Consider the following 115078-nt stretch of genomic DNA (forward strand, 5'->3'; position numbering starts at 1 on the left):
CGTCGCATTCTCCTGACCCCTAGCGGCACCCCAATTTCCACAAATGAGGCATGACATGAACAAGCTACGAAACCCCAAGGTGCAAGGGCAGTTGCGCCATCTTCTGACAGCTATCGGGCCGGTGCTTGCGGTGATCCTGGCATCAGATGATCCGGTTGCGCTGGTGCGCTCTCTCATCGGCGGCGCGGGCTGGCCTGCCCTGGTCGCCCTGCTGATGGCCGGGATTGGCTTCTGGGCGTCTTGGGTGGCCCCGGAGAAGGGCAAGTGATCTCCGCCCTGCTATTCCGCTTCTGGGGCTATCTGGTGGCCGCTGGGGCGTTCCTCGCGGCTATCTGGGTCTATGGGCGGTCCAGAGAGGGAGAGGTACGCAAGGAAACCTACATCGAGACGCTGACAGACAGCGCAAAGCGAAAGGAGGTCGGCCGTGAGGCAGTGGAAGATCTGCGCGGCAATGATCGCGATGATGACATTGAGCAGCTGCGGCGAAACTCTGATCGCTGGTGACGCGGGATGTGACTCCTACGGGGAGGCTAGGGTGACAATGCCCGATGATCCTGAGACACTGCCAGATAACTGGCTGTCATGGGTGACGCGAACGGATACCCGCATGACTGCAACGTGTAAGCCCCGCCAGTGAGCGGGGCTTCTGTGTTCTTGGTGTTATGTTGACTAGGCGCAGAGAGCTGACTTTGCAAAGTCGGGTCCGGCAAGCGTCAGGACCGGACTGACCGGCCCTATTCAGAGCGTCATCATGGTGACGGATCACTAGTGGAGCCGGTGCAGTTCAGGTGGACACTAGTAACTCGCTAGTTAGGTCCTCTGCAGTGGACCTGCAGAAAAACAGACATCCGATTGCAGCCCCCCCCCTTCATCATCAGAATTATTTTTCTTCTAGTTCTTTTAGTGCAACTCTTCGGCTTGTTTCTCGGTCTGCAGATACGCCCAAATCGAGCCAAAATATTGCATTGTAGTAGTAGCTACTATTGACCTCATAGTACGATTTCAGAAGTTTCATCAGTCTTGCTTTCGACAAACACAAGACGGCTTTAAGGGCAACGGTCTCGCGCACGGAGTCATTATCCCACAATAGCATGTCGACTATTTTTTGATCATCGAAAGCTGAAAAGTGTTTTTTTGTCATTTGGACCACAAGCTGTGATCTGACCGAATTTGGAAAATCCAAGTTCCACACGTCCGCAATTCTTTGCTTTCCGAGTTTCAAGATCACGTTCGCCGCAAGTTGGTAAGATTTCGAATGATCAACAATCGAAAGTATTGATGTACCACGTACATATTTCATTTTACCTGAAATCTTGGCAACCCGTGCCGCGTCTTCCCACTGACCATACTTGGATAGGAAATTTGCAATATCGACCGAGAATTCGATTTCATGCTCATCTAGGACGGCCCGGACGGTAGCCAAGTCCGGTTTCCCGGCACGTAGGCAAAATGCCTCGAGCGCTGATTGAATCAAGTTCCTCTTAACATATGCATAGACTGCATCAGACGGTTCCGCCTCCGTAGCGGCGCATCTACCAGCGCAAAACTTCTCGAAACCATCTAGGAGGTGTTCCACAAGCTCAGGTTTCACTCTCTTGAAATGGCTCAAATAAAGAGCTAGCGTCGCTTCAGTTGAGTAAAAAGACTCGTCACTTTGTCTGCTGAGCAATTCGCTGTATGGCAGATCCCCCAGGACGCTTACCTTATAGTTTTCATACGCCTCTTCACCAGGATAGTCCCTGTCTTGCGGAGACGAAAATAGACCTTGCGAAGTAGACTTGCGGGGCTTCACCAAAATATTTCTGGCTTCGCCCATTCTCAATCCAGGATTCAGCTTCGCTAGTGCTCTAACACCGATGTAACGAATATCGGCTTCGGAACTCTCACAAATCAGCTGTGCGTCAGCTTTGGTTAAGGCTCCTCGTTTCAAGAGTTCGGCGGCGATAGCTGCTCGGAAAGGCTTTGTTCTGTTATTTAGGCACTCGCGCAAGACGTCGGTCTCGATTGCACCAATGTTTGCAAGTAGCTCTTCACTCAGCGTGTTTCCTAAGTCAGTGCCTTCATGCTCTGCGACAAACCGTAAAGCCGCAGTTGCGTTAAACCTAGCCTTGATGCGCGCACTGGACCTTACAGCTGCACGCGAAATGTTTGCCTCAGAACTACCAATGAACCTTTCCCACTCAATTTCTAGTCCGTCATCCCCAACAGCCCCTAAATACTCCAGGGCTGAAATGACAAGGTCATTGGGTACACCTTCGGAGAACCAAAATTTTAGAAAATCTGATTTGTCGATACCACCCTCAAAATCAGTTGGCGATATTTCCAGCTTTTCAAGAAGTGCAAAAGCGTTTCGACGACGCCTTTCTCCCCCCCATAGTGTACGTAGCGGCAGCCTACGACGGATTTGAAAGTCGGGTAGAAACAACCAATGCCACAAGGGCACGGTTGAAGTGTTGAGACTTTCTAGGGCCGTCGACAGCAAACTTTCACGCTCCCTATTAGATAGCACGACGTGGCGAAGGTCCCGATAGATAAGGTTCGCATCATGGTTGCCAAGTTCGATATTGTCGTTTCCAGATTGCGATATACTACACGCTAGCAGCCTAAAACGGGCGGCTTCGGCAGCACTAAAAGCGTTATCCCCTTCTTGCTCTTTTCCGATAAACTGTTCTATGAATTCTAATTCGTTCGCGTCGAATAGCTCTGACTGCTTATCCCCACTTTCCTGGCCATTCCTTTTGTCCTCTATTGATTTAGGTTGTCGAGGGTCGCTCTCTTCAACACTTCTATCTTCGAGCTGTTGATCCTTAAGGAATTTTGCTATTATCGCTCGAAAACGTCTCTCGAAATCTCGTAAATCCAGGAATTTTTGATAGTATTGCTTTTTCTCTTCATTTATCTCCTTTTGAAACCTGAGAACTTTCTCGAGCTGCCTACCAACGTCCAAAAGGTCATCGCTAGGGATTTCCTTGAACAATAAGGAAATTTCCGGCTTACCCGTTCTTTCGTGTCGATCAACCGACCTTCTATATTCTTCTTCGAAACCGGACGAGTAAGGATGTCCATCCGGACCCGGAGGAGTGCCCCACTTCTTCCACATTAGACCGACAAAGTACTCGCATTGGTCTAAATCAACATTGATTGCGTCTTGTGCACGGCGCCTTTGAGAGACAGTGTCCTCCCAACCGACCAAGTCAATATGGTAGCCTAGCTCATTTGCGTGATTGGCGTTTTCCTCATCAACAATGCCCTTCGCAGCCCTTCGCTCCTCCTCTAAGTCTCCCGGAGAACCGAGAAATACTTTGATGATCTTTCTGTACACGCTCTGATTGTCCTTCCGCTATCGAAATATCACCACATTTAGGGGCTATCTGTTGAGATACACCACAATCAAATCCCTAGCCAGATAGTCAAGGTAGAGACCGCCTCTGCCATGAAAATACTAGCAGTAGAAAAACTACGAGCTCTTGCGTAGGTTTCAGTATCTGGTTGTGCATGGTAGGTTTGAGGAAACTACGTTCCAGCATTTTGACTGTTTCTGAACGACCGCTCCGGGCTGGGAGTTCCTCTTGCCAAGGCTGCAGATTTCTGGAAGAGAAGGCCATCCTTATCCATCACAAGCGCATCCTTTGCCTTTACGACAGGTTTTGCTGCGACTAATACAAGAGTCGCCACAGGCTTTGCCCTTGCGGCAGGTCTTACAGCAAGCGGCATTCCAGATCGTTGTCTCAGTGTCGATGCCAAGCGCACGAAGGCGTTTCCAGGTTGCCGCCGTGTAGGCAGCTGGGCTGGTACTTTCTTGTAGATCCGACATGCTGTGGTTCAGATCAGCCGCGACTGCATTGTCCCCAATACCAATGAAAACGAAAACTGCCAGTACGTTTAAAAATTTGCGCATGGTTCCCCCGGAAAATGAATCACCTATAAATTGAATGGATCGTGCGGCATTAAGCTGACCCATATCAAGTCGGGATGGGAGCGGTGGCAGCAACTTTAGGCTGTCCTCGGCTGGGTTCGATGCTACGGAGACGGCAACAGTTTCGAACATTAGGGCGTAGCAGAATGAGACTATCCAGTGCGGTCGCGATGAGACCAGCAATTGCCGTGGCGCTCGCTCTAGTGGTTTCAATTCCCGCTTTGGCTGCTGGTCTACGGGTGCGAGATGCTGACACAATCGTGGTTGATGGAACACCAGTTCGACTACAGGGTGTCGATGCGCCGGAGTTGAAAACCAGAGCGGGGAAGGACGCCAGGCGTTGGATGGTCAACTTCCTCGCAGGTAAGAGTATTGAATGCAGCCTGAACGGCGAACGTTCTTATGATCGCTACATTGGTGTCTGCTATGCTGAAGGCCAAGATATTGGGGCGGCGGTTATCGCTGCGGGCCATGCGCTCGATTGTCGCCGCTATTCTGGTGGGCGATATCGTCATTTGGAGACCCCCTCCGCAAAGTCGCGAATACGCCGTGCTTCTTACTGCCATTGAACCCGCTCTGTACTGCGAGAGTTGATCGCAGGGCGAGCTCTATTTCGTTGCCATTTTTTGTCGCGCTATCGCACCATGGAGCGTCTCCCTAGGAAAGCCCTCTTCCTGCCATCTGCGTCAGTGCCCCGAGTCGATGTTGCACTTGGTAGGAATGTTGCAGAATGGCTGAGACAGAGCGCTGCTAGAATAGCGTGCCATTTGGCTCGATCATTTCGATGCAATCGTCATCGCGCCCAAAGGGGGCAACTTTATGCGCTCTCATTCGGTCGTTCCAAGCTAGCCCTAGTTTCTGTGCTTCGTCGGTCTCAGGGGCCGCTGAGAGCCAAGGGTCGATCTGATCATCCGCAAGGATCACCGGGGAGCGTGCGTGTATCTCGTTGATCTGGGGCAACGCCGGTCGCGTCAGAATAGTGCACGTGTGCAGGTCATCTCTCAGGTGCGAATAGAGCCCGGCAAAGAACAGGGCAGGGGCGTTGCTATCGGTCGTGATCCACCAGGGTTGTTTATTGCCCTTTGGTCCGGTCCATTCGTAGTAGCCTGCTGCGGGGATGATGCATCGTTGTGAACGCCACGCATTGCGGAAACTGGGCAGACCGGCCGCTGTCTCGATCTTCGCGTTGAAGGTGCTGCGCTTCCAGTCCTTTACATCGCCGCGATGCCAGCTTGGCACGAACCACCAGCGGGCCGTTGTACTGAACAGTCGCTTTCCATTCAGGTAGGCGATATCCACCAGCTGGGTAGGCTTTACATTCCAGCTCGCTGACAGCTCAATCGCATTGGGGTCGCGCACCGGTATAGGCGGGCCGAGGAAGCGGCGCTCCAACTCATATAGCTGTCGCCATGTAAGGTCTGGCCTGCCCAATCTTCCACACATGAAGTTTGTACCTCTAGCCTACCGGGTGCTGTTAGACACGATAGACCGATACTTGAATTTTGCAATTTGTTCCCGTAATGTTCCTGACGGCTAATGGAGGCGTTGAGGTGCCGCACGTAATGCATATGTGGTGTGTCTGCGGCCATGTCGGGACAATAGAGGTGTCTTATAGAGCTGATCCTGCCCCTGTTTGTGCCCGCGCGCGATGTACAGTTTGCGGGCGCCTGGGGCAGATTGAAGACATACGCATTGGCTGGACTGATGATGCGTCTTGGGATCGAAGAAAGCAAAAAAGATAGCGCTAGAGGTGTTTTTGGCTTGTTTCTTGTTGCAGATGAGATCGACGTAACTTGCTCCGTAATCCGCATTATTAACGCGCAAGTGTATCTAAGTAAATGAATTAAAACATATATGACGTGCCTCTCGACCGCACCATTTCACATTTTGATGTGAAGACATCCAAAAATCCAAAACTCTCAGCAGCCTGCGCCCTGCGGCAAACGGTCTATCTGTCGTAGGCCCATGGTGATTTGATGGCCGCGTTGAAGATGGTTCTTGTCCCAAGAGCCATCGCTTTTCGTCGGCATTCCAGGGGCTTGACAGGAAATCGCTCACAGGCTCGATCGTTTCACCGAGGGGGAGGCCGATTGGTTTCTGGCAGGATGCGTGACTCACGGTTCGAAAACTGAGTGTTGACCATGTCTGATCTCTTCTAGCTGACGGATGCGCAGCTAGCGAGTTTTTTTTCGCTCTTCCCGGGAGCCGATGGCGAACTCCACGTTGAAGGCAGGCTGCTTTTCCTGAAAGAAACCTCCAACAAAGTCGGTGTTTTGCAGAAAGTATGCCTAATAGAAAACCACCGAGAGCGGGGCTCCCGGTGGTCTCTTTACTGTGCATCAGAAGGCTAAGAAGCGCCTCTGAATGGGCAGGTCATGCTGCGTCCGACTATCGAGATGTCGGGACCACTGAAAAAATGCCATTGATGCCCGCGCCCACCTTGTAAGTCATTGTTTTAAAACACCCCATATCTGCGCAAAACCAGCCGGGGCGGCTTTTCTGCCATTTTCCACGGGATTATCTGCCATCGAAAGTTCCAAAAAAATGCCGCCCGAAGGCGGCAATCTGCGTGGTGCATGCATTGGGAGGTCAGATTTCCAAGGATTCCGGCAGGTCAGCCCTTCGATACAGAATCGCGCCCAGGGTTTTCGGGTCGAAAGCCGGTTTCACTTCGTGCGCAGCCAGCATCCGTTTCAACTGAGGCTGCTTGCATTTCGCCTCGATCAGAAGGCTTTTGAAGGTCACGTACCTGCTGCGGAAGCAGGCCATGGCGGCGGGCGTGACCCACGCGTCTTCTTCGCCCGGAACGCTAACAGTTTTCAGAACTGTCCCGCCGAACTTGCCTGAGACCAACCGCTTGCCGGCAGCCGCTCCGATGCCGAGCATCATGAACGCAAGACCGATACTCATGCCGGGCCGCCCGCGCTGAGTGAGGGATTTCACCTCGCGCGGATCGACCAGGAGGCCGCTGAGGCCGGGCTCATTTTCGAGCCGCATGACCCGCTGCAGCCGGCCGCCAAACACAGCGGAAAGGACCAGCTGCATCTTCTTCCGGCTGATTTCAGCGCTCTTTGCCAGGCTGACCATGCTACCGGGAGCCTCGCCGACGGGAGTGGCAATGCGCTCGATGCTGGCAAGAAGCGCGTCCACATGCTCACGATCGACCGCGCGGCTGATCTTGCCCAGTTTCAGCCCGCCGTCGTGCAACGGCGTCAGCAGCCCTTCGTCCATCAAGGCTGCAACCATAGGCCGGGACGCATTGAGAACCTGCGGCAACAGCGTGACCGCAACCGCCCGTTTCATCTCCGCAGCCACCGTTTTGCCGGTCTCGTAATTCACAAGCACATGGGATCCCGGCAGCTCCGCCTCGGTCTCCGAGATCACACCTTTGGCCCGGAGCACATTCTTGAGAGTGACATCATTAACACCCTCAGATGCCGCCAATGACGCGATACTTCTCCGGCGCGGTTGCATCCCGGTTTCCCCGAGCAGCGGCTGCCCCGCCTGCACATCCATGTTATCCAGGATATGTTCGCGCAGGATATCGCGGATCGGGCCCGGATCCTTGGACAATTTCGACGAGGCAAGCCAGGAGTAGAGCATGCCGTAAGTCGTGATCCGGCGCAGGCGCCCGTCGCAACGGCCCTGCACATCTGCAAGAAGAAGGTCCAGTGCCCTTGTGATACCCTCCTGCCCACGGGACGTGTACGGCCACCCTGCCCGGCCAGCTTCATCCCAGTCCATCTGCCCCATGCCGCGGGCCTTGGCGCCAGCACCGAACCTCAGAACTGCCCCCAGCATCTCGGTTGCGCGGACTGCCTGTTCGATCCCCTGGCCATCAAGCCAGTCCGGCCCCTTTGAGTCCTCAAAGCGCCCAAGCGCATAGTCCTGAAGCGGCGACGGCGCGCGGGCCGGCAACGGCTCCGCCAGCGCCTGCAGCTCCGCACCGGTTTCAGGCACCAGCAGCTGCAGTTCCCGGGCCTTGCCGTCCCAGGCATCACGCTGCCGCTCGATCAGGGGCAATTGATGGTGCGGGCAAACCCTGACCGGAGCCAGCAGCCACTCCAGCCGCCCCCGCCGCCGTGCGTGGAGACGGCTGGCGCCACCTTCATCTTCGGCCAGGCAGGCAGGGCAAAAGCGGGTCGCACGGCCGGTCATGAAGTCCTTGGAGAACACCTCGCCGCGCAACTCAAAACGCCTGCCGTCCAGGCTGCGGATGGTGTGATGCCCAACCACATTGTGGTCCTGACCAGCCAGTTCACAGAGGCGCCGGATCGCATCTGCATACCCGCCCGCGAGCCGCATGAAGGGCACATCCATGTCATTGAGGAAAGGTCGGAGGCCGCCACCGGTGTGCAGGGCGGCAAGACGCGCAGCCCAGGACAGCGGCGTCTCACCAGGTGCAAACGGAAGAGAGGGATACAGCTTGTCCATGGTCATGCCCTCTGCTTCCGCTTGCGTTTGGCCGGTTTCCTGGGCTCTTCCTCCTCATCGGACGCATCCGGGTCGATCATCCACCATTCCGGAACCTCGAACACATTCTGGTCGAGCGGACATCCCTCGTCGAACGCCCAGGCTTCAGAGAAATGCCAGATATCCAGAGCCGCCTCACCATGGTTCAGCGCCTGCTCGATTGCCGCATTGATGGTCTCGATGCAGCGCCCGAACCTGTAGCGGGAGGCATGGAACAGCCTGTCGACCAGATCCTCCTGCTGAGGGGGTTCCAGTTCCGCGCGGGCGCAGTATTGCTTGATCAGGGTGGCGAACTGCTCCTTGTCCGTATGCACAGCGACCGGTTTCAGGTTGATGGTGGAAAACCGGCGCTTAACCTGCGCGTCGGTGCGGATGATTTCCCGGAGCCTTTCGGTACCGGACAGGATCACGATCACCGGGTGCTCCCCCTGCATCAGCGTCTTCACCGCCCTGAGGATCAGGTTCCGGTCGGCACAGAACAGGTCATGCGCCTCGTCGATCCACAGGACAGCGATCCCGAGCAGGTGGAGCCGTTCACGGAACACCTGGAGCTGGCTCCAGACCTCGCTGCGGCCGGACTTCACGGGGTAGCCGCTGCGGGTCAAAAGCTCCTGCGTCACGCTCTTCAGGGTCGCGGGGCTCGGCACCACCGTATCCAGGTAGAGAGGGCGCCCCTCCGGCATCTGGGAGAGCACAGAGTGCCGGGAAAGGCCCCGCTGCACCAGAGTGGATTTGCCGCCGCCGGGCCCGTCGATCACCAGGATGCCGCGCGTCTCGCCGGTGGACGTAAAGCGCAAAGCCTCGGGCAGCAGGTTGCCCGAGGTATCGCGTTTCAGGAGCCGGTCGAGGTGGGACGCGAATTCCGCATCCCTGGGAGATCCGACATGAAGGTTGCGCAGGGTTTCCAGGGTGCCGGCGATTTTTTTTGCTTGCTCAGTCATGATCAGTTGTCGTCGATGGTCCAGTCGGTGGAGTTGGATTTACGGCGTGCGGAGGCCGGTTTCTTGCTGGCGGTTTTCTCGGTTCTGCTGGTTTCTGCTTCTGGTGCCGGGAAAGAGCTGCCGATGCCGTCCTTGGCCTTCTGCAGCTGTTTGGGCTTGCCGAACCGGACGCCCCGGAAGATCCGTTTTTCCTCCCGCGCAATGCGCTCCGGCGACCAGTCCTCGACCACCAGATTGGCAAGTGCCATGGCCTCGGCGTTGCGTTCGGAGATCGCTTTGATCGCCTGCTGAACAACCTCGGTGTTGATCCGCTTTGCCTTGGGGTTCCTGGAACGCACGTCCCGGGTGGCCGACAGCCAGATCTGCGCGGGCACACCATCAAGCTCATGGTCGACGGCGGGAACAGTGAACCAGTCGCTGCCAAGCCGCACTTCGATGGCGCCGATGTCCTTGGGGTGCCAGCGCACGTCGACATCGCATTTGTCCTTGCGCAGCATCCAGTCGGCCAGCCGTTCCGAATGATAGCGGACGCCAAGAACGGTCAGGCCTTCTTTGCTGAGAACGCGCGTCATCCGGTGGCCGAAGACGAGCCGGCTGCGGCGCATGTCCGGAGACGGCCGGACGCCCCATTTCCCCATCAAGCGGCGCCAGGTCTCGGCGGGCGTCTTGCCGTCCAAACCACGGTGCGGAGTGTTGTGGTAGATGTCTACAACCCAGCGCACCAGAACGAAGGCCAGGTCGTCGAAGGTCAGAGCTGCGCGCTCTTCCGGCTTTGCGTCCCCCTTGCTGACGACGTCGGAAAACGTGCGGCCGGACAGGCGGGGCAGCAGGTCCAAGGCGACAGTGTTGAACACACGCTCAATGGTTCCTCGGACTTCCGGGCAGCCCGCGATTGCCAGTTCCTTGGTGATCCCAAGATCGGCACAAGCGAAGCGGAAGGCCTGCGACTTGAACGCAACTCCGCAGTCCGTAACGATCAGTTCCGGAATACCATACATGTCCCAATGACCGAGTGCGCCAACCAGATCAGCCCATTGGCCTTTGTTGGACACGACCATCTGGAGCACCTGTACCGCGGCCCGCGCTTTTGGCGCCGTGGAAATGACCATCCCCACGATGCAGCGGGTGGTGCAGCAGATCGCCACCGTCAGCGTCCAGCGCTTCGTGGTCTTGTCCAGGCCGAGCTGGCGGCGCTCCTCTTCAGTGAACAGGTCGATGAGCCCGCTGGAATGCATCAGCGTCATCAGATCGATTTCCCATTCATCGATCTCGACCCGCTGAAGCGGGCGGGTCAGGTTGAGCCCGTTCAGAACCGGCTTGAACTTTTTGCGGGCAGCCGCTTCGCCGTAGCGGGCCGTGATCACCGCAAACGGGTCGAGCGCCCGGATCGCGCGGCGTGTGGTTTCCCTGCTGGGCACATTGAGGGCAGGCAGACCGCGTTCTTTCCGCTCGGCATTCCGGTCCTCGAAGGCGATCTGAACATTTTCATGGATCGTCTTCATAGTCGGCCTCTCACAGCTCATGTAGCCGCGCACTTCCTTCATCAGCAGCCCGACCGCTTCAGGCCCAAGAACCCGATTGCGGTTCCCGCGCAGATGCATCGCGTCCAGCAGACCCGCCTGACCATCAAGTTCCGCCGCCTTGATCCAGGTCCTCAGCGTCCGGGGCTTTGGCGGAATCGAAATGTCCGCCGACTTGCCGGGATTGGCAACGCCCAAAGGATTGAGGTTTTCCGCGTACACCGTTGCGTAACCGATCAAAGCTTTTTCGTTGGCTTTGATAGCTGCATCGGTGCGGTTGATTTCCCCATTGCGCTCCATTTCGAGGAACGCCTCGACATAGGCGCTGCGCTTCGAGACCCGGGCGTTTTGGGTCAACGGCAAAGCGGACAGAAGGCTGGTGCTAGACTGCTGCTGCCGGGCCGCCTTTTCCGGATGGAAAAAATCCGCCTCAATGCGAAGACGTCCCAGCGACGACAGGCGGCTCAGTTCCTCATGCGAGAACTGATAGGCCCGACCAGTTCCATCCTCCATTTTCAGCGTTTTCCCAGCTTCATTCTCGAAGAGGAAGCTGTAAGACACCTCGTTGACGGTAATGCGGTCGAAGGCACCAATTGCGATGCGGGTTTTGCGATAGTCGTAAGACAGCTCCATCATTCCCATCAGACCTGCTCCTTCCTGAGGACCTGAGATTTCGGGGAGATATGCTCGTGGCTGACGTTCTGGAGGATGCCGTCCTCATCGTGCCATTCGAAGCCGGCCTGTTCGCAGACCTCACCGGTTTCAGGTCCGGTGGTCACTCCGAACAGGAGCCATTCCTCTTCATTGAAAAAGTCGATGCTGCCGCTGGAATGCATCAGCGTCGTCAGATCGATTTTCCAGTCATCGATCTCAATCCGCTGGTGCGGATGGTGCAGGTCCAGCACGTTCAGAACCGGCTGGAACGCCGCGTGTGCGACTGCATTGTGGTAGTCGTAGGACAGCTTCATCAGACCTGCTCCCTTTTGAAGACCTGGGATTTCGGGGAAATGCGCTCGTGGCTGACGAGCTGAAGTTGGCGGGACCGGAGCAGCCGGATCAGCGCCCGGAAGCCCATGGCGCCGCAGCCGGCACGGTCCCTGAGAACCTCCAGAGTTTCGATTCCCTGCATGTCCCGAACGGCTTTCCGCGCCGCTTCATCGGCCTCCGGATCCTCCTCGCGAACGGAATGAAGCAGTTCGGCATTGAACAGCTCGACCGGGTCCAGGTCCTCTTCCGTCAGCAGGCGGACATCGGCAACGAAGCCTGCTTTCCGCGCCTGATCCGAGATCCGGCACATCTCCTCGAAGAACGCGTCGCTCACGCCGTACGTAGGCCGCACGGAATAGGCGATAACCGCTCCATCGGTCTGCACCACCACGAAGTCGAAGTAGTGGGGGTGGAGCTCGCCGTCCGCATCGTGCCATTCAAAGCTAACCTGCTCGTAGATCTCGCCGGTTTCCGGCCGGGCGGCCAGGCAAAGGCAGAACTGCAGCTCGTGATGGCTTTCGAGTTGGACAATGCGTCCAGGACCATCGCCCAGGACGGCGTGGCCGGTGAAGTGCCCCTTGGAGGCCGCCGCGACATCGCGGTTGGCAAGGCTGGGTTCAGGAAGCCGGATGCCTTCCTGCTGAAAAGGATAGGACATTGATGTGTCTCACAGTTGAGTGGCCCGCGGCCCGGAACTGGGCAGCGGTGATCGCTCTCGGCCGGCACCAGGCACAGCTCTTCCGGCGCTCCGCCCCGGTGAAAACCGAATGCGAAAGCTGGGAGCTGACCGGTGCAGCGCGTGCTCCATCGGTCCCGGACGCAAAGCGTCCAGGCCGGATGCAGCCGTGGTGGTGAGGCAGTCGCCGTCCTTGAAATCCGGAGCCGGATTTGCTATGGAACTGTTGCTACACAGGCGGACTTTGATCTGCCTTATGAACGCGCTCGTTCCTTTGCCGAGGTTCGGGCGCTTTCATTTTTGAAGGGGTCATTTCTTCATCGGCGTTTCTCCTCGTTCAGTCAGTTTCAAATCAAGCCGGATCCTGAGCGAAAATCCCAGTACCGGGCACCCGAAGACGATAACAACCTGATCGTCTTCCGAGAAGGTTTTTTGTTGTTTTGTTTCAAAGTGATACAACGAAAACCAAAATTCCGTTTTCACTCCCACCCGCTAGATCAGGACCTTACAAATTGTGCCTGCGCCAAACTGTGACACAAGTTTCAGCAGTCCTACCGGCCGGGCAGAAATCCGAAAAAGAAAAGGCCGCTGCGTGTTTTCGCAAACGGCCCGGTCTCAAGGATAGGGAATGATCTGTCTTACACGTTCCGGCTCACTGCTCTTCTCGCAATCCAATGGCTGAAAACGGCATTCCGCAGCCACTGATTCGGTGAAGTCGTTATGAGCAAGAGCGGTGAACTGAACAGTGCCCTGCGCCCGATCCGGGAGGATCAGCCTATGAGGCGCGGGGCCGCAGATACGATATGGCGGTTCAGGTTCATGGGGAAAGAAGTAACTGATGCACAACCGGAGGGTCAAGCAGGTTTTTGACGAACTAAGCGAGGATATTTGGGGTTCATGAAGGCTATCCGCGCATTCGGTACAGGTGATTCCGGTCTTTGTATTCTCCTGGCAAAATGCCGTCACGCATTCCCAGCGTGATGTCCTTTGCGAGAATCACCGCAGGGTTGTGCGGGTATCCAAAGGAGGAATACTTTACTCCCTGGGAGGATACTTTGGAGTACTGCCAATGTAACCGTCCTGTATCTCCGCACTTACGACGCCTCTTGGATGCGGAAAATATCAAATTAAAACATGTTGTTACCATGGATTACCTCAAAGCCATCTGAAGATAGAACCCAGTTTCAAAACAATCATTTTGCGCGCATTTTGGATTGCCTACCTTCCGGCCCTCAGATAGCGTTGCGCAGGGCACAGAACATGGGTGCGCGGGCTTAAGGGCCAGGCCCTGAGACAGTTTTGAAAATGAGACCGGCCGGAACTTCGCTGGGGCGTCGAGCGGTACCTCGAGTTCAATGAGTCCCGCCTGTTCTGGGAGGGGCAAGTGAACAGAAGTGATCTGATCGACCAGCTCAGTGTTTCGGTGAACCAGGCGCCCATCGACGTAAACCGCTACATCAACTTCGCGCTGCCCAGCATTTTGTACGACAAAAGCGCGCGAACCTACGTCTGTGGCACCAATTTCAAGCCTCTGCGCATTGAACCCGACGCCAGCAAAGACCTCGCGCAACTGCGCCCGAACGCCGACGGTATCCTCAACCGCGAGGACTCCTGGATCGCCAATCTCCCACAATACGCGGACACCCCGACGCCGGTGCGCAGGTTTAATCCGCTGACCTTATTTTCAGCCGCTGGCGCCATCCGTCAATTGGAGGCTCAGGCAAAGGTCACCGCGCTCGACTACGGGATGCGGAATGGCAAAGAGCGGATCAAGGCCCGACAGGCATTGCTCCTCTACGCGGCTAAAGCGCCTCGGGTTAGACACCGCCACGGAGGCCCGGGCACTTGGGGGTCGGCAGATCGTCCTCATCAATCGTGACGCGGTTACCGTTGGGATTCAGCACGGCTTACCCGAGCTTTGCATTGTTGATAGCAGGTTCGATGAAGGCGCCGGTCGCGGCACCAAAAATTAAGGTTTCCTCATGAAAGCGTTTGAGTTCGACCATCAATTGATCCGTGCTTACGAGCATTTTTCGCGTTCCTTCAGCGCAATTCGGGCGCCCGACCTGAAATCCGAGATCGACGCCCAGTACGACGCCGGAAAATTCTGGCCTGATGCCCTCTTGTCTCTGAATCCTCGTTTCATGGCGGGACCGACGGTCGACGAACTCGTCACCACGGGTGATCTGGATGAGAGCACCGGCAAGGTCTTCCGGTTCGGCACGACACCACTTCGCTTTCATCGGCACCAAGCCGAGGCGATTGCGAAGGCGAAGCAAAGCAAAAGTTTTGTCGTCACTACCGGCACAGGTTCAGGGAAATCCCTTTGCTTCTTCGTGCCCGTTGTCGACGCCATCATCCGGGCGCGGCGCGCAGGAAAGCCGCGGCGAACAACAGCAATCATCGTCTACCCCATGAACGCACTGGCAAATAGCCAGATGAAGGAGATTGACAAGTTCATCGCTGGTTCTGGTTTGCCCAATGAGCTCAAGCCGGTGGTCAAGCGCTACACCGGCCAAGAAAGCCGTGAAGAGCGCGAGCGCATCGCTGCCAATCCGCCGGATGTTCTCCTCACGAACTACATGATGGCAGAATTGCTTCTGACGCGTCAGGACGATTTGGACTCGCAAGTCGTCTCGAACGCTTCCGGTCTCGAGTTTATCATTCTCGACGAACTCCATACCTATCGGGGACGCCAAGGGGCCGATGTGGCGGTTCTCGTTCGGCGCCTGCGGGACAGGTGCTCGCCTGACAAGGAGCCAATCTGCATCGGGACCTCGGCAACGATGGCATCCGAGGGATCGGACGAGAGACGAGCTCTTGCTGTCGCGAAGGTAGCGTCGCGTCTGTTTGGCACCGACATTGGCCCGGATGCCGTCATAGACGAGTCCCTGCAGCGCGCAACCGATGACGCCTTGAAGACCGAGCACGTCCAAGGCGCTTTGAAGAAGGTCCTGACGCAGCCCCTGCCGGACGTACTCGATGACGAAACCCTGAAGCGTCATCCTCTCTCAGTGTGGGCGGAACTGGAACTTGGACTGGACGACGGACTTGAACTCCGCAGAAAGAAGCCGATCCCTTTCGAAGAGGCCGTCGAAAAGCTTTCTCTGGCCAGTGCGGTCGATGCCGAAACCTGCCGAGACTATCTTGAGAAATTCCTGACTCGGGTAAGTCTGCCGGAGCATGAGCGCGGCGGCACGAAGGACGGTGCCTTTCTCGCTTTCAAGCTCCACCGTTTCATCTCCGGTGCCGGTGAAGTCTTTACGACGCTCACAGCCAAGCCGCGTCGGATCCTTCTTGAAGGGCAGCTCGAGGATCCCGAAGCACCAGGTAACCGCCTCTACCCCACGCGGTTCTGCCGAAACTGTGGCCAAGAATACCATGTCGTGACCAAGGTCGACGATGATGGGAGTCTGCGCTTTCTGCCCCGAAGCATCGACGACACGCCGCTCGACACTGAAGAAGACGAGGTTGCAGGGTATCTCTGTCCGGTGACGCCCGGCGATACTGACTTTCAGTTCACAGGAGAGCTTGAGGGTTACCCCGAAAGCTGGCGAGAAGAGAAAAACGGCATTGAACGGCTGAGAGGGTATCGCAAGAAGCGTATGCCGGTGTCCTACGTCGTGGGTGCCGATGGTCGCCACGGAGCGGGCGGAAACGATTTCTGGTTCATCCCGGGAAAGTTCGCGTTCTGCCTGTGCTGCCATGACGAACCGACGCAGGGGATGCGAGAGCGCAGCAAGCTGGCGGGGCTGTCCGGCGAAGGGCGAAGCTCGGCAACAACCTTGCTCGTAGCCAGCGCCTTGGAGTGGATGAACAAACCTGGCAGCGGCGTACCCGAGACGAAGCGGAAGCTTTTGGGGTTCACGGATAACCGTCAGGATGCAGCCCTGCAGTCTGGCCATTTCAATGACTTCCTGTTCGTAAGCCTGTTGCGCGGAGCAATCCTTCGCGCGGTCATTTCTGCTGACTCAGGTGGGCTCGCAGAAGACGAGTTCGGCCTGCAGGTGGTGAAGGCGCTCGGCTTTACTGCCGCCAACAAAGAGGCGCGCCAGCATTGGCTGCTGGATTCGAATGCTGGTGCCATCATTCGTGAAGATGCCCAGCGGTCGCTCGCGAAGGTTCTCGCCCATCGTGTCTGGACGGACCTGCGTCGCGGTTGGCGCTTCACCAACCCCAGCTTGTCTGTCCTGAACCTGATCGACGTGAGTTTCCTCGGCCTCGAGGAAATCTCTGAAGATCGCGAGCGCTTCATGGCCATCCATCCAGCGCTGGGAGACCTCAGCCTCGAACAGCGGCAGGCAATTCTCAAAGCGATTTTGTCCGCGATGCTCGAAGGCCTGGCTGTTCAGACCGAAGCCTTGGACCTGACTGTCCTCGACGGCGTCGCCCAGAAATCCCGAATGCTGCTTCAGGAACCTTGGGCAATTGACCAAAAGGAAAATCCGCGAGCGCGGTCCTCGCTTGTCCTGCGCGCGGGCAGCAAGAACGTCGTTACGCTGCGTGAAGAACAAACGCTTCTTCGGGCAGGTCCCAATTCGCGGATCGCACGGCTTGTGAACCGGAAGTCCGTTCTCGGCACGAAGCTGAACAAGGATGAGTACTACGAGTTCATGGAAGGGATGCTTGCCTTCCTGAGCGACGAAGGGCTGCTGGTGCCTGTCGAACTCGATAGCGATGTGACGGGCTGGCGCCTGTCTCCATCTGCGGTTCGGCTTGTGCCTGGACCGGCCCTCGATGATGAAACCCACCGCGGCAACCGTTATTTCCACGACCTTTACACCGCGATCGCCAGTGACCTTGGAGACGGGCGCAGCTCCTACTGGGGGCTGGAGGGTCGCGAGCACACGGCTCAGGTTTCGCAGAAGCAGCGAGAATGGCGTGAATGGCGGTTCCGTTTCGAGCAGGACGACATGGACCATCTCGCGACCTCGGAGTACAGAACGGAAATTCGGGCAACCGGCGAGTCTGACCGGTTCCTGCCCGCGCTTTTCTGCTCTCCGACCATGGAACTCGGCGTTGATATTTCCGCCTTGAACGCGGTCTACCTGCGCAACGTACCACCTACGCCGGCGAATTACGCGCAGCGCGCCGGTCGTGCCGGTCGATCGGGTCAGGCCGCGGTTGTCGTGACCTATTGCGCCTCGGGGTCTCCGCATGACCAGTATTTCTTCGAGCGGCGAAACGATATGGTGGCCGGTGTTGTGCGCCCGCCGGCACTCGACATCACGAATGAAGAGCTGGTCCGATCGCACCTGCATGCGGTGTGGCTTGCGGAAGCGAAACTGGCGCTTTCTCCAGATATTCCAGAAATTCTGGACCTAAACGGGGACAAGTTCCCGCTGAAGGACGACGTGCTGGCGGTCATATCCAAGCCCTCTCTGGTCTCGCAGGCACGGGGACCGATGGCTCGGGTCTTGAAACAAATTCTAGCGTCCGACGGAGGGCAAACCCCGATCTGGATGGACGACCCAGAAGAATTCGTTCTTCACACGGCCATGAAGGCCTCAGCAGAGCTCAACAATGCATTCGACCGGTGGAGGGATCTTTACAGGTCTGCCAGAAAGCAATTGAGCGACGCAAACACCCGCTCGGAGATTACGGGACTCTCGGGAGCCGATCGGCGCAAGATCAAGGCAGCGCAGATGCAGGCCCAGGATCAGATCGCCATCCTCGAACAAGGCAAAGCCTCGAATGGCTCCGACTTCTATTCTTATCGGTATCTGGCAACAGAGGGCTTCTTGCCCGGGTACAACTTCCCGCGCCTGCCGCTCTACGCGTTTGTCCCTGGCGAGGGTAAGACGGGGTCATTCCTGTCCAGAGCCCGCTTCTTGGCCATTTCCGAATTCGGCCCGCGCAGTCTGATCTATCATGAGGGCCGCGCCTACCGGGTCATGAAAGCCAAACTGCCGCCCGAGGTGCGTCAGGGCGACGGATCGGAGTTGGCGACCAAGGATATTTACATCTGCTCCAACTGTGGCGCATCGCATGAGGGCGAGGTCGAGCGTTGCCATGGGTGCAACAACCACATGGCAGGTGAGGTCCCCATCAAGAAGACTCTGCGCATCGACAACGTCGAGGCCGCCCCGACTGAGCGCATCACGGCGAACGATGAAGAGCGCGTTCGGCAGGGCTTTGACATCCAGACCGTCTTCTCCTGGCCGAAGAAGGATGGGCAGGTCCAAGTGACCAACGCCAAATTCGTCTGCGGCGAGACATCACTCTTGGCCCTGCAATACGCCAACAGCGCGGAAATCAGCCGTCTGAACAAGGGCTTGAAGCGCCGAAAGGACCAGACTGTCTTCGGTTTCCACATCGATCCAAGGTCCGGCTACTGGGCGAAATCCGACGACGAGGACAGCGACACGGACGTCCCGCCGGACGTGGTCAAGCCGGTTCGCATTGTCCCGATTGTCCGCGACAGAAAGAATGCTCTGTTGTTCCGCTTCGAAAAACCGGAGCAGTATGAGCCCCAGACAATTGCGACGGTTCAGCATGCGTTGCTGCGCGGAATCGAAGTGGTTTTCCAGTTGGAAGAAGGCGAAATCCTCGGTGAACCGCTGCCCGCGAGGGACAACCGTCGCGCTATCCTTGCCTACGAGGCAACGGAAGGCGGCGCCGGCGTGCTCACGCGCCTGATTGATGACGGAAAAGCAATCAACGAGGTGGCGAAGACCGCACTGGGTTTGATGCACTTCGAGAATGTGGATGCTGCGATTGCTGCGGGTGATGCGGATCTGTTGCAGGAGAAGAAAGACGGAAGCTGTGTTCGCGGCTGCTACCGTTGCCTGCTGTCCTACTTCAACCAACCGGATCATGAGCTGATCGACCGCTCGAGCCCGGAAGTGGCGCAATTCCTGATCGATCTTGCACGCGGCACAATTTCCCTTGCTGCGAAGTCAACCGCTGGAACGGTGGCATCACCATGGCTTGAGGCATTCAGCGCCGCAGGCATTCCCCAAGTCGATACGATGCCCGCGAGCTTTGGTGGACGCGAATTCGAGTTCGTTTGGCGCGCATTCGCGGTTGCCGTGACGACCGCTGACCTGACTGCAGAATCTGAGGCAGACGCGATGAACAAGGGCTGGGTCGTTTTTGGATTGCCTTCGGCACCGTCGGAAGGACTGCCGGATGGATTCATGAAGAATTTTGAAAGTTGATATGACTGTGAATTTTACTCCTGGAGATCTTGTTAGAGCGCGCGGCCGTGAATGGGTCGCCTTGCCGACCCCCGGCGAGGGCCTGCTCGCCCTGCGCCCCCTCTCGGGCAATGAAAATGATATCGTGGTTCTTGCTCCGGATCTCGAGCTTACACCGGTAGAAGCCGCTCGCTTCGACCTGCCTGACGACACGCGTACGACAGTGCAGTCCAAGGCGGCCCTTCTTGCCGACGCGTTGCGACTGACTCTCCGCCGAGGGGCAGGTCCGTTCCGATCCGCCGCACAGCTTGCGTTTGAACCTCGGACGTACCAGCTGGTCCCGCTTCTCATGGCCCTTCGGCTTCAGGTTCCGCGGCTGTTGATTGCCGACGACGTTGGCATCGGCAAGACCATCGAAGCGGGTCTGATCCTCCGCGAACTGATGGATCGCGGAGAGGTCGATGCGTTTTCGGTTCTCTGCCCTCCGCACCTCGTGGACCAGTGGATCACAGAACTGAAGGATCGCTTCGGGATCGATGCCGTTGCCGTCACCTCCGGGACTGCGGCACGTCTGGAGCGCAACCTCCCATTGGCGCAAACCCTTTTCGACGCCTACCCCTTCACGGTGGTCAGCCTTGACTACATCAAAGCCGAGAAACGTCGGGATGGGTTCGCCAGGGCCTGTCCGGATTTCGTTATCGTCGATGAAGCACACGCCTGCGTCGGGACGCACAAGGGAAAGCAGCAGCGTTTCGACCTGCTCCAAGGCCTTGCACGCGATCCTGCGCGTCGGTTGATCCTGCTGACAGCCACGCCGCACTCCGGGGACGAAGACGCGTTCGCTCGGCTTCTGTCGCTGATCGACACGGAATTCGGGACCGTCAACTTCGACAACCAGAAATACCGCGAGCGCCTTGTCAGGCACTTTGTTCAGCGGCGGCGCGTCGATCTGGTCGAGGGCGACTGGGATGAGAACCGCTCGTTCCCCAAGCACGAGACCACCGAATACTCGTATCGTCTGAACGACGAGCATCGGGCCTTCCAAGAGGCCGTGCTTGATTATTGCTTCTCGGTCGTGTCTCGGGCCGGAGACGCGCAGAAGGATCGCCGTCTTGCCTTCTGGGGCACTCTGGCGCTGATGCGCTGTGTCGGATCGTCACCTGCAGCCGCAATGAGCGCGTTGCGAAACCGGGCTTCCAATGAAGACGACCGCCTCGAGCCGCAGATTTACGACGAAGATGGCGATGATGAAGACGCCGTGGACATTGAGCCAAACACCGTCTTCTCAAATGATCCCGCTCTCCAAGGGTTACTCGACAAGGCCAGCGAACTTCTGACGGCCGAAGATCCCAAACTGAAAGCCCTCATCAAGGCCCTCAAACCCTTGATCAAAGACGGCGCTAACTCCGTCGTCTTCTGCCGCTACCTCGCCACTGCCGAACATGTGAAGGAAGGGCTTCGCAAGGCTTTCCCCAAACTAATTGTGGAGGCCGTCACGGGTGAATTGACGCCGGACGAACGTCGCGACCGCGTAGCGGAAATGGCGGCGGAAGAAAGTGCCGCCACAGATCAGCGCATCCTTGTCGCCACGGACTGCCTGTCGGAGGGGATCAACCTTCAGCAGCTGTTCGACACCGTGATCCACTACGACCTTTCCTGGAACCCCACGCGCCATCAACAGCGCGAAGGACGCGTGGATCGTTTCGGTCAACCCGCCGAACTCGTTCGCTCGATCATGATGTTTTCGCCCGACAGCGCCATCGACGGTGCCGTGTTGGACGTCATTCTCCGCAAGGCTGAAGAAATCCGCAAGGCGACTGGCGTCACCGTGCCTCTCCCCGACGAACGGGGACCGGTCACTGATGCGCTGATGGCTGCAATGATGCTCCGCCGTGGTGGTGGCAGCCACAAGCAGCTGACGCTGGACCTGCAAATCGGCGACGGTATTCAGGTGATGGAGACCCGCTGGCGCGATGCAAGCGAGAATGAAAAACGGTCACGCGCCCGGTTTGCACAAAACGCCATGAAGCCGAGTGAAGTCGCTCCTGAATGGGACAAGGTGAAGACCCTGCTTGGATCGCCAGCGGAAACGCTCGAATTCCTCGAGCGCGCAATGTCTCGGTTCGGGGTTCCCCTCGAAAAGAAGAAATCGCTGCAGTTCGCCCACGTGCATGCCCTTCAGGACAGCCTCAAGGAAAAGCTGGAGCAGCGTGGGCTGAAGGGCTCTCTGAAACTGGCCACGCAGGAACCGGTGCCCTCAGGCGCTTCGCTTCTGACCAGAACCCATCCGCTGACATCGTCCTTAGCGGAAAGCCTGCTTGAAGCCTCTCTTGACAACGAAGCACTGCCGGATCTGGGCGTCGGTCGTGTCGGGGCCTGGCCGAGTGCCGCCGTCACTCAGATGACGCGTGTCGCTCTATTGCGTATTCGCTACAAGCTCACGGTTCATGCACGGCGCGAGCGCCTTCTGCTGGCAGAAGAAGCCGCCCTTGTTGCCCTCGACAGCAATACGGTTATCGCGTCTGGCAGCGAGGCGCGCGCGCTGCTTGCCTCACCCGCCACCGCTGACCTCGCGCCTGTCGCCCGCGATCGGATGATCAATACGGCGAAGGCAGCCTTTCCAGACCTGTTGGGCGGCCCGATTGCCGATTTCGTGCAAAAGCGTGCCGCGGAGCTGGTTGAAGACCACGCCCGCCTTCGTGCTGCCGCCGGGTCCGCGTCGCGTGTCAGTGTGGAGCCGATCATTCCCCCAGACGTCATTGGCCTCTTCGTTCTTGTTCCGGGGGAGGTGTAATCATGGCCCGCAAACCAATTACCGATATGTCCGCGTGGCCGTCGCTTAGCCTCGAAGGCAACCTGATCGCGCCAGCGATGATCGCCAAGATCGATCAGCGCCAGGCACCCGAGCAATCCCCCGAGGAATATGGGGTTCGCAAGGGGCTGCGGATCCGCGAAGAAATCGCCACCGCCTTCCGCGTAGGCCAATCGCATTTCGACGCCTTTGCGAAGATCGAGCACCCCTCGGCGGCAGCAACCTCGCGTTTCGTAGCCGATTTCTTCAAGGAAACCTTCGGGTACACCGATCTCGCGGTGGCAGCAGCACCGATCGCCGTGACGGCGTCCGACCGCGTGCCTGTCGTCGTCGTCCCGCCGTCCGAGCTGCTTGATCGCCGCAGCCCGACACTCTCGACGGACAGGTCGCGCTCTCCTGCCTTCGCACTCCAGGACCATCTGAATGATCGGGACGAAGCCCTTTGGGGCATTGTAACCAACGGGATGCAGTTGCGCCTCATGCGGGACAACGCCTCGTTGACCCGTCCGGCCTATATCGAGGCCGATCTGGCGCAGATGTTCACCAACGAAGACATCGCCTCCTTCGCAGCGCTCTGGCTCCTGATCCACCGCTCCCGCTTCGGGACGGCGGACACACCTGCCACCGATTGCCCCCTTGAACGCTGGCGCGACGCTGGCTCCAAGGAAGGGGAAGCCGCACGTGATCGTCTGGCCGGTCAGGTCCAGCTGGCACTCAAGCTCCTTGGTTCGGGCTTCCTCGAGGCCAACCCAGACCTGGCCGCGAATCTCCAGTCCGGCGAAGTGAACCTGACCGAATGGTTCAACGAACTCCTGCGCCTCGTCTATCGCCTGATCTTCCTCATGGTGGCCGAGGACCGGAACCTCCTCCATCCTGAAAAGGCCAAACCCCAGGCGCGCGCGCTTTACGCCCAGGGCTATTCGCTCCAGTCGCTGCGCAAGCAATGCTATCGCGCCGCCACATGGGACAAGCACCATGACCGCTACGAGGGGGTGAAGATCGTCTTCCGCGCCCTCACGCATGGCCAGCCCGCCCTTGCGCTGCCCGCGCTCGGCGGCCTCTTCGCCGACGACAGGCTGCCCCACCTCGAAACCGCCCGCCTGCGCAACCGCGCCTTCATGGAGGCGCTCTACCGCCTCTCCTGGCTTGCCGACAAAACCGGCATGGTCCCCGTCAACTGGCGCGCGATGGAGACCGAGGAACTGGGCTCGGTCTACGAATCCCTCCTCGAACTCCAGCCGCAGCTGGGCGACGACGGCAAGACGCTGGTCTTCGCCTCCGAGGCGGTCGAGCAGAAGGGCAACCAGCGCAAGACCACCGGCTCCTACTACACGCCCGACAGCCTCGTTCAGGCGCTGCTCGACACAGCACTCGACCCCGTGCTCGACAAGACCGAGGCCGAGGCGGACGACCCCGCCAAGGCGCTGCTGAAGCTTTCGGTCATCGACCCCGCCTGCGGCTCGGGCCACTTCCTGCTGGCTGCCGCCCGTCGCATCGCCACGCGGCTCGCGCGCATCCGGGCCGGGGGCACGCCCTCGCTCGCCGATTTCCGTCACGCCCTGCGCGAGGTCGCACGCTGCTGCATCCATGGGGTGGACCGCAACCCGATGGCGGTGGAGCTGACCAAGGTCGCGCTTTGGATCGAGACGGTGGACCCCGGCCTTCCCCTCGGCTTTTTCGACGCGCAGATCCGCTGCGGCGACGCGCTGCTGGGGGTGTTTGACCTGCAGGTGCTGCAGGACGGCATTCCCGACGCTGCCTACAAGCCGCTGACCGGCGACGACAAGGACACGGCAAAGTACTACAAGAAGGTCAATCAAGACGCGACGAAGGGACAAGGCGGCCTTGATCTTTTCGGGTCTTCCGGATGGTCGATGCCCGAGACCAAGCCCATGGTGCTGGATTTCTCGGGCTTCCGCGACCTGCCCGAGGATACGGTGGAGCAGATCGGGGCAAAGGCCAAGCGGTTCAAGGAGCTGCGCAAGGGACAGACTTTTGTCCGCGCCAAGGCGGCGGCGGACCTCTATGTGGCGGCCTTCCTGCTGCCCAAGGTGGGCGGCGCACCGACGGGGGCGTCGGAGCGCACAGTGCCGACCACCGAGGAACTGTGGATGGCCCTCAATCAGGGCAAGATGCGGCAAGCGATGGTCGACGCGCCCAAGGCCGCTCGACGCGCGCGCGCGTTTCATTGGCCGTTGGAGTTTCCGGATATCATGCAACGCGGCGGCTTTGACGTGGTGCTGGGCAATCCGCCTTGGGAGGTAATGCAACTATCTGACAAGGAGTACTTCGCCGCGCGCAAACCGGAGATTGCTGCATTGGCTGGGGCGGCTCGAAAAAAGGCAATCCAAAACCTTCATTTGACGAATCCGGATGACTACCAAGAGTTCGCTGTCGCGAAACGGGTATTCGACGCCAGCAATGAATTTGCGCGCGAGTCAGGTCGCTTCGACCTGACAGCTCGAGGTAAAGTGAATACATACTCGCTCTTCTCTGAACTTTTCGCCGCTCTTTCTCGCGACCATGCTGGAGTGATTGTTCCGACTGGCATCGCAACCGACGCTACCACAGCTGTCTTCTTTGCTCATTTGGTTGAGAAAAGAAGACTTGCAAGTCTTGCTGATTTTGAAAACTCCGCGCCAATTTTTTCTTCAGTGCATCGGAGCTTCAAGTTCTGCCTACTTACTCTTGGTCGCAACCAGCAGTCCGCTCATTTTGCATTTTTTCTTACCGAACCAGCTCAACTTGCTGAGCCAGAGAGAAATTTCACCTTATCTATAGAGCAAATTGCGGCAATCAATCCAAACACTCTAACGGTACCGATTTTTCGATCACGCTGGGACGCTGAATTAACTGCAAAAATTTATCGGAATGCGCCTGTTTTAATCCGAGAGGAGAACGGAACTGAAACAAACCCATGGGGCGCACAGTTCAAATCAGGATTGTTCAACATGACATCTGACAGCAGCTTGTTCCGAACCGCGAAACAGCTGTTAGAAGACGGAATGGAACGCGAAGGAACTGACTGGTTAAATAAATCCACGCACCTTTCGCAGAGTGCGCTTGCAGCCGAAGGTTCCGGAGCAAAGAGTTTTCCGGATTCTGAAGGCGTGTTGCGCGAAGCACGATACGTTCCTCTTTATGAGTCGAAGATGTTTGCCATCTATGATCACCGCGCAACCTCATACGCAAGCCGCGGAGAAGAAAGGGGCAATAGAGTTCTTCCCGCCACGGAACTTGCTGATCATTCAAATCCTAACTTCGAGGTGGAGCCATTTTATTGGGTTCCAGATTCCGAGGTTAAAACGGCACTCAAGGACTTCAAATACAGCGCAATGCTTGTTTTCAACAAGGTGACTGGGACCTCAAATGAGAGGACATTTCTTCCCTGCATAATTCCAGTCGCGGGATTTGGAGATAGCCTGAATCTTTTGAATTCAGATAAGACGGTCCACCTGTATCAAGCGTTATATGCTAACTGTGCTTCGATTGTTTTAGACTTTGTCGTTCGAAGAAAGGTGGGCGGTGTCAACATCAACTTCTTTCATGTTCAGCAGTTTCCAATTGTCTCACCTTCTTACTACACTGAACCCCGCCTTGCCTTCATCACCCCCAGGGTGCTGGAACTCACCTACACCTCGCACAGCCTTGCCCCCTTCGCCCGCGATCTGGGCCATGACGGCCCGCCCTTCGCCTGGGACGAGGACCGCCGCGCGCTGCTCCGCGCCGATCTCGACGCCTTCTACGCCCGCGCCTACGGCCTGACCCGCGACGAGCTGCGCTACATCCTCGACCCCGCCGACGTGAAGGGCCCCGACTACCCCTCGGAAACCTTCCGTGTCCTCAAGGAAAAGGAAATCCGCCAACACGGAGAATACCGCACCCGCCGCCTCGTCCTCGAAGCCTGGGACCGGATGGAGCAGGATGGCACGTTTGCCGCTCTCGGTATGGCTGACGGAACATCTGCCGCCGTCCAACCAATCCAGCTTTCTTCGCTCGACCAGTATCAGGATGCAGTTTGGGCTTGGCCGCAGAGTATCAGTGAGCGAGACAGGGTACGGGCTCAGCTCCGGGCGATGGTGGGTATCCTGCCGGAGCCGTCCGACGTCCGTCGCGTCCGTCTGGCAGCGCTCGCCTGCCTCCAGCCTAGTCTGCTGGATGGGTTCCTGTCGGAAGCGGATCGCCGAGAATGGCAACGTCTGATGGCGCACTCTACCGGCGTGACCCAGCTTGTCCCGCCAAGGAATGCAGCCTGGGGCGCGGCCTTCAATGACCTCGTTTCCTCGGCTGTAGTGGATGTTTCATCCGATGGCACACAATGGAGCGCAGGTTCGAGGCTTGACCGATCGACATTGAATGCAAGCGATCCTGCCGTCGGCCGCGCGATCTTCGTATGGTCGAGGCTGGAAGGTGTGGATCTGGAGCATGGACTGACGCAGGTATCGGCCGAAGTTCTGCCTTTTATTCGGGAGGGCAATCTTGCAGCCTAATCTGTTTCAACCATCCGAGATTGAATTCAACTTGCTGGAAGGGCAGCAAGGGCCGCTTATGTGGGTTCGGCGCCTGGCGCTCTGGCAGGATCCTCAGACCCTGTTGCGCGACATCAAACTTCGGCGCGGGGTCAATATCATCTGGTCTCCCGATCTGTCAGTGAACGGAACCGGTGCGACACCTCATGGCAGCGGCAAGACAACGTTCTGCCGTCTGATCCGATATTGCTTGGGCGAGCGAACCTTCGCCAACGACGAACAGCGCCCGCTCATGCAGCAAAAGTTGCCGAACGGCTTTGTTGGCGCCGAAGTCATCATTGATGGCGAGTGTTGGGTGGTCACCCGTCCGATTGGAATTAACCTGCCGTCACGCGCCACCCGCGCAGAGCGCATCGAGGAGACATTTGACCAACTTCTGGTCGGCACCGAACCTCCAACGATTGCGCCAGTGATCTCCGACAGATTTTGTGCTGGGTATCGAGATCAGGTGCCTGGAAACTTGAAGCCAGAGCAAGTCTGGAACGTCCTTTTGGCATGGCTCACGCGCGATCAGGAATGCCGTCTGGATGACGTTTTCGACTGGCGTTCTAAGCGTTCCGGTTCAGGATCACCTGCACAAGAGCTCTCACTTGAAACAAGGCTGACAGTCGTGCGCCTAGCGATCGGGGCGCTCTCAGCCGAGGAGGTTCAGGCCACCAAGGAGGCCAGAGCGCGTACACGCGAGCGCGACAGTCTGCGTGAGAAGCTTGGCCATCTCGACTGGTTCCAAAGTCAAAGGTTCGAAGAGCTTTGTGAAAGCCTTTCTTTCTCCAAAGACCGTGATCCGACGGAGGAGATCGTTCGCAAGGAACTGATCGACAAGGCGAATGAACAACTTGCGAAGGCCCTCGGCACCGAGCACTCCAAAGGCAATCGCCCTAGCGACGCTCTGCGTACCAAGCGAAGCGCTCTGCAGTCCGAACGGAACAAAAGCAGCGACGAGAGGGCAGAAAAGAAAGCTCTATTGAGCAGCCTCCCGAGTCAGATTGCCGCCGCACGCGCCGAACAAGGAACCGAGCAAGCTAGACTTGAAACAGGCGTTATTGTCCGTTGCACAATTTGCCATGTCAGCATCGATGAAGTGAAAGCCAATGGATGCGGGGTGTCTTTGCAACGATGCAACCTTGATGAGGTAAGAGCGCGGATAGAACGAACCGAGGAAAATGTAGCTGAGCTGGATCGTCAGATTCTGGCGTTGCCGGGAGAAATCGAAAGCCTCGATCGGGAAATCGCTCGATTGGATGGTGAGATTGACAAGATTGAAAAGTCTTTTTCCCAACTTGAACAGCAGGTTTCTGACGCCAACAGGGTTATCAATCGCGCGCGGGACTTGGTGAGAGAAGCTAACTGGTTCGACCGCCAGCTAGGTGATCGCGCCAAGATTGTTCAACGCTTGGCAGGCGTTGACAGAATGCTCGAAGGTCAGCGGCAAAAAATGAGCCTGGAGCGAGAGCGCGCCGCGGCAGCAATAGGTGATTTGGAAACATACTTTCGACAGCTCGTTACGAAACTGATGCCCAATGGATGTACTGGGAAAATGAAGCTAGACGGCAACGGCCTTCGTCCCGAGATTCTGCTGGATCGGGGTGCAGGGCTTTCAACGGCGGCAGTAGAGTCGTTCAAGATCGTAGCTTTTGACCTCGCCGCTATGATTCTCTCGGTAAACGGAAAGGCTGATCTGCCATCCTTCCTTATCCATGACAGTCCGCGTGAAGCAGATCTTGACGCTGGCATCTACTCAAACCTCTTTGATTTCGCGCTGAGCTTGGAAGAAAAGGCAAGCCCTCCACCATTTCAGTATATTGTCACGACAACTACCGCCCCCTCACAAATCACAGCAGATCATCATGCAGTAAGGCTGCAACTGTCATCGACCCCTCCTGAGGCCCGGCTGTTTGCGATGGACTTTTGATGATCGAGACGCCCCAATCCTTCGTTACCCAGCAGGAATGCGAGAAGGTCACGTACCAGAACGGCTTCCGACGCCCCCATGGTGAAATTGAAGGCTGGCAGCGGTACAGTTCGACCACTGCGCAGGGATCGATCTGGCTCGCGCGGGAGACTACCGGCGCGTGGCTCCTCGCACTGGATCATGTGGGGGTCATTGCTGAGATCGGGGTTGAAATGTCCGATGCCGCAGGACCTGGTCTCGCACGTTTCCGGTTTGTGTCTCTGACACTACTTTATGGCTTGATGCCAAGGATTTATGAGCTTTCTGCAAGCCTTCCCGATGCACCACTTCAAGAGTTCCTTCACCGCACGAAAAACCTGCCGAAGACGACAGAGACGGAGCGCCTTGTGGTTCAGCGGATCGGCCAGAACATCTTTCGGGAGCGTCTGTTAAAATACTGGCAAGGACGTTGCCCTTTGACCGGCATTGTCGACAACCCGCTTCTCCGCGCATCTCACATCAAGCCATGGCGTGACTGTGAAAACGACGGAGAGCGTCTGGATGTCCATAATGGCTTGCTTCTGTCAGCTCTTTGGGATGCCGCATTCGATGGCGGTCTCGTTACCTTCGGCGACGACGGCATCCCGGTCTTTTCAGAAAGCCTCAGCGATCGGGCGCGTGCGCGCCTTTTATTTGATCGGCCAGTTGATCTGACCGCTAAGCATCGGATCTTCTTGGAATGGCATCGGACGAAAGTCTTCGACGTCAAGGAACCAGAAGTCCCGACCGCTGATTAAGCCGCGGAAGCTGCCGGAAGGTGAGGGACCGGTACACCTTTAATACACTTGTACCGCCCCAACTATTTCCGTCCAGTGAGTGGCCAATTTCCCATTTATTCGGCCTACACCAGATGGTTAAGCGGTACTTTAGCTGACGCCCCCCGCTGACCCCTCGCTCATGGCGAGAGTTTTGGTAGTCGTCGGTCTCTTGGTTTGGCGTTCTGCTCCCCATCGAAGAGTGCAGCCTGACGTTGCTATAATCATAGCACCACGGCGCCGACTTGCGCCGGGCGTTGTCCACCTTTGCCACATCCTGGAAACCGGAAACGACAACTAACGCTTCAAAGCCAGTTCAGTCGCCGCAAAATCAGAGCAGGAGGGAAAGAACTGTTGGCTCAGGCATGATCACCAGAAATAATTATCAGGCGTTTCAGTTCTCGGTGAAAATCCCGGGGCAGATCTCAACGGAAATCAACAGATATTGATTAAACCTCTCCGGCCTCTTTGAGAAGCGCGATATATTCCTCTTGAGACAAGGTGCATTCTGCAAGACCCCTAAAGTTCTTGGCAGTTAGCTTGCATTGTTTAGCCATCTTGGAAACAAGGTCATCACCCAGTGTCTTGTACTTGCTCCCATGGCTAACATGGGTCCGGATATGGGTTTTCTTCCCATCGTGATGGAAGTGGTAGAAAATATGATTCCGGTCATCTTGCTCAACGAAACCCTTTTTGGGAAGGTTTTCCTGCACTTTAGAGCGCTCCAAATTCATTAAGAAATTTCCTTAAACAGTTTTTTTAGCTTTGCTTTAAGCAAGAGAGCCTTTGGCGCAAGATTATCGTCGTCTTCCTGAGCAACGTTTTTCCACAGAAAATCAAGCTCAGCTTCCAACACATCTACTAAATCGGAGCGGGTATATGCGGCATGATCAATACCAAGTTCGTCTAGCTTCGCAAAATATGTCTGTTTATCCTCGCTCAGCTCCACTGTGACCCGTAAATTATTCAGCTCATTTGCTTTGAGGTAATCCGGTAGAAGCTCAATAAGGTCGATATCATCAACGTTGACTGGATGCACTTCCTGAACGTCTGTAATTCTTTGCGGATTCCCATCCTCATCAAGTTCGATGGTCCCAACAACTTGGATAAGGTCTCGTGCATTTTCAAGAAGCGCAGGTTCAATATCTTCCTCATACAGGCAGCTAATCAAACGCCCTGTGCTTGGTATGAACAGGGAGAGTTTGCGCTCCTTGAAATCAACCTTATTGAAATACCCTGTGACAATTGAATGGGTACCTGGCGACAACCGCGCCTGCCGTAGCTGTTCCAGTGCATCGGTCGCAGGTACGCTGTCAACGATTACGTTTCCTGCTTTGTCCTCAACGGCAAGGCTGTAGTGCGTGCCTTGCCCACCAAACATTTTTCCGAGGGATGCAATAATTGGTGTTCGGAAAGCAGAATCTACGATTGTCTTCTTAAAATTCTGCTCATCTCCGGTTCCGATCGAACTCAGTAGGCTTCGAGTTATTTGCGCTACTTCCCTTACATCATCCAGACTGAAAATGGTTTGATCTCTTTCCGCAATGAAGGTCGGCTGATAAAAGCTCCCTTCCTTTGGGATTTGGCAATGAAGCTGAAAGCGATCTTCAATATCGCGCGTTACGCGAGCTCGCGTTTTTACTTCTCGCCCTTCTCTCATCATAGCGACCAGATGGATGGTACGCTGCAACCCTTCCAAAGCTTGAACAAGATTATGCGCCGGAAGAACATGAGCACCTTCGTCGCCATGTCGCGGCTTAAAATGCAAGCCGAAGAAAGTTTCTTGTTCAAAATCCATTTGCGAGTGCCTCCAGGGGGAGCATATCCAACTGGCTTCGCTTACGCCATTGAAATGCGCGGAAGCCGTTACGGTGTTTGTGCAGTCGGTGCGCCGACGACACGGTCTCGCTATCGCAGCGAGTGTCGGTTATCAAGAGTCGTGCCCTGCGACAGGTGATCATGTCCAGTGACGACTTTCAAGCATCACGCCCCATGCGATTTCCCGTGTCACCCCGAGCTCGCGCAAACTGATCCAAAATGCGTAGCGCTTAATCAGCAATGCAGTGGTCTTGGCCCGGCATATTCGTCTCCTTTTCTTAGGGGTGAGAGGATGGAGAAACTGCGCGCTCAATGATGGATCCCAGCCGCCTCCATCGCTTCCCCCCGTGTAAGCATCCGGATGACATGCCTCAGGTTCAACTCCGCACCCCGCCCGGCAGTTTCCAGCGTCTCCGCCACAGCTTCGACTGATGTCTGCGTCAGTCCGCGCCTGCCGCCCTCACGACGGGCAAAGGCGGATAGCTCGGAAACTGAAATTGGCGGAAGGCGGATGACCTCCAGTCGGCTTAGCAGAGGGGCTGGCAAAGTGACCAAGGTGTTGGAGGTCAGCACCCAGCTGATCCAGGACATGTCGAATCCCACCTGGTAAAAGGGGCACTGCCAGGAAGAAGCGGAAGATGGCTCCAGGAGAGACAGCAGCCCCTCGGTCAGGCCGAAGCTGTTTCCTTTGGTGGAAGTTGCAACCCCGGCCTTTTCCACTTCGTCAACAACAACCACCGGGTTCGCAATCAGGTGCTTCAGGATCGTCATCAAAGGGCGCCCCGGCTGCGCGTTGGACCAGCCGCGCTGAGAGCCCACGATACCGAATGACGCTTGCTCCGCCGTCGCCTCCACACCACAGCGGGGCACGCCAAGTGCGGTGCTCAGCTGACGGGCCCACATGCTTTTTCCAATCCCCGGAGGACCGTCCAGAAGCACCGGAGGCAGGCGGAAGCCTGCATCTCCATTGCGGACTGAGCGCCGCATCGACTTCCATAGCAGATCTGTCGCGGGCGCCATCCAGGGCATGTCGGCATGAATTCCGGCGGCGATTTCATCCGCCTGATGCTCTGTCCGGATCCGGATCAGCTCCACACCGTTGCGCAGAACCTCCAAGGCTCTCCGGTCGTCGAGTTTGAGGTGGGAGAGACCTGCGGCCGCAGCCCGCCGTTCCGCCAGCCTGCTTACCCGGCGGTCCACGCGGTCCTGACCTTCGCGCCCGAGACCAACCTGCATCAGTTCGTTTTCCCACCGAAGGCGGTCATCACGATCCTCAGGGTCCGGAGGCACAATGCCGCGCTCGAGGGCGCGGCGCGTTTTCAGGAACCGTTCCAGGCGCTGCCGTATTGCACGCCGGTCTTTGTCGGCATTGTGGAACTCTGCTTCGATGAACTTGATCTTGGACATAGCTGGCCCTTTCCCGGCGCGCCGCGCCGTCTGGCCCCCGCTTGCACACCGTGCGGTCGGGGAATTGAAGGAAAGAACCTGGCCAGGTTTGAGCTTCAGTCCTGCTTAATACGGCGATTTCAGTCAACAGGTGGCGCTGATCTGCGGAGGGGAAACGGATCCCTTCAACATGCAGAAGGCAGAGATCACATAAGTCATTGTTTTAAAACAAAACCACCGGCCGAAGATCGGCCGGTGGCAATTAACCTCGTGTCGGAATGGCAGAAAACCCCCATCAATGGCAGTTATTTCCTGGGTCCGACAGAGACATCAGGTGCCGCAGGTTACCCGCATTTGCTGTGGCCGCAGCTGCGGCAGGTCATGCAGCCTTCCACCATCTGCAGATCGTATTGGCCGCAGCTGGGGCAGGGTTTGCCGCGTGGAGCATTGAGGGAAACCACTTCCGCTTGCGGATCTGATTTCAGCCCCATGCCTTCACCTTCGAGGAAGCCGGTTGCCACCATATGGGTTTCAATCACGCCGCCGATCGCCGCCAGAATGGAGGGGATGTATTTGCCTTGCACCCAGGCGCCCCCCCGCGGATCGAAGACCGCTTTCAGCTCCTCGACGACAAAGGACACATCGCCGCCACGGCGGAACACGGCCGAGATCATCCGGGTCAGCGCCAGGGTCCAGGCGTAATGCTCCATGTTCTTGGAGTTGATGAAGACCTCAAACGGGCGGCGGTGGCCGTTGATGATGATGTCGTTGATGGTGAGGTAAATGGCGTGCTCGGAATCCGGCCACTTCAGCTTGTAGGTGTGACCCTCCAGAGACTGCGGGCGGTCCAGCGGCTCTGACATATAGACCACTTCGGCGCCATTCTCGCCCATATCGCTTTGATGCGGTGCATCGGCGCTTTCGCCCGGCGCCTTGTCGGAGCTTTCGCTGACGGTCAGGACTGAGCCGGTTACGTCATTGGGGCGATAGGTGGTGCAGCCTTTGCAACCAAGGTCCCAGGCCTGCATGTAGACGTCCTTGAACTCATCAAAGGAAATGTCTTCGGGGCAGTTGATGGTCTTGGAGATCGACGAGTCGATCCATTTCTGCGCCGCCGCCTGCATCTTGACGTGGTCGGAGGGGGGCAGGGTCTGGGCGTTGACGAAATAGTCGGGCAGCTCCTTGTCGCCGAACTTGTCGCGCCACATCTGCACGGCGTAATCCACGACTTCCTCTTCAGTGCGGCTGCCGTCCTTTTGCAGGACCTTGCGGGTATAGGCATAGGCAAAGACGGGTTCGATCCCCGAGGACACGTTGCCCGCATAAAGCGAGATGGTGCCGGTCGGTGCGATAGAGGTCAGCAGCGCGTTGCGGATACCGTGTTCGCGGATTGCGTCGCGCACATCCTCGTCCATATTCATCATGGTGCCCGACGCCAGGTAGGCGTCCGCATCGAACAGCGGGAAGGCGCCTTTTTCCTTGGCCAGATCCACCGAGGCCAGATAGGCCGCGCGGGCGATCGCGTGCAGCCAATCCTCGGTCTGCCGCGCGGCTTCGTCCGAGCCATAGCGCAGCCCCAGCATCAGCAGTGCGTCGGCAAGGCCTGTTACACCAAGACCGATGCGGCGCTTGTTCTGGGCTTCCTGTGCCTGGGCCTCCAGCGGGAATTTCGACACGTCTACAACGTTGTCCATCATCCGCACCGCGGTGGCGACCAGCTCTTTCAGGGCCAGCGGATCCAGTTCGGAGTCTTTCTCGAAGGGGTTCTTGACCAGGCGCGCCAGATTGATCGAGCCAAGCAGGCAGGCGCCATAGGGGGGCAGGGGCTGCTCGCCGCAGGGGTTGGTGGCCGCGATCTGTTCCACGTAGGACAGGTTGTTGGCCTTGTTGATGCGGTCGATGAAGATCACACCGGGTTCGGCGTAATCATAGGTCGCCTGCATGATCTTGTTCCACAGGTCCCGCGCCTGGACGGTGTGATAAACCTTGTCACCAAAAACCAGATCCCAGGATCCATCTGCCTTTACCGCTTCCATGAAGGGGTCGGTGACCAGCACGGACATGTTGAACATGCGCAGGCGGGCGGGATCGGATTTCGCGGTGATGAAGGCCTCGATATCGGGATGGTCGCAGCGCATGGTCGCCATCATCGCGCCCCGGCGCGAGCCTGCGGACATGATGGTGCGGCACATGGCGTCCCAGACATCCATGAAGCTGAGCGGGCCAGAGGCGTCTGCGGCAACACCTTTCACATCGGCGCCGCGCGGACGGATGGTGGAGAAGTCATAGCCGATGCCACCGCCCTGCTGCATGGTCAGCGCGGCCTCTTTCAGCATGTCGAAGATGCCAGCCATGCTGTCGGGGACGGTGCCCATCACGAAGCAGTTGAACAGGGTCACCTGCCGCGCGGTGCCGGCACCGGCGGTGATCCGGCCAGCGGGCAGATACTGGAAGTCCTCAAGCGCACCGTAGAATTTGTCCTCCCACATCTTGGGATCGGTCTCAGCCCGTGCCAAGTCGCGGGCGATGCGGCGCCAGCTGTCTTCGACGGTCTGGTCGATGGGGGTGCCATCGGCCTGTTTGAAACGGTATTTCATGTCCCAGATCTGTTCGGCAATCGGGGCGGCAAAGCGGCTCATATGGCGAATCCCTATGGTCGGTCGTGGCAAGGTGGCGGCCTGACTACACCAGCCGCGCCGATATCCTCAACGCAGAAATCGCGCGGAGGCGTAAATTTATCATCATCGTACCACAACACCTTGTCGATCTGCCAGTCTGACCTACAATATAGAGTTGATCATCTGGACGACTCTGTGGGCATCTTGTGGATAACTATATCAACCTCGTGAAACTTTCCGTTGGGACTGAAACTGTTGACGGGCTGGCAGCCTGGCAGGCGGAGTACCGCAAGCAGTTGCCGGAGGGATTGCCGCGCCATGTTACGCGGATGTGGCCCAAGCGCGAAGTGGAGATCCTCAATGGCGGGTCGATCTATTGGGTGATCAAGGGACAAATCCAGTGTCGTCAACGCATTCTGCGGCTGGACGAGGTGATCGGTGGCGACGGAATCCGCCGCTGTGCAATTGTTCTGGAGCCGGAAATCCACCGTACACAGGTCGCAACGCGGCGGGCTTTTCAGGGGTGGCGCTATCTGAAGCCGGAGGACACGCCGCCGGATCTGCGAAAAGGGCGTGTGGCAGAAAAGCCGTTGCCGCCTGAGCTGTCGCAGGCGCTTGCGGAAATCGGCGTGATCTGACCAGCCGACGACCAATCGGCTATGATCGCCTATGTGTCAGGGGCGCAGTGACGCAAAAAAGGCCCCTGCCGGGGCCTTCATCAGGTCGCTTCACGCGGCAGTAACTTCGCGGTCCGTCGGTGGCGGCGCTGGACCGTCAGGAGGGCTCTTTTCCTACATTCTCTTGAAATGCGGTCTCAAAAGCGGCCTGTTTCTCGACAGAGGCCTCGGTCTGATAGTTGGCTTTCCATTCATCCATGGTCATGCCGTAGAAGCTTTCACGTGCCTCGGCTTTTCCCATCTCGATGCCGCGTTCATTGGCGGCTTCCTGATACCAGCGCGACAGGCAATTGCGGCAGAACCCTGCGAGATTCATCATGTCGATGTTCTGCACATCGGTGCGGTCTTCCATCAGGTGCTGGCGCAACCGGCGGAAGGCGGCCGCCTCTAGTTCGATCTGGGTCTGCTTGTCCATGTCGGGCTCCTTCCATGACACTATCTGCGTGACTAGCAGTTGCACCCGGGCGGGGCAACTCGCACCGGTGGTCGCGCCCTAATCGGGTGTCAGAGACCTGATTTGTCCAAGGCGCAGGGCAGTACATTGGCCAGACGTTCGGCCCAGCCCTGCTGCTCGGCTGCACTGGCAATCAGATCGTTGCGCAGTTCGATCAGCGTGTTTGGGCGCGCATGTGCGGTACCATGTCGATCCAGCGTATCGCCGGGCAGATAGCCTGTGTAGGGCGCATTCACGCCGACGCAGAGGTCCGGCTGCGCCTTCAGCTCGGTGACGATATGGGGCGACAGGGGCTCGTTGTCAGGTGACAGGATTCCGATGTGCCAAGGGCGTGGCGGACGTCCGCGCAGCTGGCGGGTGAAGGAGTGGATGGACACCAGAACCGCGCCGGGCCGCATCAGCAGCTCGGCCAGAGCATCATGATAGGGGTGGTAGCAGGCCGCCATCCGCGCCGTTCGCTCGGCCGCATCGGCGTGGCGGTTGCCGGGAATGATGGTCCCGTCGTAGAGTTTCATAAGCAGCGTCGGATCATCCGGGCCACGGTTTGGATCAATCACCAGTCGCGAGAAATTGGAGGCGATGACCGGCGCATCCAGAAGCTGCCCCAACTGCTGTGCCACCCCATAGGCGCCGATATCATAGGCAATGTGGCGCTCCATGTCCGCGCGCGGCAGGCCAAGTTCGCCGTTGTTCACAAAGGGGGGCACATGGTTGGTGGCGTGATCGCAGCAGATCACCCAGCGGGCAGGGCGCCCGGCCCCATGCAAGAAGAATGGTGAATATGTCATCTGTCCGTCGCCATTTGATGATGAAGCTTTAGGGGAGTTGCGGCAAAATGGGAATTAGGCGATAAGCGCCGCAGCAATGTTTGCGATAACACCGTTCCAGCCGATGAAGAGGATGACCCCATGAGAAGATCGCGCAATGTAAAGATTGTTGCCACCCTTGGGCCGGCATCCGAAACCTATGAGACCATCCGTGCCCTGCATGAGGCGGGTGCAGATGTGTTCCGTCTGAACATGTCGCACGGCAGCCACGAAGAGATTGCCGCCAAACATGCGATTATTCGCAAGGTCGAGGCCGATCTGGACAGCTCGATTGCCATCCTCGCCGACCTTCAGGGGCCGAAGCTGCGTGTCGGCGTCTTTGCCAATGGTTCGGAGGAGCTGGTCGAAGGTGCGTCCTTCCGGCTGGATCTGGACAAGGCAGAAGGTGACGTGAATCGCGTCTGTCTTCCCCACCCCGAGATTTTCGAAGCCCTGCAGCCCGGTGCCCATCTGCTGGTCAACGATGGCAAGATTCGCCTGAAGGTGGAGACCTGCGGCAACGACTTCGCCAATTGTACCGTCACCACAGGTGGGACAATCTCCAACCGCAAGGGGGTGAATGTTCCCGATGTGGTGCTGCCGCTGGCGGCCCTGTCGGAGAAAGATCGCGGCGATCTGGAATTTGTCTGCGGGCTGGGCGTCGATTGGCTGGCGCTGTCCTTTGTTCAGCGCGCCAAGGACGTCTACGAGGCACGTGGTCTTGCGGATGGTCGCGCGGCTGTGCTGTCGAAAATCGAAAAACCGGCTGCGGTCGACAATTTCGATGAAATCCTAGATGCCTCCGACGGGATCATGGTTGCGCGCGGCGATCTGGGTGTTGAACTGCCGGTTGCTGCAGTGCCGCCGATCCAGAAACGACTGGTGCGTCGCTGCCGTGCAGCTGCCAAACCGGTGATCGTGGCCACCCAGATGCTGGAAAGCATGATCGAAAGCCCGATGCCGACCCGCGCCGAAGTCTCCGATGTGGCAACCGCGATCTACGAGGGGGCGGATGCAATCATGCTCTCCGCTGAATCCGCGGCAGGCCAGTACCCGATCGAAGCGGTGAAGACGATGGACAATGTCGCCACCGAGGTAGAGGTGGATCCGACCTATAGCCAGATCATTGCCTCTTCCCGCTCGGCCAAGGGCGATACCGTCGCCGACGCCATTGTCGCTGCCGCGCGTGAAATCGCCGAGAAGACCGAGATCAAGGCGATCTGCTGCTATACCCAAAGCGGCACCACCGCGCTGCTGACCGCACGGGAGCGTCCGGGCGTGCCGATCATTGCGCTGACGCCGCTGAACCGGACAGCCCGCCGTCTGGCGCTGAGCTGGGGCTGCAACTGTGTGGTGACGCCGGACCAGGAACGCTTCAAAGGCGCTGTGGTCGGTGCCGCGCGTGCCGCCCGTTCCGGCGGGTTCGCCGGGGAAACCGATCAGATCGTCGTGACGGCCGGTGTGCCTTTCAACGTTCCGGGCACCACCAACATCCTGCGTGTGGCACCCTGCGATGAACGTTTGATCTACAGCACCGACCCGGAGTAACCTGAACGCGTCTTAGTCTTCTGCGAGGACGCGCAGCATGGATACGGATCTGGCACTGGTGCTTGGGTTGTTGCTGGCTTTTCTGGCAATACCCGCGCTGTTGTCTGCCGCTACCGACCGCCGCACCCCCAGGGTGTCGGCGGTTTTTCTTGTCGTGGCGGTGGGTCTGCTCCTATATGCGTTCAGTACAAAATCCGGCGGGTATCAGATCGACGATATCCCGAAAGCCATTTTCCGGGTGATTGGCCGCTTTACCTGAGCGTCATGGCGCGCGCTGACTGTCGAGGCCGCGCTGACTGAACCTCAAGGAGGGCGGATTGGCCGTCTGCTCGAAGAATCTGCTTGCCCTTATGGTCCAGCTTGCGTAAACGGCAGCCCTGTTCGCGTGGCCGGCCCAATGTGGCATGCCGAGTCGCGCATAGACCGAACCCGCATTGAAGGAGACGGAAATGCCCAAAATGAAGACAAAATCGAGCGCCAAGAAGCGCTTCAAAGTGACCGCGACCGGCAAGGTCCTCGCAGGTCAGGCCGGCAAGCGCCATGGCATGATCAAGCGGACCCGCAAGTTTATCCGCGACGCCCGCGGCACCACTACCCTGTCGGCACCCGACGCAAAGATCGTCAAGGGCTTCATGCCCTACGACCGCTAAGAGGAGATCTGAGATATGTCCCGCGTTAAAGGTGGTACCACAACTCACGCCCGTCACAAGAAAGTCATCAAGGCCGCAAAAGGCTATTATGGCCGTCGCAAGAATACCTTCAAGGTCGCGCGTCAGGCTGTTGACAAGGCAAACCAATACGCAACCCGCGACCGTAAGAACCGCAAGCGGAATTTCCGCGCGCTGTGGATCCAGCGGATCAACGCAGCTGTGCGTAGCCACGACGAGGCTCTGACATACTCCCGCTTCATCAACGGCCTGACCCTGGCCGGTATCGAAGTGGACCGCAAAGTGCTGGCCGATCTGGCCGTACACGAGCCCGAAGCATTCGGTGCCATCGTGAAGCAGGCACAGAGCGCACTGGCAGCCTAAGCTTAGGCGCAAGACAATTCCGAAAGGGCCGCTCTGCAAAGGGCGGCCCTTTTGCTGTTGCTGATCTGCTAGAGAGGCAGGCTATACGGTCTGACGGAGGCGGGGAGGCTGCCGGATTGTCGCGATTGCCGCCCGATTGGCAGAGAACCGGTTCAAAAGCTTGCTTTCAGCTTCTGCTGTGGTAGCAGGGCTGCAGCATTATTCAGGGGACCGTCATGGACGATCTTAAAGCAAAATATCTCGGGCAGATCGCCGATGCTGCCGATGAAAACGCGCTGGAGACCATCCGGGTTGCAGCTGTTGGGAAAAAGGGCGAAGTCGCGCTGAAGATGCGTGAGCTGGGCAAGATGACGCCAGAAGAGCGTCAGGTTGCGGGTCCGGCCCTGAACGCGCTGAAGGATGAGATCAACGCCGCACTCGCCGCCAAGAAGGCCGGGCTGGCCGATGCCGCATTGGATGCGCGCCTGCGGACCGAATGGCTGGACGTCACCTTGCCGACCCGCCCGACGCGCAGCGGGACTCTGCATCCGATCAGCCAGGCCAGCGAGGAGTTGACCGCGATCTTTGCCGAGCTGGGTTTCTCCGTTGCCGAAGGCCCGCGTATTGACACCGACTGGTACAATTTCGATGCGCTGAATATCCCCGGCCACCATCCGGCACGCGCTGAGATGGACACGTTCTACATGCACCGTGCCGAGGGCGATAACCGCCCGCCGCATGTGCTTCGCACCCATACCAGCCCCGTCCAGATCCGCTCGATGGAGAAGATGGGTGCGCCTTTGCGCATCATCTGTCCGGGTGGCGTTTACCGCGCTGATTACGATCAGACCCACACGCCGATGTTCCATCAGGTCGAAGGCCTCGCGCTGGACAAGAACATCTCCATGGCGAACCTGAAATGGGTGCTGGAAGAATTCGTGAAATCCTTCTTTGAGGTGGACAGCGTCGATCTGCGTTTCCGTGCGTCGCATTTCCCCTTCACCGAACCGTCGGCCGAGGTTGATATCCGCTGTTCCTGGAAAGATGGCACGCTGAAGATTGGCGAGGGTGACGACTGGCTTGAAATCCTCGGCTCCGGCATGGTGCACCCCAAGGTGATTGCCGCTGGCGGGATCGACCCGGACATCTATCAGGGGTTTGCGTTCGGGATGGGGATCGACCGGATCGCGATGCTGAAATACGGTATTCCTGATCTGCGCGCCTTCTTCGACAGCGACCTGCGCTGGCTGCGCCACTACGGTTTCCAGTGTCTCGACGTGCCGACGCTGCACGGTGGTTTGAGCCGCTAGGCCCGGATGACGGACTTCTGAACGCCTGCCTCGTACCTGAGGCGGGCGTTTTGGTTTGGGGCCTAGGTTCACCGCCCCACAAACATGTGAAATGACAGGGGCGTGGTGTCGGGTAGTCTCCCGTCTATGACACGTTTTCTCCTCTTGCTCTCAACCGCTTACATGTGTGCCACCTCTGTCGCGGCCATGGGGCCGTGGAAGGCAAATGCAGACCCCTGCGGCGAAGAGCTGGCCTGCGCGCTGGGAGATCGCAGCTATCACGTGATGGAGCCTGATAACTGGGACGGTGTCGCGCCGCTGCCTGTGCTGATGCATTTTCATGGCTGGTCGCGAACAGGCAAACATGCGCTGCGCTCCGATCGGGTCGGGGCCTCGGCCAAACGGCGGGGCGTATTGCTGGTCACCCCGAATGGCCGTGGCAAGAGCTGGAATTTCTGGACGGCAGACACCGAGGATGTGCCCTTTGCCGATGCGGTGCTGGCGGATGTGGCAAAACGCTACCCGGTCGATGCCGAACAGGTCTTTGTCTCGGGTTATTCCTACGGATCCGCCATGGCCTGGCGTTACGCCTGCCAGAGCGGCAAGGGGATTGCGGCATTGCTGGCGGTGGCGGGCAGTATTGATCAAACCGAAACCTGCGCCGAGGCCCCGCAGGAGGTTCGGCATGTGCACGGGCTTGCGGACACGGTGATGGATTTTCCGATGGGGCCGGGGGGTGATGTGACCTATCCGGTGGCCTTGTGGCGGCGGGCGTTCGACTGTTCCGGCGGAGGCGAGGCGCAGGGAGATTGGCAGGTCCGCAGTTTCCTGACGTTTTCGCGCACCGGCTGGAGCTGCGGTGGGCATGATGTCACCCTGGATCTGCACCCGGGCGGGCATTTCATCCCGCATGGTTGGATCGGTCGGCAGCTGGATGAGCTTTTGGGTCTCACCCCCAGCTATCCTTAGACCGAGAGCGGAGCCAAGGCTTGCACATGGGGGCAATCTTTGTCATTGCCTGCTGCAACATGCATGGCTTGCCATAGGAAACCGGACCGATGAAATTCACTCTTTCTTGGCTGAAAGACCACCTCGACACTGAGGCCTCCGTCGAGGACATCACCGAAACACTGACCGACCTCGGGCTTGAGGTCGAAGGTGTGTCGAACCCTGCGGACCGGCTGAAGGATTTTACGCTCGGCTATGTGAAACATGCCGAGAAACACCCCGACGCGGACAAGCTGCGGGTGTGCAAGGTCGACACCGATGAAGGCGAGATGCAGATCATCTGCGGCGCGCCCAATGCCCGTGAAGGTATCACCGTCGTGGTTTGCAAACCGGGCATGTATATTCCCGGTCTCGACATCACCATCGGTGTGGGCAAGATCCGCGGTGTCGAGAGCTTTGGCATGATGGCGTCCGAGCGCGAGCTGGAACTGTCGGATGAACATGACGGCATCATCGAGCTGCCTTCGGGCAATGTCGGCGATCGCTTCGTCGATTGGCTGTCCGAGAATAGCCCGGCCAAGGTCGATCCCGTTATTGAAATCGCCATCACGCCGAACCGCCCGGATGCGCTGGGGGTTAGGGGGATCGCGCGGGATTTGGCCGCACGCGGGCTGGGCACATTGAAGCCGCTTGATATCGAGCCGGTCGACGGCGGATTCGAAAGCCCGATCAAGGTCAATATCGACGCAGATACGCTGGATGGCTGCCCGCTGTTCACCGGTCGCCTGATCCGCGGCGTGAAGAACGGCCCTAGCCCGCAGTGGCTACAGGACCGGTTGAGCGCCATTGGTCTGCGTCCGATTTCGACACTGGTTGATATCACCAATTATTTCACCTTCGATCAGAACCGCCCACTGCATGTCTTTGACGCGGCCAAGGTAGCGGGCAATCTGCGCATCCACCGGGCAGCGGGTGGCGAGACGCTGACCGCGCTGGATGAGAAGGACTACACCTTCGCCGAAGGGCAGATGGTCATCTCCGACGACAACGGCCCGGAGAGCATTGCGGGCATCATGGGCGGGGCCGACACCGGGTGCACCGAGGAAACGACCGATGTGTTCCTTGAGAGCGCATTCTGGGACCATGTACAGATCGCGACGACTGGCCGGGCGCTGAAAATCAACTCGGACGCGCGCTACCGTTTCGAGCGGGGCGTCGACCCCGAATACACCCGTGAAGGTCTCGATCATGCCACCCGGATGATCCTCGACCTCTGCGGTGGCGAGCCGTCGAATGTGGTGATCGCAGGCGCTGTACCGGATCACGCGCGCGCCTATAAGCTGGATCCCGAGCGGGTCCAGTCGCTGGTCGGGATGGATATCCCGGAATCAGAGCAGCGCCAGACCCTGACCCGTCTGGGTTTCCGGCTTGAGGGCAATATGGCCCATGTTCCGAGCTGGCGCCCGGATGTGATGGGGGAGGCTGATCTGGTCGAGGAGGTGGCGCGTATCGCGTCGCTCACGAAACTGGAAGGCAAGCCGTTGCCGCGCCTGACAGATGGCGTCCCTGCACCGGTGATGACCCCTGAGCAACGCCGCCAGCAGATCGCGCGCCGGACCTGCGCCAGCCTCGGCTATAACGAGGTGGTGAGCTACACCTTCATCGACAAGGCCTCTGCAACGCTGTTTGGTGGCGGGGACGATGCGACCATGCTGGCCAATCCGATCTCCTCCGAGATGTCGCACATGCGTCCGGCACTGTTGCCCGGGCTGTTGCAGGCTGCCGCACGCAATCAGGCGCGTGGCTTCATGGATCTGGCGCTCTTCGAGGCGGGACCTGCTTTTCACGGTGGTGAACCGGGTGAGCAGCATAACCTGATTTCCGGCCTTCTGGTTGGCCGTACCGGCCCCAAGGACGTGCATGGCACCAGCCGCGCGGTCGACACGTTTGACGCCAAGGCAGATATCGAGGCGGTTCTGGCCGCAATCGGTGCGCCTGCCAAGGTCCAGATCCTTCGCGGGGCAGAGCCCTGGTGGCATCCGGGGCGGCATGGCAAAATCTGCCTGGGTCCGAAGAAAGTGCTGGGTGTCTTTGGCGAACTGCACCCGAAGGTTCTGAGCGAAATGGGGATCAAGGGGTCCGCTGTTGCCTTTACCATCTGGCCTGACGAAGTTCCGATGCCACGCAAAACCGGGGCCAATCGTGGTGCGCTGGTTCAAAGCGACCTGCAAGCGGTCGAGCGTGATTTCGCCTTTGTCGTGGCCGAGGACGTTGAAGCCCTTACCCTGGTCAATGCCGCCGCAGGCGCCGACAAGGCGCTGATTGATGATGTGCGCGTTTTTGACGAGTTCATCGGTGGCAGCCTGGGAGAGGGCAACAAGTCTCTGGCCATCACGGTCCGCTTGCAGCCGACCGAAAAAACCCTGACCGAAAAGGATATCGAAGCGGTCAGCGACAAGATTGTCACAAAAGTCACCAAGGCCACCGGCGGCACATTGCGCGGATAACGGCGCCTGTGACCTCTGGCTGAAACCTGTATTATTCTGGAAACGCGCCCCGGTTGAGGGCGCGTTTTCAGTTCTGGGCGAGAAAATCTGCCAGAAGGTCAAAGACCAGCCGGATGCGGCGGCTGGTGTGGAGCTCGCGGTGAGTGGTCAGCCAGATCGGAAATACGATTGGATCCAGCCGCGGCAGTAGCCGTTCAATGCCGGGCGTAGGCTCGGCCACATCCTCCATCATCGGGCAGATGCCGAAGCCCTGTTTGACCAGCTCCCAGGCGGTAAGACCGCTGGAGGACTTGATCCGAAAGTTTTCCGGCGCAAGATGGATTCCAAGCGGCGCCAGGAAGTCAATCGAACGGTCCACATCGGCAAAACCGACAAAATCGTGGTCTGCCAACTCCCTGGTTGATGCCGGACGACCCTGCCGCTCCAGATAGCTCGGGGCGGCGTAGAAATGCGCCCGCGCTTCGCGCACGAGGCGCGCGATCAGTTCCGGCTGGTCAGGGCGCACATGGCGGATGGCAATATCCGCTTCGCGTCGCATCAGGTCCCGGATGTCGTTGGCGGCCACGACATCAATCGTCAGCCGCGGCGCGCGCTGTCGGATCTGGCGCAGCACAGGCGGCAGCACATAGGCCGACACGACGTCGCTTGCGGTAATCCGAATGGTGCCTTCGATGGTTTGGGCCGAGGCGCTGGCCGCCAGTGACAGGCCCTCGGCTGCGGCCCCCATCCTGCGGCTGTGGTCCAGCAGATCCTGCCCTGCGGAAGTCAGTGCCAGGCGGCGCCCCGGACGTTCAAACAGCATCACACCGAGATCGGCTTCGAGGGCTGCGACCTGTCGGGACAGGGTCGGTTGGGTCAGCCCCAGCTTGCGCGCACCGGCGGAGAGGGAGCCGGTTTCTGCCGTCGCCAGAAACGCCCGGATATGATTCCAGTCGAGTTTATCCATGCAAATATGTATATGTCACCTGCAAATTTTGGCAATTTTACTTAGGTTTCTGCATGGGTAGCCTGTAGCCATCTTAGGAGGACAGAGATGACAACCGATGCGCGCTTCTGGGACAGGACTGCCCCCAAATACGCCAAATCCAAAATCCGGGATGAGGCCGCCTATCAATACACGTTGGAGCGCACGAGAGCCTATCTGAAGGCGGGCGACCACGTGCTGGAAGTGGGCTGCGGTACGGGATCCACCGCGATCGCACTGTCGGACGCGGTTTCGGCGATGACCGCAACCGATCTGTCGGAGGGAATGCTGCGCATCGGTCGCGACAGGGCCGCGCAGGCCGGTGCGGACAACGTGACCTTTGAACATTGCGGTGACGACGCGCTGCCAGCCGGACCGTTTGACGTGGTGATGGCTTTCAACCTTCTGCATCTGGTTCCGGATGTGGATGCCGCACTTGCGTCGGTCGCCGAACGCGTGCCGAGTGGGAAGCTGTTCATTTCCAAGACACCCTGTCTGGGCGAGGCGCGTGGCAGCCTGAAATACTGGATGTTCTCGGTACTGATCCCATTGATGCGTCTGGTCGGAAAGGCGCCGAGTTCGGTGGCTTTGCTAAGTATTGCTGAGCTGGAGGCCGCTGTGGAGCGGGCCGGGTTCGAGATTATCGAGACCGGCAATTACCCGATCTCGATACCGAGCCGTTATCTGGTGGCACGGCGGCGCTAGCTTCCTGACCTGACGCGAAGCGGTGGACGAATTGTTGCAGCTGTTGGATACTCTGCCTGCTGGCCGAACGGGCTGTGGTCCCGGCGCCAGGGCACATCACATTGGCGGGGCCAGGAACAGACAGCATCTGGCAGGGCGGGCCGAAACCGTCAGCTGCTCGCGCAGGAAAGGACATTCCGTGACTTTGAACGTATATCTCTCAGGCGAAATTCACACCGATTGGCGGGACCAGATTATTGATGGTGCAGCGGGCCTGGATGTGCATTTTGCCAGCCCGGTTACCGATCATGACGCCAGCGATGACTGCGGTGTGGCTATTCTGGGCAGTGAGCCGAACAAGTATTGGCACGACCACAAAGGCGCGATGGTCAATGCCATTCGCACCCGCAAGGGTCTGTCAGACGCGGATATCGTCGTGGTCCGCTTTGGCGAAAAATACAAACAGTGGAACGCGGCCTTTGATGCGGGCTATGCGGCCGCTCTGGGCAAGTCGCTGATTGTCCTGTCCCAGGATGAGCATCAGCATGCCTTGAAAGAGGTACATGCCGCTGCCTTGGCTGTCGCGAAAGAACCGCGGCAGGTTGTCGAAATCCTGCGCTACGTGTTGCAGGGGAGCCTGCCTGCGTGACCGGGCCGACATTGACGACGGAGCGGCTGTCGCTGCGCCCGCACCGGCTGGAGGATTTTGATGCGCTGACGGCGTTGTGGATGGATCCGGTGGTTGTCCGTCATACGATCGGTCGCCCGGCCAGCCGCGAGGAAACCTGGACGCGCCTGTTGCGCTACATCGGACATTGGCAGGTGCTGGGTTACGGTTACTGGGCGATCACCAGCCACGACGACGGACGCTATCTCGGCACCGCCGGCTTTGCCGATTATCAGCGCGATATCGACCCTCCGCTCGGCTCGGTGCCCGAGGCGGGCTGGGGGCTGATGCCAGCGGAGCATGGGAAGGGGCTGGCGACAGAGGCGGTCGAGCGCATACACCGGTGGGCTGCCGAGGCGACCCAATGGCGATCAACCTGTTGTCTTCTGGATCCTGACAACGCAGCCTCGATCCGAGTCGCCGAGAAGATGGGCTACAGCGCCAGTCACGAAGCCAACTACCGTCAAGAGCCGACACTGGTGATGACCAGAGCGATCCCGCGCTAACACGCTTTCGAAGCCATAGACAGCCGCCCTGCACGTAGATCCGGGGCGGCTGCCGGGAGATCAGCCCTCTTTCTTGATTTCCACGCTGTGCGGGTAGGGGATTGAGATGCCCTTGTCGTCAAAAGCCTCTTTGACGGCTTGGGTCATTGCGAACTTCAGCTCCCAATAATCCGCGGCCTTGCACCACAGACGTGCGGTGAGATCGACCGAGCTGTCGCCAAGATTGGTCACCCGGACCCAAGGAGCAGGATCCGCCATGACCCGTGTATCGGCCTCGGCGAGGGCCATGATGATCTCCTTGGCGTCATCGGCGCTGTCGCCATAGTCGATACCAAAGACCATATCCACGCGGCGGGTGTCATGGGCGGAGTAATTGGTGATGATTGCACCCCAGGCCTGACCGTTGGGAATGATGATCTGGACGTTGTCCGGTGTGACCAGTTCGGTCACGAAGAGGTTCAGGTCAACCACGGTGCCGGAGGTGCCGCCGATATCGACATACTGGCCGAGCTTGTAGGGGCGAAATAGAACCAGCATGACGCCCGCAGCCAGATCGCTCAGCGTTCCCTGGAGAGCAAGGCCAATCGCCAGGGTCGCAGCGCCGAGCATGGCGACCAGGCTGGTGGCCTCTATCCCAAAGATGCCAAGCACGGCGACCAGCACGATGGCCAGCAATATCCAGCGGACGGCACTGGCGGCAAAATTACCGAGTGTTTGATCCAGATGTGGCGTCGCGTTGATGCGACGGCGCACGGCGCTGCTGATGATACCGGCGGTTATCCAGCCAAGCACCAGCACAACCAGCGCCTTGGCCGTACTGATTAGCAAGGGCCAGAGCGCGCCCAATTGTTCGATCCATTCTTCCATGTCGTTGTCTGGTCCCTGCCATTGTCTCAAAGGAATGCCCGATCACCGGCAACGCGAGGTCGCCGGTGCCCGAGATGTGGCCTTAGTCCGACCGGCCGCAGGATGCCACCTGCGGATCGTCTGTGTCTGCTTACCGTTTCAGGGAGTCGCGGATTTCCAACAGGACATCCAGCTCTGTGGGGCCGGCGGGGGCTTCCTCGGCGGGCATGGCTTCCTGCTTGCGGAAAGCGGCGTCTTTGACCTTGTTGACGTAGCGCACCAGCATGAACACCACGAATGCGATGATCAGAAAGTTGATCACTGCCATCACAAAGGCACCGTGAGCAAACACAGCGGCGCCTGCCTCACGTGCGGCCTCCAGGCTGGCACCTTCAGGGACGTTGCCCGCAAGGACCAGGTAGGAGTTGGTGAAATCGATCCCGCCAGTGAACAATCCGATGATGGGGTTGATCAGGTCGTTGACCATGCTGCTGACGATCGCGGTAAAGGCGGCGCCGATGATGATGCCGACGGCCATGTCCATCACATTGCCCTTGGCAATGAAATCTCTGAATTCCTGAAGCATGTTGTTTGTCCCTGTTAACGAAGTCATTTTCATTGAGCAGACGTCGCGACCATCTGCGCGCTGCATGACCGCAGTTTAGTCAGGTTTTGGCCGCCGCTGCTATTGATTTTGCATTGAAAACTCTAGCCGTAGCCCTGTCGCGCGGACCATCGCAGCGGCACCGGTCCGGCGTTTCGCCATATTCTGACCGCAAAATGGGCCAGCACCGGTCCCAGAGCGGTCCTGTGTTGGACGTGTTTGCCGGGTAAATCTTGGCCATTGGATGTGTTTTTCCCTGGACCCGAACAGCGCGCCGCCTGTGGGATCTGGGCGCGGGCGCGTCATCGGGGGCGTCGGCTGTATCGGCGCGGGGTGTCCGCTGCTGTTGCTGGAGCGGAGTTAATTGTTAGGTACAAGGTAGACGCGAGACATGGCCATTCTTGACAATGCGATCTGGTTGACCGGCATCAACGGCACCGCGCAAAGTGGGTCTACCTCACTGAGTGAAGGCGGCAATACCACGGTTGTGACAGGCACGTTCACAGCGGACAGCTGGGACAGTTCGCAGGATGGCTACGCGGTTTCCGATTTCGGTGCCTTTGGCGTCAGCGATCCCATCACCGCAAGTTACGGGTTCTCCAATCCTGTCACAAATTTACGGTTTGATCTTCAGCATGTGAATTCGAACGGCAGTTTGAATGACGATAAGTTTACGCTTCGGGTGCTGGACGCAAGCGGTGTGTTGATCCCCGCATCGCAGATCATTGCCGGGTTGACCGGGGTTACCCACCATCAGGTCACGGTCAACGCCGATGGCACGGTCTCGATCGAGGCTGAGGGCAGCACAGCCGCTGATATCGGTATTGCAATCGACGGTCCCGTTTCGCAGCTGGATGTGATCTTTGACAATGGGGGGGACGCACCTGTTTCCGGCGGAGCGGGACTGTCCGATCTGACGTTCACGATCCCGCCGGCCTTGGATTACATCGTCGAAGGCACCGATTCCGGCGAGCGCATCGACGTCAACTACCTGGGCGATCCCGAAGGCGATCGGGTCGACAGCGCCGACGCGGCTGATGGCTCCCAGGACGACGTGATCGAGGCCGGCGGCGGCAATGATACGGTTATCGCAGGTGAGGGGGATGACCGGGTCGATGCAGGTGCCGGCGATGACTCGGTCGAAGGGGGTATCGGGTCGGACACCCTGTTTGGCGGCGATGGGAACGATCTGCTACAGGGCGGCGCCGGTGATGATCTGCTGCAAGGTGGCATCGGTAGCGACACGCTGGAGGGCGGCGCCGGGCGCGACACGCTGGAAGGTGGTATCGGGCATGACTCGCTTAGCAGCGGCGACGATAACGATCTGCTGTTGGGCGGCGATGGCAACGATACGATCACCGCAGGCTATGGCGATGACACGATCTATGGCGGGGCTGGCAATGACCAGCTCGAAGGGCTCTATGGCAACGATCTGATCTATGCTGGTGAAGGGGACGACCATGTCTTTGGCCGCGATCAGGATGACCTGATTTATGGTGAAGACGGCAATGACACGCTGATCGGCAGCATGGGAACCGACACCGTCTGGGGCGGGGCTGGCAATGACATTCTGGCGGGCAGCCAGGGCAATGATGAGATCCATGGCGGCGATGGCGACGACCTCGCCTTTATCGGTGTCTATGAAGATTCCGACCGCATCTTCCTCGACGATGGCAATGACTATCTCGATGGGAGCACCGCCGGGTCATCCTTTTATGGCGAAGGTGGCCGTGGCGACGACGTGATGAACAGCGGCGTCGGCAATGATACGTTGCTGGGCGGCGAGGGCTATGACCAGCTGAGTGGCGGCGCAGGCGGCGACTCGCTGGATGGCGGCAGCGAAGATGACATAATCGAAGGCGGAAGCGGCGCTGATACGCTGATCGGCGGTGCGGGTGCGGACAGCCTATACGGCGAGGATGACCGGGATCTGTTGATCGGCGGGGCCGGGGATATCGTCGATGGTGGCGAAGGTGGTGATGATTACGACCGGCTTGATATCAGCGAGCTGCGCGCGCTTGGAAACACCCGGATCATCTATACCAGCGCTGACCGAGAGGACGGCCGGGTCGAGGTCACGAACAACAACAACGACACCATTGGAACGTTGACCTTCTATAACATCGAAGAGGTCATTCCCTGTTTTACGCCGGGCAGCCTTGTCCTGACACCGCAGGGTGCGGTTCCGGTCGAGGATCTGGAGATTGGTGATCGCGTCCTGACGCGCGACAGCGGGTTGCAAACCCTGCGCTGGACCGCGCGACGGGAGGTTACAACGGCAGAGTTGGCGCGCCGCCCTCAGTTCCAACCGATCCTGATTGAGGCCGGGGCGCTCGGCCGGGAGGGGGCCGAGCTTGTGCCGAACCGGGATATGATGGTGTCACCGCAACACAGGATGCTGCTGACGGGAAGCCGTGCCGAACTGCTGTTCGGCTCAAACGAGGTGCTGGTGGCGGCTGTGCATCTGATCAACGATCGCGATATCCGCCGGGCGCGAACACTGGATGTGACCTATATTCATCTGCTCTTCGATCAGCATGAAATCATCTGCGTCGATGGAGCCTGGAGCGAGAGTTTTCAGCCCGGTGACCTGACACTGGCGGGGATGGATACGGCCCAGCGGTCAGAGCTTTGCCAACTGTTCCCGGAGCTGGAGAGTATGGGGCAGGCCTTTCCGACGGCGCGGCGGTCCTTGCGCAGCCATGAGGCGCGGGTGTTGCTGTCCGCAGGTCGGCACAATCGCGGCGACGGATCAGCCTAATGACCCGGCCACCATCGGCGGCCGGGTTGCTGCTTTGTTACTGGAACTTCTTGATTTCACCGGTCTTGAGGCGTGCCATGTAGCTGTTCAGCTCGCCCTTGACGATTGGCATCAGGAAGTAGAGCGCGACGATGTTCACCACGGCCATGGCAAAGATTGCCGCATCGGAGAAGTCGATGACCGGACCCAGGCTGGCCGCGGCGCCGATGATGACAAACAGGCAGAAGATCACCTTGAAGACCAGTTCAGTGGTCTTGCCCTCACCGAACAGGAAGGTCCAGGCTTTGAGGCCGTAGTAGGACCAGCTGATCATGGTGGAGAAGGCAAACAGGATCACCGCGATGGCCAGAATATACTTGAACCAGCCAAATGCCGACGAGAAGGCCGCAGATGTCAGAGCCACGCCGGAATTGCCATCCACGGTCTGGATCGCGCTTCCTGCCTCGTTCAGCACGTAGAGACCGGTTTCAGGGTTGCTGACCAGCTGGCCGGTGATGATGATCACCAAGGCGGTCATGGTGCAGATCACCACGGTGTCGATGAACGGCTCTAAGAGCGAGACGAAACCTTCGGTGATCGGCTCCTTGGTCCGCACGGCGGAGTGGGCAATTGCCGCGGAGCCAACGCCCGCTTCGTTGGAGAAGGCCGCGCGTTTGAAGCCCTGGATCAGTGCGCCAACCATGCCGCCCGCAACGCCAAGACCGGTAAAGGCACCGTCGAAGATCTGGCCAAAGGCCCAGCCGATTTTGTCAAAGTTCATCAGGATGATCACCAGCGCGGTCAGCACATAGAGCACGCCCATGAACGGCACCACTTTTTCGGTGACTTTGGCGATCGACTTCAGGCCACCAATGATCACGGCAAAGACGACACCAGCGAAGATAACGCCGGTGACCCAGCCCGGATAGTCGCCCAGAACATTGGTCAGCTGGGCATGGGCCTGGTTGGCCTGGAACATATTGCCGCCACCAAGGGCGCCCAGAATGCAGAAGATCGAGAACAGGACCGCCATGAACTTGCCCCCGGGCAGGCCACGCGCAGCAAAGCCCTTGGTCATGTAGTACATCGGGCCACCGGAAACTGTGCCGTCAGGGTATTCGTTGCGGTATTTCACACCGAGCGTACATTCGGTGAATTTCGACGCCATCCCCATCAGACCCGCGAGGATCATCCAGAAGGTTGCGCCAGGACCACCGATGCCAACCGCAACCGCGACGCCTGCGATATTGCCAAGGCCAACGGTGCCGGAAAGCGCGGTGGCCAGAGCCTGGAAATGGCTGACCTCGCCTGCGTCATTCGGGTCGGAGTAGTCGCCCTTCACCAGCGAGATCGAGTGCGGGAAGGCGCGGAACTGGATCAGGCCAAAATAGATGGTGAAAATCGTCGCTGCAATTACCAGCCATGCCACGATCCACGGGAAGCTGGTGCCCGGAAATGGGCTGAAGATGAAATTGACAAACCAGCCCGTGGAACTGGCAAAGAGATCGTTGACCTTCTGGTCGATGCTCTGTGCCATTAGCGGACCCGACAGCACTAGGGCGCCGGGGACGGCCAGTGCGGCCGCTTTGGAAAAACTGTTCATGATGACCCCTGTCGATCAGTTATGGGACAATGGTGACCGGAACCGGCGCGGCCTGCGCCAGACTGCCTGCGACCGAACCAAACAGCCGCGATGACAATGCGGAATGGCCGGTGCGCCCGATAACCACGTGATTGGCCCCTTCGGACTTCGCGATGGACACGAGAACCTCGGCGATATTGCCGTATTTCACGGTGGCCGTGACCTCGACACCGCTGGTCTCAAGATCCTTGAGCAGGGGCTGGATCAGCGCGGTCTCGGCGCGTTCAAGCTCTTCGGTGCGGCGCTTGTGGCGCTCTGCCAGCTCGGCTGCGGATAGAAAAGAATATGGTGACCATTCCAGCACATGCGCGACTACGATGCTGCCGCCCTGTGCCTTTGCTACACCCAGCGCAAAGTTGAGCGCACTCCGCGCGCTTGTGCTGCCGTCGTAGCCAACTACGATTTTTGAGGCCATCTGCCCCTCCCTTGGTTACGTCATCCCTGTGACGAAGTGTCTCAATTTTATGACGTTGTTGATAGGAAAGGTTCTCGATTTCCTTGCTTATTCGGAAAATTTCGGAAAAATGTGCGGATAACGATTAAGTATTGGGAAAATTTCCGATGGACATGCTGGATTCTCGTATTCTTTCCGCCCTGCAGCAGGATGGTCAGATATCAATGGCGCGCCTCTCGGAGAAAGTAGGGCTGTCTTTGTCCGCATGTCACCGTCGTGTCAAGTTGATGGAAGCCAGCGGTATGATCGAAGGCTATGCCGCGCGGCTGGATCGCAAGAAGATTGGTCTGGAGCTTCAGATCTTTATCGAGATCAAGCTGGTCGGTCAGCAGCGCGAGCATATCCAGGCCTTTGAGAACACTATCGCCCATATGCCCGAGGTGTTGGAATGCCACCTGATTTCGGGCGAGTTCGACTATCTGATACGCGTCGCGGCGCGCAATACGGAAACCTATGAAAACCTCTATCGCAACCGGTTGTCGGACATCCCGTCGGTCGCACAGATGAAGACCTTGCTGGCGGTTTCTACGGTGAAGGAGTTTCGCGGCTATCACCTAGAGTGAGACGCGCCCTCTTCAGGTCTGTTTCGGCTATTGATCATGGAGTTTGGGCGATTTCAGGACGCCCGACCGGTTTCGCGGGCGGTTCGGCGCCTATCGCTGGCGTGCCTCCGCGACGAGGCAGTCCAGTCCCGAAGAGGTGAGCGTCTCGAGGAAGCTCAGCAGGTCTCGCTGTTCGCCATCGGTCAGACCGAGCGGTCGAATGCGCGGATCCTGACCGGGCAGATTGGCACCGCCACCATTGTAGAAGTCGATCACCTCAGCAAGGGTGCCGAACCCGCCGTCGTGCATATAGGGCGGCGAGACGGCGAGATTGCGCAGCGTCGGCGTGCGGAAACGCCATCGGTCGCGTGGATCCTCGGTGACTTCGTAGCGCCCCAAATCGGCCTCCCGCGGACCGCTGACGGCGCGAACTAGCGCGTAGTCGATCTGATGGACCACGCCGGGAGCGACCTGAACCGGCAGGGTTTCGGGCGGGTTCTGTCGCGCCAGTTCGCGCATCTGCCCGTAGCCTGTGTCGTGGAACTGCTGATCGGTGAAGAGCGCGTCATCTGGTCCGATGCTGTGGCAGGAGACGCAGCCTGCCTTGCCGCGAAAGACGTCAAAACCACGTTTGGCGGCCGAAGAAACAGCAGCGCTGTCGCCGCCATAAAACCACCGATCGAACGAGCTGTTGCCCAGCGTCAACGCGCGCTGGTAGGCCGCGAGCGCCATACCTATGCGATCCAGAGACGCGGAGGCACCAAATGCCTCGCGAAACAATCGGTCATAGTCAGCCTGCTCCTGAAGATAGGCAACCACGTGGCCCACCGATGGGTTTGCCATCTCGTTACGAGCGGTGAGCGGTCCGATGAACTGGGTTTCCAGTGTAGGGTCGCGCCCATCATGAAACAGGGGCCGCAGCAGGCCGACATTGATCAGGCTGGGAGCATTGCGCTTCACGCTGCGGCCCTCGACGCCGATGGAGGTCGCCAGCTCCCAATTGGCAAATCCCTGTTCCGGCACATGGCACATGGCGCAGGACATGGTGTTGTTGATCGACAAGGCGCGATCAAAAAAGATCCGTCGGCCAAGCGCAATGCGTGCTGCTGTGGGCGGGTTGTCGGCCGGATGTTGCAATGGCGGTAGGCCGAGCTGCGGCGTCCGGCTACGTCTTGACGCAGCTTCAGCCCAATTATCGGGCGAGCGTTCACAGGTTTCCGCCGAGATCTGTAGCGGCGCCGCAGTCGATGCCGGGACGGTCCAGAGCAGAGCCAGAAGCGCAGCACATGGTGCAAGACGTTGGCGCAGCAAGGCAGGCGGGCGGCGGGTCACTCTGCGGCCTCCGCCATCAGTAGGGTCTCCACGTCGGTCATCAAAAGGCGCGGGTCGATCAGGCCAAGACCATAGACGTTGCGGATCATGCCTTGGGTGTCGACCAGATACATCCGCAGCAGGTGATTGATCTGATCATCCGAGGATCCGCGATCAACCACCTGGCCAAATCCATCCAGCAAGGGGCGCAGCGCCTCCGCGTCAGCGGTGGTCAGGACGTGCCAGTCCAGTTTCTGCGCGCTGGCGGGGTCGCTGCTGACCGGGTGGGCAAAAGCGGCGATCGCCTCTACCGTGTCGCGCTCGGGGTCAAAGCTGATGGTCATCAGCTGCACCTTCTGGCGCAGTCCGGGCAGCTGGGCGCTGGCATCATGAATGTCATAAAGCGTCGAGAAGGCCAGCGGGCAGCCGTCCACATCGCCACAGGTAAGATAGACAAAGCTGACGAGGGTGATTTTCTCGTCGAACAGCTGGTGCAGGCGGGTTTGTATTCCGTTTGTGGTCAGAACCGCGCCATCGGGTGCGGGCTTCAGCCGGTTCAGCCTATAGGATCCCGGTTCCGGTGGGCTGAACTGGAAGGCGGGATCGCTCGGGAAGATATCGGAAAAGGGAGTGGTGGCGGTCCGCAGCGCAGCAGGTGTCAACCGTGCGAGCAGATCTGAGGGACGCCAGGTGTCGGCCAGGGCGACAACGCCCGTCAGCAAGGCCGCAGCGGCGGTAATGGAAACAGCGAGTGTTGTCTTGCGCATGGAGATCCTCCGGCAAGTTTAGGTCCGCAAGGGGAGACCGGAGCGGCAGCTGGCCGCCCCGGGAACTGGCAGTCAGGCTGAGTAAAGCGCCGAGCTGCCAAAGCGCATGATGTGAGCGCGGCCCAATCCAGCGGCATAGAAGTCGATATTGAAATCTTCGACCAGATCTGTGCCGTCCCATGTATAGGCGCGCAGATACTGCACATCATCCTCGCCCTTCTTGTCCCAGTTGGCGAGCAGCGACGACGAGAAATAGACCCGTTTGCCATCCCAGCTCTGGCTGACCATATTGACCTGCCGGTCGATGGTCTTCTCGTAGATTTGCGACGGGTTATGCGGGTCCGAGATGTCAAATAGGCGGGTTTTGCCATCCATGAAGGAATTGACCCAGAGCGTCTGATCATCCGCAGCGATGGAGATATCGACGGGCAGGGGGATGTCCTCCGGGTTGCCGATATCCGCGACCGATTTGGCCAGCCATTCGCCATCATCGTCTTCGTAGATCAGCCACAGCTGCGAGGTGAGCGCGGTGGTGGAGAAGGCATAATTGGCATTCGGACCCCAGGGAAAGCGCACTTCCAACGGTGCGCCGGGCACATTGAACACCTTGCGTGGCTGGCGGGTGTGCAGATCCCACAGCACCATCGTGTTTCCAAAGCGTTTCATCGCTTCGGGATCCTGCAACATCTGGCCAAAATCCATCATGTAGTTGGACCAGCCCGTGAAGGAGGAGGTGAGCATGACATTCTTGCGGATCAGCGCGCGGATATCGTAGCCGTAGCCATCGGCAACCGCGCCATCCACCGCAACGGCACCCTGCATGTCATTTGCGGTGGGCATCCAGTAGGTGGCGACGTAATCTCCATCATCGTTATATTCGACCAGCGCGGTGCGACCGCCGTGATCGTCCTGATTGCTGAGCCCGGTGATCATCATGCTGCCGGGCAGGGCAAAAAACGTGTGGGGACCAACCACACCGCCGGAATCGGTGACGAAGGTTTCAATCACCTTGTGCAGCTTGGGGGCCGCCGGGTCGCTGTGAATGTCAAAGATGAAGATGCGATTGGTATCAAGCCCGCCGGTCCAGAAATACCGACGATCTGCGGAGAAGCCGCCATGATGGGCCTCGTTTCGGCCCCCTACAGAGAGGCTGTGGATGACCTCTCCGCGCGTGGATGAGCCAGGGCGGAGGTCGACGGTTACCATCTTGTCCTGCTCGTCGCCCATCCCCTCGACACCGAGGGTCCAGACGTACACAAATTCTTCTTGGCCCGTAATCTTGGGCATATAGGGGGATTGGCAGGTCTCGTCTGCAAAGGCGCGAAACGGGCCGGCCATGGCCAGTGCAGCAGCAGCGGTCAGCCCGCCGAATTCTCTTCTGTTCATGTTCTTTCTCCCTTCAATGAATTCAGTGTTGTTGGTTCGACCTTTCCTTTGCTGCAGCCAGTGACATGGCATTTGTGGTTTCCGCCTCAACGACCGAGCAATGCTGAATGGCCGCAGCGGCGTGAAAGGCTTCTTTCGACAAAATTGGCAGAATGCGGGGGTGAATGGCCGGAGTGATGCGGGCAGATGGCCCGACCACGCCCATGGAAAAAACCGCGCCGAGACGATCAATAATGATTGGTACGGCGATGCTGGTGACACCGACGTCGATCTCGCCGTCGCAGGTTGCATAGCCGTGGCGGCGCACCTGCTGCAATTCGCGGGTGATCTGCTCGGGGTCGGTGCGGGTCTTGTCGGTAAAGCGCGTGGGTTGCGTTTCAATCAGATCACACTGGAGCTCCGGTGCCAGAAAGGCGGCAATTACCTTGGCCGAGGAGCAGGCATGAACCGGACGCGCGCCCAACCCGGGGTAGATATGGGGAACAGAAGGATCTGTCGGGACCTGCGTATGGATGAGGTCAACGCGCCCAGCTCGGTAGCGCGCCAGAAATGCGGTTTCTCCCAGGTCTTTGACCACCCGTAGCAGCACGGCGGAGACCGCGTTGATCACATGAGTGTCCGATTTTCCGGTCAGCGCAATCTTGATGAACCGCATGCCCAGTACGTAACGGTTGCCGGTGTCGATCTCTTCCAGGAACCCGCAGGCCAGCAGGGTGGCAATATGGCGATAGAGGCTGGCCCGAGGGGTCGCCGTCATTCTGGCCAGCTCGCTTGCGCTCACTGGCGTCGCGGACGACGCTACCGCTTCCAGAAGGAGGATCTGACGGTCCTGCATGTGAATCCCATAATACGGACAATAGTACCGTAATTCGGGAAAAATGAGTCTGGCAAGACTCTATAGGATGTGTCGGCGGAACTATGCGCAACTAGCCCGCGAGCCAACGCACCGGGCACAGGTGCCTAAAGGGGGGCGCCGCCAGACGCCCCCACTACCATTTTCCGTATCGGAGGTTTAGCTGCCGCTAGCTGCGTTGCGGCCCGTGGGGATCACCTCGTAGCCCGGTTCCTCCGGCTCGTCGTCGACCATCTCAGCCGGAAATCCGGGCGCTCTGATGTCTAGCCCTGTTGCCTCTTCCAGCCGCCGGATGATGTTTGGCGACAATTCGCGGCTGCCGAAACGGGCTTCGCCGTCCTTGAAGATCTTGATCATCAACGGGTTGATTTCGAGGGGGACGTTATGCCGATCCGCCACTGCCTGAAACAGGCCGATATCCTTTGAAACCAGATCCATGGTGAAGGAAATATCGCGGGATCCATTCAGGATCACTTGGCTTTCCGTTTCATGCACGAATGAGGTGCCGGAGGAGATCTTGATCGCCTCATAGGCGGTGTTGAGATCCATGCCTGCAGCCTTTGCCGTGACCAGCGCCTCGCAGCAGGTCAGCAGGTTGGCGGTGGCCAGATAATTGGTGATGACTTTCAGCACCGACGCCGAGCCGATCGGCCCAGTGTGCAGAATGCGCCGCCCCATGGTTTTCAGCAGGGGGACGATCCGTTCGAAGGTTTCGCGGTCAGATCCGGCGAAGATCGAGATGTTTCCGGTATCGGCCCGGTGGCATCCGCCCGACACCGGGCAGTCTACGGCTGTGCCGCCCGCCTGCGCCACCAGCTCGCCGAGGCGTTTGACCTCTGCCTCATCGGTGGTGGACATCTCCATCCAGATCTTGCCGGGGCCAATCTCCGGCAGCATCTGCTGCATAACCTGATCCGAGGCCGCAGGCGACGGCAGGCAGGTGATCACCGCGTCACAGCTGCGCATCAATTCGGCGGGGTTCTTCGCTGCCGTCGCTCCCGCCTCGGCCGCCTTTGCGACCAGCGTGTCGTTCAGGTCATAGACGCTGAGGTCGATACCGTTGCGCAGCAGGCTTCCGCTCAGTTTGCCGCCGACGTTGCCAAGGCCAATAAATCCTACTTTCATGCCGCTCTCCCTGCTGGCTATTGTCGAAAGCATTCCAAGAATGAGCGCAAAGAGAAACAAGAATTGCATCTTCGAGGCTGAAAAATCGGCCTTTGGCGAGACGGCCTTTCAGCGCCAGGACTGGCGCTTGCAATCAAAAGGGCATTTGCGTCGCAGGCTATGTTGAAAGCGCCAGCGCAGAAATATTCCTGTGTTCCGGAAGAAGCCGATAAAGGCACGCTTTGGTCAGCTTTCGCTGGCGTCGAAGGGCGTAACCATGGAGATCCGGCTCTGAGTCGCGGGGGGAGGTGCCTTCAGGATGTGGTTGGCATGGAGCAGGCTGAGAAAGGCATTGCGCATATCGCTGGCGATGTCGTGTTGCAGGACCACGGTGATCTTGCCCTGACGCATCAGGGTTCGATTTTCCGCATCCAGATCATGGGCGATATAGGCGCGGGGCTCGTGGCCAAAGGCGCACAGCTGTTCGATGATGGCACGATTGGCGCCGCCCATTGAATAGACCGCCACTATCCGGCCGGGATCCGGTTCGGCCAGCCGTTGACGCAGCAGCTCCGTGGTTTCCAGCGCAAGGCCTGCACCGGCACTGAGGGTGACCAGTCTCAGATCCGGGCGGCGTTCCTGCAAGACGCGCAAGAAGCCGCGCCGCCGTTGTTCCTCACCGTGGAATGCCATCTGGCTAAGGGTGGTCAGGATGGTTGCGCCCGGGCCAGGGATGCCGGGAAGGCATTTGTCGATCATGTAGGCGGCAGACTGGCCCGCCGCATAATTGTTAGGCCCGCAGTAGAGCCTGCGGGGGCTGTTTGGCAGGTCGGTAAAGACACAGACAACAGGAATGCCTTTGCTGTCCAGTTCGGCCACCGTTGCAATAATCTGAGGCAGATCCCGTGCCTTCAGCACAACCCCATGGCTGCCGCGCCGGGCGATCTGCCCGAGGATTTCAACGCAGTCATCGGCGGACATAATCTGTCGGAAACTGTAGCGGGTATGGATCACCGCCGGACCGATGGTTGGAAGGACGGCCTCGGTCGCGAGACGGATTTCCCGGCTGAACCGTTCGGGAGCCTCGACAACAACGTCGAAATAGAGGCGTCGCCCACGGGCTGAGAGCTGCTGTTCCTGGCCCTCCAGCTCGGCGATGGCCGCCGCGACCCTGGCGCGACTGCGGGCGCTGACATTGGCGCGCCCGTTCAGGACGCGGTCCACGGTTGCCGTGCTCAGCCCGGACTGCCGAGCGATATCCTTAATCGGGAAGCGATGGCTCATTGATGTATTTTTGATGGATCATGCGGCTGACCACAAGTGATTACACCGGCAGTCTGATGGCAGGAGATTTGAAACCGCGCAAAGGAGAACAGGGATGGCGGACAGAGCAGCAAGGAGAGGAGATACCTACTTCGACCCTGCCGGATGTGACTTGAGTGATTTTCGGAAGCTGGTTGAACAGGATTTGACGGCGGATCAGGTGCCGCTCGCGGGTGCCATCGTGAAGAATATCCCGATCTACGACATGGCGGCCCTCAGCGGGATGCTCGGCAACAGTGATGACCGGCGGCGGCTGATGGCGGAATGGGCGCAAGGTTTGCGCGAAGGGGCCGGCGTATTGGTGCTGAAACAGGCCTATCAGGACACGTCCGCTATCGACAGCGCGAGCGCGATATATGAACAGATCATCGCGCAGGAGAAGCTGGCCAATGGTGGCGGTGCGGATCACTTCGCGGCAGCAGGCTCGAATGACCGGATCTGGAACTCTCTTCAGAAACTCTGCGAGGCCGCGCCGGAGGTCTTCGCGCGTTACTTTGGTAATGTGGCGTTGGCCGCAGTTTGCGAGGCTTGGCTGGGGCCGAACTACCAGATGACGGCGCAGATCAATCTGGTTCGGCCGGGCGGTGAGGCCCAGCAGGCGCATCGCGACTATCATCTGGGCTTTCAAACGGCGGAAACATCCTCGCAGTATCCAGCCCATGTGCATGATCTGTCGCCGGTTCTGACCTTGCAGGGGGCGGTCGCCCATGGGGACATGCCTGTTGAAAGTGGCCCAACCAAGCTGCTGCCGTTCTCGCAGAGATACCGGGAGGGCTATGTGGCCTGGCGGCGGCCGGATTTCCGCGCCTATTTCGAGGAGCGCTATGTCCAGCTGCCACTGGCCAAGGGCGATGCGGTGTTTTTCAACCCGGCTTTGTTTCATGCCGCAGGCGCCAACCGGTCGCAGGATGTCCAGCGCATGGCGAATTTGTTGCAGGTCTCGTCTGCCTTTGGTCGCGCGATGGAAACCGTGGATCGGTTCGGCATGTCCGAGCGGCTTTATCCGGCGCTGGTGCAATTGGAGGCTGAGGGCGCGATGCCAGAGGCGGAGCGCGCCGCGGCAATCGCAGCCTGCGCCGAGGGCTATTCCTTTTCGACCAATCTGGATAGAGATCCGCCGACGGGAGGTCTGGCCCCGCAGACGCAGGCGGATTTGCTGCATCAGGCGCTGGCTGAGGGCTGGCCGCCCGAGCGTTTCAACGAAGCGCTGGCGGCGCAAGACGCGCGCCGCCGGGCATGATAATCTGACCTACTACAGTTTGACCGGTGTCCCCGTCTCAAGCGATTTGGCGGCGGCATCGGCCAACATCTGAGCGCGAAGCCCGTCGTCGATACTGGGCGACGGGGTGGTGCCTGCCTGAACAGCCTCGACGAAGCGGGCCATTTCGTTGCGATAGGCAGCCTCGTAGCGCTCAAGGAAGAAATGCTGCGCGGGCGCTGTCTGGAAGCCATTGGCCCCGGCAACCTCGACCGTGTTTTCCAGCATGTTGGCAGCGCGCAGCATCCCTTTGGAGCCATGTACCTCAACCCGCTGATCGTAGCCATAGGTGGCCCGGCGCGAGTTCGAGATCTGGCAGATCTTTCCGCTGGCCGTGGTCAGGGTGACGGCGGCAGTGTCCACGTCACCTGCCGCGCCAATAGCCGGGTCGACCAGGGCCGAGCCGACGGCGAAGACCTGAATTGGCTCTTCGCCCAGCAGAAAACGCGCCATGTCGAAATCATGGATCATCATATCCCGGAACAACCCGCCTGAGGTCTTGATGTAGCTGACCGGGGGCGGAGAGGGATCGCGCGACAGGATCGAGACGATCTCCACATCACCAATCTCGCCCGCGCGCAGACGCTGCTGCAGATTGGCAAAGTTGGGGTCAAACCGTCGGTTGAACGCGGTCAGGAACGCAACCCCTGCCTCCGCCACCACCTTCTGGCAATCACGGATGCGGTCGGCGGACATATCGACCGGTTTTTCGCAGAAAATTGCCTTACCCGCCGCTGCGGCCTGATGGATCAGATCGTAATGGGTATCGGTGGGTGTGCCAATCACCACCGCGTCTACGTCCGCGCTGGTGATCAGCGCCGAGGCCTCGCGCACATCCGCACCGATCTTGCTGGCCAGCCCGCTGGCGGCTTCCGGCACGGCATCGGCGACGGCTGTCACACGCACGCCGTCCAATTGTCCCACAGAACGGGCGTGGACCTGACCGATGCGCCCGCAGCCCAGAAGGCCGATATTCAACATTGTGTTTCTCCCTTGAAGGCGCGAAGAACGCCGCGCGCCGCGGCAACGACCGGATCGTGGGTTTCCGACAGGATGCTGACCCTGTCAAAGCGGTCCGGGTCCCGGTTGACCGCATCGCGCATGGCGGCGCCGAAAGCCATGCGCAATTCGGTGCCTATATTGAATTTGCAGATACGCGACTCGCGGGCCAGCATTCTGCGCTGTGCGACCGGTACGCCGGAGCCGCCATGGATGACCAGCGGCACCTCGGTGAGGCCCTCGATGGCGCGGATCCGGTCAATATCCAGCCCGCCGTCCTTGTCCTGTTGCAGATGCACATTGCCGACAGAGATTGCCATCGCGTCCACGCCGGTTTCCAGTGCAAAGCGGCGGGCCTCTTCAGGATCAGTTCCTGCCGACCCTTCGCCGCCCGAGTAGCCGACAAATCCGATTTCACCCTCGCATGAGACACCTGCGGCATGGGCCATTTCGGCGATGGCAGCGGTTTCGGCGATATTGTCCTCAAGAGGTTTGCGAGAGCCGTCGAACATCACGGAGGTAAAGCCGCTGTCGATGGCAATACGGCAATCCTCTGGGGTGTAGCCATGATCGAGATGTGCAACCACCGGAACCGATGCGGCCTCGGCCAGATGGTGGAACATCTTGCCCAGGATTGGCAGCGGCGTATGGGCGCGACAGGATGGCCCCGCCTGCAAGATCACAGGCACGCCTTCGGCCTCTGCCGCTGCCACATAGGCGCGCATGTCTTCCCAGCCCAGCGTCACCAGCCCGGCGACGGCATAGCCATCGCGCAGGGCCGGTTGCAGGACCTCAGCCAGAGTTGCAACGGTCATTTGAACTTGGCCACCATATCCTTGATGCCGGGGATCGTTTCGACCTGATAGGCATGAGTTGGCTGGAAATACTGGATCAGGCTGCGCTGGCTCAGACCGCCAAGGATGGTGAAATAATACATCTCATATCCCGGCATCACGGCGCAGGGGTGATAGCCCCTGTCGATCATGATGGTAGAGCCGTCCATCAGTTGGTAAGCATCCCCCGGCTTGCCTTCTTCGCGTTGCAGGATCTGGACGCCGGAACCATGGTTGGGGCGGAAGCGGAAGTTATAGGTCTCGTCATGACGCGTTTCGATGATATTGCCATCGGCGTCCTTGCGATCGGTGTCGTGCTTGTGCGCCGGAAAGCCGGACCAGCCGCCTTGACCCACAGTGAACAACTCCGAAACCAGCAGGCGTCCGACCTTGTCATGCTGCTTCTGTCCGAGAATATGTTTGATCTTCCGGTGAGTCTTGGTGTCATCAGATCCGTATTGCACGAGGTCGATGCCGTCCGCGCGGACGTCGAACGGCTCCAGAACCTTGTCGTATTTTGCACCGGCAACGAAGGTCTCCGTTGCGTCGGTGGTGCAGGTGATCGTGACCTTTGCGCCGACCGGGATATAGACGCCTTCTGGTTCGCCATCCCAGACGTCCGCGGTTCTGTTGCCGATCCCGGCATAGCTCAGACCTTCCACTTCGATATCCACGGTACCGGTGGCGGGAACGATGCAGGTCTCATATCCGGGGACCTGATATTCGAATGTCTGGCCCTTGGTCAGCTTGACGATGTTGAAATAGTTGAGCGGCACCAGATCGTTGTCGGCATCGACGATGGCTTTGTTCTGGTTGTCATGGGGGGCGATATGCATGGGGGGTCCTTTCAGATTTCGGTGGCGCCGGGGTGCGTTGCGAGGAACGCCTCCAGCGCAGCAAGATCGGGCATCGCCGGGGCGCAGCCGGGTTTGGCTACAACAACGGAGGCACAGGCGGAGCCGCGTAGAATGGCCTCTTTCGTATGGCGTCCTTCGGAAAGCGCGGCGAGGAAGCCGGCCATGAAGCTGTCGCCCGCGCCGGTTGGTTTCAGCGCATCAACAGGGTAGATGCCGGTGCGGATTTCCTGCCCGTCGGCAAAGGTGATGGCGCCCTCTGGACCCATCTTGTAAACCACGACGGAGGCGGTGGTTTGCGCAAGGCTGCGCGCCTTGGCGAGACCCATGTCAACGCCATCGGCCATGAACCCGAATTCTTCGTCGTTGCCGACGATGATGTCGGACAACTCACCAGCACGCGACAGAACATCAGCGGCCACCTCGGCCGAGGGCCAGCTGTAGGGCCGGTAATCGACGTCAAAAATGATTGGTAAGCCCGCAGCGCGCGCCAGTTCAAAGGCGCGGAAGGTCGCGCTGCGCGATGGTTCGGCAGCAAAGACTGTGCCTGCGGTGATCAGCGCGCTGTATTGGCTGTAATCCACCGCCTCGACATCAGCGATGGTCATCTGAAAGTCGGCAGCGTTGTTGCGGTAGATAACGCTCTGGTGGTCTTCCACACGGCTTTCGTAGATCGCAAGCGATGTCCGATATTCGCCGGTGATGCGTTTCACGTGAGTCCGGTCGATCCCGTAGTGATCCAGCTGGTTCAGGCAATACCAACCCACGGCATCATCTGAGACGCTGGTGACCAGCGCGGCACGGCATCCCATTTTGACCAGTCCAGCGGCGATATTTGCGCTGCTGCCGCCCATCGCCACCATCATGTCTTCGGCATCTTTTGTTGCGGTGCCTGCCGGGGTTGGACAAAGATCCATGCCCACCCGCCCGATGACTAGGAAGTTGCGCCCTGACAGATCGCCGTGGGCTTTGGGTGGAGTATTCATCAGACCCCCCGCCGTTGTTTGCTGCGGCTGGATTCCCATTCGACATGGGCCTCCTGCACGTCGGGATTGTTGGTGATATGCGGCGTGCCGACTTCCCACCAGGCGTGACCTTCCGTCGTCCAACCCTCGTAGGCATCGACGTTCATCACGATGACGGTGGTTCGGTCGTTGCCCTGAGCACGCTTGAAGGCCTCTGCCAGCTCGCCCGGATTGGCGACCGTTTCCGCAATCGCGCCCATAGCGGCTGCATGGGCGGCGAAGTCCACGCCAAAGGCCTCAGGGATGGTCGGGCAATCGGCGAGAAGGTTGTTGAAACTGGTGTTGCCCGTATTGTTCTGCAGCTTGTTGATGACGGCGAAACCGCCATTGTCGAGCACGAGGATGATCAGTTTCTTTCGGCTCAGTACGCTGGAGTAGATATCAGAGTTCAGCATCATATATGAGCCATCGCCGACAAAGACGATGGTGTCACGCTCCGGCTCACGCTCGGTTTGGGCGATGCGAGCTCCCCAGGCACCGGAGATTTCATAGCCCATGCAGGAAAATCCGAACTCGACATCGACCGTGCCAGGTTCCAGCGTGCGCCAGTTGGCGGTGACCTCGGCGGGTAGGCCGCCCGCCGCTGCCACGACGCGGTCGCGCGGGTCGCAGAGCGCGTTCACCACGCCGATGGCCTGGGCATAGGAATTGGGCCGGTTGTCGCCATAGGATATATTGTCAGCCACATAGGCGACCCAGCTGCGTCGTTCCTCCTGTGCGCGGGCCACCCAGTCCTGCGGGGCGCTGTAGCCTTGGCAGGCGGAGCCGAGGTCGAGCAGCGCGCGCTGGGCGTCACCGACAACCGGCAATGCACGGTGCTTGCCTGCATCATGGCGTGCCGCATTGATCGAGATGAACTGGGCATCCTGCGCAAATGCGGTCCAGGAACCGGTGGTGAAGTCCTGCAACCTTGTGCCCACTGCGAGGATCACATCCGCCTCTGCCGCGATGGCATTGGCGCTGTCCGACCCGGTCACGCCAATCGGGCCGATGTTCAGCGGATGGGTGTCGCGCAGGTTGGCGCGGCCTGCGATGGTTTCTACGACGGGGATCTGATGGGCCTCGGCAAAGGCGGTCAGCTCAGCCACCGCGCGGCTGTATTGCACGCCACCGCCTGCGATGATCATCGGGCGTTTGGCACCGCGCAGCGCTGCTGCGGCTTCGGCAATCTCGGCGGTGTCCGGTGTGACACGGCGAATGCGATGGGTCTTCTTTTCAAAGAAAACCTCCGGGTAATCATAGGTCCAGCCCTGGACGTCCTGTGGCAGGCCGAGGAAGGCCGGGCCACAGTCGCCGGGATCCAGCATCGTGGCAATCGCGGCGGGCAGGGACTGGATGATCTGCGCCGGATGGGTGATGCGGTCCCAGTAGCGCGACACGGGCTTGAACGCATCATTCACGCCAAAGGTCGGATCGTCGAAGTTCTCCATCTGCTGCAACACCGGATCGGGCAGGCGGGTCAGGAAGGTATCACCGCAGAGCATCAACATCGGCAGCCGGTTGGCGTGCGCCAGCGCTGCCGAGGTCACCAGATTCGATGTGCCGGGACCGGCACTTGCCGTGCAGAACATGAAGCGTTGGCGCAGCCATTGTTTGGCGTATCCCGCGGCCGCAAATCCCATGCTCTGTTCATTCTGACCGCGATAGAGCGGTAGCGCCTCGCGCGCTTCATAAAGGGCTTCTCCGAGGCAGGTTACGTTGCCATGGCCGAAGATCCCGAAGCCGCCGCCGCAGAGGTGCATTTCCTCCCCGTCGATCACAATGAACTGATTGGAGAGCCATCGGATGATGGCCTGGGCGGTGGTCAATCTTATCGTTTTCGGCGGCGTCGTCATAGGCAGGGATCCCTGGGATGGTCGGTGGTCGGGTCGATTTGATCTTGCGAGATATCGAATCCCAAGATACAAGTTTTGCAACCGGTTGCAAATCGAATTTCATGGATTGGGAGGCCTGAATGACCGAAATCGGTATCGGAATTCTAGGCGGTGGGTACATGGGCAAGGCTCATGCCGTCGCGATGGCCGCAGTGGGGGCGGTGTTCGATACGTCTTTGCGCCCACGGCTGGAGATGGTCTGTGCCTCAACCCCCACCAGTGCAGAGCGATATCGGCGGGCCTATGGTTTCCGTCGTGCGACGGATGACTGGCAGGTATTGGTCAATGACCCAAAGGTTGAGGCGATTGTGATTGCGACCCCGCAGCAGACACATCGTGCGGTGGCAGAGGCGGCCTTTGCGCTGGGTAAACCGGTTTTCTGTGAAAAACCTCTCGGCGCTTCGCTGGCGGACAGCCGTGCGATGGTCGAGGCGGCCCGGGTTTCGGGCTGTCCCAACATGGTAGGCTTTAATTACATCCGTACACCGGCTAGCCAATTTGCCCGCCAGCTGATTGCAGATGGCGTGATCGGCGAGGTCACCTGGTTTCGTGGCGAACATACTGAGGATTTCTATGCCGACCCCCATACCCCGGCGAGCTGGCGAACCAACGGAGAGGCGAATGGCACGATGGGGGATCTTGCCCCGCATATGATCAATGCAGCGATAGCGCTGATCGGGCCGATAGCAGAGCTGATTGCTGAAGTTGAGACCGTCCATAGCGACCGCCCCGGTGGCCTTGTCACCAATGACGATCAGGGCCAGATGATGTGCCGCTTTGCCAGTGGGGCAATGGGGCAGATGTTCTTCAGCCGGATCGCGACGGGCCGCAAGATGGGCTATGCCTACGAAATTACGGGAACAAAAGGTGCGATCAGGTTTGACCAGGAGGATCAGAACGCACTTTGGCTCTACCTCAGCGAGGGCGAGGACGCTACCCGTGGCTTCCGCAAGATCCTGACCGGTCCCGCGCATCCCGACTATCTGCCGTTCTGCCAGGGCCCTGGACATGGCACCGGCTATCAGGATCAGATCCTGATCGAGGCGCGTGACTTCCTGCGCGCGATTGAGACACAGACACCGATTTGGCCGACATTCGAGGATGGCATGGCCGTAAATCAGGTGGTTGCCGCTGCCATGGCGTCGTCCAAGGCCCGGTCGTGGCAAACCGTATCAAAGTTCTAAGCATCTAAGAAAGCACTGCAAAATGACGATCAGAATTGGCAATGCCCCATGCTCCTGGGGGGTGGAATTTGCACAGGATCCCCGCAATCCGGAATGGCGCAGCGTTCTGAAGGACTGCGCCGATGCTGGCTACAAGGGGATCGAATTAGGACCAGTTGGGTATATGCCTGAGGACCCTGCGATCCTGAGGGACGCGCTCGCCGAGCATGATCTGGAACTGATCGGTGGCGTCGTCTTCCGTGCCTTCCACGATCCGGCCCAATGGGAGGATGTGCTGGACGGGGCGCACCGCACCTGCAAGGCGTTGAAAGCCCATGGAGCCGAGCATCTGGTGCTGATCGACTCGATCTCGCCGCGCCGTGCGCCGACTGCTGGCCGCGCCGATGAAGCCGAGCAGATGGATCGCGACGAATGGTCGGCATTCCGTGACCGGCTCGCCACTGTCGCGCGGATTGGCACCGAGGACTACGGTCTCACCGTCGGCATCCACGCCCATGCGGCGGGGTTCATGGATTTCGAGCCGGAGCTGGAGCGGCTGCTGGATGAGGTCGACGACAGGATCCTGAAGATCTGTTTTGACACCGGCCACCATTCCTACGCCGGTTTTGATCCCGTCGCTTTCATGAAACGGCACATGGATCGTATCAGCTATATGCATTTCAAGGATATCGACCCGAAGGTGAAAGCCGATGTGATCGCCAAGCGGACGAACTTCTATGATGCCTGCGGGCAGGGGATTTTCTGCAATCTCGGCGAGGGTGATGTGGATTTCCCGGCGGTGAGGCAACTGCTTTTAGACGCTGGATTTTCTGGCTGGTGTACGGTGGAGCAGGATTGCGATCCAACGCTGGATCCCGACCCGGTGGGGGATGCGTGGGCCAACCGTGAATATCTTGAATCCATTGGTTTCAACTAGGGGGTAACACCATGGCAAAGCTGAAGTGGGGCATGATCGGCGGTGGTGAAGGCAGCCAGATCGGACCGGCCCATCGTCTGGGAGCAGGGCTTGACGGGGCGTTTGAATTCGCCGCAGCGGCATTGGATCACCGCCCCGACGAAGGGCGCGCCTATGGTCAGCGGCTGGGGCTGGCCGCAGACCGCGCCTATGGCGACTGGCAGGAGATGCTGGAGGGGGAACGTCATCGCGACGACCGCGTTGATCTTGTCACCGTTGCCACACCCAATGCCACGCATTTTGAAATCACCAAGAGCTTCCTTGAAGCCGGTTTTCATGTGCTGTGCGAAAAACCGATGACAATGACCGTGGAGGAAGGCGAGGAAATCGTCAAAATCGCCAAGGCGCAGAGCAAGATCTGCGCGGTGAACTATGGCTATTCCGGCTATTCGCTGGTCCGCCACATGAAGGCGATGGTGGCGCGTGGTGATCTTGGAAAGATCCGCCTTGTGAAGGCCGAGTTTGCCCATGGGCATCATGCTGATGCGGCTGATGCGGACAATCCGCGGGTGCGCTGGCGCTATGATCCGGCTCAGGCCGGGGTTTCTGCTCAGTTTGCCGATTGCGGCATCCATGCGCTGCATATGGCCAGTTTTGTGATCGGGCAGGAACTGGAACGCCTTTCTGCGGATACGGTCAGCTGTATTGAGAGCCGGGTTCTGGAAGACGACGCCATGGTCAATATGCGCTTTGATGGCGGCACCGTCGGGCGGCTCTGGACCTCGTCTGTGGCAATCGGACGCCAGCATGGGCTGACCTTGCAGGTGTTTGGTGAAAAGGGCGGTCTGCGCTGGTCGCAGGAGCAGCCGAACCAGCTCTATTGGATGCCGCTGGGCGGTCGCTTGCAGGTAATCGAACGTGGTGAAGCCAACCTCAGCCCCGAAGCGGATCGCACCAGCCGCGTGACAATCGGCCATGCCGAGGGGATGCCTCTGGCTTTTGCCAATATATACAGCGATTTGGCCGAAGCCATCGGCGCGCGGAAAGCCGGGCGATCCATGGACCCGGCGGCGGATCTTTATCCACGGGCCGAAGATGGGCTGCGGTCCATGGCGGCTGTTTTTGCCGTCGCCGAAAGCGGCGCAACAGATGGCGCCTGGGTTGATGCCCGGCCGCCGATGTTTCGCTGACACCGTGGTCTAAGCAATCGCAGGGCACCCGGCAGCGGGTGTCCTTTTCATGCCTAGGATCGCTTCAGGATGTCAGCGGTCGCAATGTGCCGCGATCCACCACATGGCAGGGAAAGATGCGGGCTTCAGGATAGCGATCCGGCTCGTCCAGCATGGCAACAACCAGCTCGATTGATGAATTGACGATCTGTTCGATCGGCTGGTGGATGGTGGTCAGGTCTATGTTCTCCCAACGGGCCATTTCCATATCGTTGAGACCGATGACCCCGATGTCACCTGGCACCTTTAGCCCCTGTTCGCGGATCGCGCTGAGCGCCCCGATTGACAACACGTCATCCCCACAGAAATAGGCTTCGGCCGGGTCGTCCTGCAACAGGCGCAGCATTTCCCGGCGACCGGCCTCAAAGGAGTAATCATCCGCAAAACTGTAGGAGGAGACGATATCCGGATGAGCTTCCATTTCCAGGGTGAATCCCTTCCAGCGATCCTGAGTCGAAGTCGCGCTCTGGGGGCCGCCCATGAAGGCCAGTTTGCCATAGCCGCGATCAATCAGCGTTCGCGCCGCCATTCGTCCGCATTCGACGTTGTCGATCCCAACCACATGCACCTGCGGCGTGGAGGAGGAGCGGCCGAAACTGTGAACTACAGGCACGCCTGCATCTCGAAAGGCCTTGGCAAACCCAGGCGGCAGGGTCGACGAGGCGACAACAACGCCGTCAACGGAATATTGCCGCAACATACGAACCGAGTTCTCGGGGTCGGTTTCGTCAGAGAGGTTGACCAGCAGCGGGCGCAACCCCTTGTCCTGAAGCCGTCGCGTAAACCGGTCGAAGACTTCGAGAAAAATCGGATTGTGAAAGTTGTTGGACACCAGGCCAATCAATTTGGTCCGCCCGGTTGTCAGGGAGGAGGCCAGCGCGTTCGGACTATAGCCGAGCTCCTGGGCGGCTTTCTCAACCTTGCGGCGCATCTTCTCCGATACCGACGCGCCATCGGTGAATGTGCGCGAGACCGCCGAACGCGAGACCTGCGCCCGTTCAGCCACATCTTTTAACGTAACAGCCATTCTTGGTCTTCCCTTTGTCAGGGCCCGGCCGGGCCCATCCGCCTGTGCAACCGGCTGCGCACCGGATCAGACTATCTATCGCGGATCGAATTCAAGTTCAGCAGAAAAAATGCTGCCACAATTTGCAACCGGTTGCAAAAAAAATCGATTCGTGGTTATGCTGATCCCCGACGCGGATGGGACCGCCCGGACGCGATCGTGACGGTAAAACTTTGGGAGGAAAGAATGACGTCAATTTTCAAGACATTCCTGCTGGCGACAACGGTTGCAGCGGCGCCGATGATGCTGGCAACCACCGCCTCGGCAGAAGGCGAAAAATACATCCTTGTCAGCCACGCGCCCGATAGCGACAGCTGGTGGAACACCATCAAGAACGGCATCGCCCTCGCGGGTGAGCAGATGAATGTGGAGGTGGAATATCGCAACCCGCCGACCGGTGACCTTGCCGATATGGCGCGGATCATCGAACAGGCGGCGGCTTCCGGCCCCAATGGCATCATCACCACCCTGTCCGATTACGACGTCCTGTCCGGTCCTATCAGAGCAGCTGTCGACAGTGGTGTGGATGTGATCATCATGAACTCCGGCACCCCAGAACAGGCCCGCGAGGTGGGGGCTCTGATGTATGTTGGTCAGCCAGAATATGACGCCGGTCACGCGGCCGGCCTGCGCGCCAAATCCGACGGTGTTGGCAGCTTCCTCTGTGTGAACCATTATATCAGCTCGCCCTCTTCGACAGAGCGCTGCCAGGGGTTTGCAGATGGTCTTGGGATCGAACTGGGCGACCAGATGATCGACAGCGGTCAGGATCCGGCTGAGATCAAGAACCGGGTTCTTGCCTATCTGAACACCAACCCGGAAACTGACGCGATCCTGACACTGGGGCCGACATCGGCTGATCCGACAATGCTGGCACTGGAAGAAAACGGTATGGCCGGCGACATCTATTTCGGCACCTTTGATCTGGGCGAGGAAATCGTCAAAGGTCTGAAATCCGGTGTTATCAACTGGGGTATTGATCAGCAGCCCTTCCTGCAGGCCTATCTGCCCGTGGTGGTTCTGACCAATTACCACCGCTACGGCGTTCTGCCGGGCAACAACATCAACTCTGGCCCTGGTTTTGTCACCAAGGACGGCCTGGAAAAGGTCGAGGAGTTCGCGGGCGAGTACCGCTGACAATCTCCCCAGGTGCGGGCGGCCGAAGCAATTTGGCCGCCCTTTTTTTAGAGAGAGTACAATGTCTGACGCACATACCCAATTTGCGGAGGACGAACGGATCAAGAGCCGTTCGAAGTTCCGCGAAGCCATGATCCGACCAGAGCTCGGCGGCATTATCGGCACCATCGCCGTCTTCACGATGTTTATTATTTTTGCCGGTGACAGCGGCATGTTCAACAGTCAGGGCGTGCTGAACTGGAGCCAGATCTCTGCCCAGTTCATGATCATTGCGGTTGGTGCCTGCCTGCTGATGATCGCAGGTGAGTTTGACCTGTCTGTCGGCTCCATGATCGGTTTTACCGGCATGTTGATCGCAATCTTCAGCGTGACGCTGGGCTGGCCGGTCTGGCTTGCGATCCTGGTGACTTTTGTGCTGGCGATGGCGATCGGGGCATTGAACGGCTTTATCGTGGTGCGGACGGGGTTGCCCAGTTTCATCGTCACGCTGGCGTTTCTGTTCATTCTGCGTGGGTTTGCGATCTACCTGCCGCAAACCATTGAACGCAAAACCATTATCGGTGGCGTGGCAGACGCAGCTGAGGGTGATTGGCTGGCCGCTCTGTTTGGTGGCAAGATCCTGACGGGATTGTTCCAGTGGCTGGGTGACAATGGTTGGATCGCCGTTTTTGAACGCGGCACCCGCAAGGGACAGCCGGTAGTCGACGGGCTGCCGATGTTGATCGTCTGGGCCATTCTGCTGGTTATCGTCGGACATATCATCCTGACCAAGACACGGTTCGGGAACTGGATTTTCGCGGCCGGCGGCGATGCCGAGGCCGCGCGCAATTCCGGCGTGCCAGTGAACCGCGTGAAAATCCTGATGTTCATGTTCACCGCCTTCTGCGCGACGGTCTTTGCGACCTGTCAGGTTATGGAATTTGGTGGCGCGGGATCGGACCGGGGCCTGCTGAAAGAGTTCGAAGCGATTATTGCGGTGGTGATTGGCGGTGCCCTTCTGACTGGCGGTTACGGGTCTGTGCTTGGCGCCGCCCTGGGTGCGCTGATCTTTGGCGTCGTGCAGCAGGGGCTGTTCTTTGCTGGCGTCGAAAGTTCGCTGTTCCGCGTTTTCCTGGGGCTGATCCTGTTGTTTGCCGTGATCCTCAACACCTACATTCGTCGCGTCATCACGGGGGAGCGCTGATATGTCCATGTCTCAACCCTTGATCCGGATGCAGGGCATCGAGAAGCATTTTGGCAGCGTCATTGCGCTTGCCGGGGTTTCGGTCGACGTCTTTCCGGGCGAATGCCACTGCCTGCTTGGCGACAATGGCGCCGGGAAATCGACCTTTATCAAGACCATGTCCGGTGTGCATAAACCGACCAGAGGCGAGATCCTGTTTGAGGGTCAGCCACTTCATTTCGCGGATCCTCGCGACGCGATTGCCGCTGGAATCGCCACAGTACACCAGCATCTGGCGATGATCCCGCTGATGTCGGTCAGTCGCAACTTCTTCATGGGCAATGAGCCGATCCGCAAGATCGGCCCGCTGAAACTGTTTGACCATGAATATGCCAACCGGGTCACCATGGAAGAAATGCGCAAGATGGGCATCAACCTGCGCGGCCCGGATCAGGCGGTTGGAACCCTGTCGGGAGGGGAGCGTCAGACGGTTGCCATCGCCCGTGCGGTGCATTTCGGGGCCAAAGTGCTGATCCTGGATGAACCGACCTCAGCACTTGGGGTGCGCCAGACAGCGAATGTTCTGGCCACCATCGACAAAGTCCGCAAGCAAGGTGTTGCGGTTGTCTTCATCACCCATAACGTCCGCCATGCCATGGCCGTTGGTGATCGGTTTACCGTTCTCAATCGCGGGCAGACTCTCGGTACTGCAAAACGCGGCGAAATCACGCCAGAGGAATTGCAGGACATGATGGCCGGCGGGCAAGAGCTGGCGACACTGGAGGGGAGCCTCGGCGGTACGGTCTGAACCGATGTCGGCTCAGAAAGCAACCACCCGCCGGGGCTTCCGCCCGGGCGGGTGGTTGTACGATCAGTTGCCTCTCGCTCTGCGCAGAACGCCCGCAGGTAGCAGAGTGCCGACCTCGGTCTCTACCGCTTCAGCCAGATGATTGAACCAGAACTCTTCGGTCGCGGTCTGGCGCCGACGCACGCCCAGCGGCATCTTGCAGATGCGCAGCTTCGCACGTTTGCAAAGCATTGCGACAAGTTGATCCAGACCCGCCGCGTCCAGCCAGCCCGCGCAGTAGACTTTGTTTCCTGCGGCAACAGCCACGGGCTGACCGTTGGCCGTCTCGATCAGAGTCTCTCCCTGACCATCCAGTGTTTCCAGATAACCGGTGACGGCCCCGTCGACCTGCGCCAGCGGCAGCGGCATATCCGGTCGCAGGCTCTCGACTGCGGCAACGACAATATCTAGCCCGTCCAATGCTGGGGGCAGGGGGCTGGTCGGGATGTTGAAGTCCGCATCCCGCGCGCCTGTTCGCGGCCCATAGAGCACCTGAGCCGCCGCTGTTGCCAAGGCTGCGCGCAAATGGTCGGGGAGGTGCATCAGACCGGGTGCAAGGATCAGGGCGTATCCTGCAAAATCGCTCTGTGTCGGGGGAACGATGTCCACAGACAGGCCGGCCCGTCGCAGTGCACGGTAATGCGCCAGCACAAGGTCGAAATAACTCAGACCCTGGCCATGTGGCTGCACCTGCCAGGCCCATTCGGCGTCATAGTCGAAGATCAGCGCCACGGGAGCTTGAGCCGGTGCCACCGCGCCCGCTGCGGCCAGTTCATCGGCAACCAGACGCACCTCGACGATGGCAGGGGCATCTTGCCTATCGGGACGCAGCAGACCGGCGTGAAGTTGTTCCTGCGCAAACGGCGCCTGGCGCCAGCGGAAATAGCAGACCGCCTCCGCACCATGGGCAAAGGCCTCCCAGGTCCAGAACCTGACCATGCCGGGCAGCGGTGCGGGATTGTAGGGGGCCCAGTTCACCGGTCCGGGTTGCTGTTCCATCACCCACCAGCGTCCGCGCCCGACGGCGCGATAGAGATCATGATGGAAGGCCTGAAAATCAGGGTCGCCCTGACGCGCGTAGCGGCGCTGGTCCTCGGGGTTGGCGCCCACTCGATCTTCGAGAAAGCCCAAAGGGTAGCTGTCCCAACTGGCGATGTCGAGATTCTCGCCAACCTTGTAGTGATCGAAATCGGTCACCCGCCCCATGTAGTTATGGGCAATCGGCGCATCGGAATGGGCACGCAGAATCTCGACCTGATCGCGGTTGAAGCTCACCACCTGATCCGAAGAAAACCGCCGGAAGGCCTGCACATGCGCCGGGTTCGGTTCGGTCACGGTCAGGTTGGGCAGGCCGATCTGATCAAAGCGATCATAGTTCATCGACCAGAAATCATTGCCCCAGGCACTGTTCAACGCATGAATATCGCCGTCATAACGCGCCTCTAGCCAGCGGACAAAGGCGATCTGTGCCGCCGGGGAATAGCTGATTGTTGTGTCGTGGCAACCGTATTCATTGTCGGTCTGCCAGGCGGCGATACGGTCACCTGGGCCATAACGTTCCGCCATCAGGGAGACGATCCGCCGGGCTGCGGCGCGGTAGCCCTCGTGACTGAAACAATAGTGGCGGCGCGAGCCAAAACCGCGCGGTTTGCCGTCGGCGTCCAGCGCAAACATATCGGGGTGGCGGTCCACCATCCAGCGGGGTGGCGTAGCGGTGGGGGTGCCCAGCACCACCTTCAATCCAGCCGACACCAGCACATCAATGGCGCGATCAAGCCAGCCCCACTGCAGATCGCCGGGGCTAGGTTCAATGCGCGACCATGAAAACTCGCCAATGCGAACCCAGGTGAGCCCGGCCGCAACCATGCGCGCGGCGTCCTCCTGCCAGATGTCTTCGGGCCAATGTTCGGGATAGTAGCAGGTGCCAAGTGTGCGCTGCATGGAGATCCTCAGAGAATGACGCGGTGTTCGCGCTGGCCTTTGGCCGTTGTTTGAATGCGATAGGTCCTACCTGCAGCCGCATCATTCAGCCCGTCTGCGGCGGTGGTAACGAACAGCTCTGACAAGGTGTCCCCGCCAAGCGAAGGGCAGGAGGCCTGGGAGGTTGGGATCGGATAGATCTCGGACAGCGCGCCGGTCGAGGTATAGACAGCGACACGGCCGGCCCCCCATTGGGCATTCCAAAAGCGGCCTTCGGCGTCGACAATCGCGCCATCAGGGCCAAAATCCTGGTTGCTGAGGTCGAGGAAGACCGATGCCGCGCCAACCGGCCAGCCGTCTTTGGTCGCCAGAGGCTGGCGCATGATCTTGCCGGTCGTTGTATCGGTGAAATACGCGCAGGATTTGTCAGGGGCAAAACAGATGGCATTGGTGATGGTTTGCTGTGCGACCAGCTGGCGCAATTCGCCCCGATAGTAGCGGTAGATGGCGCCAAGGCCGGGTTCCGCTTTGTAGCCCATCGTGCCAATCCAGAACCCGCCCCAGGGATCTGCGCGCCCATCGTTGGAGCGGGTTAGCGGCTGATCGGCCTCCAGATCAATCAGATGCGTGCGGGTGCCGGTTTCGATGTCAAACCGCCATAGCGCACGGGCGCTGGCCATGATCAGGGTCTGATCATCGACCCAGCCCGCGGCGGAAACGCAGTCGTCAAACTGCCAGCTAATCTCCGTTTCTCCGGCAACGCTCAGCAGTTGTTTTTCAAGGATATCGAACCAGAACAACTGTTTGCGCGTCGCATGCCACAGCGGACCTTCCCCCAGCGTGCAGCGCGTTTCGCTGAAGACCTGCGCTGTCATGGGATGGAGCGCCGGATCACGTGTCATCGAAGGCCTCGTCGTAGGCCGCGACGGTTTCTGCAGCGAGGAGGGCGACATCTTCGACAGAGCGGCCGGGTTTGTAGAGAGAGGACCCCATGCCAAAACCGGTGATGCCTGCCCTGTGCCAATCGGCAAAATCCGCAGGCCCGACACCGCCAACTGCGTAGGTTTCAGCATCAGCGGGCAGGACCGCTTTCAGCGCCGAAAAACCGTCCAGTCCCAGTTTGAAGGCAGGGAAGAACTTCAGACCATCAGCACCGGCTCGGAGAGCCGAAAAACACTCTGACGCGGTGAAGACACCCGGATAGGACAACATGCCTGCGGCTTTGGTTGCACGGATCACATCAGGGTTGCAGTCTGGCGAAACCACCATCTGCGCCCCCATGGCCGCGAGTTGCGCCACTGCGCCGGTGTTGAGCACCGTTCCAGCGCCGACTGTGGCGCGCCCCTTGGCCTGATCCAGCATGACGGCGATGCTGTCATAAGGCTGGGGAGAGTTCAGCGGCACTTCGATCTTGGTGATACCTGCATCCATCAGGGCATCGGTCATGGCGCGCGCCTCTTTGGGACGCAGACCGCGCAGGATGGCGATGATGTTACGGCTCATTGGGTTTGGCCTTTTTGCAGTTGGTCATATGCGGCGCATAGGCCCGCGAGTGTCAGGGATTCGGCGTCAACGCGACGGGGCTTGCACCCCAGCGCGGATAGGGCGGTTTCATAGCAGCGGGCCAGCGCATCTGTGCCGAGTATGGTGACGGATTGGTGAGACCAGTAGCCCCGGGTCGCGGCAAGCTCCGCACCGATCAAAAGCCCTGACAGGCGCGCTCTTCCGGTCTCCGCGTTCTGCCCGGACAACAGCGCATCCGCACGGATACGAAACAGCTGTGCCGAGATCGCAGCCGGCGAGGAGAGCGCCTTGGCCACGGCCTGTTTGAACGCCTTTTCGTCCCAGCCATCCTCAGAGACGCAGTGTCGAAGTACGGATTGGCCTTGCAGCAGTGCGAACATCTCGCCGGTCATGAAGGTCGAGAAGCTGGTGACCTGGCCCCGATCCAGTTTGACCCATTTGCTATGGGTGCCGGGCAGGCAAATGACCTGAGGCGCGGTCTGATTGCTGTCTTGTGCGAGGTACCCCGCAATCTGGGTTTCTTCCCCGCGCATCACATCCGCCGGATCGGTTGTCTTGATCCCGGGCAGCAGGTAAACGGTCAGGCGTTTGTCCTGTATCAGCGGTCGGGTCGCCTCGGCTATTCCCGGCGGGGGGCAGGGCGCGGTGGCATAAGGGGCCTCGGCCCAGCCCTGACGCGAACCTGCCATTCCGCAGCAGATGACCGGAACCGCCCGGACATCGCTGTTGCTACCGGGCGCCAGACGATCGCCAAGCAGGCCCAGCAGTGTCGGTTCATAGTCCTGCGGGCCAAGCCGCGACATGCCGCGGTCAGAGGTGATGCGGTCGAGGACCTGATTACTGTTGTCCATCACCCACAGCCGCAGCTGGCTCGTCCCCCAGTCAGCCGCAATCCATGCAGGCGTCGGGCCAGCTGGCATCATGTCAAAGGAACGGTTGGGATCGGCCGTCATCCTGTCACCACAACCCCGCCATCCACCACCAGCGTCTGTCCTGTGATCATGCGGCTTGTTGCCGAGGCCAGAAAAAGCGTGGAGCCGACGATATCCTGAGGGGTGAGATGATCCTTCAGGCATTGGCGATCGAGATGGGCCGCAAGCGCCTCGGGCGTGGCCCATTTATCAAGCTGCTTGTCGGTCAGCACCCACCCGGGCGCCAGCGCATTCACCCGCACATGATCCGGCCCGAACTCGCGGGCAAGGCTGCGGGTCAGGCCATTGATGCCTGCGTTGGCAGTCGTATAGGCGGGGTAGCCGCTGTTGCCCATCATATAGCTGATGGAGGTGAAGTTCACGATTGACCCGCCACCGGCGGCCTGCATCCCTGGCAGCACAGCCTGACAGGCAAAGAAATAGACCTTGAGATTGATCGCCTGCGCCCAGTCCCAAAACTCTTCGTCCACATCCAGCGTGGCGTGGCGCTGATCGTTGGCGGCGTTGTTCACCAGCGTGGTGATCGGGCCATGTGCCTCTGCCGCCTGCTCAATCGCGGATTTCAGCGCTGGGATATCGGTGATGTCGCATTGGATGAACAAGGGGCGGTTGCCGGTCTCGGCTTCCATCCGTTGAACAAATGCGGAGGCATCGGAGCGTCCGACAAAGGCGACCTTGGCGCCCTGACGCAGAAACCCCTCGCTCAGCGCGGCCCCAATGCCGGAACCGCCACCGGTGATGAAAACCGATGCGCCCTTCAGGTCCGGAAAGATTGCAGTATCGCTCATCAGTGGCTCTCCCGTGTGACGGGGCGGGTGTCTTTGCCCACGAGAAAATCAAGATCAGCGCCTTTTTCAGCCTGAAGGACGCTGTCGACATAGAGTTTTGCATAGCCGCGCGTGTAATGCGGCGGCTCTGGTCGCCAGGCTTCCCGGCGCGCGGTCAGCTCTTCCTCCGAAACCAGAAGGTCAAGCGTGCCGTTCTTTGCACTGACCCGGATCCGGTCGCCGGTCTGGACCAGACCAAGGGGACCACCAGCCTGCGATTCTGGCGAGACATGCAGGATCACGGTGCCAAATGCCGTGCCGGACATGCGACCATCGGAAATGCGGATCATATCGCGTACCCCGTCGCGCACCAGTTTGCGTGGGATCGGCATGTTGCCGACCTCCGGCATACCCGGATAGCCCTTGGGACCGACGCCTTTCAGCACCAGGATACTGTCTTTGGTCACCGGTAGATCGTCGCGGTCAATATTGGCTTTCATGTCCTCAATGGTCTCGAAAACATGGGCGACGCCTTCGTGCTCCAGCAGATGATCGGTCGCGGCTGAGGGCTTGACGATGGCCCCGTTGGGCGCAAGATTGCCGCGCAGAACACGCAGGCCCGCTGCCGGTTTGACGGGTTCGTCAAAGCTCTTGATGACGTCGTCGTTGAAACATTCGGCACCCTCGGCATATGCTGTGATGTCGCCCCCCAGAACGGTGGTGTTGCTGCGCAGGTGCCCATTATCGGCAAGTTGCTTCAGCACGACAGGCATGCCGCCCGCATAGCAGAAATCTTCCATCAGGTATTTGCCAGAGGGCATGCAGTTCACCAAGAGGGGGATGTCGCTCCCCAGACCAAAATCATCCAGGGTCAGCTCCACCCCGACACGGCCAGCCAGTGCCAGAAGATGGACAACCGCATTGGTCGAGCCGCCAACCGCTGCATTGGCCATGATCGCGTTGATGAACGCATCGCGGGTCAGAATGTCGGAGGGTTTGAGATCTTCCTCCACCATTTCGACAATCCGCTTTCCGGTGAGATGCGCCAGCGCCATGCGGCGGGCGTCCACTGCTGGCAGGGCGGCATTCGTCGGCAGGCTCATCCCCATCGCTTCGACGAGGGACGCCATAGTGGAGGCCGTACCCATGGTCATGCACACGCCCTTGGATCGGCTCATCCCGGATTCAGCCGCCATGAAGTCCTGCAAGGTCATCTCACCCGCGCGCACCGCTTCGGAGAATTTCCAGACGTCTGTGCCGGAACCGATATCCTTACCCTGCCATTTGCCGTTCAGCATTGGGCCCGAGCTGACCACGATGGCAGGCAGATCGACCGAGGCCGCTCCCATCAGCTGGCCCGGTGTGGTCTTGTCACAACCGCCAAGCAGGACAACGCCGTCAATCCCATAGGCCCGGATCGACTCTTCCACATCCATGGCCAGAAGGTTGCGGAACAGCATCGCGGTCGGTTTCATCTGGGTTTCGCCAAGCGACATGACCGGGAACTCAACCGGGAAGCCGCCAGCCTCCCAGACTCCGCGCCTCACCCCTTCGGCGAGATCGCGAAGACCGGAGTTGCAGGGGGTCAGTTCGGACCAGGTATTGCAGATCCCGATGATTGGTCGGCCGTCAAAGGCATGATCGGGAAAGCCCTGATTTTTCATCCAGCTGCGATGGATAAATCCGTCTTTGTCCAGTTTGCCGTACCAGGCGCGATTTCGTCTGTCTTTGGTCATAGGCGTGTTCCTTCAATCACCCAGATCGACTGTGGGAATGTCCAGGGCAGGGTGATCCCTTGGTGCATCAGATATTGGCCGCTAAGGGGGGCAGTGCCGGTTTTCAAAAGAGGTGAACCGCGTGACAGGCCGGGGGCATCCTTGCGGTTCAGCAGGCTGATTTCATATAGTGTATCCGGCTCCAGCCCGGTCAGGCGAAGCGGGCGGGGCAGGATCTGTGCGCTGGCCTCACAAACCCCGGCAAAGACGACAAACCGACTGCCATCCTCTGCGCGCTGTAGCTCTGCGATTACCGCCGGATCGTCACTGTCGAGCCGCAGAATATCGGCCCGCTGCATCCAGTGGCGGTTGTCTTTCCACCAGGAAGTTACCTTGCGCAGGATGTCTGCCTCTTCCTCGGTCAGCTCGCGCGGGTCCATTTCAAACCCCATGTGGCGCTGCGCTGCGACCCAGGCGCGCAGGCGGATGTCTGTCACCCGGCCAGAGGTGTGGCATTTTCGGGGCCCTACGTGGCTGCCGGTGACCACCATCGGCAGGAAAAGCGCCGCTTCATGCTGGATCCGCAGCCGTTCCAGCGGATCGTTGCTGTCCGAAAGCCAGACGCGATGGGTACGCGATAGGATCCCAAAGTCTATACGCCCGCCACCCGAGGAGCAGCTCTCGAATTCCACCTTGGGGAAGTCTGCCCGCAGGCGGTCAAAGAGCGCATAGGCTGCCTCGGCCTGGGCGCTGTCCGGCTCGGGCAGGACACGGTTGTGGTCCCATTTCACATAGTCGATTGGGTGATCTGCCAGAACCGCTGCAATGCGGTCGTAGAGATAGGCCTGTACCTCCGGCAGGGCGATATTCAGTACCATTTGCTGGCGACCAAGCACCTGATCCAAGTCGCCCAGAACCCAGTCGGGATGGGCGCGGAACAGATCGCTTTCAGGATTGATCATTTCCGGTTCAAACCAGATGCCAAATGCCATGCCTTCGGCGTGGACATGGTCGATCAGTGGCATCAGCCCATCGGGGTATTTGCGCCTGTCGATCGTCCAGTCGCCGAGGGATGTGGTATCGTCATCACGTTTGCCGAACCATCCATCGTCCAGCACGAAACGTTCCGCGCCAAGGTCGGCCGCACGGGTTGCGATCTCGCAGAGCATGGCGTGATCGTGCTCGAAATAGACCGCTTCCCAGCAGTTGAAATGTACCGGACGCGCGCGCACAGGCTCAGGTGGTCGCAGGATCTCATCGCGCAGGTGGCGTTGGAAGGTGACAGCGCAGCCATTGATCCCCCGATCCGAGAACACCGCATAGAGTGGCGCGGTCTCAAAACGCGTGCCGGATGTGCGGCGGCTGCCGGTGGCGTGTCCCCACTGGATTTGGCGACGCCCGTCGGGGAGTTCCTCTGCCAGCATTCTATGGCCCCCCGACCAGCCGTAGTGGAAGGCATAGGCGGATCCTTGGCTGTTCGTGGCACCACTGCAGGGCACAATCAGACCGGGGAAATGCTCATGCCCGGTGCGCCCTGTGGGGTTGTCCCTTAGCCGCGCGCCTGCGCTCCAGGCGGTGCGGCTGGTTTGAAATTCACCGATCCAGCGGCCATGGAAGTCGATCATCTCATGGCTGTTCTGAGGTGCCGGAAAGACCGGAGCGGAGAGCCAGTTCACGCTGACGGGCTGCTCCGAGGTGAGAGCGGCCTGCGCAGTGATCATGCTGGTTGCGGGCGTCAGCTCAAACTGTGCCTGATAGTGCAGGCCATTATTGGCATCGCGATAGTGGAGGGTGAGGGTCCGAGTGCCTTCCTCCGCCCGCTCGAAGGTGAAGCGTGGCAGCAGTGCCTTGCCCGCGCCATCCGTCAGCGACAGACCGGGCTGGCCGGGGAAGGTGCGGCGTGCCTCGGGGCAGATCGACAGCGGCGGCACCTGATCCAGCATCCCCCCCGTCACATCCATGCGCGAGGCGGCGGCGAGCACGTCCAGATCGGTTCCATCGGGCAGTCGCGGTCCCCAGTAGATGACCTCTGCCAGATCGGTGCCACGGGCGGCGAGGATCAGGCTTTGGCACTGATCCTGAAGCGCCCAGCAGCGGATGTCTCTCACCGTGCTCACTTCACGGCTCCCAGCGTCAGACCGGCGATAAAGTGGCGCTGCATCAGGAAGAACATCGCAACCGGCGGCAGGGCCGCCACGATGCTGCCCGCGCTCATCAGATGGTACGCTGCCCGGTATTGCGCGTTGAAGGAGGTGATGCCTGCGGTCACTGGCTGGCTCTCGGCGCCCTGGGTCAGAACAACTGCCCAGAAATAATCATTCCAGATGAAGGTAAAGATCAGCACGCTGAGCGCGGCAATTGCCGGTTTCATCAGCGGCAATACCACGAACCAGAAGATCCGCCATTCCGCGACCCCTTCGACGCGGGCGGCTTCGATCAGCTCAAAAGGCAGGGCGCGGATGAAGTTGCGCATAAAGAGCGTGCAAAACCCGGTCTGAAAGGCGATATGAAACAGCACTAGGCCAGTTTTGGTGTTGTAGAGCCCCATGTCCAGCGTCAGATCGCGTACCGGAACCATCAGGATCTGAAACGGCACGAAGTTGCCTGCCACAAACATGAAAAACAGCAGCAGGTTGCCACGGAATTTATACACGCCAAGTGCAAAGCCGGTCATGCAGGAGAGTGCTACGGCACCGATCACCGTCGGCACCGTGATCAGGACGGAGTTCAGTAGGTAGCGCGGCATGTCGGAGCCAAAGAAAACCTTGCCGTAATTGCTGGCGCCTTCAAACGAGCTCGGCATTCCCCAGTAGTTGCCGGTGGTAAAGTCCACATCCGGTTTGATCGAGAAGATGGCCACCGCGATCAGCGGCAACAGCCAAAGGACGAGCGCAGTCGGAACCAGGGCCTGATAGGTGGCCTGCCATCCGCGAGAACTGTTCTGAATGGGTTTCGGAAACATCAGCGGCCCCCTTTGTCGTCTTGGTACATGGACCACAGGAAGTAGGCGATGAAGCACAGCATGATCAGGAACAGCACCACTGCAATTGCTGCGCCATAACCCATGCGGAAGCCATATTCCGACAGGGCCTTTTCAAACATGTAGAACGACAGCACCCGGCTGGAGCCGAACGGGCCGCCGTTGGTCATGATGGAGATCAGATCAAAGCTGCGCAGTGCGCCGATGATTGTCACGACAAAGGCGACAAAGGTCGCCGGCCGCAGTTGCGGGATGATTACATACCACAGCATCTTGGCGCCTTTGGCACCGTCCAGCCGCGCCGCCTCGACCTGTTCGGGATCAACCGCATTGAGGCCCGTGAGGTAGAGGATCATGCAATAGGCCGTCTGCGGCCACAGGCCTGCCGCGATGATGCCATAGGTCACCAGCGTCGGATCCCCCAGCACATTCAACGGCCCAAGGCCAACCCAGCCCAGCACTTGATTGAGCAGGCCAAAGGTCGGGTCATAGAACCAGCTGAACACCAGGCCGACAACAACTTGACTGATCACAAATGGAAAGAAGAACAGAGACTTGTATAGGCGAATGCCGGTTACGGTCTGATTGAGGAACAGCGCGATGAACAGGCCTGCCGGGATTGCCAGCAAATACAGCAGAAGCCATTTCAGGTTATTCCAGAGCGAGACCTCAAACGCGCGATCATCCATCAGCTCCCGGTAGTTTTCCATGCCGACGAACTGTGGATCACCGAGCCCGTCCCAGCGGTAGAACGACAGGTTGAAGCTCTGTACGATCGGGAAAATCACGTAGAAGAGAAAGAAAATCACGCCGGGCGCCAGAAAGAGCCAGGGCGCAAGGGTCTGACGATTGCGCCTTAGCCAGCTGTCACGGCTGCCTGATGCGCTGGCAGACGATCCGGTTTCTGGAGCGAGGTTCATCTCAGCCACGGGAATTCTCCCTTGTTTGTCGATTGATATCAGCCTGTCGACTGGGAAGGGCCGATACGGTTCAGCATATTGCGCGCTCCGGTCGGTGACCGGGCTGCGCAGGGCCGATAGGCAGATCGGCCTTGCGCGTTGTATTGGCCAGCAGCAGTGATCAGTAGACGCGCTCGCGGGTCTTTTCCAAACGGTTCAGGATATCATCCAGATTGTCCGGGAAGACCATGAACTCCTGGAAGCCCTCCATGGCAACGGAGGCCATTTCCGCTGGTGCATCGCGGTCAAAGAACTGCGCGATACCACCGGGCGCGTTGGCGGACAGCATCTCGAAGCCCTGATTGAGCATTTCGTCATCATCGACGGAGGACTTTGAGTTCACAGGCAGCTGGCCGAGTGCTGCGCCGCCGTTGATCTTGGTCTGATTGTCCGCCGAGACGACGAAACGCAGGAACTCGCGCGCGGCTTCTTTGTTCTGGGCGCCGGATGGAATGTGGAAGGTGTCGGTTGGTGCGTCTTCAGCCAGCTCGACATCGGGATTGATGGTCGGGAACTGGTAGAAATCCAGCTGATCGGTGCCAAGACCGGCTTCGCGCAGCGGTGCCACGGCAAAGTTGCCCATCAAATAGGCGGCGGCTTCACCTTTGACCATGAAGGGCAGGGCCTCCTGCCAGCTGTAGGACTGATGGTTGTCGATAAAGGCCCCCATGTCGATCAGTTCCCGCCAGTTGGCAAAGGTCTGCTTTACACGGTCATCGGTCCAGGCGACTTCACCATTGGTCAGCGCCATATGGAAATCATAGCCGTTGGTGCGCATGTTCAGGTAGTCAAACCAGCCGCCGGCCGTCCACAGGAACTTGGTGCCGATGGTGAAACACTTGCGACCTGAATCGAGAATCTTCTGGCAGTTCGCTTTGAAGGTCTCCCAGTCCTTGGGCTCTTCGAGGCCAAGCTCGTTGTAGATGTCCTCGCGGTAGTAGACGCCCCACTGGTAGTAGGTGTAGGGCACGCCCCATTGCTTGCCGTCCAATGTCATTGCGCCCTTGGTGGAAGCCAACGCATCAGCGATTTCCGGCTCTGCCCAAAGGTCGGAAATGTCTTCGAACAACCCGGCAGAGACATAGGGCCGCATCCGGTTTGCCGCATACCAGTTGGCCACGTCCGGTGGGTTGGCAGATAGGAAGTTGCGAATCTGCGTCTTGTAGGCCTCGCGGTCGATCACCGTCAGCTCAACGGTCAGGTTCGGGTGCATCGCGTCGAATTCAGCCGCCATCCCCTCCATTACTGCGCGCGGCGCAGGATTGGACATATCTGAGAAAATCTTGAGCGTGCCGCTCAATTCAGCCTGTGCCGCAGTGGCCAGGCCGAGGCTGAGAGCCAGGCCCGCAACTGTTCCTTTCAAAGTCTTCATGACGTCCTCCCTGTTGACGTGTATCGTTTGGTTTCATATATTGGAACCAAATTCCAACTATTGAAACTATGACCGCGCTCGGCTAAGGATGTCAACAGTTACATCGGCCCCGCCCGATCAGAGAAAGGACAGTGATGGCGAAAGCTGCGCCCCAATCGCGAGAGACAGATGGCACCGTTGGCAAGGCTCTGGCCGTGTTGGATCAGATCGCTGAAGCGGGCCGCCCAATGCGGTTCGGCGAGGTGCTGGCGGCCTCGGATCACCCCAAGGCGACGCTGTACCGGCTGGTGCAGACGCTGACCAATCAGGGGATGCTGTCCTATGATGAGACCCATCAGACCTATGCTCCGGGTTTGCGCCTGGTGCGATTGGCTCATGCTGCCTGGCGGCAAAGCGCGCTGGCTCCGGTGGCGCGGCCCTATCTGGACAAGCTGTCACAGGATATCGGCGAGACCATACATCTGGCGCAGCTGGATCGGGGGCAGGTACTCTACGTCGACAAGCGTAATGCGGCCACACCGATTGAGATGTTCAGCCAGGCGGGCAAAATAGGGCCGGGCTACTGTACCGGGGTGGGTAAGGCGATGATCGCGTATCTGTCGCGGGAGGCGCAGCAGGATGCGATCCGCAGGCAGGCGTTTTTTGCCCATACGCCCAACACGTTGGCCACGCCAGAGGCGCTGATGGACGAGTTGCAGCAGATCCGCAAAGACGGCGTTGCCTTCGACCGTGAAGAGCATGAACCGGGCATCATCTGCATTGCCGTTCCGATCCTGTCGGAGGCGGGCAAAGTGATGGGCGGGCTGTCGATCACCTCCTCCGTGCAGCGTCGCTCGCTGGAGGAGCTGGAGACGCTTCGACCGGCCCTGATGACAACCGCCAAGGAAATCGCGGCAGCGGCCGAGACCTGGCAATTTCCGAATTAACCCGAGGGAGAGAACACATGACAGGGGTCACTCTGGCCAAGGCCGTCAAGAAATATGGTGACGTTCAGGTGATCCACGACGTGGACCTCACCATTGAGGACGGTGAGTTCTGCGTCTTTGTCGGCCCATCCGGGTGCGGAAAGTCGACGCTGCTGCGGATGATCGCCGGGCTGGAGGAGACCAGCAGCGGCAGCATCCATATCGGTGAGCGGGATGTCACACGACTGGATGCGGCTGACCGTGGGGTCGCGATGGTTTTCCAGTCCTACGCGCTATATCCGCATATGACGGTTGAGGATAATATGGGGTTCGGGCTTAAGATGACCGGTCATCCCAAGGATGCGATCCGGGAAAAGGTGGCAGAGGCCAGCCGGATCCTGAAGCTGGATCAATACCTTAAACGCAAACCCAAGGCGCTGTCGGGCGGGCAGCGCCAGCGCGTCGCCATCGGACGTGCGATCGTGCGCGGGCCGGATGTCTTTCTCTTCGATGAGCCGCTGTCAAATCTCGATGCCGAGCTGCGTGTGGATATGCGGGTCGAGATCGCTCGGCTACACAAGGAAATTGGCGCCACCATGATCTATGTGACCCATGATCAGGTGGAGGCGATGACGCTGGCAGACAAGATCGTCGTGCTTCGGGCCGGTCGCGTCGAACAGGTTGGCAGCCCGATGAAGCTATACGCCGATCCCGACAACCGCTTCGTCGCGGGGTTTATCGGCTCGCCGAGCATGAATTTCCTTCAAGCGACCGTTTCCGGCGGCGCGGTCACCGTACCCGCTCTTGGCGGCCGCCGGATCGCGGCCTCTGTCACGCTGCCTGAAGAGGGTGCATCGGTCCTTGTGGGATTGCGCCCGCAGCATCTCTCTGTCGTCGCCCGTGACAGCGATCTGATCCTTGATCTGCGCGAGCGGCTGGGCGGTGTGTCCTACGACTATCTACGCACCCCAACAGGCGAGAAGATCATTGTCGAAACACGGGGGGACGAGGCGCTGCCCGAAGGAAGCGCCGTCGCCTTGGATTTTGACGATGCTGACGCCTATTTCTTTGACGGGACGACAGAGCTGCGTCTGCGCTAGAAGCAGGAGGGCTGTCAGCGATGGTCCGCGGCTACAGTGACTGCATCCGCTTTGTTTTTCCCGACCATGCCGGGTTGCTGACGGCATCTGCGAGGGTTGCGGCGACATCGCCTCGTGCGGCGACGCCTTCGGGATCGACCTGCTCGCCGAACAGCAGGTCTCCGCTGCCGTCGCCATCAGTCAGACGTACTGGGCGCAGGATCGCGTAGTCCAGTCCCGACTGTTCCAGATAAACATCCGCGTCGTGTTTGGCCTGCAGGTAATGGGCAAGTTCGCTCTCGGGATCGGGATCGCCGGCTCCTATCGAACTAAGCATGACAAACCGGGTCACGCCCGATGATTTTGCAAGATCCACAAGCGCTTTCGCGCCATTACGATCAACCTTGTCCGTCATCTCGCGAGGGGTGTCGCCACCAGATCCTGCTGCAAAGATCACGCCGTCGCACCCCTCGCAGACATCCGTAGGCAGGTCGGTAAGGTCGCCGCGCCGCGTGCCAGTCCCGGGTGGAAGCGTGCTGGTATCCGACCCCTCCCGGATCAATGCGATGGGCTGATGGCCCAGGCGCTGAAGTTTTTCCACCACACGGCGGCCTGTATTGCCAGTAGCACCTGCGACAAGAACTTTCATAACGGTCTCCTCATTTCGATAATGGGATTGGGACAATTCGGGGGACACAGCAGGGCCACGGGTCAGAACGACGGAGCCATCGGTCCCACTTTCGCCACTGCGGCCTTGTAGCCATCCTGTGCCTGCAGATCGGTCCAGTAGCGCGCGATGCGCGGCGCATCCTTCAGCGCGCCAATCGCCGCCAGATTGGCGAGGATGTACGAGAACTGGATATCGGCGAGCGCGGCCTGATCGCCAAACAGCAAACCCGTTTCAGGTAGCTGCTGGGCGATGTAATCCAGATGCAGGTCCAGAGTTTTCTTGGCCTCATCGCCAGCATCATCTCCCTTCAGGGCCGGTAGGAGCACGCCCATCGCAACCTCGGCAAAGGAGCTCTCGACGTAGTCGAACAGCTCGTCGTGGCGCAATGCGTCTGCTGTCCCCGGAGCTGGTTGATGGCGGCTGTCACCATAGCGATCAGAAAGATACCGCAGGCAGGTCGCCGATTCCGCTATCTTCATGTCGGCGTCCTCAATAACAGGCGATTTGCCGAGCGGATGAATCTTGGCAAGGCTTTCAGGCGCCCTGAAGTTATCCGTGCGGTCGTAGGTTGTGACATCATAGGGTTGCCCGAGGTCTTCCATCAGCCAGATCAGGCGAATGGCGCGGGAGTAGGCGAGGCAGTGGATCTTCAGCATGAGCGGCGTCTCCTTCAGAGTCGGTCAATTCCGCGCTCGGCTCAGATACTTGTCATGCCAGTGATGCGCGGTCACAAAAGAAAGACGGCATCGGTGCCGTCGTCGAATACTCAACAGCCCGGATCGCGATTTCGTTCCCGATAAAGCGCCCGCATTGTAGACTGCGATCCGGCGGATACCGGAACCCGAGCGGTGTGGAGGGCGTTTCGCAGCCAGGGGTGCAGCAGGTCGAAACCAGTAAATCGCAGGACAGGAGGAGAAACAGCATGGCCGGAGGATGGACCCGCGATGGTGCGGTGAGTGAACAGATCGAAGCGTCAATCAGTGACGAGCTGGCGCGTCTCAGGTCGAGGCGCGCTCCGGTCGGTGAAAGCCTGACACATTGCGCCGATTGCGAGGAGCCGATCCCCGAACCGCGGCGTAAGGCGATCCCTGGCGTCAAACTCTGTATCGAGTGCCAGCAGGAACGCGACGGCGCCCAGCAGGCGCGTGGCGGAATCAATCGGCGCGGCTCCAAGGACAGCCAGCTGAAGTAACATGGTCCTTTCGCCGGCTTGATCGCGCCGAAGTATCTTCCCCGCGCCATCTGCGGATGCTATATCCCGAGCCGGGCTCACAGGCGATGGCGTCGCCGCAGGCAGACTGCTCTGGCCCAAAACCACGCTCCTGTACGCCGGGACTTTCAATCGGGAGATTGAAGGCCCCGCCTTTGCCTCCCGAGATCAAGGGAGGCATCCATGGCCTGGTCGCCGGAAAAAACTGAAGTCAAAAGCTGGAATGAATGGGACACGCTGCGCCATGTGATCGTGGGCCGTGCCGATGATTGCCACATCCCGCCGGAAGAGCCCGCGCTGGATGCCAAGGTGCCGGAAGACAGCGACATGCGCGGCCAGTGGGGCCGCCGCCCGCAGGAAACCATCGACCGTGCCAATGAGCTTTTGGACAATTTTGCCAGCCAGCTGAAGAACCGCGGCATCCGGGTGGACCGGCCGGTTTCGATTGATCATTCCCAGCCGGTGACCACCCCGGACTTCCACACCGACAGCCAGTTCGGCTGCATGCCGCCGCGTGACGTGCTGCTGACTGTCGGCCATGAGATGCTGGAAGCGACGATGTCCTACCGCTGCCGCTGGTTCGAATACCTGAACTACCGCCCGCTTTTGCAGAAGTACTGGGAAGAAGACCCCAGGTTCCGCCACGAAGCCGCCCCCAAGCCGCGCCTCACGGACGCAGATTACCACCCGGATTACCTCAGCGAGAAGATCGGCGTGGCCAAGCGGCTGGAATGGGCGGCGGAGAAATTCTTTGTCACCACCGAGGAAGAGCCGCTGTTTGACGCCGCCGACGTGTTGCGCTTTGGCAAGGATCTGGTGGTGCAGCACGGCTTCACAACGAACCTCAAGGGCATTGAGTGGCTGCGCCGCCACTTCCCGGACCACCGGGTGCATACGGTGAACTTCCCGGGCGATCCGTACCCGATCCACATCGACGCCACTTTCACACCGCTGCGCCCGGGGCTGATCCTGAACAACCCGCAGCGCCGCCTGCCGGAAGAGCAGCGCGAGATGTTCAACAAGAACGGCTGGGACATCGTTGACGCGGCGCAGCCGGCCCATAACACCCCGCCGCCGCTGTGTTATTCTTCCACATGGCTCAGCATGAACGTCCTGGTGCTGGACCCCAAAACCGTCTGTGTCGAGAAATCCGAGGTCTATCAGGCCGAGCAGATGGACAAGCTGGGCATGGAGGTGGTCGAGGTCGAGTTGCGCGACGCCTATGCCTTTGGCGGCGGGTTGCACTGCTGTACGGCAGATGTCTACCGCGACGGCGACTGCGAAGATTACTTCCCGCATCAGTGAGCAGTGGCGCGCCGTCAGCTACGGCGCGCCACTCTTCGACGGTTAATCTTGACCGTACTTGTCTACCGGGAGCAGGTCTCCAGTGCAGGTATCCTGCGGACCAGTTTCGCATGCGTTGCTAACCGTCGCTACTCAGTCGGTCCGGCTCGCTGTCTGAGGCTGTCAGATGCCGTATTTCTTGCGCAGCTTGCGGACCTGTGACGAGATCTTGTTCCCGGGCTTCACGCGTTCGGCGAACTCCTTCGTCGGCTTGTACCATGATTGGTCCTTGTCGCTGTACTTCCACAGCTGGCCCTTGCTGTCTGCTACATGGCGGAAGCATTCTTTGTTCTGATCCCCGGACCCGCCTTCGCTGCTGTACCAGAGCGCCTCATAGCACAGCTGGCCCCTTGAGGTTGCGTACCATTTTCCCAAGCCAACGCTGTCTTCCCAAACGGCTTGGAAGCTCCCGTCAGGCGCCCAATACGAGCCCCCTTTGCTCCAGATCCATGTCTTGCCGGAATAAAGCTCGACAACCGTTTGTCCGCTTACGCGGTTTTTCCGGTCAGGGCCCGCTGCGAAAACCGGCGTCGCTGCCAGGGCTGACACAATCGCCAAAACACAAATTTTTTTGAAAATAAACATTACTCATCCCCTCAAACTGGTGAACGGCGAAACTATACCATAAATTGTCCGAAAATCCGACAGTGCGGTTCCAGGAGTGTAAAGGCTTTTGCTGCCTGGGGTGACCGCCACCTGGCGGCGATTGATGATGGTTTATTCGCGCGGTAGGGCCATCCGCAGGATGTGCTGCGGGCCTGCCAAGCCATGGGGATAGATGCCGCCGGTGTCCTGAAACCCGCCTTTCAGGTAGCAGCGGACAGCTGCGGGGTTCTGCATGTTGACCGTCAGCACCACGGCAGGACGATCCGGGTATTGAGCGGGCAAGTAGGTTTTCAGGGCCGCCACTGCGGCAGTGGCATAGCCTTTACCCTGCGCGCTGCGATCAATCATGAATGCGCGCAGGCCAAGTGTATCTGCTTCCGCGAAATCATAGGTCTCGTGGTATAGACGGTCGGTCTTGAAGAAGCCAACCGCGCGGGTGCCGTCGAGGATGGCGTGAAAATCCACGCCGTCCTCATCTTCTTCAAACGCCTGCGCCACGGTGCCGGAAAACCGGACTTGATCCGGTTCCACCTGGATATGGGCGACCAGATCAAATTCCTCGCGGGACACCGGGCGCAAGGCTATCGGCATCAGTCTTCCATCGCTTCCAGCTCGTCAATGAAACCGGAGATCATGGAGAGGCCCTTGTCCCAAAACTTGGGGTCGGTGGCATCCAAGCCGAAGGGCGCCAAAAGTTCCTTGTGGTGTTTGGAACCGCCTGCCTTCAGCATGTCGAAATACTTGTCCTCGAACCCTTCAGCCCCCTCGGCGTAGACGGAGTAGAGCGCGTTCACCAGCCCGTCGCCAAAAGCATAGGCGTAGACGTAGAAGGGCGAGTGGACAAAATGCGGTACATAGGTCCAGAAGGTCTCGTAGCCGTCCATGAAATCAAAGGCTTCACCAAGGCTCTCGGCCTGTACCGACATCCACAGCGCGTTGATGTCATCAGGGGTCAGCTCGCCTTCGGCGCGGGCGGCATGCAATTTGCATTCAAAGTCATAGAACGCGATCTGGCGCACGACCGTGTTGATCATATCCTCGACCTTGCCTGCCAAGAGGATCTTGCGCTCGTTCTGGTCCTTGGCGTTTTCCAGCATCTTGCGGAAGGTCAGCATCTCGCCGAACACAGATGCGGTTTCCGCTAGCGTCAGCGGCGTTGACGACAGCATTTCGCCCTGCTCGGCTGCAAGTACCTGGTGCACGCCGTGGCCCAGCTCATGCGCGAGCGTCATCACATCGCGCGGTTTGCCGAGGTAGTTCAGCATCACATAGGGGTGCACATCGGTGACGGTCGGGTGAGCAAATGCCCCCGGCGCCTTGCCCGGTTTCACGGCGGCGTCGATCCAGCCCTTCTCAAAGAACGGCTCTGCCAGATCGCCCATGCGCGGATCAAAAGCGCTATAGGCATCCATCACCATCTTGCGTGCTTCCTCCCATTTGACGGTGCGGGAGGTCTCCATTGGCAGCGGCGCATTGCGGTCCCAGACCTGCATCCGGTCCAGCCCCAGCCATTTGCGCTTCAGCTCGTAATAGCGATGCGACAGCTTGGGGTAGGCGGCCACCACAGCTTCTCGCAGGGCCGCGACGACCTCCGGCTCGACGTGGTTGGAGAGATGGCGTCCCATCTGCGGAGAGGGCATCCCGCGCCAGCGGTCCAGGATTTCCTTTTCCTTGGCCTGGGTATTGTGGACACGGGCAAAGATCTTGATGTTGTCGGAGAACACCCGGGCAAGTTCGCGCGCCGCAGCTTCCCGCTTGGTGCGGTCTTGTTCGGTGAACAGGTTCAGCGTGCCTTCGATGTTCAACTCTTCGCCGTCAACGGTGAAGGTGAGGCCGGCAATCGTTTCGTCAAAAAGCCGCTCCCAGGCGTCGCCTACAACGCCCAGATCATGCAGGAATTTCTCCAGCTCGTCAGACAGCTGATAAGGCTTCATCGCGCGAATACGGTCAAAAATCGGTTTGTACCGGGCGAGATCGCTGTTGGCGGCGAAATGGGCCTCCAGTGCCGCGTCTTCAATCCGGTTGATTTCAAGCGAGAAGAACACCAGCGGCGTGGTGAAGATCGTTACCTTCTCCTGCATGTCGGACATGAATTTGGCGCGACCGGCATCGGTCGTCAGCTGATAATAGCGCAGACCAGCAAAGGACATGATCCGCCCGGCGATGGCGTTGATCTTCTCGTTGCGCAAGACGCAGGCCAGCAGACCGTCGGCATCCAGATCGGCCAGTTTGCCTTCGTAGTCACTGGCGAAACTGGCGCATTCGTTCTCCAGCCAGTTGAGGTCGCGGTCCAACTCTGCCGCATCCTCAGAGGTGTAGAGGTCGCTCAGATCCCACTCAGGCAGATTGCCCAGCCCATCCGGCCCGGCACCGCCCGCAGCATTGGCGTTGGCGTCTCGCATCAGGTCGCGGTCAAGGAAGGGAGCGTTGAACATCAGGGCACCTCGGGCTGTTGTGTGTCTTCTCCGACATCTAAGCGCGAGGGCTGGGGATCACAAGCAAGCGGCCCGCGTCGGGCGGCGATTTATTGGCCGGGCAGGGGGCACTGCGCGCGAGATTTTAAGAACGCTGATCGCGTCAGCCTGTCCGGGGTAAACCTAGTCTGCGTATTGATCGAACAAACGGGTGATCTTGTCAAAAATGGCGCGGCGGGTTTCAGCCCCTTCCATCATCACCTCATGCTGCGCGCCCTCGACCAGATCCAGTTCGCCCCCCGGCCAGCGCGCCATCCGGTCATGAATGGCTGCCGTATTGACGATCTGTTCCTGTGTGCCGAGGAAGGTGATGCAGGGCAGTGCGGGTGAGGGCATTTTCGCAAGGGCTGCACATTCTCGCAGGCTTTCGCCCAGCCATCGGACGGTCGGCCCGCCAAGCGACAGATCGGGCTGTGCCGCAAGCTGATCCTGCATCAGGCGGTACATCTCAGGATCATTGGTGAGCGAATTGCCCTCGAACGGGCTGGCCTGCACATATGGGGCTAGGGTTGTCGTCGGGGTCCGCATTGCGCCGATGCCGAACCTGTCACCCATAGAACTGAGCAGCCGCGCCACGGGCCGCAGCGCGGGCGGGATTTGAATTCCCCACATCGGCGCGGAAAAAATGCAGGCTTTGACCGGAAGCCCTTCCATGACTGCGCGCAGACCGATGGCGCCGCCCATAGAATGGCCGAGGACGAACCATGGTTTCGGCAGAGCGAGCCGATCGGCCAGCTCAACCGCCGCCTGGACGTCTTTCTGAAAATCGCGAAAGGCGACGACGTGACCCAGAAGCCGCTCCGGCAGCATCCTGTCCGCCAGCCCTTGGCCGCGCCAGTCGATTGCCAGCGTTGCATAGCCTCGGCTTGCCAGATCCTGGGCAGCTCCGCCGTATTTTTCGATATATTCGGTGCGCCCGGGAAACAGCAGTAACGTGCCCTTCTCAGCGCCCGCAGGGCGCCAATGGCCCACGCGGATGCGCAGGCCATCGCTGGTGCTCACCCAATGGGCCTGCCCGCCGTCTGGTCCTCGCGCGATATCGGCAAAGAAGGGAGCGGGGGTCAGATCCATCGGGCGCGCGTCCATCAGGCCATCGCCGATGCCAGTTTCATCGCGGTGCCCATGTCACCGTCGATGGTCAGCTTGCCGCTCATGAACGCGGTGGTCGGGTTCAGTTCACCCTCGATGATGGACTGAAACGTCTCTGCGTCGGCGGTCATGGTGACCTCTGCCTCTTCGTCGGCGACGCGGGCCCCGTTCTGATCCAGCATGATGGTGCCCATGCCGGTGATGTCGAATTTGGCGGAGCCGTCAAAGCCACCATCCATTTTTGCGTTCAGCGTTTCTGCTGCTTGGGTCAGCGTTTCGCTCATGTTCAGTCCTCATTTTGGTCCGCAGCCTGCAAATTTATGTGAAGGATGTCCTTCCCACTCTGGAAAACGCAGGCTGCGCGGTTACACTTAACCCATCATGGTTGCAAAATTCTCCAATCTCAAAGCTATCGTGGCGGCAACGTCTTTGACAGTCCTGTTTTCCGTGCCTTTGCAAGGTCACGCTCAGGAGGTTCAGGGCGAGGCGGACCTGCTGGCCGCTTTGTCCGATGCCGACCCGCAGGAAGCCATCGGTCTGGACAGATCCCTGCAGGCGCTCTGGAACAGTAGCGGCTCGCCTGCGATGGACCTGCTTTTGAAACGTGGCAAGGACGCGCTGGACCGCGGCGATACCCGGATTGCCATCGAGCATCTGACTGCGCTGACCGATCATGCGCCAGGATTTGCCATGGGCTGGTACGAGCGGGCACGGGCGTATTTCACCGCGGGCCTCTATGGCCCTGCCGTGGCCGATCTGGAGCAGACGCTGATGCTGAACCCCAACGACTACAATGCGATTTTTGCGCTGGGGGCGATGTTCGAACAGTTCAATGACCCGCAAAACGCCTATGAGGCCTATAAAAGGGCGCAGGCTATACATCCGCACCACGAGGCGATAACCAGCGCGCTCGACCGGCTGAAGACCGAAGTCGAGGGCAAAGAGCTTTAGGGCGGACAGTTGAGCTCGGTTCGGGCGTTGAGGGCAATATCATGACAGGCACGCAGAGTTCCGGGAGCGCCCGGGTCCTGGCGGTTTTGGGGCCGACCAATACCGGCAAGACGCACTATGCGATTGAACGTATGCTGGGGCATCGCACGGGTGTCATGGGATTCCCGTTGCGGCTTCTGGCGCGCGAGGTCTATGACAAGGTCGTCGCCGCCCGTGGCCCGTCGGTGGTGGCACTTATCACCGGTGAAGAGCGTATCGTGCCGCCGCGCGCACAATACTGGATCTGCACTGTTGAGGCGATGCCCGAGGGGATGGGCTGCGATTTCCTTGCGGTGGATGAAATCCAGCTCTGCGCCGACCCGGAACGGGGCCATGTCTTTACCGACCGTCTGCTAAGGGCGCGTGGCACTCATGAGACGCTGTTTCTTGGCGCTGACACCATGCGCGGGCCGATTGCTGCGTTGGTTCCGGGCGTGCAGTTTATGCGCCGCGAACGGCTTTCGGATCTGGTCTATGCCGGATCTAAGAAGCTCAGCCGGATGCCTGCGCGCACCGCTATCGTCGGGTTCTCCATCGACAATGTCTATGCCATCGCCGAACTGTTGCGCCGACAGAAGGGCGGGGCAGCCGTTGTGATGGGCGCGCTCAGCCCCCGGACCCGCAACGCCCAGGTCGAGCTCTACCAAAATGGCGAGGTGGACTATCTGGTCGCGACCGATGCCATCGGCATGGGTCTCAATTTGGATATCGATCACGTCGCCTTTTCTTCGCTCAGCAAATTTGACGGTCGCCGGATGCGGCAATTGGCCCCGAATGAACTGGCCCAGATCGCGGGGCGGGCAGGGCGCGGGATGAGTCACGGCAGCTTTGGGGTTACCGGCGATGCCCCGCCGCTGGAGGATGGCGTCGCGCAGGCGATCATGGAACACCGGTTCACGCCGTTGAAGAAATTGAACTGGCGTTCCTCGGCGCTGCAATTCGGCACGGTAGAGGCACTGATCCGCTCTCTCGAATCAGCGCCTGACGATCAGAACCTGATCCGCGCCCGCGAAGCGGACGATCTTATCGCCTTGAAATCGTTGTCCCAGCAGGATGAAATTCTGGCGCGCACAACCAACGCGCCCTCGGTGCGATTGCTCTGGGATATCTGTCGCATCCCGGATTTTCGCGGTATCTCGCAATCGGAACATTCGGGGCTCTTGGGCGTTTTGTTCCAGTATTTGCACGACTCAGGCGTTGTCCCGGACGACTGGCTGGCGCGGCAGGTCAAACGGATTGATCGGGTTGATGGCGACATTGACGCATTGTCGAAACGTTTGGCCTTTATACGAACATGGACCTATGTCGCACAAAGGAACGGCTGGGTCCGTGATGAAAGTCATTGGCGCGGGGAGACGCGCGCTGTAGAAGACAGATTGTCGGACGCCTTGCACGAACGTCTGACTCAGCGATTTGTGGACCGGCGCACATCCGTGCTTTTGCGCCGGCTCAAACAGAAGGAGGCCCTTTTGGCCGAAGTGAATGATAAGGGTGAAGTGACCGTCGAAGGTGAATTCGTTGGTCGTCTTGAAGGGTTCCGGTTCTCTCCGGACAAGGGCGCACAAGGCGCCGAGGCAAAGGCGTTGAAATCCGCCTCCCTGCAAGCACTCGCACCGCATTTCCATCTCCGGGCTGACCGTTTTTACAACGCGCCGGATACCGAAATTGATTTTACCGATCAGGGCGGCCTGATGTGGGGTGAATATGCTGTCGGCAAATTGGTGGCCGGCGCCGACCCGCTGAATCCGCGCATCGAGGTGTTTGTCGACGATACTGCGGGCCCAGATGTGGCCCAGAAGGTCGAACGCCGCCTGCAACATTTCATCTCACGCAAGATCAACGCGTTGTTTGAGCCGCTGCTCAACCTGCAGCGCGACGAGGAGCTGACCGGCCTGGCCCGTGGCTTTGCCTTCCGCATGGTCGAGGGTCTGGGTCTGCTGCCGCGCGGCAGTGTCGCGCAGGAAGTGAAAGATCTGGACCAGGATGCACGTGGCGCGTTGCGCAAACATGGCATCCGCTTTGGCCAGTTCACCATCTTCATGCCGCTGCTTTTGAAGCCGGCGCCGACTCGCCTGCGGCTGGTGCTCTGGGCGCTGTCCGAGGGTCTTGGCGAATTCCCCGATGCACCGCCTGCCGGTCTGGTGACCGTTCCTGTGATCAAGGATGCTCCGCAGGGCTATGATACCATGTGCGGGTATCGCAACGCGGGCGAACGCATGATCCGTATCGACATGCTCGAACGTCTTGCAGACATGCTGCGCGCCGAAGACAGCCGTGGCGGGTTCGAGGCCAAGGCCGACATGCTGTCGATCACCGGCATGACGCTGGAGCAGTTTGCAGATTTGATGCAGGGGCTTGGCTATCAGGCCGACAAGGGCGAGCGGGTCAAGGCCAAGGCGGTTGACACCGTGGTCACCGAAACCAGCACGCCTGATGCGGACATCCCGGTGATGGACGCGGCGCAACAGGTTGAAAACACGCCTGCCGCCGCCCCGGATGAGACCGATACCGCTGCCGTTACGGAAACAGTTACCGCTGATGCAGACGCGCCAGCTGATGTTCCGGCTGATGTTGCGGCGATTGAGGACGCAGGGGTGGCACCGGTTGCAGAAACCATGGCCGACCCGGCAGCTGTTGATCCGATCCCCGAGACCGCCGAGATCGAGACCCCGGTTGGCGAAGCTGCCGATGCCAATGTCGACGAGCTGGAGATGGAGGTGTTCTACACCTTCACCTGGGGGCGCGCCCGGAAGACGGGCGGCCACCGCGGCGGTGGCCGTCGCGGTCAGGACGCTGGCGAGAGCGGCGCAAAGCGTGGCGGCGACGCTGCGCGCGGCAAGGGCAAACCACGTGGCGGCAAGCCTGGCCGCGATGGCAAGCCCGGCAAGAAGGGTGGCCGTCAGGATCAGGGCAGCAAAACCTATTCGGCCCGCCCGCCGAAGAAGGAAAAGCAGATTGATCCCGACAATCCCTTTGCAGCGGCGCTGATGGGACTGAAACAATCCGATTGATCGGCTGCTGGTGCCATGGATGACGCAGGTCGCTGAAAAGATCAGGATCGACAAATGGTTGTGGCAGGCGCGGTTCTTCAAGACCCGTAGCCTGTCCGCCAAGATGGTCAGCGCGGGCCATCTCCGTCTCAATGGCAACAAGATTGCAAAACCGGCTCAGAACGTCTCTCTTGGGGACGTTCTGACCTTCCCTCAAGGGCGCATCATCCGGACCGTCCGGGTCGAAGCACTTGGAACACGGCGCGGACCTGCTACAGAGGCACAGGCGCTGTACTTTGATTTGACCGAAAAACAGGACCCCGTGCCGCGTAATCCGCGCTACGAAGGAAAAGGTCGCCCGGATAAGAAAGAGCGCAGGGCGCTTGATCTTAGTCGCCGGGATGGCGCGTTTTGACATCTTGAAGCCGGCGCTCGGGTGAATTAGCTACAAGCCAAACAGCTACGGGACTCGGCCACCATGACTTATGTCGTTACGGATAACTGCATCGCCTGCAAATACACCGACTGCGTCGAAGTCTGTCCGGTCGATTGTTTCTACGAGGGCGAGAATACCCTGGTGATTCACCCGGATGAATGTATCGACTGCGGCGTCTGCGAACCGGAATGCCCCGCCGATGCGATCCGCCCGGATACCGAGCCGGATATGGACAAATGGGTTGAGTTCAATCGGAAATACTCCGAAATGTGGCCAGTCATCGTCTCCAAGAAAGATCCACTGCCAGATGCAGAGGAACGCGACGGAGAAGAAGGCAAGTTGGAGAAGTACTTCTCCGAAGCTCCCGGCGAAGGCGGCTGATAACAGCAGGTGTCTGCGGCTCCAGCTGGCTGGTTGCTTCGCGACTCACCTTTGCAAGACTGCGCGGTCCGGGAACGGGCCGCACCGGAGACCCGCCGTTTTATGGCATTTTTCGGGTCTGGATCCATTGGGACCATGATGTTTCACGGAGCGCTGCCTTTTTGTGGGGCAGAAAATATGATATACTCTTTCAGTAAATGACCAACCACGGATGTCCGCCTTGACTGTGCGCCCTGCGACGCACGGGTCCTATGGCGGTTTTTCTGCGGCATTTCTGTGGGTGCGGGTATTCGGATCACCGCGCGCGTAGATGTGTGGCAGCCCAGCCGACCCGAAGGTCGGCACAGAGCGAGGAAAGACCTGTATGACTAAATCGAAGAAGCCTGAATTCCGCCCTGACGACTATGTTGTGTACCCTGCCCATGGCGTTGGCCAGATCATCTCGATCGAAGAGCAGGAAGTGGCCGGCTTCACGCTGGAACTGTTTGTGATCACCTTTGAGAAGGACAAGATGACACTGCGGGTGCCGACCAATAAAGCCACCGAAATCGGCATGCGGTCGCTCAGCTCCCCCGATGTGATCGCCAAAGCCATGACCACGCTCAAAGGCAAGGCGAAAGTCAAACGCGCCATGTGGTCGCGTCGCGCCCAGGAGTATGAGCAGAAGATCAATTCCGGTGACCTGATCTCCATCGCTGAAGTGGTCCGTGACCTGCACCGCACCGATGACCAGCGTGAACAAAGCTATTCCGAACGTCAGCTCTATGAAGCGGCACTTGAGCGTCTGACGCGCGAGGTTGCGGCGGTTTCAGGTGGTGACGAAATCTCCGCCGCCAAGCAGGTGGACGAGGTGCTGACCTCCCGCGCGGCCTGATCCAGATCTGATCGCCGCAGGGTCCGATCCATCGGATATACGAACAAAGAAACCTAGGCCGCGCTCCAGGGCGTGGCCTTTTTCGTTTCTGCGCTATGCTTTAGGCGCTGGACATGTGGATCGTGACGGCGTTCGTATGTGACACGTCGAGCCAAGACCCAAAAAACGAGCAGAGAACACCATGACGGACCTAAAGACTCGCCTGACCGATCTCTATCGCGGGACCGACAGCGCGTCGGTCCGGTTTCGCTACGGGCTGATCGGATTTGATGCGGTTACAATTCTATTTTTCATGTCGACGGCCCATATTCCCCATGGTCCCTGGCTGATCGGGCTGAGCTGGATGGCCGGTGTCGTCATCGCTTTGGATCTGGCGGCGCGGTTCTGGATCAGCGGCAACCGCCGCAAACTGCTCTGGCGCATCTATACGCTGGCCGACATTGTGGTGCTGATCTCACTGCTGCTGGAGACGATCCTGCCGGGAGGGCTGGCTTTCCTACGTATCCTGCGAGGGCTACGGCTGATCCACTCCTATCATCTGCTACAGGACCTGCGGCGCGACAGCCGGTTTTTCCGCCGCCATGAAGATGCAATCATCGCGGGGATCAACCTCTTCATCTTTGTCTTCGCAACCTCGATGACGGCTCTTGTGTTCTTCATGGATACATCCGGCAGCGATTATCCCTACATTGACGCGCTGTATTTTACCGTGGCGACACTGACCACGACCGGCTTCGGCGACATCACCATGGCCACACCAGCTGGCAAGACATTTTCGGTTTTTGTCATGGTTGTGGGGGTGACTTTGTTCGTGCGGCTGGCGCAGGCGATCTTTAACCCCCAGCGGGTGCGCTACACCTGCAGCCAATGCGGATTGACGCGCCACGATATCGACGCGGTGCATTGTAAACATTGCGGCGGGCAGCTGAAAATCCGCACCAGCGGGGTGGAGTGACCGGAACCAGGCATGGCTGTTCAGCCAAACGCCGCCGCAAGGACCAGCAACCCGGAAAGCTCGCTCAGCTGTTGCGTCGCCCCCAGTACATCCCCGGTTTGTCCGCGAATCTTGGTACGCGCGGTTGCCGCGATCACGGCTGTCGCGGCAAGCATGGCCAGCAATACGCCCCAGCCTGACCAGCCCAGTATCAGCAGCGCCACCAGACCCGCAATCGCCAGCCCCAGCCCGCAGGCACGCCAAGGCGGTCGGCCGACGGAGGATGACAGACCCGAGCCGCGCGCATTCGCAAGCGCGGCCATGACCAGTGGCATCATGGCCCGGCTCAGCATTGCAACAGGCAGTAGGGCCCAGGGGGCGGCCGCCGCCAGAATGCTGGCGTACGCCATCCAGCGCAGGCCAACGCTCAGGATCAGGGCCAGAACGCCATAGGTGCCGATATGGCTGTCCTTCATGATCTCCAGCCGCCGCTCCCGCGTGAAGCCACCCCAGAACCCATCAGCTGTATCGGCCAGCCCGTCCTCATGCATCGCCCCGGTCAGCACCGTCTGCGTCAGCAGCGCAATCCCCGCCGCGACCATCGGGCTGAGCCCGAAGGCCAGCGCCATCATCGACAGAATGCAGGCAGGTACCGCAACGGCAACCCCGGCAAAGGGGAAGGCCCAGACCGCGTGCGCATGGCGCGCAAACTGTTGTTTTTGCAACTTTGGCATCGGCAAACGTGTCAACAAGATCAACACGAGTAGAAAATCTATGCCAGATATGTCGTTTTTTCGCATTTGCGGGCCTCACAGAGGGCTTGCGGTGTCAAGATGAACGGGTACATACGGATGATCCGCTTTACCTGCGACGACCCCTTCGATGCAATGAGGCTTTCAATGCTGTCACCGCTCTTTTCGCTTGATCACTTTCGTGCGCAGCTTGCGCAGGCCCCGGGGGTGGACGAACAGGCTGAGACCGCTGCCGCCGAGCGCAACAGTCAACTGACCAAACCGCCCGGTTCGCTGGGGCGGCTTGAGGATCTGGCAATCTGGTACGGCAGCTGGCGCGGAAGCGAGCGCCCGGTGATCCGCGCGCCGCAGGTGATCGTCTTTGCCGGTAACCACGGGATTGTGGAGCAGGGGGTGTCTGCCTTTCCCAGTGAAGTGACAGCGCAGATGGTCGCGAACTTCAAACACGGCGGCGCGGCGATCAATCAGCTGGCCAAGCTGGCAGGCGCCCGGCTAGATGTTCACAGCCTTGATCTTGAAAAACCGACTCAGGATTTTACCAAAGGCGCCGCCATGGACAGCGTCGAGCTGCTCAGCGCGCTTCAGACCGGGTGGAAGTCGGTGGATCCGGCTGCGGATTTGCTTGTTGTCGGCGAAATGGGCATCGGCAATACGACCCCCGCCGCAGCGCTGGCCTGCGCGCTGTTTGGCGGCGACGCTGCGGATTGGACCGGCCGGGGGACCGGTATTGATGATACCGGGCTTGCCAACAAAACCCGGGTCGTGGCCGAAGGAGTGGCCTTGCATGGCCCAGCCATCACCGACGGTGTCGAGGCGCTGCGCCGTTTGGGCGGGCGTGAGATTGCAGCCATGGCCGGGGCGATGACTGCGGCCCGCATGATGCGTATCCCGGTTATTCTTGATGGCTTTATCTGCTGTGCCGCTGCGGCCTGCCTGATGCGGACCCATCCGGCGGCGCTGGATCATGCGGTCGCGGGTCACCAGAGCGCCGAAAGCGCCCATGCCGCGCTGTTGACCCACCTGGGCAAGCCGCCGTTTCTCTCGCTTGACCTGCGCCTTGGCGAGGGATCGGGTGCGGCTTTGGCGATCCAGGTCCTGCGGGCCGCCGTTGCCTGCCACAGCGGTATGGCGACATTTGAAGAGGCGGGCGTCTCCGTCAGCTAGGCCAGGGCGCGACGGCGCAGGATCGGCGCTCAGGCTGACTTCTGGTCAGTGGACTTCTTGGCTTCGGCAAGCTCCAGCAGGGCTGTTTCCAGATCTTTTTCCAACTCGCGGGCGCGGGCGATGTAGGCTGGGTTTTCACTGGCCGGCGTGCCCGGGATCCAGAGGCCCGCCAGTTCCCGCACAGTATGGCGGTCATGCGCATAAAAGGTCTGTTCAGCCTGTGCGGCCTCATATTCGCTTAGGCCGATCTGCTCCAGAACGTAGCGCCCCGCGCGAAGCGAGCTGTCGAACATCTCGCGGACGATATCATTCGCCCCCGCCTTATAGAGCTCAAACACGTGGTTGCGGTCGAAGGCGCGCGCAACGATGTGCAGCTCCGGATGGCCGCGACGGGCATGGGCGACCAGCCTCAGCGCGGCCTCGCGATCATCCAGTGCGACAACCAGAACCTTGGCCTTGGCAATCCCCGCGGCTTTTAGCAGCTCTGGCCGGGTCGGATCGCCGAGGAAGCTCTTGACCCCGAACCGGCGCATCAGCTGTACCGAGGCCATATTGCTATCGAGCACAACCGTGTTGAACCCGCTGGCGCGCACCAGACGATTGACAATCTGACCAAAGCGGCCAATCCCGGCTATGATGACGGGACCTTCTTCGTCGATTTCGTCGGCGGCCTGTTCCTTGGGGTTGTCCTTGCTGTATTTCGACAGCACGTCATAAAGGATGAACAGAAGCGGGGTGATCAGCATCGACAATGCAATCACCAGAAGCAGCTTTTCCGACAGCTCGGGCGGAACGACATTGAGTTGCCGCGAAAATGCCAGCAGGACAAAGCCAAACTCCCCCGCCTGTGCAAGGCCCAGCGTAAACAGCCAGTGATTTCGTTTCTTCAGGCCGAAGGCCTTGCCGACAAAATAAAGCACTATGCCTTTTGCAAGGATGACGAGAAGCGCAAGGCCGATCAGATCGCCCGGCTCGGCCAGGAATAGGCGGTAGTTGATGCCAGCCCCGACCGTGATGAAGAACAGCCCCAGCAGCAGCCCTTTGAAAGGGTTGAGATCGCTTTCGAGTTCATGGCGAAATTCGCTGTTGGCCAGAACAACCCCGGCCAGAAAGGCGCCAAGCGCAGGCGAGAGACCAACCAGCGTCATCAGGAAGGAAATGCCGACGACGATCATCAGCGCCAGGGCGGTGTACATCTCCCGTAGATTCGATGCATGGATGAAGCGGAAGACCGGGCGGGCGAGATAGACACCGGCCAGCACAATGGACGCAATCGCGCCAATGGTGACCAGTGTCACGGCCCAGCCGGGCAGCCCTTCGACCAGAGAAAGCGTTGCGTGGCCGGAGGCCGCATGGGCTTCCTCGGCGCTGCGCGCAATGGATCCATCGCCAATGATCTGAGCGCCATGCTGGGCAGCGAGCAGGGGCAGCAGTGCAAGAATCGGGATGACCGCGATATCCTGTGTCAGCAGCACCGAGAATGTCGCCCGCCCGCCGCCGGTACGCATCAGGCCTTTCTCCGAGAGGGTCTGCAAGACGATCGCAGTTGACGAGAGCGAGAGCGCCAGACCAACGGCCAGGCTGACCTGCCAGGTCTCCCCCGCCAGCATGGCCGCGCCCATCAGGGCCACGGTGCTGAGAAGGATCTGTAACCCCCCAAGGCCAAGCAGTTTGTTCCGCATTGCCCAGAGCGCGCGCGGCTCAAGCTCCAATCCGATCAGGAACAGCATCATGACGACGCCGAATTCGGCGAAATGCCGCAGGTCTTCTGCTTCACTTCCGACGAAGCCAAAAACCGGTCCGATGATGATCCCGGCCGCCAGATAGCCAAGCACGGAACCGAGGCCCAACCGCGCCGCGATGGGCACCGCAATTACAGCGGCTGCTAGATAAATTGTCGCCTGATAAAGAAATGCGTCCATAGGCTTTGATATCGCAAGCATAGGGCGTGTTGGCAACGTCTAACATGCCGCCGTCCCGATAGCGGAGCGTTGCCGCCGGTCGGCCTTTCATACCACCGATCATGAGACCGGGCAGGGACACGGCCGTGGATGTCAAAATGCGGAGGGATCAACGAACCCCGGAGGCGCTCCAAAGCAAGGAGCGCCCCCGGTCAGGCGCGCGAAAGCGCCATGCGAAAGAATGAGCTGCGTAACAGCTTGGTCAGTCTCAGCGTTCCAGCGAGCGGATTTCATTGCTCAATTTGGCGATACGTTCCAGGCGATGGGAAATACGTTCCTGAAACACGCCGAGCTGGTCGATGATATCGGCCAGTGTCTCGCCCGATTCCGGCAGGCGGGCGCTTTCAATCTTACACAGGACACGGGTTGAGCTGAGGCCAAGAAAATGTCGGTGCATGACCTGACAGGCATGCATGATGCGCGAGGCCTCGCGGTCCACCTGATCCAGTCCTTTGCCCGCGCGCTCAAGCTGCGCAGCCACCAGTTCGGCCAGTACCTCACGCTCGCCCTGCATGTCGACATCGCCAAGGCTGCGACGCTCTTTCTGAAGCTGGATGTCGCATTCCTTCAGAACGCGAACCATACATTCGACAAACAGTGAATCATCGACGGCGGTTTCAATCACCGCAAAATTGCTGTCTTTCCCCATTACATGGGCCGCGAACCAATCCGACATCTCGCGCGACATAGCACCGTAGTTCTGCGAGAGCACGGTGACCGGACCGCCTGACGGCTCAATGCGCGACGCGATGACCCGCAGGTTATGCGGGATCGTGTGCATGGCGTCGAAATCTTTGATCAGACCTTCGGTTTCCGCAACAAGCGTCTTGGCGTTGGCCAGCATCTTGCACAGATCGACGATCATCTGATCCGGCTCGTTCTCCAGCCCGATGTCTCGTGCGATCAGTTCTTCGCTCATCGCTTTTGTGGCGAATTGGCGGTAGTTTTCGTAACCGTGTTCGACGATCCAGCTCTTCAGCCGTTCGGCGCTTTCCTCTGGCGACAGACCTTCGTCTTTTTCAGCAGCCAACAGCTTGGTATATAGGGCGCGCACGTTGTCAAAGATCTTGCTGCTGGGTTTGAGGCGGGCCGACAGGTAACCATCGCCGCAGGGCACGACAACCGCATAGACCCAGTAATACAGGCCATCCTTCGATTTGTTTTTGACGTAGGCGCCCATGGTCTGGCCGCTTTTGATCGTGTCCCAGAACAGTTGAAACACGCCCTTGGGCATGTCCGGGTGGCGAATGGTGCGATGCGGCGCGCCCAGCAGCTCTTCCCAGTCGTAATTGGACACCCTTCGAAATACATAGTTACCGGCAAGAATGACCCCGCGGCTGTCAGTGCGCGAGAAAAATACTTCGTTCAGCCCAAATGGGGCTTCTCCGCGGGAGGGGCGGCTTTCAATGCGACGATCTACAAAGGACACGGTCTCTATCCAATCTCTGAGTCTGTACCGTGTTTGTATATCGCACGAGTGTTCACGGAACCTTAAGTTGGCAGGGGGCCATCGCTTTTTAATTGTGCCATGACGATCTGACTTTGGACCCGCGCAACAGTGGGATGTGGCAGTAAAATTTCATGCAAAAGTCGATTCAGGGCGGCCAGATCAGTGCAAAATACCCTAAGTAAATAGTCCGCTTCGCCCGTCATCGTCCAGGCGGAGGTGATTTCCGGGCGCGATCTGACCAACCGGGAAAATCGCTCAGACTGTTCGGGTCCGTGGCTCTCCAGATGAACCTGAACAAACCCCTGTACGCTCAACCCCAACTTGTCAGGATCAAGCCGCGCCTCGTAGCTGCGGATATAGCCATCGGCCTCCAGTCGCTGCCTGCGTCGCCCCGCCTGACTGGCAGAGAGATTCAGCAATTCTCCCAGCTGCTGCGCGGTAAGATGGGCATCCTTCTGCAAGGCTGCCAGCAGTTTCTGATCGGTTGCGTCCAACATGTGCGGAACTTTCACGTAAATCACTAGATGAATGCGCGTTCTGCGCATCTGGTCCTAGGTGTAACCTAAACTATGCGCAAAACAAGCATCGGAATTGCGGTATTCTGGATGCAGCTACACCATTCTCGATCTGGAGGAAGCCGCATGGGTCCGTTCCCGCATAATGCCCCGAAGTCCGTCATCAGCGCCGAAAACCCGGCCGGCACCGATGGTTTTGAATTTGTCGAATTCGCTCACCCCGAGCCTCAGGAGCTGCGCGATCTGTTTACGCGCATGGGCTATGAACTGGTTGGTCATCATAAGGCAAAGCCCGGCGTGGAGCTGTGGCAGCAGGGCGATATCACCTATATCCTGAATGCCGAGGCCGGTAGCTTTGCCGAGAAATTCGTGGCCGAGCATGGTCCCTGCGCACCCTCGATGGGCTGGCGGGTGGTTGACGCGCAAAAAGCGTTCGAACATGCCCTGTCCAAAGGCGCCGAAGCCTATGAGGGCGACGACAAGACCATGGATGTGCCCGCGATCAAGGGGATCGGCGGCTCTCTGATCTACTTCATCGACCAGTACTATGACACCTCGCCCTATAACGAAGAGTTCGAGTGGCTGAAGCAGTCCAAACCACGCGGCGTCGGCTTCTACTACCTCGATCACCTGACCCACAATGTCTACAAGGGCAATATGGACAAGTGGTTCAAGTTCTACGGTGAACTGTTCAACTTCAAGGAAATCCGCTTCTTTGATATCGAGGGCAAGTTCACCGGCCTGTTGAGCCGCGCGCTGACCTCCCCCTGTGGCCGGATCCGCATTCCGATCAACGAAGATCGTGGCGAAACCGGGCAGATCGTGTCCTATCTGAAGAAATACAACGGTGAAGGTATCCAGCACATTGCTGTCGGGACCGAGGACATCTATGGGGCGACCGACGAAATCTCCGAACGCGGGATCACCTTCATGCCGGCGCCGCCCGCGAGCTATTATGAGATGAGCCATGATCGTGTCGTCGGTCATGACGAGCCTCTGGACCGGATGCAGAAACACGGCATCCTGATCGACGGCGAAGGGGTCGTTGACGGGGGCGAAACCAAGATCCTGCTACAGATCTTCTCCAAGACCGTGATCGGGCCGATCTTCTTTGAGTTCATTCAGCGCAAGGGCGACGATGGTTTTGGAGAGGGGAACTTCAAGGCTCTGTTTGAGTCGATCGAGCGCGAGCAGATCGCCAATGGAGAGCTTACAGGGGTAGAATAACTGTCCCTTACCCCACTGAATCAAAGAAGCCGGTCCTATGCTGGTCCGGCTTTGACAAGTCAGCTTCGAATGAGCGTCTTCAGTTAAGATGCAGCCCCTAGCCACTCGGAATTAGCCACTCGGAATTTTCAGCGTCAGATTTCGATTGCCTTTCTGGTATTGCAGCTGGCTGTCGCCGATAGCGACAACGCGGCCACCGTCGATCCGGTCTCCGACCTTCACCTTCTTGTAACGCCCATTGGGCATCAGGATCAGCGCCCGGCGATTTGAAGGGGTGCCATAGACACCAATCAGGTTCACGCGCCGCAGGTTGATCGCGTTGTCGATCGTGGCCTGACGGGCCACGGATGCACTGGACGGGATCCGGGGCGTCACGGTCTGCGGCGGGCTGCTGGCAACGGCTTCGGCAATGCTCGGCTCCGCGTTGCGCTGCGGGTTGCGTTGGGCACGATCGACCAGATTGGCAAAATTGGCCGGCCGCGCGCGCGGAACCACGGAGCGCGCAATGGCCTGTGCGGTTGCAGGCAGGCTGTTCTCTTCAGCGGGCTTCAGTCCGGGTGGGCGCGGGCGGGGACGTAAGGCGCCCAGTTCGGCGCGGCTCAACCCGCCGAGCTGGGCCCGTTCGTTCTGCTCAACCAGATCCCTTGGGCGTTGCTTCGGCCGGAGTTCCGACAGGATCGCCTGTCGCGCGGCTTCCTCTGCTGCCGCTGCAACTTCGGGGTCGGGGCGGGCCGGTGTCGGCGGCGGGACTTTCTCCGGGCGACCGAGGAACACCATGACCCCATCCGGGTTCAAGCTGCCTTCCGGAGTCGCTTTGACCAAGCCGCGCTCATCCAGTTCAAACTGCTGACCGGCGGCCGTTGGCGTGCTGACCGAACCAAGTTGCAGGTCGGTCGCGTAGAGATCCGGATCCGGCAGCGCGATGGCATCTTCGGAAATGTCTGTCGGGTCAATCGAGGCCACGTAAAGCGTCTCGAGGTTCTCCGCCCCCGGTGCCTCCGGCGTTTCGGGGGCGTGCTGCCAGATACCTGTGGCCGCATATTGGGCGGCGCGGGTCAGCGGTGTATCCTGTTCGGCGTCGCCCATTTCTGGGTCCGCCTCAGGTGCCAGCTCTGCCAGATCGAGGTCTTCGGTCAGCGTCTGCTCCGCCGCTTCGGGTCCCTCCTGTTCAAGCCGCAGGGCATCCAGAACCGCCGTATCGGTACTGGAAAGCCCATCCACGTCGCTCTCTGCCGGGTCGGAGGGCACGGCGGCGGCGTCATCGGAGATGTTGTCGAGCGGCAGCAGGGAACCATCGTCCGGCTGATCGGGAATGGCGCTTACCTGTGGGGCAATGTCGCCAGCCTCAGCGGTCTCGGGCGTGTCCAGAGGGACCGCGGTACCATCAGTCACGGCGTTGCGCGTCTGCTTTTCCGCAAGTATGGCCCAGGCGGCCACGATTGCCATGAATAGGAGCAGAGCCGTCACTAGAGCAAGCCCCAGGAAACGTGGTTTGCCGCCGATTTTTTTCTTTCTGACGCCTGCCAGCAGAGCAGCCTTGCCTGCTTCATGCAGGGATTTCTTATCCTTCGGGGTGTCCGTCAGGGAAATCTCAACCATTTCATCGCGGGGCAGGACAGGCGCTGGACCCGATGGTTTTGGCGCCGGGGGGATGATGGCCTTGGCGGCTGCGGGCGGCGTAACTATCGCCGGGGCCTTGCCCAGACCACCACCAGACCCGACAGGGCTATCTGCCAGGGCGATCGTGCCAAACGCCGCATGCGGGACCACGCGACCAGCATCAGGGGATTTGCCATTCGCAGTCAGCCCTGGTGTTGTAGCAGCGACCTTGCCCGACGGTTTATCTGACGGTTGCGCCGCGTCCGTGGAAGTTCCAGCCGGGCTCGACGCCACATCCGCCGCGGCAGTCGTGGCGCGCAGCGTTGGTTCGCTCCGGACTGCGCCCTCCTTGCGCCTGCGCGTGGAAAACCCGGTCGCGGCAGCGGGTTCGGCGGGGTCGCTTGGGGTGTCGGCTGTCGCTGACGGTGCGGTCTCTACCGCAGAGGCTTCGACAGTGTCGCTCGCTTCAGGCGCGGTTGTAGCCGTGTCCACAACCGCTTCGTCCGCCGTTGCGTCCTTGGCGGCAGCAGCGGCATCGGTCGGCAGGGCATCCGGTTGCTCGCCGGGTCTGGCCTCGGTGCCGTCAGACGTGCTTTCCACAGGCTCAGGCTCAGGCTCAGGCTCAGGCTCAGGCTCAGGCGGCGCGGCGGGGCCTATGTTGACGACCGCAATTCCATCAGGCTCAGCCGGTTCTTCCCCTGATTGCAGCAACGTCTGCGAGGCACCAAAGTAGGGCTCTCCCAGAAAATCCATATCGCCCGGTACCGCCACGAAACCAACCGGCAGAAACCCGTGCATCAGAGCAAAATCTTCGGCTTCCTGCAGTGTCTCCCGGGCCACTGCGGCCACATGCGTCTGCGATCCATCCTCGCTGAGGTCAAAGGCCAGTTCATCGACCCGATACGGGGTCGCCCCGTCCAGTCCCCGTTCGGCGGCGGCACGACGATCCGCAGTGTCAGTGACGCCGGTCTGAAGGGTCAGATAACGGATCTGATCATTGGGAATGATGAGCTTGCAGGCGATCGGCCCCTGGGCGTACCGTTCGCCCAGTCGGCGCAGGTCTGCCAATGCCTCACCCAGATCCTCCACATCCAGCGCAACCGTGCCAATCTGACGCCAGCCACCAGCGGCTCGCTGCAACAGGCAAACGCCGGTGGAGGACAGAGAGAGTGCAAACCCCGGTTTCATGATGCAAACACGCCTTCAGCTCTAATGTGCCCATACCCCAGTGTGGCAAGGCGATCTTGGCGCAGACCATACGGCAGAGCGGGCGCAAGGGAAAGGAAAAGACACCATTTCCCCCTTGCAGGCGGCCAATTGCCATCCCCATGTAACACCTCAGAAAGGGAGCAGTTCTATGAAAGCGACACATATTTTGGCCTCGGCCCTGGCCGTCGTGCTGGCAACAGGTCTGGCAAGTGCCGATGAAACCCGCATCGACCGGCAGATTGCCGTCACCGGGGACGCACGTATCGCGGTCACGCCCACGCTGGCAACAATCACGCTTGGCGTGACCGAAGAAGCTGATGAGGCCGCGCTGGCCATGTCGGCCGTCTCGACCAAGATGGTGGAGGTCGTCGATGAGTTGAGAGCGGCCGGCATCGCGGCTGAGGATATGCAGACCCAGCAGATCTCGCTCAACCCGGTCTGGTCGCAGGATCGCAGCTATGACGACGGGCGCCGCAAGATTACCGGGTTCTCGGCGTCAAATACCCTGGCCCTCAGGATCCGCGATCTGGATCGCCTGGGCGAGGTGCTTGATCAGGTGCTGAGGGTCGGCGCCAATGATTTCCGCGGGCTTAGCTTTGGTGTGGCCGATCCGGCCAAGGTGCAGGACCAGATCCGGGGGGCAGCGGTAAAGGATGCCCTGCGCAAGGCGACCCAGCTCGCCGAAGCCGCCGGGGTCGAATTGGGGCCGGTACGGTCGATCCATGACCGCGAGACCGGCGGTGGCCAGCCGATGATGGCGATGGAGATGGCCCGCAGCGCCCCTATGCCGATCGAGGCGGGCGAGCTGAGCTTTAGTCACAGCGTGTCGGTTGTCTACGATATCAAATCCACCGACGCCGACTAACCACATAGCAAAAAGGCCGGGTTACCCCGGCCTTTTTCATGTTTTGGCAGTGCCGTTGCCCTAGCTGGTGGCGGCGGTCAGCGCCTGATCCAGATCGGCGATCAGGTCTTCAGCATTTTCGATCCCGATCGAGACACGCACGACATTGGCCCCGGCGCCGGCGGCTTCCTGCTGTTCCGGCGTCAGCTGACGGTGGGTGGTGGAGGCCGAGTGGATGATCAGCGACCGGGTATCGCCAAGGTTCGCGACATGGCTGAAAATTTCGAGAGAGTTCACCAGTTTGACACAGGCGTCATAGCCGCCCTTGACCGCAAAGGTGAACAGCCCGCCGGTGCCCTTGGGATAGTGCTCCTTGGCACGGGCGTGATATGGCGACGAGGGCAGCCCCGCATAGGTCACATAATCAACCCGCGGATCCTGTTCGAGCCAGGACGCAACGGTTTTGGCGTTCTCGCAGTGGCGTTCCATCCGCAGGCTAAGGGTTTCGACCCCCATCAAGGTGTAATGCGCGGCCTGTGGGTTCATCGTCATGCCGAGGTCACGCAGACCGATGGCAATCCCGTGGAAGGTAAAGGCCAGCCCGCCAAAGGTCTCGTGGAACTTCAGCCCGTGATAGGCCGGTTCGGGCTGCGACAGCGACGGGAATTTGTCATTTGCCGACCAGTCGAA

97 protein-coding genes (2 of these 97 cut by a window edge) are annotated in these 115078 nt (G+C 59.5%); 44 read left to right on the forward strand and 53 right to left on the reverse strand.

Annotation, left to right across the window (positions count from 1 at the left end):
- The 3 genes in view from VWZ85_RS16060 to VWZ85_RS16070 are tightly spaced (at most 1 nt apart) and all read left to right on the forward strand, a layout consistent with a single transcriptional unit that may run on beyond the window.
- Positions 1 to 54, forward strand: partial view of a TIGR02594 family protein gene (locus VWZ85_RS16060; RefSeq protein ID WP_416589091.1) — the 3' end only. The gene continues 624 nt to the left of window position 1, outside the view; the window shows 54 of its 678 coding nt (coding positions 625-678); the start codon falls outside the window, past its left edge; the stop codon is at positions 52 to 54.
- A gap of 1 nt (position 55) precedes the next feature.
- The gene (locus VWZ85_RS16065; protein WP_416589093.1) at positions 56 to 268 is read left to right on the forward strand and encodes a hypothetical protein; all 213 of its coding nucleotides are present in this window, start codon (positions 56 to 58) and stop codon (positions 266 to 268) included.
- On the forward strand, positions 265 to 504 hold the full coding sequence (locus tag VWZ85_RS16070; RefSeq protein WP_416589095.1) for a hypothetical protein: 240 nt from the start codon (positions 265 to 267) through the stop codon (positions 502 to 504). Before VWZ85_RS16065 ends, VWZ85_RS16070 begins: the two co-directional genes overlap by 4 nt.
- Before the next feature lie 376 nt (positions 505 to 880).
- Here the strand turns inward: VWZ85_RS16070 and VWZ85_RS16075 are convergent, their stop codons facing one another.
- The gene (locus VWZ85_RS16075; RefSeq protein WP_416589097.1) at positions 881 to 3322 is read right to left on the reverse strand and encodes a DUF4062 domain-containing protein; all 2442 of its coding nucleotides are present in this window, start codon (positions 3320 to 3322) and stop codon (positions 881 to 883) included.
- 764 nt (positions 3323 to 4086) lie between these two features.
- Here VWZ85_RS16075 and VWZ85_RS16080 point away from each other — a divergent pair.
- Positions 4087 to 4485, forward strand: a complete 399-nt coding sequence (locus VWZ85_RS16080; RefSeq protein ID WP_416589101.1) for a thermonuclease family protein — start codon at positions 4087 to 4089, stop codon at positions 4483 to 4485.
- Positions 4486 to 4666: 181 nt separating this feature from the next.
- On the opposite strand, the gene VWZ85_RS16085 is transcribed toward VWZ85_RS16080, so the two are convergent.
- The 6 genes from VWZ85_RS16085 to VWZ85_RS16110 form a co-directional block, all read right to left on the reverse strand.
- Positions 4667 to 5359: an SOS response-associated peptidase gene (locus tag VWZ85_RS16085; protein ID WP_416589103.1), complete on the reverse strand. Its 693-nt coding sequence runs from the start codon at positions 5357 to 5359 to the stop codon at positions 4667 to 4669.
- 1146 nt (positions 5360 to 6505) lie between these two features.
- Positions 6506 to 8350 (reverse strand): TniQ family protein, encoded by a 1845-nt coding sequence (locus tag VWZ85_RS16090; RefSeq protein WP_416589105.1) that lies wholly within the window; start codon positions 8348 to 8350, stop codon positions 6506 to 6508.
- 2 nt (positions 8351 to 8352) lie between these two features.
- Positions 8353 to 9330, reverse strand: a complete 978-nt coding sequence (locus tag VWZ85_RS16095; protein WP_416589107.1) for a TniB family NTP-binding protein — start codon at positions 9328 to 9330, stop codon at positions 8353 to 8355.
- A 2-nt stretch (positions 9331 to 9332) separates the two neighbouring features.
- The gene (locus VWZ85_RS16100; RefSeq protein ID WP_416589109.1) at positions 9333 to 11492 is read right to left on the reverse strand and encodes a Mu transposase C-terminal domain-containing protein; all 2160 of its coding nucleotides are present in this window, start codon (positions 11490 to 11492) and stop codon (positions 9333 to 9335) included.
- A complete protein-coding gene (locus tag VWZ85_RS16105) occupies positions 11492 to 11818 on the reverse strand; it encodes a hypothetical protein (protein ID WP_416589111.1) in 327 nt (108 codons plus the stop codon). The genes VWZ85_RS16100 and VWZ85_RS16105 overlap by 1 nt, the downstream gene beginning before the upstream one ends.
- Positions 11818 to 12495: a hypothetical protein gene (locus VWZ85_RS16110; RefSeq protein ID WP_416589113.1), complete on the reverse strand. Its 678-nt coding sequence runs from the start codon at positions 12493 to 12495 to the stop codon at positions 11818 to 11820. The genes VWZ85_RS16105 and VWZ85_RS16110 overlap by 1 nt, the downstream gene beginning before the upstream one ends.
- Positions 12496 to 12627: 132 nt before the next feature.
- Between VWZ85_RS16110 and VWZ85_RS16115 the strand changes: the two genes are divergently transcribed.
- The 7 genes from VWZ85_RS16115 (at position 12628) to VWZ85_RS16145 (ending at position 29681) form a co-directional block, all read left to right on the forward strand.
- The gene (locus tag VWZ85_RS16115; protein ID WP_416589114.1) at positions 12628 to 13047 is read left to right on the forward strand and encodes a hypothetical protein; all 420 of its coding nucleotides are present in this window, start codon (positions 12628 to 12630) and stop codon (positions 13045 to 13047) included.
- 850 nt (positions 13048 to 13897) lie between these two features.
- The gene (locus tag VWZ85_RS16120; RefSeq protein WP_416589115.1) at positions 13898 to 14392 is read left to right on the forward strand and encodes a hypothetical protein; all 495 of its coding nucleotides are present in this window, start codon (positions 13898 to 13900) and stop codon (positions 14390 to 14392) included.
- Positions 14393 to 14495: 103 nt separating this feature from the next.
- Positions 14496 to 19673, forward strand: a complete 5178-nt coding sequence (locus tag VWZ85_RS16125) for a DEAD/DEAH box helicase (RefSeq protein ID WP_416589116.1) — start codon at positions 14496 to 14498, stop codon at positions 19671 to 19673.
- Position 19674: 1 nt separating this feature from the next.
- Positions 19675 to 22446, forward strand: a complete 2772-nt coding sequence (locus VWZ85_RS16130) for a DEAD/DEAH box helicase (RefSeq protein WP_416589117.1) — start codon at positions 19675 to 19677, stop codon at positions 22444 to 22446.
- Between the two features lie 2 nt (positions 22447 to 22448).
- On the forward strand, positions 22449 to 26954 hold the full coding sequence (locus VWZ85_RS16135; protein WP_416589119.1) for an Eco57I restriction-modification methylase domain-containing protein: 4506 nt from the start codon (positions 22449 to 22451) through the stop codon (positions 26952 to 26954).
- On the forward strand, positions 26944 to 28905 hold the full coding sequence (locus VWZ85_RS16140) for a DUF2326 domain-containing protein (RefSeq protein WP_416589121.1): 1962 nt from the start codon (positions 26944 to 26946) through the stop codon (positions 28903 to 28905). Before VWZ85_RS16135 ends, VWZ85_RS16140 begins: the two co-directional genes overlap by 11 nt.
- Positions 28905 to 29681, forward strand: coding sequence for an HNH endonuclease (locus VWZ85_RS16145; RefSeq protein ID WP_416589123.1), 777 nt, complete (start codon positions 28905 to 28907; stop codon positions 29679 to 29681). The genes VWZ85_RS16140 and VWZ85_RS16145 overlap by 1 nt, the downstream gene beginning before the upstream one ends.
- Positions 29682 to 30148: 467 nt before the next feature.
- On the opposite strand, the gene VWZ85_RS16150 is transcribed toward VWZ85_RS16145, so the two are convergent.
- The 4 genes from VWZ85_RS16150 to VWZ85_RS16165 all read right to left on the reverse strand — a co-directional run bounded on the left by VWZ85_RS16150 (position 30149) and on the right by VWZ85_RS16165 (position 35542).
- Positions 30149 to 30433, reverse strand: a complete 285-nt coding sequence (locus VWZ85_RS16150; RefSeq protein WP_416589125.1) for a hypothetical protein — start codon at positions 30431 to 30433, stop codon at positions 30149 to 30151.
- Positions 30433 to 31497, reverse strand: a complete 1065-nt coding sequence (locus tag VWZ85_RS16155; protein ID WP_416589126.1) for a hypothetical protein — start codon at positions 31495 to 31497, stop codon at positions 30433 to 30435. Before VWZ85_RS16155 ends, VWZ85_RS16150 begins: the two co-directional genes overlap by 1 nt.
- A 329-nt stretch (positions 31498 to 31826) precedes the next feature.
- Positions 31827 to 32924, reverse strand: a complete 1098-nt coding sequence (locus VWZ85_RS16160) for an AAA family ATPase (protein ID WP_416589127.1) — start codon at positions 32922 to 32924, stop codon at positions 31827 to 31829.
- A gap of 323 nt (positions 32925 to 33247) precedes the next feature.
- Positions 33248 to 35542, reverse strand: coding sequence for an adenosylcobalamin-dependent ribonucleoside-diphosphate reductase (locus VWZ85_RS16165; protein WP_416545114.1), 2295 nt, complete (start codon positions 35540 to 35542; stop codon positions 33248 to 33250).
- Positions 35543 to 35727: 185 nt separating this feature from the next.
- On the opposite strand from VWZ85_RS16165, the gene VWZ85_RS16170 reads away from it, so the two are divergent.
- Positions 35728 to 36159, forward strand: coding sequence for a DUF1489 family protein (locus VWZ85_RS16170; protein ID WP_416589128.1), 432 nt, complete (start codon positions 35728 to 35730; stop codon positions 36157 to 36159).
- A 136-nt stretch (positions 36160 to 36295) separates the two neighbouring features.
- On the opposite strand, the gene VWZ85_RS16175 is transcribed toward VWZ85_RS16170, so the two are convergent.
- Positions 36296 to 36613 carry a DUF1244 domain-containing protein gene (locus tag VWZ85_RS16175; protein WP_416535842.1) on the reverse strand — a complete coding sequence of 106 codons (318 nt, stop codon included), beginning with the start codon at positions 36611 to 36613 and terminating at the stop codon, positions 36296 to 36298.
- Positions 36614 to 36702: 89 nt separating this feature from the next.
- A complete protein-coding gene (locus VWZ85_RS16180) occupies positions 36703 to 37440 on the reverse strand; it encodes an N-formylglutamate amidohydrolase (protein ID WP_416589130.1) in 738 nt (245 codons plus the stop codon).
- 120 nt (positions 37441 to 37560) lie between these two features.
- Here VWZ85_RS16180 and pyk point away from each other — a divergent pair, with 120 nt between their 5' ends.
- The 7 genes from pyk (at position 37561) to pheT (ending at position 44760) form a co-directional block, all read left to right on the forward strand.
- Positions 37561 to 39006, forward strand: a complete 1446-nt coding sequence (gene pyk, locus VWZ85_RS16185; protein ID WP_416535844.1) for a pyruvate kinase — start codon at positions 37561 to 37563, stop codon at positions 39004 to 39006.
- Positions 39007 to 39043: 37 nt separating this feature from the next.
- Entirely contained in the window at positions 39044 to 39265 is a 222-nt protein-coding gene (locus VWZ85_RS16190; RefSeq protein WP_340544710.1) for a hypothetical protein, read from the forward strand.
- A 190-nt stretch (positions 39266 to 39455) separates the two neighbouring features.
- Positions 39456 to 39656: a 50S ribosomal protein L35 gene (gene rpmI, locus VWZ85_RS16195; RefSeq protein WP_014873788.1), complete on the forward strand. Its 201-nt coding sequence runs from the start codon at positions 39456 to 39458 to the stop codon at positions 39654 to 39656.
- A 15-nt stretch (positions 39657 to 39671) separates the two neighbouring features.
- On the forward strand, positions 39672 to 40037 hold the full coding sequence (gene rplT / locus VWZ85_RS16200; protein WP_014873789.1) for a 50S ribosomal protein L20: 366 nt from the start codon (positions 39672 to 39674) through the stop codon (positions 40035 to 40037).
- Positions 40038 to 40252: 215 nt separating this feature from the next.
- On the forward strand, positions 40253 to 41326 hold the full coding sequence (pheS, locus tag VWZ85_RS16205) for a phenylalanine--tRNA ligase subunit alpha (protein WP_340544717.1): 1074 nt from the start codon (positions 40253 to 40255) through the stop codon (positions 41324 to 41326).
- Positions 41327 to 41452: 126 nt separating this feature from the next.
- On the forward strand, positions 41453 to 42274 hold the full coding sequence (locus VWZ85_RS16210; RefSeq protein ID WP_416589132.1) for an alpha/beta hydrolase family esterase: 822 nt from the start codon (positions 41453 to 41455) through the stop codon (positions 42272 to 42274).
- A gap of 89 nt (positions 42275 to 42363) precedes the next feature.
- Complete coding sequence (gene pheT / locus VWZ85_RS16215; RefSeq protein ID WP_416589134.1) at positions 42364 to 44760, forward strand: phenylalanine--tRNA ligase subunit beta; 2397 nt, start codon at positions 42364 to 42366, stop codon at positions 44758 to 44760.
- Between the two features lie 67 nt (positions 44761 to 44827).
- On the opposite strand, the gene VWZ85_RS16220 is transcribed toward pheT, so the two are convergent.
- Positions 44828 to 45706 carry a LysR family transcriptional regulator gene (locus VWZ85_RS16220; protein ID WP_416589135.1) on the reverse strand — a complete coding sequence of 293 codons (879 nt, stop codon included), beginning with the start codon at positions 45704 to 45706 and terminating at the stop codon, positions 44828 to 44830.
- Positions 45707 to 45793: 87 nt separating this feature from the next.
- On the opposite strand from VWZ85_RS16220, the gene VWZ85_RS16225 reads away from it, so the two are divergent.
- The 3 genes from VWZ85_RS16225 to VWZ85_RS16235 all read left to right on the forward strand — a co-directional run bounded on the left by VWZ85_RS16225 (position 45794) and on the right by VWZ85_RS16235 (position 47581).
- Complete coding sequence (locus tag VWZ85_RS16225) at positions 45794 to 46429, forward strand: class I SAM-dependent methyltransferase (protein WP_340544723.1); 636 nt, start codon at positions 45794 to 45796, stop codon at positions 46427 to 46429.
- A 178-nt stretch (positions 46430 to 46607) separates the two neighbouring features.
- Positions 46608 to 47057 carry a YtoQ family protein gene (locus VWZ85_RS16230; protein WP_416535848.1) on the forward strand — a complete coding sequence of 150 codons (450 nt, stop codon included), beginning with the start codon at positions 46608 to 46610 and terminating at the stop codon, positions 47055 to 47057.
- Complete coding sequence (locus VWZ85_RS16235; RefSeq protein ID WP_416540568.1) at positions 47054 to 47581, forward strand: GNAT family N-acetyltransferase; 528 nt, start codon at positions 47054 to 47056, stop codon at positions 47579 to 47581. Before VWZ85_RS16230 ends, VWZ85_RS16235 begins: the two co-directional genes overlap by 4 nt.
- A gap of 60 nt (positions 47582 to 47641) precedes the next feature.
- On the opposite strand, the gene VWZ85_RS16240 is transcribed toward VWZ85_RS16235, so the two are convergent.
- Both VWZ85_RS16240 and mscL read right to left on the reverse strand, forming a co-directional pair.
- On the reverse strand, positions 47642 to 48448 hold the full coding sequence (locus VWZ85_RS16240; RefSeq protein ID WP_416538424.1) for a mechanosensitive ion channel family protein: 807 nt from the start codon (positions 48446 to 48448) through the stop codon (positions 47642 to 47644).
- A gap of 130 nt (positions 48449 to 48578) precedes the next feature.
- Entirely contained in the window at positions 48579 to 49013 is a 435-nt protein-coding gene (gene mscL, locus VWZ85_RS16245) for a large conductance mechanosensitive channel protein MscL (protein ID WP_340544729.1), read from the reverse strand.
- Between the two features lie 409 nt (positions 49014 to 49422).
- On the opposite strand from mscL, the gene VWZ85_RS16250 reads away from it, so the two are divergent.
- Positions 49423 to 51792 carry a Hint domain-containing protein gene (locus tag VWZ85_RS16250; protein WP_416589137.1) on the forward strand — a complete coding sequence of 790 codons (2370 nt, stop codon included), beginning with the start codon at positions 49423 to 49425 and terminating at the stop codon, positions 51790 to 51792.
- Positions 51793 to 51829: 37 nt separating this feature from the next.
- Here VWZ85_RS16250 and VWZ85_RS16255 read toward each other — a convergent pair whose 3' ends face one another.
- On the reverse strand, positions 51830 to 53374 hold the full coding sequence (locus tag VWZ85_RS16255) for an alanine/glycine:cation symporter family protein (protein WP_340544732.1): 1545 nt from the start codon (positions 53372 to 53374) through the stop codon (positions 51830 to 51832).
- A 19-nt stretch (positions 53375 to 53393) separates the two neighbouring features.
- The gene (locus tag VWZ85_RS16260; RefSeq protein WP_416535851.1) at positions 53394 to 53828 is read right to left on the reverse strand and encodes a universal stress protein; all 435 of its coding nucleotides are present in this window, start codon (positions 53826 to 53828) and stop codon (positions 53394 to 53396) included.
- A gap of 146 nt (positions 53829 to 53974) precedes the next feature.
- On the opposite strand from VWZ85_RS16260, the gene VWZ85_RS16265 reads away from it, so the two are divergent.
- Positions 53975 to 54430: an Lrp/AsnC family transcriptional regulator gene (locus VWZ85_RS16265; RefSeq protein ID WP_416549000.1), complete on the forward strand. Its 456-nt coding sequence runs from the start codon at positions 53975 to 53977 to the stop codon at positions 54428 to 54430.
- A 90-nt stretch (positions 54431 to 54520) separates the two neighbouring features.
- Here the strand turns inward: VWZ85_RS16265 and VWZ85_RS16270 are convergent, their stop codons facing one another.
- From VWZ85_RS16270 to VWZ85_RS16295, 6 genes are all read right to left on the reverse strand, one after another.
- Positions 54521 to 55741: a cytochrome-c peroxidase gene (locus VWZ85_RS16270; protein WP_416543197.1), complete on the reverse strand. Its 1221-nt coding sequence runs from the start codon at positions 55739 to 55741 to the stop codon at positions 54521 to 54523.
- Positions 55738 to 56487: an SCO family protein gene (locus VWZ85_RS16275; RefSeq protein WP_340544736.1), complete on the reverse strand. Its 750-nt coding sequence runs from the start codon at positions 56485 to 56487 to the stop codon at positions 55738 to 55740. The genes VWZ85_RS16270 and VWZ85_RS16275 overlap by 4 nt, the downstream gene beginning before the upstream one ends.
- A gap of 72 nt (positions 56488 to 56559) precedes the next feature.
- Positions 56560 to 57873, reverse strand: a complete 1314-nt coding sequence (locus VWZ85_RS16280) for a selenium-binding protein SBP56-related protein (RefSeq protein WP_416552534.1) — start codon at positions 57871 to 57873, stop codon at positions 56560 to 56562.
- 22 nt (positions 57874 to 57895) lie between these two features.
- The gene (locus VWZ85_RS16285) at positions 57896 to 58708 is read right to left on the reverse strand and encodes an IclR family transcriptional regulator (RefSeq protein WP_416543199.1); all 813 of its coding nucleotides are present in this window, start codon (positions 58706 to 58708) and stop codon (positions 57896 to 57898) included.
- Between the two features lie 177 nt (positions 58709 to 58885).
- A complete protein-coding gene (locus VWZ85_RS16290) occupies positions 58886 to 59851 on the reverse strand; it encodes an NAD(P)-dependent oxidoreductase (RefSeq protein ID WP_416589139.1) in 966 nt (321 codons plus the stop codon).
- Between the two features lie 225 nt (positions 59852 to 60076).
- Positions 60077 to 61114: a LacI family DNA-binding transcriptional regulator gene (locus VWZ85_RS16295; protein ID WP_416589141.1), complete on the reverse strand. Its 1038-nt coding sequence runs from the start codon at positions 61112 to 61114 to the stop codon at positions 60077 to 60079.
- Between the two features lie 94 nt (positions 61115 to 61208).
- Between VWZ85_RS16295 and VWZ85_RS16300 the strand changes: the two genes are divergently transcribed.
- On the forward strand, positions 61209 to 62393 hold the full coding sequence (locus VWZ85_RS16300; RefSeq protein WP_416589142.1) for a phytanoyl-CoA dioxygenase family protein: 1185 nt from the start codon (positions 61209 to 61211) through the stop codon (positions 62391 to 62393).
- A 12-nt stretch (positions 62394 to 62405) separates the two neighbouring features.
- Here the strand turns inward: VWZ85_RS16300 and iolG are convergent, their stop codons facing one another.
- From iolG to iolD, 5 genes are read right to left on the reverse strand one after another with little or no spacing between them, the layout of a single operon-like run.
- Positions 62406 to 63392: an inositol 2-dehydrogenase gene (iolG, locus tag VWZ85_RS16305; protein ID WP_416543202.1), complete on the reverse strand. Its 987-nt coding sequence runs from the start codon at positions 63390 to 63392 to the stop codon at positions 62406 to 62408.
- Positions 63386 to 64225, reverse strand: coding sequence for a class II fructose-bisphosphate aldolase (locus VWZ85_RS16310; protein ID WP_416543203.1), 840 nt, complete (start codon positions 64223 to 64225; stop codon positions 63386 to 63388). The genes iolG and VWZ85_RS16310 overlap by 7 nt, the downstream gene beginning before the upstream one ends.
- Positions 64222 to 65079: a 5-deoxy-glucuronate isomerase gene (locus VWZ85_RS16315; protein ID WP_340544748.1), complete on the reverse strand. Its 858-nt coding sequence runs from the start codon at positions 65077 to 65079 to the stop codon at positions 64222 to 64224. The genes VWZ85_RS16310 and VWZ85_RS16315 overlap by 4 nt, the downstream gene beginning before the upstream one ends.
- Positions 65080 to 65090: 11 nt before the next feature.
- A complete protein-coding gene (iolC, locus tag VWZ85_RS16320) occupies positions 65091 to 66083 on the reverse strand; it encodes a 5-dehydro-2-deoxygluconokinase (protein WP_416589144.1) in 993 nt (330 codons plus the stop codon).
- On the reverse strand, positions 66083 to 67957 hold the full coding sequence (gene iolD / locus VWZ85_RS16325; RefSeq protein ID WP_416589145.1) for a 3D-(3,5/4)-trihydroxycyclohexane-1,2-dione acylhydrolase (decyclizing): 1875 nt from the start codon (positions 67955 to 67957) through the stop codon (positions 66083 to 66085). The genes iolC and iolD overlap by 1 nt, the downstream gene beginning before the upstream one ends.
- Positions 67958 to 68076: 119 nt before the next feature.
- Here iolD and VWZ85_RS16330 point away from each other — a divergent pair, with 119 nt between their 5' ends.
- Genes VWZ85_RS16330 through VWZ85_RS16340 form a run of 3 tightly spaced genes read left to right on the forward strand, consistent with a single transcriptional unit; the run spans position 68077 to position 71265 of the window.
- Positions 68077 to 69180, forward strand: coding sequence for a Gfo/Idh/MocA family protein (locus tag VWZ85_RS16330; RefSeq protein WP_416589146.1), 1104 nt, complete (start codon positions 68077 to 68079; stop codon positions 69178 to 69180).
- Between the two features lie 22 nt (positions 69181 to 69202).
- Complete coding sequence (locus VWZ85_RS16335; protein ID WP_416589147.1) at positions 69203 to 70096, forward strand: sugar phosphate isomerase/epimerase family protein; 894 nt, start codon at positions 69203 to 69205, stop codon at positions 70094 to 70096.
- Positions 70097 to 70107: 11 nt separating this feature from the next.
- On the forward strand, positions 70108 to 71265 hold the full coding sequence (locus VWZ85_RS16340) for a Gfo/Idh/MocA family protein (protein WP_416589148.1): 1158 nt from the start codon (positions 70108 to 70110) through the stop codon (positions 71263 to 71265).
- A gap of 64 nt (positions 71266 to 71329) precedes the next feature.
- Here the strand turns inward: VWZ85_RS16340 and VWZ85_RS16345 are convergent, their stop codons facing one another.
- On the reverse strand, positions 71330 to 72331 hold the full coding sequence (locus VWZ85_RS16345) for a LacI family DNA-binding transcriptional regulator (RefSeq protein WP_416535866.1): 1002 nt from the start codon (positions 72329 to 72331) through the stop codon (positions 71330 to 71332).
- 225 nt (positions 72332 to 72556) lie between these two features.
- Here VWZ85_RS16345 and VWZ85_RS16350 point away from each other — a divergent pair, with 225 nt between their 5' ends.
- The 3 genes from VWZ85_RS16350 (at position 72557) to VWZ85_RS16360 (ending at position 75477) form a co-directional block, all read left to right on the forward strand.
- Complete coding sequence (locus VWZ85_RS16350) at positions 72557 to 73507, forward strand: sugar ABC transporter substrate-binding protein (protein ID WP_416535867.1); 951 nt, start codon at positions 72557 to 72559, stop codon at positions 73505 to 73507.
- 61 nt (positions 73508 to 73568) lie between these two features.
- A complete protein-coding gene (locus VWZ85_RS16355; RefSeq protein ID WP_340544756.1) occupies positions 73569 to 74690 on the forward strand; it encodes an ABC transporter permease in 1122 nt (373 codons plus the stop codon).
- A gap of 1 nt (position 74691) precedes the next feature.
- The gene (locus tag VWZ85_RS16360; RefSeq protein ID WP_340544757.1) at positions 74692 to 75477 is read left to right on the forward strand and encodes an ATP-binding cassette domain-containing protein; all 786 of its coding nucleotides are present in this window, start codon (positions 74692 to 74694) and stop codon (positions 75475 to 75477) included.
- A 63-nt stretch (positions 75478 to 75540) separates the two neighbouring features.
- Here the strand turns inward: VWZ85_RS16360 and VWZ85_RS16365 are convergent, their stop codons facing one another.
- The 10 genes from VWZ85_RS16365 to VWZ85_RS16410 form a co-directional block, all read right to left on the reverse strand.
- The gene (locus VWZ85_RS16365; RefSeq protein WP_416589150.1) at positions 75541 to 77457 is read right to left on the reverse strand and encodes a beta-galactosidase; all 1917 of its coding nucleotides are present in this window, start codon (positions 77455 to 77457) and stop codon (positions 75541 to 75543) included.
- Positions 77458 to 77465: 8 nt separating this feature from the next.
- Positions 77466 to 78338, reverse strand: coding sequence for an SMP-30/gluconolactonase/LRE family protein (locus VWZ85_RS16370; RefSeq protein WP_416589152.1), 873 nt, complete (start codon positions 78336 to 78338; stop codon positions 77466 to 77468).
- Complete coding sequence (locus VWZ85_RS16375) at positions 78328 to 78939, reverse strand: 2-dehydro-3-deoxy-6-phosphogalactonate aldolase (protein ID WP_416589154.1); 612 nt, start codon at positions 78937 to 78939, stop codon at positions 78328 to 78330. Before VWZ85_RS16375 ends, VWZ85_RS16370 begins: the two co-directional genes overlap by 11 nt.
- Entirely contained in the window at positions 78936 to 79913 is a 978-nt protein-coding gene (locus VWZ85_RS16380) for a 2-dehydro-3-deoxygalactonokinase (RefSeq protein WP_416589155.1), read from the reverse strand. Before VWZ85_RS16380 ends, VWZ85_RS16375 begins: the two co-directional genes overlap by 4 nt.
- Positions 79910 to 80680, reverse strand: a complete 771-nt coding sequence (locus tag VWZ85_RS16385) for an SDR family NAD(P)-dependent oxidoreductase (RefSeq protein WP_416589156.1) — start codon at positions 80678 to 80680, stop codon at positions 79910 to 79912. The genes VWZ85_RS16380 and VWZ85_RS16385 overlap by 4 nt, the downstream gene beginning before the upstream one ends.
- A complete protein-coding gene (locus VWZ85_RS16390; RefSeq protein WP_416589157.1) occupies positions 80680 to 82395 on the reverse strand; it encodes an IlvD/Edd family dehydratase in 1716 nt (571 codons plus the stop codon). The genes VWZ85_RS16385 and VWZ85_RS16390 overlap by 1 nt, the downstream gene beginning before the upstream one ends.
- The gene (locus VWZ85_RS16395) at positions 82392 to 84491 is read right to left on the reverse strand and encodes an alpha-galactosidase (protein WP_416589159.1); all 2100 of its coding nucleotides are present in this window, start codon (positions 84489 to 84491) and stop codon (positions 82392 to 82394) included. Before VWZ85_RS16395 ends, VWZ85_RS16390 begins: the two co-directional genes overlap by 4 nt.
- Positions 84488 to 85336 carry a carbohydrate ABC transporter permease gene (locus VWZ85_RS16400; protein WP_340544765.1) on the reverse strand — a complete coding sequence of 283 codons (849 nt, stop codon included), beginning with the start codon at positions 85334 to 85336 and terminating at the stop codon, positions 84488 to 84490. The genes VWZ85_RS16395 and VWZ85_RS16400 overlap by 4 nt, the downstream gene beginning before the upstream one ends.
- Complete coding sequence (locus VWZ85_RS16405; RefSeq protein WP_416535883.1) at positions 85336 to 86274, reverse strand: carbohydrate ABC transporter permease; 939 nt, start codon at positions 86272 to 86274, stop codon at positions 85336 to 85338. Before VWZ85_RS16405 ends, VWZ85_RS16400 begins: the two co-directional genes overlap by 1 nt.
- A 160-nt stretch (positions 86275 to 86434) precedes the next feature.
- Complete coding sequence (locus tag VWZ85_RS16410) at positions 86435 to 87685, reverse strand: ABC transporter substrate-binding protein (RefSeq protein ID WP_416545163.1); 1251 nt, start codon at positions 87683 to 87685, stop codon at positions 86435 to 86437.
- Positions 87686 to 87819: 134 nt separating this feature from the next.
- On the opposite strand from VWZ85_RS16410, the gene VWZ85_RS16415 reads away from it, so the two are divergent.
- Both VWZ85_RS16415 and VWZ85_RS16420 read left to right on the forward strand, forming a co-directional pair.
- On the forward strand, positions 87820 to 88611 hold the full coding sequence (locus VWZ85_RS16415; RefSeq protein ID WP_340544767.1) for an IclR family transcriptional regulator: 792 nt from the start codon (positions 87820 to 87822) through the stop codon (positions 88609 to 88611).
- Positions 88612 to 88628: 17 nt separating this feature from the next.
- The gene (locus VWZ85_RS16420; RefSeq protein ID WP_340544768.1) at positions 88629 to 89690 is read left to right on the forward strand and encodes an ABC transporter ATP-binding protein; all 1062 of its coding nucleotides are present in this window, start codon (positions 88629 to 88631) and stop codon (positions 89688 to 89690) included.
- A 31-nt stretch (positions 89691 to 89721) separates the two neighbouring features.
- On the opposite strand, the gene VWZ85_RS16425 is transcribed toward VWZ85_RS16420, so the two are convergent.
- Complete coding sequence (locus VWZ85_RS16425; RefSeq protein WP_416589160.1) at positions 89722 to 90318, reverse strand: SDR family oxidoreductase; 597 nt, start codon at positions 90316 to 90318, stop codon at positions 89722 to 89724.
- Between the two features lie 62 nt (positions 90319 to 90380).
- A complete protein-coding gene (locus VWZ85_RS16430) occupies positions 90381 to 90995 on the reverse strand; it encodes a glutathione S-transferase family protein (RefSeq protein ID WP_416589162.1) in 615 nt (204 codons plus the stop codon).
- Positions 90996 to 91261: 266 nt separating this feature from the next.
- Here VWZ85_RS16430 and VWZ85_RS16435 point away from each other — a divergent pair, with 266 nt between their 5' ends.
- A complete protein-coding gene (locus tag VWZ85_RS16435) occupies positions 91262 to 91531 on the forward strand; it encodes a DksA/TraR family C4-type zinc finger protein (RefSeq protein WP_340544771.1) in 270 nt (89 codons plus the stop codon).
- Between the two features lie 201 nt (positions 91532 to 91732).
- On the forward strand, positions 91733 to 92854 hold the full coding sequence (locus VWZ85_RS16440; RefSeq protein WP_416589163.1) for a serine/threonine protein kinase: 1122 nt from the start codon (positions 91733 to 91735) through the stop codon (positions 92852 to 92854).
- A gap of 162 nt (positions 92855 to 93016) precedes the next feature.
- Here the strand turns inward: VWZ85_RS16440 and VWZ85_RS16445 are convergent, their stop codons facing one another.
- The 5 genes from VWZ85_RS16445 to VWZ85_RS16465 all read right to left on the reverse strand — a co-directional run bounded on the left by VWZ85_RS16445 (position 93017) and on the right by VWZ85_RS16465 (position 97346).
- Positions 93017 to 93478, reverse strand: coding sequence for a DUF995 domain-containing protein (locus VWZ85_RS16445; RefSeq protein WP_416589165.1), 462 nt, complete (start codon positions 93476 to 93478; stop codon positions 93017 to 93019).
- A gap of 132 nt (positions 93479 to 93610) precedes the next feature.
- Positions 93611 to 94090: a GNAT family N-acetyltransferase gene (locus VWZ85_RS16450; protein ID WP_416589167.1), complete on the reverse strand. Its 480-nt coding sequence runs from the start codon at positions 94088 to 94090 to the stop codon at positions 93611 to 93613.
- The gene (locus VWZ85_RS16455) at positions 94090 to 95934 is read right to left on the reverse strand and encodes a M3 family oligoendopeptidase (RefSeq protein WP_416589169.1); all 1845 of its coding nucleotides are present in this window, start codon (positions 95932 to 95934) and stop codon (positions 94090 to 94092) included. Before VWZ85_RS16455 ends, VWZ85_RS16450 begins: the two co-directional genes overlap by 1 nt.
- A gap of 162 nt (positions 95935 to 96096) precedes the next feature.
- Entirely contained in the window at positions 96097 to 97059 is a 963-nt protein-coding gene (locus tag VWZ85_RS16460; RefSeq protein WP_340544776.1) for an alpha/beta hydrolase, read from the reverse strand.
- Positions 97059 to 97346 carry an SCP2 sterol-binding domain-containing protein gene (locus VWZ85_RS16465; RefSeq protein ID WP_340544777.1) on the reverse strand — a complete coding sequence of 96 codons (288 nt, stop codon included), beginning with the start codon at positions 97344 to 97346 and terminating at the stop codon, positions 97059 to 97061. The genes VWZ85_RS16460 and VWZ85_RS16465 overlap by 1 nt, the downstream gene beginning before the upstream one ends.
- 97 nt (positions 97347 to 97443) lie before the next feature.
- On the opposite strand from VWZ85_RS16465, the gene VWZ85_RS16470 reads away from it, so the two are divergent.
- From VWZ85_RS16470 to VWZ85_RS16495, 6 genes are all read left to right on the forward strand, one after another.
- Positions 97444 to 98013: a tetratricopeptide repeat protein gene (locus tag VWZ85_RS16470; RefSeq protein ID WP_416543152.1), complete on the forward strand. Its 570-nt coding sequence runs from the start codon at positions 97444 to 97446 to the stop codon at positions 98011 to 98013.
- Positions 98014 to 98054: 41 nt separating this feature from the next.
- Positions 98055 to 101063, forward strand: a complete 3009-nt coding sequence (locus VWZ85_RS16475; protein WP_416589170.1) for a helicase-related protein — start codon at positions 98055 to 98057, stop codon at positions 101061 to 101063.
- A 19-nt stretch (positions 101064 to 101082) separates the two neighbouring features.
- Positions 101083 to 101457, forward strand: coding sequence for an RNA-binding S4 domain-containing protein (locus VWZ85_RS16480; protein ID WP_416589171.1), 375 nt, complete (start codon positions 101083 to 101085; stop codon positions 101455 to 101457).
- Positions 101458 to 101520: 63 nt separating this feature from the next.
- Positions 101521 to 101859: a ferredoxin FdxA gene (fdxA, locus tag VWZ85_RS16485; RefSeq protein ID WP_008559821.1), complete on the forward strand. Its 339-nt coding sequence runs from the start codon at positions 101521 to 101523 to the stop codon at positions 101857 to 101859.
- A 364-nt stretch (positions 101860 to 102223) separates the two neighbouring features.
- Positions 102224 to 102733, forward strand: coding sequence for a CarD family transcriptional regulator (locus tag VWZ85_RS16490; RefSeq protein ID WP_340544782.1), 510 nt, complete (start codon positions 102224 to 102226; stop codon positions 102731 to 102733).
- Between the two features lie 181 nt (positions 102734 to 102914).
- A complete protein-coding gene (locus VWZ85_RS16495; RefSeq protein WP_340544783.1) occupies positions 102915 to 103688 on the forward strand; it encodes an ion channel in 774 nt (257 codons plus the stop codon).
- A gap of 20 nt (positions 103689 to 103708) precedes the next feature.
- Here the strand turns inward: VWZ85_RS16495 and VWZ85_RS16500 are convergent, their stop codons facing one another.
- On the reverse strand, positions 103709 to 104467 hold the full coding sequence (locus tag VWZ85_RS16500; RefSeq protein ID WP_416589173.1) for an adenosylcobinamide-GDP ribazoletransferase: 759 nt from the start codon (positions 104465 to 104467) through the stop codon (positions 103709 to 103711).
- Positions 104468 to 104566: 99 nt separating this feature from the next.
- On the opposite strand from VWZ85_RS16500, the gene cobT reads away from it, so the two are divergent.
- The gene (cobT, locus tag VWZ85_RS16505; protein ID WP_340544785.1) at positions 104567 to 105583 is read left to right on the forward strand and encodes a nicotinate-nucleotide--dimethylbenzimidazole phosphoribosyltransferase; all 1017 of its coding nucleotides are present in this window, start codon (positions 104567 to 104569) and stop codon (positions 105581 to 105583) included.
- A gap of 29 nt (positions 105584 to 105612) precedes the next feature.
- On the opposite strand, the gene VWZ85_RS16510 is transcribed toward cobT, so the two are convergent.
- From VWZ85_RS16510 to VWZ85_RS16520, 3 genes are all read right to left on the reverse strand, one after another.
- The gene (locus VWZ85_RS16510) at positions 105613 to 107505 is read right to left on the reverse strand and encodes a monovalent cation:proton antiporter-2 (CPA2) family protein (protein WP_416589175.1); all 1893 of its coding nucleotides are present in this window, start codon (positions 107503 to 107505) and stop codon (positions 105613 to 105615) included.
- 247 nt (positions 107506 to 107752) lie between these two features.
- Entirely contained in the window at positions 107753 to 108973 is a 1221-nt protein-coding gene (locus VWZ85_RS16515) for a PAS domain-containing protein (protein WP_416534731.1), read from the reverse strand.
- A 62-nt stretch (positions 108974 to 109035) separates the two neighbouring features.
- Positions 109036 to 109491, reverse strand: a complete 456-nt coding sequence (locus VWZ85_RS16520) for an Lrp/AsnC family transcriptional regulator (protein ID WP_340544788.1) — start codon at positions 109489 to 109491, stop codon at positions 109036 to 109038.
- Positions 109492 to 109635: 144 nt separating this feature from the next.
- On the opposite strand from VWZ85_RS16520, the gene hppD reads away from it, so the two are divergent.
- Entirely contained in the window at positions 109636 to 110736 is a 1101-nt protein-coding gene (gene hppD, locus VWZ85_RS16525) for a 4-hydroxyphenylpyruvate dioxygenase (RefSeq protein ID WP_340544789.1), read from the forward strand.
- Positions 110737 to 110847: 111 nt separating this feature from the next.
- On the opposite strand, the gene VWZ85_RS16530 is transcribed toward hppD, so the two are convergent.
- Complete coding sequence (locus VWZ85_RS16530; RefSeq protein ID WP_416589176.1) at positions 110848 to 113523, reverse strand: hypothetical protein; 2676 nt, start codon at positions 113521 to 113523, stop codon at positions 110848 to 110850.
- A 169-nt stretch (positions 113524 to 113692) separates the two neighbouring features.
- Between VWZ85_RS16530 and VWZ85_RS16535 the strand changes: the two genes are divergently transcribed.
- Positions 113693 to 114409 (forward strand): SIMPL domain-containing protein, encoded by a 717-nt coding sequence (locus VWZ85_RS16535; RefSeq protein WP_340544792.1) that lies wholly within the window; start codon positions 113693 to 113695, stop codon positions 114407 to 114409.
- A 60-nt stretch (positions 114410 to 114469) separates the two neighbouring features.
- On the opposite strand, the gene VWZ85_RS16540 is transcribed toward VWZ85_RS16535, so the two are convergent.
- On the reverse strand, positions 114470 to 115078 hold the 3' portion of the coding sequence (locus VWZ85_RS16540; RefSeq protein WP_416534734.1) for an O-acetylhomoserine aminocarboxypropyltransferase/cysteine synthase family protein. 684 nt of this gene lie beyond the right edge of the window; 609 of the gene's 1293 nt are visible here — the last part of the coding sequence; the start codon falls outside the window, past its right edge; its stop codon occupies positions 114470 to 114472.

Origin of the sequence: Phaeobacter sp. JH20_29 (assembly GCF_048056175.1) — a bacterium.
Taxonomy (GTDB): domain Bacteria; phylum Pseudomonadota; class Alphaproteobacteria; order Rhodobacterales; family Rhodobacteraceae; genus Phaeobacter; species Phaeobacter bryozoorum.

Excerpts from the sequence above, each read along its gene's own strand:
- VWZ85_RS16065 (WP_416589093.1), top strand. The coding sequence starts at position 56 with ATGAACAAGCTACGAAACCCCAAGGTGCAAGGGCAGTTGCGCCATCTT.
- VWZ85_RS16080 (WP_416589101.1), top strand. The coding sequence starts at position 4,087 with ATGAGACCAGCAATTGCCGTGGCGCTCGCTCTAGTGGTTTCAATTCCC.
- VWZ85_RS16085 (WP_416589103.1), bottom strand. The coding sequence starts at position 5,359 with ATGTGTGGAAGATTGGGCAGGCCAGACCTTACATGGCGACAGCTATAT.
- VWZ85_RS16090 (WP_416589105.1), bottom strand. The coding sequence starts at position 8,350 with ATGGACAAGCTGTATCCCTCTCTTCCGTTTGCACCTGGTGAGACGCCG.
- VWZ85_RS16095 (WP_416589107.1), bottom strand. The coding sequence starts at position 9,330 with ATGACTGAGCAAGCAAAAAAAATCGCCGGCACCCTGGAAACCCTGCGC.
- VWZ85_RS16100 (WP_416589109.1), bottom strand. The coding sequence starts at position 11,492 with ATGGGAATGATGGAGCTGTCTTACGACTATCGCAAAACCCGCATCGCA.
- VWZ85_RS16105 (WP_416589111.1), bottom strand. The coding sequence starts at position 11,818 with ATGAAGCTGTCCTACGACTACCACAATGCAGTCGCACACGCGGCGTTC.
- VWZ85_RS16110 (WP_416589113.1), bottom strand. The coding sequence starts at position 12,495 with ATGTCCTATCCTTTTCAGCAGGAAGGCATCCGGCTTCCTGAACCCAGC.
- VWZ85_RS16125 (WP_416589116.1), top strand. The coding sequence starts at position 14,496 with ATGAAAGCGTTTGAGTTCGACCATCAATTGATCCGTGCTTACGAGCAT.
- VWZ85_RS16130 (WP_416589117.1), top strand. The coding sequence starts at position 19,675 with ATGACTGTGAATTTTACTCCTGGAGATCTTGTTAGAGCGCGCGGCCGT.
- VWZ85_RS16135 (WP_416589119.1), top strand. The coding sequence starts at position 22,449 with ATGGCCCGCAAACCAATTACCGATATGTCCGCGTGGCCGTCGCTTAGC.
- VWZ85_RS16145 (WP_416589123.1), top strand. The coding sequence starts at position 28,905 with ATGATCGAGACGCCCCAATCCTTCGTTACCCAGCAGGAATGCGAGAAG.
- VWZ85_RS16150 (WP_416589125.1), bottom strand. The coding sequence starts at position 30,433 with ATGAATTTGGAGCGCTCTAAAGTGCAGGAAAACCTTCCCAAAAAGGGT.
- VWZ85_RS16155 (WP_416589126.1), bottom strand. The coding sequence starts at position 31,497 with ATGGATTTTGAACAAGAAACTTTCTTCGGCTTGCATTTTAAGCCGCGA.
- VWZ85_RS16160 (WP_416589127.1), bottom strand. The coding sequence starts at position 32,924 with ATGTCCAAGATCAAGTTCATCGAAGCAGAGTTCCACAATGCCGACAAA.
- VWZ85_RS16165 (WP_416545114.1), bottom strand. The coding sequence starts at position 35,542 with ATGAGCCGCTTTGCCGCCCCGATTGCCGAACAGATCTGGGACATGAAA.
- VWZ85_RS16175 (WP_416535842.1), bottom strand. The coding sequence starts at position 36,613 with ATGGACAAGCAGACCCAGATCGAACTAGAGGCGGCCGCCTTCCGCCGG.
- VWZ85_RS16180 (WP_416589130.1), bottom strand. The coding sequence starts at position 37,440 with ATGACATATTCACCATTCTTCTTGCATGGGGCCGGGCGCCCTGCCCGC.
- pyk (WP_416535844.1), top strand. The coding sequence starts at position 37,561 with ATGAGAAGATCGCGCAATGTAAAGATTGTTGCCACCCTTGGGCCGGCA.
- VWZ85_RS16190 (WP_340544710.1), top strand. The coding sequence starts at position 39,044 with ATGGATACGGATCTGGCACTGGTGCTTGGGTTGTTGCTGGCTTTTCTG.
- rpmI (WP_014873788.1), top strand. The coding sequence starts at position 39,456 with ATGCCCAAAATGAAGACAAAATCGAGCGCCAAGAAGCGCTTCAAAGTG.
- rplT (WP_014873789.1), top strand. The coding sequence starts at position 39,672 with ATGTCCCGCGTTAAAGGTGGTACCACAACTCACGCCCGTCACAAGAAA.
- pheS (WP_340544717.1), top strand. The coding sequence starts at position 40,253 with ATGGACGATCTTAAAGCAAAATATCTCGGGCAGATCGCCGATGCTGCC.
- VWZ85_RS16210 (WP_416589132.1), top strand. The coding sequence starts at position 41,453 with ATGACACGTTTTCTCCTCTTGCTCTCAACCGCTTACATGTGTGCCACC.
- pheT (WP_416589134.1), top strand. The coding sequence starts at position 42,364 with ATGAAATTCACTCTTTCTTGGCTGAAAGACCACCTCGACACTGAGGCC.
- VWZ85_RS16220 (WP_416589135.1), bottom strand. The coding sequence starts at position 45,706 with ATGGATAAACTCGACTGGAATCATATCCGGGCGTTTCTGGCGACGGCA.
- VWZ85_RS16225 (WP_340544723.1), top strand. The coding sequence starts at position 45,794 with ATGACAACCGATGCGCGCTTCTGGGACAGGACTGCCCCCAAATACGCC.
- VWZ85_RS16240 (WP_416538424.1), bottom strand. The coding sequence starts at position 48,448 with ATGGAAGAATGGATCGAACAATTGGGCGCGCTCTGGCCCTTGCTAATC.
- mscL (WP_340544729.1), bottom strand. The coding sequence starts at position 49,013 with ATGCTTCAGGAATTCAGAGATTTCATTGCCAAGGGCAATGTGATGGAC.
- VWZ85_RS16250 (WP_416589137.1), top strand. The coding sequence starts at position 49,423 with ATGGCCATTCTTGACAATGCGATCTGGTTGACCGGCATCAACGGCACC.
- VWZ85_RS16255 (WP_340544732.1), bottom strand. The coding sequence starts at position 53,374 with ATGAACAGTTTTTCCAAAGCGGCCGCACTGGCCGTCCCCGGCGCCCTA.
- VWZ85_RS16260 (WP_416535851.1), bottom strand. The coding sequence starts at position 53,828 with ATGGCCTCAAAAATCGTAGTTGGCTACGACGGCAGCACAAGCGCGCGG.
- VWZ85_RS16265 (WP_416549000.1), top strand. The coding sequence starts at position 53,975 with ATGGACATGCTGGATTCTCGTATTCTTTCCGCCCTGCAGCAGGATGGT.
- VWZ85_RS16275 (WP_340544736.1), bottom strand. The coding sequence starts at position 56,487 with ATGCGCAAGACAACACTCGCTGTTTCCATTACCGCCGCTGCGGCCTTG.
- VWZ85_RS16280 (WP_416552534.1), bottom strand. The coding sequence starts at position 57,873 with ATGAACAGAAGAGAATTCGGCGGGCTGACCGCTGCTGCTGCACTGGCC.
- VWZ85_RS16285 (WP_416543199.1), bottom strand. The coding sequence starts at position 58,708 with ATGCAGGACCGTCAGATCCTCCTTCTGGAAGCGGTAGCGTCGTCCGCG.
- VWZ85_RS16290 (WP_416589139.1), bottom strand. The coding sequence starts at position 59,851 with ATGAAAGTAGGATTTATTGGCCTTGGCAACGTCGGCGGCAAACTGAGC.
- VWZ85_RS16295 (WP_416589141.1), bottom strand. The coding sequence starts at position 61,114 with ATGAGCCATCGCTTCCCGATTAAGGATATCGCTCGGCAGTCCGGGCTG.
- VWZ85_RS16300 (WP_416589142.1), top strand. The coding sequence starts at position 61,209 with ATGGCGGACAGAGCAGCAAGGAGAGGAGATACCTACTTCGACCCTGCC.
- iolG (WP_416543202.1), bottom strand. The coding sequence starts at position 63,392 with ATGTTGAATATCGGCCTTCTGGGCTGCGGGCGCATCGGTCAGGTCCAC.
- VWZ85_RS16310 (WP_416543203.1), bottom strand. The coding sequence starts at position 64,225 with ATGACCGTTGCAACTCTGGCTGAGGTCCTGCAACCGGCCCTGCGCGAT.
- VWZ85_RS16315 (WP_340544748.1), bottom strand. The coding sequence starts at position 65,079 with ATGCATATCGCCCCCCATGACAACCAGAACAAAGCCATCGTCGATGCC.
- iolC (WP_416589144.1), bottom strand. The coding sequence starts at position 66,083 with ATGAATACTCCACCCAAAGCCCACGGCGATCTGTCAGGGCGCAACTTC.
- iolD (WP_416589145.1), bottom strand. The coding sequence starts at position 67,957 with ATGACGACGCCGCCGAAAACGATAAGATTGACCACCGCCCAGGCCATC.
- VWZ85_RS16330 (WP_416589146.1), top strand. The coding sequence starts at position 68,077 with ATGACCGAAATCGGTATCGGAATTCTAGGCGGTGGGTACATGGGCAAG.
- VWZ85_RS16335 (WP_416589147.1), top strand. The coding sequence starts at position 69,203 with ATGACGATCAGAATTGGCAATGCCCCATGCTCCTGGGGGGTGGAATTT.
- VWZ85_RS16340 (WP_416589148.1), top strand. The coding sequence starts at position 70,108 with ATGGCAAAGCTGAAGTGGGGCATGATCGGCGGTGGTGAAGGCAGCCAG.
- VWZ85_RS16345 (WP_416535866.1), bottom strand. The coding sequence starts at position 72,331 with ATGGCTGTTACGTTAAAAGATGTGGCTGAACGGGCGCAGGTCTCGCGT.
- VWZ85_RS16350 (WP_416535867.1), top strand. The coding sequence starts at position 72,557 with ATGACGTCAATTTTCAAGACATTCCTGCTGGCGACAACGGTTGCAGCG.
- VWZ85_RS16355 (WP_340544756.1), top strand. The coding sequence starts at position 73,569 with ATGTCTGACGCACATACCCAATTTGCGGAGGACGAACGGATCAAGAGC.
- VWZ85_RS16360 (WP_340544757.1), top strand. The coding sequence starts at position 74,692 with ATGTCCATGTCTCAACCCTTGATCCGGATGCAGGGCATCGAGAAGCAT.
- VWZ85_RS16365 (WP_416589150.1), bottom strand. The coding sequence starts at position 77,457 with ATGCAGCGCACACTTGGCACCTGCTACTATCCCGAACATTGGCCCGAA.
- VWZ85_RS16370 (WP_416589152.1), bottom strand. The coding sequence starts at position 78,338 with ATGACACGTGATCCGGCGCTCCATCCCATGACAGCGCAGGTCTTCAGC.
- VWZ85_RS16375 (WP_416589154.1), bottom strand. The coding sequence starts at position 78,939 with ATGAGCCGTAACATCATCGCCATCCTGCGCGGTCTGCGTCCCAAAGAG.
- VWZ85_RS16380 (WP_416589155.1), bottom strand. The coding sequence starts at position 79,913 with ATGACGGCCGATCCCAACCGTTCCTTTGACATGATGCCAGCTGGCCCG.
- VWZ85_RS16385 (WP_416589156.1), bottom strand. The coding sequence starts at position 80,680 with ATGAGCGATACTGCAATCTTTCCGGACCTGAAGGGCGCATCGGTTTTC.
- VWZ85_RS16390 (WP_416589157.1), bottom strand. The coding sequence starts at position 82,395 with ATGACCAAAGACAGACGAAATCGCGCCTGGTACGGCAAACTGGACAAA.
- VWZ85_RS16400 (WP_340544765.1), bottom strand. The coding sequence starts at position 85,336 with ATGTTTCCGAAACCCATTCAGAACAGTTCTCGCGGATGGCAGGCCACC.
- VWZ85_RS16405 (WP_416535883.1), bottom strand. The coding sequence starts at position 86,274 with ATGAACCTCGCTCCAGAAACCGGATCGTCTGCCAGCGCATCAGGCAGC.
- VWZ85_RS16410 (WP_416545163.1), bottom strand. The coding sequence starts at position 87,685 with ATGAAGACTTTGAAAGGAACAGTTGCGGGCCTGGCTCTCAGCCTCGGC.
- VWZ85_RS16415 (WP_340544767.1), top strand. The coding sequence starts at position 87,820 with ATGGCGAAAGCTGCGCCCCAATCGCGAGAGACAGATGGCACCGTTGGC.
- VWZ85_RS16420 (WP_340544768.1), top strand. The coding sequence starts at position 88,629 with ATGACAGGGGTCACTCTGGCCAAGGCCGTCAAGAAATATGGTGACGTT.
- VWZ85_RS16425 (WP_416589160.1), bottom strand. The coding sequence starts at position 90,318 with ATGAAAGTTCTTGTCGCAGGTGCTACTGGCAATACAGGCCGCCGTGTG.
- VWZ85_RS16430 (WP_416589162.1), bottom strand. The coding sequence starts at position 90,995 with ATGCTGAAGATCCACTGCCTCGCCTACTCCCGCGCCATTCGCCTGATC.
- VWZ85_RS16435 (WP_340544771.1), top strand. The coding sequence starts at position 91,262 with ATGGCCGGAGGATGGACCCGCGATGGTGCGGTGAGTGAACAGATCGAA.
- VWZ85_RS16440 (WP_416589163.1), top strand. The coding sequence starts at position 91,733 with ATGGCCTGGTCGCCGGAAAAAACTGAAGTCAAAAGCTGGAATGAATGG.
- VWZ85_RS16445 (WP_416589165.1), bottom strand. The coding sequence starts at position 93,478 with ATGTTTATTTTCAAAAAAATTTGTGTTTTGGCGATTGTGTCAGCCCTG.
- VWZ85_RS16450 (WP_416589167.1), bottom strand. The coding sequence starts at position 94,090 with ATGCCGATAGCCTTGCGCCCGGTGTCCCGCGAGGAATTTGATCTGGTC.
- VWZ85_RS16455 (WP_416589169.1), bottom strand. The coding sequence starts at position 95,934 with ATGTTCAACGCTCCCTTCCTTGACCGCGACCTGATGCGAGACGCCAAC.
- VWZ85_RS16460 (WP_340544776.1), bottom strand. The coding sequence starts at position 97,059 with ATGGACGCGCGCCCGATGGATCTGACCCCCGCTCCCTTCTTTGCCGAT.
- VWZ85_RS16465 (WP_340544777.1), bottom strand. The coding sequence starts at position 97,346 with ATGAGCGAAACGCTGACCCAAGCAGCAGAAACGCTGAACGCAAAAATG.
- VWZ85_RS16470 (WP_416543152.1), top strand. The coding sequence starts at position 97,444 with ATGGTTGCAAAATTCTCCAATCTCAAAGCTATCGTGGCGGCAACGTCT.
- VWZ85_RS16475 (WP_416589170.1), top strand. The coding sequence starts at position 98,055 with ATGACAGGCACGCAGAGTTCCGGGAGCGCCCGGGTCCTGGCGGTTTTG.
- VWZ85_RS16480 (WP_416589171.1), top strand. The coding sequence starts at position 101,083 with ATGACGCAGGTCGCTGAAAAGATCAGGATCGACAAATGGTTGTGGCAG.
- fdxA (WP_008559821.1), top strand. The coding sequence starts at position 101,521 with ATGACTTATGTCGTTACGGATAACTGCATCGCCTGCAAATACACCGAC.
- VWZ85_RS16490 (WP_340544782.1), top strand. The coding sequence starts at position 102,224 with ATGACTAAATCGAAGAAGCCTGAATTCCGCCCTGACGACTATGTTGTG.
- VWZ85_RS16495 (WP_340544783.1), top strand. The coding sequence starts at position 102,915 with ATGACGGACCTAAAGACTCGCCTGACCGATCTCTATCGCGGGACCGAC.
- VWZ85_RS16500 (WP_416589173.1), bottom strand. The coding sequence starts at position 104,467 with ATGCGAAAAAACGACATATCTGGCATAGATTTTCTACTCGTGTTGATC.
- cobT (WP_340544785.1), top strand. The coding sequence starts at position 104,567 with ATGCTGTCACCGCTCTTTTCGCTTGATCACTTTCGTGCGCAGCTTGCG.
- VWZ85_RS16510 (WP_416589175.1), bottom strand. The coding sequence starts at position 107,505 with ATGGACGCATTTCTTTATCAGGCGACAATTTATCTAGCAGCCGCTGTA.
- VWZ85_RS16520 (WP_340544788.1), bottom strand. The coding sequence starts at position 109,491 with ATGTTGGACGCAACCGATCAGAAACTGCTGGCAGCCTTGCAGAAGGAT.
- hppD (WP_340544789.1), top strand. The coding sequence starts at position 109,636 with ATGGGTCCGTTCCCGCATAATGCCCCGAAGTCCGTCATCAGCGCCGAA.
- VWZ85_RS16530 (WP_416589176.1), bottom strand. The coding sequence starts at position 113,523 with ATGAAACCGGGGTTTGCACTCTCTCTGTCCTCCACCGGCGTTTGCCTG.
- VWZ85_RS16535 (WP_340544792.1), top strand. The coding sequence starts at position 113,693 with ATGAAAGCGACACATATTTTGGCCTCGGCCCTGGCCGTCGTGCTGGCA.